The organism is Paenibacillus sp. FSL R7-0302, from assembly GCF_038006885.1.
In the GTDB taxonomy this organism is placed as follows: domain Bacteria; phylum Bacillota; class Bacilli; order Paenibacillales; family Paenibacillaceae; genus Paenibacillus_AQ.
This window is the reverse complement of the sequence record NZ_JBBOWB010000001.1, coordinates 5071705-5187047: the sequence shown is the minus strand read 5'-3', so window position 1 is coordinate 5187047 and position 115343 is coordinate 5071705. Positions and strand designations below refer to the sequence as shown.

The 115343-nt window shown below is 54.4% G+C and carries 103 protein-coding genes and 1 tRNA gene (2 of these 104 only partly in view); 72 read left to right on the top strand and 32 right to left on the bottom strand.

The features are described 5' to 3' along the window. Positions 1-467, bottom strand: the beginning of a protein-coding gene (locus MKY96_RS22305) for a lipoate--protein ligase (RefSeq protein ID WP_340943377.1). It extends 538 nt beyond the left edge of the window; only the first 467 of its 1005 coding nucleotides appear in the window; the start codon lies at positions 465-467; its stop codon lies off the left edge, out of view. 303 nt (positions 468-770) lie between these two features. On the opposite strand from MKY96_RS22305, the gene cobD reads away from it, so the two are divergent. The 12 genes from cobD to MKY96_RS22245 all read left to right on the top strand — a co-directional run bounded on the left by cobD (position 771) and on the right by MKY96_RS22245 (position 14722). After that, a complete protein-coding gene (gene cobD, locus MKY96_RS22300; RefSeq protein WP_340943376.1) occupies positions 771-1862 on the top strand; it encodes a threonine-phosphate decarboxylase CobD in 1092 nt (363 codons plus the stop codon). A gap of 74 nt (positions 1863-1936) precedes the next feature. After that, positions 1937-2848 carry an adenosylcobinamide amidohydrolase gene (locus MKY96_RS22295; RefSeq protein ID WP_340943375.1) on the top strand — a complete coding sequence of 304 codons (912 nt, stop codon included), beginning with the start codon at positions 1937-1939 and terminating at the stop codon, positions 2846-2848. A gap of 40 nt (positions 2849-2888) precedes the next feature. After that, a complete protein-coding gene (gene cbiB / locus MKY96_RS22290; RefSeq protein ID WP_340943374.1) occupies positions 2889-3854 on the top strand; it encodes an adenosylcobinamide-phosphate synthase CbiB in 966 nt (321 codons plus the stop codon). A 6-nt stretch (positions 3855-3860) separates the two neighbouring features. After that, positions 3861-4580, top strand: coding sequence for a histidine phosphatase family protein (locus MKY96_RS22285; protein WP_340943371.1), 720 nt, complete (start codon positions 3861-3863; stop codon positions 4578-4580). Between the two features lie 313 nt (positions 4581-4893). Then, complete coding sequence (locus MKY96_RS22280) at positions 4894-6357, top strand: aminotransferase-like domain-containing protein (RefSeq protein WP_340943370.1); 1464 nt, start codon at positions 4894-4896, stop codon at positions 6355-6357. Positions 6358-6366: 9 nt separating this feature from the next. Then, positions 6367-7428: a D-alanine--D-alanine ligase gene (locus MKY96_RS22275; protein WP_340943369.1), complete on the top strand. Its 1062-nt coding sequence runs from the start codon at positions 6367-6369 to the stop codon at positions 7426-7428. Next, positions 7425-8681: a pyridoxal phosphate-dependent aminotransferase gene (locus MKY96_RS22270; protein WP_340943368.1), complete on the top strand. Its 1257-nt coding sequence runs from the start codon at positions 7425-7427 to the stop codon at positions 8679-8681. The genes MKY96_RS22275 and MKY96_RS22270 overlap by 4 nt, the downstream gene beginning before the upstream one ends. Before the next feature lie 810 nt (positions 8682-9491). After that, a complete protein-coding gene (cobT, locus tag MKY96_RS22265; RefSeq protein WP_340943367.1) occupies positions 9492-10553 on the top strand; it encodes a nicotinate-nucleotide--dimethylbenzimidazole phosphoribosyltransferase in 1062 nt (353 codons plus the stop codon). Then, a complete protein-coding gene (cobU, locus tag MKY96_RS22260) occupies positions 10550-11113 on the top strand; it encodes a bifunctional adenosylcobinamide kinase/adenosylcobinamide-phosphate guanylyltransferase (RefSeq protein ID WP_340943366.1) in 564 nt (187 codons plus the stop codon). The genes cobT and cobU overlap by 4 nt, the downstream gene beginning before the upstream one ends. Further along, on the top strand, positions 11110-11922 hold the full coding sequence (gene cobS / locus MKY96_RS22255) for an adenosylcobinamide-GDP ribazoletransferase (RefSeq protein WP_340943364.1): 813 nt from the start codon (positions 11110-11112) through the stop codon (positions 11920-11922). The genes cobU and cobS overlap by 4 nt, the downstream gene beginning before the upstream one ends. 839 nt (positions 11923-12761) lie before the next feature. Next, on the top strand, positions 12762-14393 hold the full coding sequence (locus MKY96_RS22250) for a cobyric acid synthase (protein ID WP_445671454.1): 1632 nt from the start codon (positions 12762-12764) through the stop codon (positions 14391-14393). Between the two features lie 2 nt (positions 14394-14395). Continuing rightward, positions 14396-14722, top strand: coding sequence for a YnfA family protein (locus MKY96_RS22245; protein WP_340943361.1), 327 nt, complete (start codon positions 14396-14398; stop codon positions 14720-14722). Between the two features lie 176 nt (positions 14723-14898). Here the strand turns inward: MKY96_RS22245 and MKY96_RS22240 are convergent, their stop codons facing one another. Next, the gene (locus MKY96_RS22240; RefSeq protein ID WP_340943359.1) at positions 14899-16587 is read right to left on the bottom strand and encodes a methyl-accepting chemotaxis protein; all 1689 of its coding nucleotides are present in this window, start codon (positions 16585-16587) and stop codon (positions 14899-14901) included. Between the two features lie 302 nt (positions 16588-16889). On the opposite strand from MKY96_RS22240, the gene MKY96_RS22235 reads away from it, so the two are divergent. Then, entirely contained in the window at positions 16890-17597 is a 708-nt protein-coding gene (locus tag MKY96_RS22235; RefSeq protein ID WP_076081866.1) for a queuosine precursor transporter, read from the top strand. 116 nt (positions 17598-17713) lie between these two features. On the opposite strand, the gene MKY96_RS22230 is transcribed toward MKY96_RS22235, so the two are convergent. Continuing rightward, complete coding sequence (locus MKY96_RS22230; protein ID WP_340944707.1) at positions 17714-18808, bottom strand: M24 family metallopeptidase; 1095 nt, start codon at positions 18806-18808, stop codon at positions 17714-17716. 175 nt (positions 18809-18983) lie between these two features. On the opposite strand from MKY96_RS22230, the gene MKY96_RS22225 reads away from it, so the two are divergent. The 3 genes from MKY96_RS22225 (at position 18984) to MKY96_RS22215 (ending at position 21789) form a co-directional block, all read left to right on the top strand. Further along, on the top strand, positions 18984-20189 hold the full coding sequence (locus tag MKY96_RS22225; RefSeq protein ID WP_340943358.1) for a PQQ-dependent sugar dehydrogenase: 1206 nt from the start codon (positions 18984-18986) through the stop codon (positions 20187-20189). A gap of 133 nt (positions 20190-20322) precedes the next feature. Then, the gene (locus MKY96_RS22220) at positions 20323-21165 is read left to right on the top strand and encodes an SDR family oxidoreductase (protein WP_076081885.1); all 843 of its coding nucleotides are present in this window, start codon (positions 20323-20325) and stop codon (positions 21163-21165) included. Positions 21166-21285: 120 nt separating this feature from the next. Then, positions 21286-21789 carry a GNAT family N-acetyltransferase gene (locus tag MKY96_RS22215; protein WP_339254306.1) on the top strand — a complete coding sequence of 168 codons (504 nt, stop codon included), beginning with the start codon at positions 21286-21288 and terminating at the stop codon, positions 21787-21789. 19 nt (positions 21790-21808) lie between these two features. Here MKY96_RS22215 and MKY96_RS22210 read toward each other — a convergent pair whose 3' ends face one another. Then, on the bottom strand, positions 21809-22162 hold the full coding sequence (locus tag MKY96_RS22210) for a winged helix-turn-helix transcriptional regulator (protein WP_036727611.1): 354 nt from the start codon (positions 22160-22162) through the stop codon (positions 21809-21811). A gap of 91 nt (positions 22163-22253) precedes the next feature. On the opposite strand from MKY96_RS22210, the gene MKY96_RS22205 reads away from it, so the two are divergent. The 8 genes from MKY96_RS22205 to MKY96_RS22170 all read left to right on the top strand — a co-directional run bounded on the left by MKY96_RS22205 (position 22254) and on the right by MKY96_RS22170 (position 29915). Next, on the top strand, positions 22254-22514 hold the full coding sequence (locus tag MKY96_RS22205; protein WP_340943357.1) for a YqkE family protein: 261 nt from the start codon (positions 22254-22256) through the stop codon (positions 22512-22514). 402 nt (positions 22515-22916) lie between these two features. Continuing rightward, complete coding sequence (locus MKY96_RS22200) at positions 22917-24356, top strand: RtcB family protein (protein ID WP_340943354.1); 1440 nt, start codon at positions 22917-22919, stop codon at positions 24354-24356. A 2-nt stretch (positions 24357-24358) separates the two neighbouring features. Then, positions 24359-25645, top strand: a complete 1287-nt coding sequence (locus MKY96_RS22195; RefSeq protein WP_340943353.1) for an ATP-binding protein — start codon at positions 24359-24361, stop codon at positions 25643-25645. 590 nt (positions 25646-26235) lie between these two features. Beyond that, positions 26236-26739 (top strand): sigma-70 family RNA polymerase sigma factor, encoded by a 504-nt coding sequence (locus MKY96_RS22190; protein ID WP_340943351.1) that lies wholly within the window; start codon positions 26236-26238, stop codon positions 26737-26739. Continuing rightward, positions 26732-27943, top strand: a complete 1212-nt coding sequence (locus MKY96_RS22185) for an anti-sigma factor (RefSeq protein WP_340943349.1) — start codon at positions 26732-26734, stop codon at positions 27941-27943. The genes MKY96_RS22190 and MKY96_RS22185 overlap by 8 nt, the downstream gene beginning before the upstream one ends. 255 nt (positions 27944-28198) lie before the next feature. Beyond that, entirely contained in the window at positions 28199-28705 is a 507-nt protein-coding gene (locus tag MKY96_RS22180; RefSeq protein WP_340943346.1) for a metallophosphoesterase family protein, read from the top strand. 12 nt (positions 28706-28717) lie between these two features. Further along, positions 28718-29179, top strand: a complete 462-nt coding sequence (locus MKY96_RS22175) for a GNAT family N-acetyltransferase (protein ID WP_340943344.1) — start codon at positions 28718-28720, stop codon at positions 29177-29179. 25 nt (positions 29180-29204) lie between these two features. Beyond that, on the top strand, positions 29205-29915 hold the full coding sequence (locus MKY96_RS22170; RefSeq protein ID WP_340943341.1) for an HAD family hydrolase: 711 nt from the start codon (positions 29205-29207) through the stop codon (positions 29913-29915). Positions 29916-30008: 93 nt separating this feature from the next. Here the strand turns inward: MKY96_RS22170 and MKY96_RS22165 are convergent, their stop codons facing one another. Beyond that, positions 30009-31142: an FAD:protein FMN transferase gene (locus MKY96_RS22165; protein ID WP_340943339.1), complete on the bottom strand. Its 1134-nt coding sequence runs from the start codon at positions 31140-31142 to the stop codon at positions 30009-30011. Positions 31143-31382: 240 nt separating this feature from the next. Here MKY96_RS22165 and MKY96_RS22160 point away from each other — a divergent pair, with 240 nt between their 5' ends. Beyond that, positions 31383-31955 (top strand): TetR/AcrR family transcriptional regulator, encoded by a 573-nt coding sequence (locus MKY96_RS22160; RefSeq protein ID WP_340943338.1) that lies wholly within the window; start codon positions 31383-31385, stop codon positions 31953-31955. Between the two features lie 201 nt (positions 31956-32156). Continuing rightward, positions 32157-33911, top strand: coding sequence for an SGNH/GDSL hydrolase family protein (locus tag MKY96_RS22155; protein WP_340943337.1), 1755 nt, complete (start codon positions 32157-32159; stop codon positions 33909-33911). Positions 33912-34047: 136 nt separating this feature from the next. Here MKY96_RS22155 and MKY96_RS22150 read toward each other — a convergent pair whose 3' ends face one another. After that, on the bottom strand, positions 34048-34980 hold the full coding sequence (locus tag MKY96_RS22150) for a glycosyltransferase family 2 protein (protein ID WP_340943336.1): 933 nt from the start codon (positions 34978-34980) through the stop codon (positions 34048-34050). 252 nt (positions 34981-35232) lie between these two features. Here MKY96_RS22150 and MKY96_RS22145 point away from each other — a divergent pair, with 252 nt between their 5' ends. Then, positions 35233-35958, top strand: a complete 726-nt coding sequence (locus MKY96_RS22145) for a DsbA family oxidoreductase (RefSeq protein WP_340943334.1) — start codon at positions 35233-35235, stop codon at positions 35956-35958. Between the two features lie 246 nt (positions 35959-36204). On the opposite strand, the gene MKY96_RS22140 is transcribed toward MKY96_RS22145, so the two are convergent. The 9 genes from MKY96_RS22140 to MKY96_RS22100 form a co-directional block, all read right to left on the bottom strand. Further along, on the bottom strand, positions 36205-37785 hold the full coding sequence (locus tag MKY96_RS22140) for an oleate hydratase (RefSeq protein ID WP_340943332.1): 1581 nt from the start codon (positions 37783-37785) through the stop codon (positions 36205-36207). Between the two features lie 162 nt (positions 37786-37947). After that, positions 37948-38517, bottom strand: coding sequence for a TetR/AcrR family transcriptional regulator (locus tag MKY96_RS22135; RefSeq protein WP_340943331.1), 570 nt, complete (start codon positions 38515-38517; stop codon positions 37948-37950). Between the two features lie 25 nt (positions 38518-38542). Continuing rightward, a complete protein-coding gene (locus tag MKY96_RS22130) occupies positions 38543-38938 on the bottom strand; it encodes a hypothetical protein (protein ID WP_340943330.1) in 396 nt (131 codons plus the stop codon). Positions 38939-38962: 24 nt separating this feature from the next. Continuing rightward, positions 38963-39487, bottom strand: a complete 525-nt coding sequence (locus MKY96_RS22125) for a hypothetical protein (protein WP_340943329.1) — start codon at positions 39485-39487, stop codon at positions 38963-38965. Positions 39488-39546: 59 nt separating this feature from the next. Beyond that, a complete protein-coding gene (locus MKY96_RS22120; protein WP_340943328.1) occupies positions 39547-40518 on the bottom strand; it encodes an RluA family pseudouridine synthase in 972 nt (323 codons plus the stop codon). Positions 40519-40600: 82 nt separating this feature from the next. Continuing rightward, on the bottom strand, positions 40601-40786 hold the full coding sequence (locus tag MKY96_RS22115; RefSeq protein WP_340943326.1) for a CLC_0170 family protein: 186 nt from the start codon (positions 40784-40786) through the stop codon (positions 40601-40603). Positions 40787-40828: 42 nt separating this feature from the next. Next, positions 40829-42052, bottom strand: coding sequence for a Ger(x)C family spore germination protein (locus MKY96_RS22110; RefSeq protein ID WP_340943324.1), 1224 nt, complete (start codon positions 42050-42052; stop codon positions 40829-40831). Next, complete coding sequence (locus tag MKY96_RS22105) at positions 42049-43155, bottom strand: GerAB/ArcD/ProY family transporter (protein ID WP_340943322.1); 1107 nt, start codon at positions 43153-43155, stop codon at positions 42049-42051. Before MKY96_RS22105 ends, MKY96_RS22110 begins: the two co-directional genes overlap by 4 nt. Then, on the bottom strand, positions 43139-44749 hold the full coding sequence (locus MKY96_RS22100; RefSeq protein ID WP_340943319.1) for a spore germination protein: 1611 nt from the start codon (positions 44747-44749) through the stop codon (positions 43139-43141). The genes MKY96_RS22105 and MKY96_RS22100 overlap by 17 nt, the downstream gene beginning before the upstream one ends. A gap of 186 nt (positions 44750-44935) precedes the next feature. On the opposite strand from MKY96_RS22100, the gene recQ reads away from it, so the two are divergent. From recQ to MKY96_RS22075, 5 genes are all read left to right on the top strand, one after another. Continuing rightward, positions 44936-46762 carry a DNA helicase RecQ gene (recQ, locus tag MKY96_RS22095; protein WP_340943317.1) on the top strand — a complete coding sequence of 609 codons (1827 nt, stop codon included), beginning with the start codon at positions 44936-44938 and terminating at the stop codon, positions 46760-46762. 15 nt (positions 46763-46777) lie between these two features. After that, positions 46778-48700, top strand: a complete 1923-nt coding sequence (locus tag MKY96_RS22090; RefSeq protein WP_340943315.1) for a B12-binding domain-containing radical SAM protein — start codon at positions 46778-46780, stop codon at positions 48698-48700. A gap of 133 nt (positions 48701-48833) precedes the next feature. Continuing rightward, the gene (locus MKY96_RS22085) at positions 48834-49343 is read left to right on the top strand and encodes a GNAT family N-acetyltransferase (protein ID WP_340943312.1); all 510 of its coding nucleotides are present in this window, start codon (positions 48834-48836) and stop codon (positions 49341-49343) included. Beyond that, positions 49336-49950, top strand: a complete 615-nt coding sequence (locus MKY96_RS22080) for a nucleotidyltransferase family protein (RefSeq protein ID WP_340943310.1) — start codon at positions 49336-49338, stop codon at positions 49948-49950. Before MKY96_RS22085 ends, MKY96_RS22080 begins: the two co-directional genes overlap by 8 nt. Positions 49951-50229: 279 nt before the next feature. Further along, positions 50230-51081, top strand: a complete 852-nt coding sequence (locus MKY96_RS22075) for a hypothetical protein (protein ID WP_340943307.1) — start codon at positions 50230-50232, stop codon at positions 51079-51081. A gap of 518 nt (positions 51082-51599) precedes the next feature. Here the strand turns inward: MKY96_RS22075 and MKY96_RS22070 are convergent. The 4 genes from MKY96_RS22070 to MKY96_RS22055 form a co-directional block, all read right to left on the bottom strand. Then, positions 51600-52562, bottom strand: a complete 963-nt coding sequence (locus MKY96_RS22070) for an alpha/beta hydrolase (RefSeq protein ID WP_340943302.1) — start codon at positions 52560-52562, stop codon at positions 51600-51602. Between the two features lie 89 nt (positions 52563-52651). After that, a complete protein-coding gene (locus tag MKY96_RS22065) occupies positions 52652-53620 on the bottom strand; it encodes a type I phosphomannose isomerase catalytic subunit (protein WP_340943300.1) in 969 nt (322 codons plus the stop codon). A 78-nt stretch (positions 53621-53698) separates the two neighbouring features. Further along, positions 53699-54295, bottom strand: a complete 597-nt coding sequence (locus MKY96_RS22060; RefSeq protein ID WP_340943298.1) for a tRNA (mnm(5)s(2)U34)-methyltransferase — start codon at positions 54293-54295, stop codon at positions 53699-53701. Continuing rightward, entirely contained in the window at positions 54295-55251 is a 957-nt protein-coding gene (locus MKY96_RS22055) for a TIGR01212 family radical SAM protein (RefSeq protein WP_036696094.1), read from the bottom strand. Before MKY96_RS22055 ends, MKY96_RS22060 begins: the two co-directional genes overlap by 1 nt. A gap of 246 nt (positions 55252-55497) precedes the next feature. Between MKY96_RS22055 and MKY96_RS22050 the strand changes: the two genes are divergently transcribed. Continuing rightward, complete coding sequence (locus MKY96_RS22050) at positions 55498-55671, top strand: hypothetical protein (RefSeq protein ID WP_340943297.1); 174 nt, start codon at positions 55498-55500, stop codon at positions 55669-55671. Positions 55672-55872: 201 nt separating this feature from the next. Then, complete coding sequence (gene trmB, locus MKY96_RS22045) at positions 55873-56589, top strand: tRNA (guanosine(46)-N7)-methyltransferase TrmB (RefSeq protein ID WP_340943295.1); 717 nt, start codon at positions 55873-55875, stop codon at positions 56587-56589. A gap of 79 nt (positions 56590-56668) precedes the next feature. Here the strand turns inward: trmB and MKY96_RS22040 are convergent, their stop codons facing one another. Both MKY96_RS22040 and MKY96_RS22035 read right to left on the bottom strand, forming a co-directional pair. Further along, positions 56669-57808 carry an MGDG synthase family glycosyltransferase gene (locus MKY96_RS22040; protein WP_340944705.1) on the bottom strand — a complete coding sequence of 380 codons (1140 nt, stop codon included), beginning with the start codon at positions 57806-57808 and terminating at the stop codon, positions 56669-56671. A gap of 53 nt (positions 57809-57861) precedes the next feature. Beyond that, on the bottom strand, positions 57862-58389 hold the full coding sequence (locus tag MKY96_RS22035) for a phosphatase PAP2 family protein (RefSeq protein WP_340943291.1): 528 nt from the start codon (positions 58387-58389) through the stop codon (positions 57862-57864). A 416-nt stretch (positions 58390-58805) separates the two neighbouring features. Here MKY96_RS22035 and MKY96_RS22030 point away from each other — a divergent pair, with 416 nt between their 5' ends. The 4 genes from MKY96_RS22030 to rplT all read left to right on the top strand — a co-directional run bounded on the left by MKY96_RS22030 (position 58806) and on the right by rplT (position 61478). Then, positions 58806-60047, top strand: a complete 1242-nt coding sequence (locus MKY96_RS22030; RefSeq protein WP_340943290.1) for a glycosyltransferase family 2 protein — start codon at positions 58806-58808, stop codon at positions 60045-60047. Between the two features lie 284 nt (positions 60048-60331). Beyond that, a complete protein-coding gene (gene infC / locus MKY96_RS22025) occupies positions 60332-60829 on the top strand; it encodes a translation initiation factor IF-3 (protein ID WP_036696103.1) in 498 nt (165 codons plus the stop codon). 57 nt (positions 60830-60886) lie between these two features. Further along, the gene (gene rpmI, locus MKY96_RS22020; protein ID WP_036696104.1) at positions 60887-61087 is read left to right on the top strand and encodes a 50S ribosomal protein L35; all 201 of its coding nucleotides are present in this window, start codon (positions 60887-60889) and stop codon (positions 61085-61087) included. Positions 61088-61118: 31 nt separating this feature from the next. Further along, positions 61119-61478: a 50S ribosomal protein L20 gene (gene rplT, locus MKY96_RS22015; protein WP_036649386.1), complete on the top strand. Its 360-nt coding sequence runs from the start codon at positions 61119-61121 to the stop codon at positions 61476-61478. An 85-nt stretch (positions 61479-61563) separates the two neighbouring features. Here rplT and MKY96_RS22010 read toward each other — a convergent pair whose 3' ends face one another. Then, on the bottom strand, positions 61564-62106 hold the full coding sequence (locus tag MKY96_RS22010) for an acyl-CoA thioesterase (protein WP_340943288.1): 543 nt from the start codon (positions 62104-62106) through the stop codon (positions 61564-61566). 308 nt (positions 62107-62414) lie between these two features. Between MKY96_RS22010 and MKY96_RS22005 the strand changes: the two genes are divergently transcribed. From MKY96_RS22005 to MKY96_RS21985, 5 genes are all read left to right on the top strand, one after another. Continuing rightward, positions 62415-63497 (top strand): BMP family lipoprotein, encoded by a 1083-nt coding sequence (locus MKY96_RS22005; protein WP_340943286.1) that lies wholly within the window; start codon positions 62415-62417, stop codon positions 63495-63497. Positions 63498-63676: 179 nt separating this feature from the next. After that, positions 63677-65215 (top strand): ABC transporter ATP-binding protein, encoded by a 1539-nt coding sequence (locus MKY96_RS22000; protein ID WP_340943285.1) that lies wholly within the window; start codon positions 63677-63679, stop codon positions 65213-65215. Continuing rightward, on the top strand, positions 65208-66284 hold the full coding sequence (locus tag MKY96_RS21995) for an ABC transporter permease (RefSeq protein ID WP_340943281.1): 1077 nt from the start codon (positions 65208-65210) through the stop codon (positions 66282-66284). The genes MKY96_RS22000 and MKY96_RS21995 overlap by 8 nt, the downstream gene beginning before the upstream one ends. Next, on the top strand, positions 66285-67241 hold the full coding sequence (locus tag MKY96_RS21990) for an ABC transporter permease (RefSeq protein WP_340943280.1): 957 nt from the start codon (positions 66285-66287) through the stop codon (positions 67239-67241). A 272-nt stretch (positions 67242-67513) separates the two neighbouring features. After that, positions 67514-67864, top strand: a complete 351-nt coding sequence (locus tag MKY96_RS21985) for a hypothetical protein (protein ID WP_340943279.1) — start codon at positions 67514-67516, stop codon at positions 67862-67864. 22 nt (positions 67865-67886) lie between these two features. Here MKY96_RS21985 and MKY96_RS21980 read toward each other — a convergent pair whose 3' ends face one another. Continuing rightward, entirely contained in the window at positions 67887-68333 is a 447-nt protein-coding gene (locus tag MKY96_RS21980; protein WP_340943278.1) for a GNAT family N-acetyltransferase, read from the bottom strand. Between the two features lie 620 nt (positions 68334-68953). On the opposite strand from MKY96_RS21980, the gene ilvB reads away from it, so the two are divergent. From ilvB to MKY96_RS21955, 5 genes are all read left to right on the top strand, one after another. Beyond that, positions 68954-70705, top strand: coding sequence for a biosynthetic-type acetolactate synthase large subunit (gene ilvB / locus MKY96_RS21975; RefSeq protein ID WP_340943276.1), 1752 nt, complete (start codon positions 68954-68956; stop codon positions 70703-70705). A gap of 5 nt (positions 70706-70710) precedes the next feature. Next, positions 70711-71190: an acetolactate synthase small subunit gene (gene ilvN, locus MKY96_RS21970; RefSeq protein WP_036696181.1), complete on the top strand. Its 480-nt coding sequence runs from the start codon at positions 70711-70713 to the stop codon at positions 71188-71190. Positions 71191-71376: 186 nt separating this feature from the next. Next, positions 71377-72369, top strand: a complete 993-nt coding sequence (ilvC, locus tag MKY96_RS21965; protein WP_340943272.1) for a ketol-acid reductoisomerase — start codon at positions 71377-71379, stop codon at positions 72367-72369. A gap of 107 nt (positions 72370-72476) precedes the next feature. Then, positions 72477-74018: a 2-isopropylmalate synthase gene (locus tag MKY96_RS21960; RefSeq protein ID WP_036727673.1), complete on the top strand. Its 1542-nt coding sequence runs from the start codon at positions 72477-72479 to the stop codon at positions 74016-74018. A 461-nt stretch (positions 74019-74479) separates the two neighbouring features. Continuing rightward, on the top strand, positions 74480-79360 hold the full coding sequence (locus MKY96_RS21955; protein ID WP_340943271.1) for a SpaA isopeptide-forming pilin-related protein: 4881 nt from the start codon (positions 74480-74482) through the stop codon (positions 79358-79360). Between the two features lie 156 nt (positions 79361-79516). Here the strand turns inward: MKY96_RS21955 and MKY96_RS21950 are convergent, their stop codons facing one another. Then, entirely contained in the window at positions 79517-80665 is a 1149-nt protein-coding gene (locus MKY96_RS21950) for a response regulator (RefSeq protein ID WP_340943269.1), read from the bottom strand. Between the two features lie 211 nt (positions 80666-80876). On the opposite strand from MKY96_RS21950, the gene MKY96_RS21945 reads away from it, so the two are divergent. From MKY96_RS21945 to MKY96_RS21930, 4 genes are all read left to right on the top strand, one after another. Beyond that, positions 80877-81419, top strand: coding sequence for an RNA polymerase sigma factor (locus MKY96_RS21945; protein ID WP_036727677.1), 543 nt, complete (start codon positions 80877-80879; stop codon positions 81417-81419). Continuing rightward, positions 81416-81886 (top strand): zf-HC2 domain-containing protein, encoded by a 471-nt coding sequence (locus MKY96_RS21940; protein ID WP_340943266.1) that lies wholly within the window; start codon positions 81416-81418, stop codon positions 81884-81886. Before MKY96_RS21945 ends, MKY96_RS21940 begins: the two co-directional genes overlap by 4 nt. Positions 81887-81947: 61 nt before the next feature. Beyond that, positions 81948-82445 carry a hypothetical protein gene (locus MKY96_RS21935; RefSeq protein WP_340943264.1) on the top strand — a complete coding sequence of 166 codons (498 nt, stop codon included), beginning with the start codon at positions 81948-81950 and terminating at the stop codon, positions 82443-82445. A 19-nt stretch (positions 82446-82464) separates the two neighbouring features. After that, positions 82465-83556 (top strand): DUF4097 family beta strand repeat-containing protein, encoded by a 1092-nt coding sequence (locus MKY96_RS21930; RefSeq protein ID WP_340943261.1) that lies wholly within the window; start codon positions 82465-82467, stop codon positions 83554-83556. A gap of 117 nt (positions 83557-83673) precedes the next feature. Here MKY96_RS21930 and MKY96_RS21925 read toward each other — a convergent pair whose 3' ends face one another. Next, positions 83674-84654: an aldo/keto reductase gene (locus MKY96_RS21925; protein WP_036696143.1), complete on the bottom strand. Its 981-nt coding sequence runs from the start codon at positions 84652-84654 to the stop codon at positions 83674-83676. 227 nt (positions 84655-84881) lie between these two features. On the opposite strand from MKY96_RS21925, the gene leuB reads away from it, so the two are divergent. The 5 genes from leuB (at position 84882) to MKY96_RS21900 (ending at position 90665) form a co-directional block, all read left to right on the top strand. Continuing rightward, positions 84882-85964 (top strand): 3-isopropylmalate dehydrogenase, encoded by a 1083-nt coding sequence (gene leuB, locus MKY96_RS21920; RefSeq protein ID WP_340943260.1) that lies wholly within the window; start codon positions 84882-84884, stop codon positions 85962-85964. Positions 85965-86299: 335 nt separating this feature from the next. Continuing rightward, on the top strand, positions 86300-86839 hold the full coding sequence (locus MKY96_RS21915) for a peroxiredoxin (RefSeq protein ID WP_036727686.1): 540 nt from the start codon (positions 86300-86302) through the stop codon (positions 86837-86839). 285 nt (positions 86840-87124) lie between these two features. Further along, complete coding sequence (locus MKY96_RS21910) at positions 87125-87532, top strand: hypothetical protein (protein WP_340943257.1); 408 nt, start codon at positions 87125-87127, stop codon at positions 87530-87532. Between the two features lie 332 nt (positions 87533-87864). Further along, on the top strand, positions 87865-88968 hold the full coding sequence (locus tag MKY96_RS21905) for an ATP-binding protein (protein ID WP_340943255.1): 1104 nt from the start codon (positions 87865-87867) through the stop codon (positions 88966-88968). A 164-nt stretch (positions 88969-89132) separates the two neighbouring features. Then, positions 89133-90665: a leucyl aminopeptidase gene (locus tag MKY96_RS21900; protein ID WP_340943252.1), complete on the top strand. Its 1533-nt coding sequence runs from the start codon at positions 89133-89135 to the stop codon at positions 90663-90665. 106 nt (positions 90666-90771) lie between these two features. Here the strand turns inward: MKY96_RS21900 and MKY96_RS21895 are convergent, their stop codons facing one another. From MKY96_RS21895 to MKY96_RS21880, 4 genes are all read right to left on the bottom strand, one after another. Continuing rightward, positions 90772-90903, bottom strand: coding sequence for a hypothetical protein (locus MKY96_RS21895; RefSeq protein ID WP_256707444.1), 132 nt, complete (start codon positions 90901-90903; stop codon positions 90772-90774). A 112-nt stretch (positions 90904-91015) separates the two neighbouring features. Continuing rightward, positions 91016-91207 carry a FeoB-associated Cys-rich membrane protein gene (locus tag MKY96_RS21890; protein ID WP_340943249.1) on the bottom strand — a complete coding sequence of 64 codons (192 nt, stop codon included), beginning with the start codon at positions 91205-91207 and terminating at the stop codon, positions 91016-91018. A 36-nt stretch (positions 91208-91243) separates the two neighbouring features. Then, on the bottom strand, positions 91244-93256 hold the full coding sequence (gene feoB, locus MKY96_RS21885; RefSeq protein ID WP_340943247.1) for a ferrous iron transport protein B: 2013 nt from the start codon (positions 93254-93256) through the stop codon (positions 91244-91246). Further along, positions 93253-93495 (bottom strand): FeoA family protein, encoded by a 243-nt coding sequence (locus MKY96_RS21880; RefSeq protein ID WP_339222940.1) that lies wholly within the window; start codon positions 93493-93495, stop codon positions 93253-93255. Before MKY96_RS21880 ends, feoB begins: the two co-directional genes overlap by 4 nt. Before the next feature lie 218 nt (positions 93496-93713). On the opposite strand from MKY96_RS21880, the gene MKY96_RS21875 reads away from it, so the two are divergent. From MKY96_RS21875 to MKY96_RS21865, 3 genes are all read left to right on the top strand, one after another. Next, positions 93714-94673 carry an aldolase catalytic domain-containing protein gene (locus MKY96_RS21875; RefSeq protein ID WP_179090501.1) on the top strand — a complete coding sequence of 320 codons (960 nt, stop codon included), beginning with the start codon at positions 93714-93716 and terminating at the stop codon, positions 94671-94673. Positions 94674-94861: 188 nt separating this feature from the next. Then, positions 94862-96985 (top strand): putative bifunctional diguanylate cyclase/phosphodiesterase, encoded by a 2124-nt coding sequence (locus MKY96_RS21870; RefSeq protein ID WP_340943245.1) that lies wholly within the window; start codon positions 94862-94864, stop codon positions 96983-96985. A gap of 82 nt (positions 96986-97067) precedes the next feature. Continuing rightward, a tRNA-Gly gene (locus MKY96_RS21865) sits at positions 97068-97141 on the top strand. 825 nt (positions 97142-97966) lie between these two features. On the opposite strand, the gene MKY96_RS21860 is transcribed toward MKY96_RS21865, so the two are convergent. Next, the gene (locus MKY96_RS21860; protein WP_340943243.1) at positions 97967-99322 is read right to left on the bottom strand and encodes a dipeptidase; all 1356 of its coding nucleotides are present in this window, start codon (positions 99320-99322) and stop codon (positions 97967-97969) included. Positions 99323-99633: 311 nt separating this feature from the next. On the opposite strand from MKY96_RS21860, the gene MKY96_RS21855 reads away from it, so the two are divergent. The 3 genes from MKY96_RS21855 (at position 99634) to MKY96_RS21845 (ending at position 101616) form a co-directional block, all read left to right on the top strand. After that, positions 99634-100590, top strand: a complete 957-nt coding sequence (locus tag MKY96_RS21855) for a TRM11 family SAM-dependent methyltransferase (protein ID WP_340943241.1) — start codon at positions 99634-99636, stop codon at positions 100588-100590. A 50-nt stretch (positions 100591-100640) separates the two neighbouring features. Then, positions 100641-101258, top strand: a complete 618-nt coding sequence (locus MKY96_RS21850) for an NUDIX hydrolase (RefSeq protein ID WP_340943239.1) — start codon at positions 100641-100643, stop codon at positions 101256-101258. A gap of 202 nt (positions 101259-101460) precedes the next feature. Continuing rightward, positions 101461-101616: a hypothetical protein gene (locus MKY96_RS21845; protein WP_156949647.1), complete on the top strand. Its 156-nt coding sequence runs from the start codon at positions 101461-101463 to the stop codon at positions 101614-101616. 96 nt (positions 101617-101712) lie between these two features. On the opposite strand, the gene MKY96_RS21840 is transcribed toward MKY96_RS21845, so the two are convergent. Then, a complete protein-coding gene (locus MKY96_RS21840; RefSeq protein ID WP_340943237.1) occupies positions 101713-102186 on the bottom strand; it encodes an ASCH domain-containing protein in 474 nt (157 codons plus the stop codon). 94 nt (positions 102187-102280) lie between these two features. Beyond that, positions 102281-104224, bottom strand: coding sequence for a ribosomal protection-like ABC-F family protein (gene abc-f, locus MKY96_RS21835; protein ID WP_340943236.1), 1944 nt, complete (start codon positions 104222-104224; stop codon positions 102281-102283). A gap of 457 nt (positions 104225-104681) precedes the next feature. Here abc-f and MKY96_RS21830 point away from each other — a divergent pair, with 457 nt between their 5' ends. From MKY96_RS21830 to MKY96_RS21790, 9 genes are all read left to right on the top strand, one after another. Further along, a complete protein-coding gene (locus MKY96_RS21830) occupies positions 104682-105059 on the top strand; it encodes a PH domain-containing protein (RefSeq protein WP_340943235.1) in 378 nt (125 codons plus the stop codon). A gap of 232 nt (positions 105060-105291) precedes the next feature. Then, complete coding sequence (gene ggt / locus MKY96_RS21825; protein ID WP_340943232.1) at positions 105292-106869, top strand: gamma-glutamyltransferase; 1578 nt, start codon at positions 105292-105294, stop codon at positions 106867-106869. Positions 106870-107385: 516 nt separating this feature from the next. After that, positions 107386-108765, top strand: a complete 1380-nt coding sequence (locus MKY96_RS21820; protein WP_340943231.1) for an amidase family protein — start codon at positions 107386-107388, stop codon at positions 108763-108765. 51 nt (positions 108766-108816) lie between these two features. After that, positions 108817-109374 (top strand): hypothetical protein, encoded by a 558-nt coding sequence (locus tag MKY96_RS21815; protein WP_340943230.1) that lies wholly within the window; start codon positions 108817-108819, stop codon positions 109372-109374. 205 nt (positions 109375-109579) lie between these two features. Beyond that, positions 109580-111154 carry a PucR family transcriptional regulator gene (locus MKY96_RS21810; protein WP_340943229.1) on the top strand — a complete coding sequence of 525 codons (1575 nt, stop codon included), beginning with the start codon at positions 109580-109582 and terminating at the stop codon, positions 111152-111154. A 44-nt stretch (positions 111155-111198) separates the two neighbouring features. Then, on the top strand, positions 111199-111828 hold the full coding sequence (locus MKY96_RS21805; protein ID WP_340943227.1) for an NTP transferase domain-containing protein: 630 nt from the start codon (positions 111199-111201) through the stop codon (positions 111826-111828). A gap of 212 nt (positions 111829-112040) precedes the next feature. Then, the gene (locus MKY96_RS21800; protein ID WP_340943225.1) at positions 112041-113216 is read left to right on the top strand and encodes a BMP family ABC transporter substrate-binding protein; all 1176 of its coding nucleotides are present in this window, start codon (positions 112041-112043) and stop codon (positions 113214-113216) included. Positions 113217-113326: 110 nt separating this feature from the next. Then, complete coding sequence (locus MKY96_RS21795) at positions 113327-114859, top strand: ABC transporter ATP-binding protein (protein ID WP_340943224.1); 1533 nt, start codon at positions 113327-113329, stop codon at positions 114857-114859. Between the two features lie 26 nt (positions 114860-114885). Continuing rightward, positions 114886-115343, top strand: the 5' portion of a protein-coding gene (locus MKY96_RS21790; protein ID WP_445671495.1) for an ABC transporter permease. 628 nt of this gene lie beyond the right edge of the window; the window shows 458 of its 1086 coding nt (coding positions 1-458); its start codon is at positions 114886-114888; its stop codon lies off the right edge, out of view.

Genomic DNA, 115343 nt, shown 5'->3' with positions numbered 1-115343 from the left:
AGATTCAGATCGAACATCAGGGTGCCGTGGCTGAACATGCGTCCGCGGGTGGAGAACTGGGCGTTGCCGGAGATTTTCTGCTCCCCGACCTGAAGATCATTGCGTCCGCTCAGCTCGGCGTTTACGCCCATAGATTGCAGATAGTCGATGACCGGCTGGGTGAATTTCAGGAAGTTATGGAAGGACTGGCCGTCATCCTTGGTAATGAAGCTGAAGTTGAGGTTGCCGAGATCATGATACACCGCGCCGCCGCCGGACAACCGCCGAACGACCTGGATATTGTGCTCCTTCACGTACTCCTGGTTGATCTCCTCGATCGTATTCTGATGCTTGCCAATAATGATTGACGGGCTGTTGATATAGAAGAGCAGGTAGCTCTCGTCCATCGGCAGGTTTTTGAGCGCAAACTCCTCAATGGCGAGATTGATCGATGCGTCTGTAATTCCGGTATTATCGATAAAAAGCATTCGTGATTCCTCCGCGTGACCATAGTAAACTGCTGTACTTATTCTAAACTAAAAGAGAGATTTCTTCAAAAGAGGAGTGAACGGCGGGGGAGGGGCTCTTGGCGGATAGGATGAGGGAATAGGGTTAACGGGCGCGTGTGGCGGATAGAAACGATTGATGAGTGAGTGTGCAGCATGAACAGGTGCGGCATGTATAGAAAGTTTACGGGTTCAAGACCGGATGCATAGGCAATATGACGTTGACGTACTTCCGCCCTTAGGCCAATAATTGGGAGACAGATGTAACGTAAAGGGAGTGTACCTATGCTTGAAAAATACGGCCACGGCGGTGATCTGCTGACTGCAGCCGAGTTATACGGGGACAGCAGCGGCGGATTCCTGGATTTCAGCGCCAATATTAACCCGCTGGGGCCGCCGCCGGGCGTGCTGGCGCAGCTGCGGGATGCGGGCGCAGCGGTCACTGCTTACCCTGATCCGGGCCACCGCAGGCTCAAGGCGCTGCTGGCGGAGGAGCTGGGTCTCGGCACGGAGTGGATTACCGTGGCGAACGGGGCGGCAGAGTCGATGGCGCTGCTGCTGCTGGCGGTGGCTCCGCGTCGGGTGGGCATCGTGGAGCCGTGCTTCTCCGAGTACCGCCAGCTCGCGGAGCAGTTCGGCGCGGAGGTCTTGTCCGTTCAGGGGACCAGCCGGATGGATTACCGGGCTGCCGTGGACAGCGTCTCCGCCCTGCTGGAGCAGGTCGATCTGCTGTTCCTCGGCCAGCCGAATAATCCGAACGGCGTCCAGTATCCGCTGGACGAGCTGCGGCAGCTCGCGCAGCAGGCAGAGGCCTGCGGGACGGTGCTGGCGGTGGATGAAGCGTTCATCGACTTCATCCCGGAGGCGGACCGGCAATCCCTGCTGCCGGAGCTGGGGGCCTACCGTCATACGGTGCTGGTGCGCTCGATGACGAAGTTCTTTGCCATTCCGGGGCTGCGGCTAGGCTTCACTGCCGCGCATCCGGCGCTTGCCGCAGCCATGACCGGCAAGCAGGTGACCTGGAGCGTGAACGGCCTGGCGCTGCTGGCCGGGGAAGCCTGCCTGCGCTGCGGCGACGGCTACAGGCAGGAGACGCGTGCGCTGATCGCAGCTGAGCGGCAGCGGCTGCGGGAGGGCTTGCTTGAGCTCGGCTGCGGCGTGCCGCCGGGCGAAGCGAACTTCCTTCTGCTTCGGCTGCCCGCTCCGTGGAGCGCGCAGGAGATGCAGCAGCGCTTGGGTGCGGGCGGCATCCTCGTCCGCAGCTGCGCGATGTACCCCGGCCTTGAAGCCGGGCATATCCGCGTCGCGGTCAAGGGCCACATGGACAACGACCGTCTGCTGCGGCAGATGGGGGAGCTGCTGCGGGCGGGGATGTGAGCAAGAACGGCGGCAGTGCAGGCTGCGAGCGCGCGAATAGGGCTAATGGGAGCGAACGGAGAGGAGCGAAGGATATGAAGGAAGCAAAGGAAGTGCAGGAAGCGAAGGTAGCGAAGGTAAAGCTGCCCTTTAAGGCCGAAGACGGGGAGAAGACGTACCGCAGTAAGGTGTGGCCCGGGCTGACGCTGGAATGGCGGGAAGGCCATCTGCTGCTGGAATTTCCGGCTGAAGCGGACAGTATATCAAGTGCGGTATATGGCGGAGGCGTGGGACGTCTGAAGCGTGCGGTGAACCAATACGTCAGCCGGGACTACGAGTGCAGCAATCCGGTGCAGGATCTTGAAAACAAGCTTCAGGAGTGGGGCTACCCGCTGGAAGGCTGCGCCGGGCTAATGACGGCCGTTCCGCTGGAGCACGCTGCTGTTGCCGAGGAGGATACGGGATCAGCGGGCATATTCTGCTGCGTAACAGCGGCGGCGGGCAACGCGGCCCGGGCCGGGTCGGTGCGCAGTGTGCTGACGGCCTACCGTCCGGGCACAATCAATATTATGCTCGGCATCGATGGCTGGCTGTCCCAGTCGGCCATGGTCAATGCTGTGATGACGGCCACGGAAGCGAAGGCTGCGGCGCTGGCAGACCTCGGAATCACGGATTCCGAGAATGGGCTTGGCGCAACGGGAACCACTACGGATGCCATTGTGATTGCGGTGAGCGGGAGCCGCCGCTATGCTGCGGAGCATGTGTATGCCGGAACGGCGACTGACCTCGGCGGAGCCATCGGCAGACTGGTGTACAGCGCGGTGACGGAGAGCCTGCGCTCAGTGGAAGCAGCGAAATCCATGAGTAGAGCAGAGGCGGAAGCATCGCAGGCTGCGCGAGGAGTAGACGCGGAAGTGTCACATGTTGAGCACGGAGTAGACGCGGGAGCGTTACAGGCATCACATTCTCCACAGCCCCGTGTCTCTCAGGATGGCGGCCGGGAATGATGAACACGGACTGCTATACAGAGCGGCGGGGTGAGCAAAGGTGAAGCTTGCTATCATCCTGCTCTCTGCTTATATTGTGGACCGGGTGGTTGGTGATCCGCACAGCCTGCCCCATCCGGTTATTTACATAGGGAAGGTCATTAGTGCTCTGGAGCGGGGGATTCGCCGCTTCGCCGCAGCTCCCAGTGCTCTGAAGCGTGCCGGTATTCTTCTTCCGCTGCTGGTGGCGGGCGGCGCTTGGGCGCTGACCGCGCTGCTTGTTGTGTTGCTCGCCCGCCTGTCTCCCTGGCTTGCCGGGCTTGCCGAAGTCTGGCTGATCTCGACCACCATCGCCTCCAAGGGATTGAAGGATGCAGGTATGGCCGTATACGCCGAGCTGCGTTCTGGAGATATTCCCGCCGCACGCCGGGCGCTGGGGATGATCGTGGGCCGGGATACGGCTCATCTGGACAGCCCGGAGATTGTGCGCGGTACGGTGGAGACGGTTGCGGAGAATATCGTCGATGCGATCATCTCGCCGCTGTTCTTCGCTCTGCTGGGCGGGGCGCCGCTGGCCATGGCTTACCGTGCGGTGAACACGCTGGATTCCATGGTCGGCTACAAGAACGAGAAATACCGCGACCTTGGCTGGGCATCGGCCCGCTTGGACGATGTCGCCAACTACATACCGGCACGGTTGACCGCGCTGCTCTTAACCTTATGTGCTGCGCTTCTGCGGCTGGACTGGCGGAGATGCTGGCGCACCGTGCGCCGGGATGCACGCCTTCATCCCAGTCCGAACAGCGGCTACCCAGAATCGGCAGTTGCCGGGGCCCTCGGCATCCGGCTGGGCGGCGAGAATGTATACCATGGCATCGTCTCCTTCCGCGCGTACATGGGTGATCCGCTGCGGACGATGGAGCCGGAGGATATTATTGTGACCTCGCGGATGATGATGTGGTCATCCGCAATATTTGTCTGCATCTGTGCAGCCGTTGCCCTGCTATGGCACGGGATCGGGGGCTAAAGCGGAATGGAGAGAGTTCAAGCAGGAGGGGCGGGGGATTCTTCTCCGGTTGACCAGAAGGCGGAGGAAGCTCAAAGGTTGCAGGGGATACAGTCGCTTCTGACCCAGCCTGCGCAGCCGGAGCTTGAGGTGGTGTTAGTCCGCCATGGCTATACGCAGTGGAATCAGGAACGGCGTTATCTGGGGAGGACCGATGTGCCGCTTGTGCCGGGGGAGGCGGAGCGGTTGAAGGAGCTCCGGACACAGCCGCCGCTCACCGGGGAATTCCGCCGTGTCTATTGCAGCGACCTGTGCCGGTGCAGAGAAACTCTGGCAGCCTTGGTTCCGCACCTGATGCCGCAGGCCATCTATGATTCCCGGCTGCGGGAGATGGACTTCGGGGCGTGGGAAGGCTGCACGTATGAGCAACTTAAGGATCATGCGCTGTACCGGAGCTGGATTGACAACCCCGGGTCGGCCACGCCGCCGGGAGGGGAGGCGTGGGAGGAATTCGCCGCCCGGGTTGATCATTTCTGGACGCAGCTTCAGTGGGAGGCGCAGGCTCCCGAAGTATCTCGTATATTACTGGTGACCCACGGCGGTGTCATCCGGCAGCTGCTGGCGCAGATCATTGAAGACATGACCTTCTATACCGCTGTAGCACCAGCTCCAGGTGAGATTACAGTCCTGCATCTGCGGAAGGTTGGAGGAAGCTGGCGGATGGCAGCGGAGAATGCTGACGGGTGATTGCACTATGTACATCAGATTGATCTAAAAAACGTGCCAAAACCCGTTCTGCTGTATTTCCTGCAACAGAATATCAGCAATTGCCCCCATAATAGGCAAAATCCAAATTTCTGATGTACATAATGCAGCAGAACACGAAATAGGGCCAATATACTTTAATCTGACTGTACAAAATACAATAGAACCCTCACGGGGGCGCCCGAATGGTGTCTTGAGCTCACCCACAGAACCACGCCCGGAAGAAAATCCCGGGGCGGTGGTTCTTTTTTTACGGCAAAGTCTGTGCCATGATAGCTATGGAGGCGATCACAGGATGTTTAAGGATTTCAAGCTCATTGCCGGGCGTCCGGTATCGATCCAGGTGAAGGATTACATGAAGCATCTCATCATCAAAAGCGCGCTCCAAGGCGGGCAGAAGCTGCCCTCGACACGTGAGCTGAGCACCTTGCTGAAGGTCAGCCGGAACTCGGTGATCTCGGCTTATGAGGGTCTGGAAGACGATGGCTTCGCCTATACCGTACAGGGTCAGGGGAGTTACGTCGCACAGGGCGCAGCAGCGGGGCAGGGTGAACCGGAAGCGGCAACCTGGAGCATGGACTGGACAGAACGGCTCAGCAGCCAGGCGCTGCTCGCGGAGGAGCTGGACATTATGAAGCGGGGGATACGCGCGGAGAAGGGCACGATTTCTTTTACCAGCATCGCCCCGGATGAGCATCTCTTCGATCTGGACCATGTGCGTAGAGCGTTCCTGGAGCGTATGTCCGTAGAGGGCAACGTTCTGCTGAATTATGGATATGCCAAAGGCTATAAGCCATTAATAGACTATCTCAAACAATATATGGAGCATAAAGGCGTAGATCTGCGCGGCAAGGATCTGCTGATTACGAACGGGTTCACGGAGGGCTTCGACCTGGTGCTGTCGGCTCTCGGCAAGCGTCACGGCACAGTGGTCTGCGAGAATCCGACGCATCATACGGCGATCAAGAATCTGAGGCTGCACGGCTTCGGAATTCACGGAGTCACGATGGAGCGGGACGGCATCCACCTCGGGGAGCTGAAGCAGGCGCTGGAGGCGCAGCAATACGACTGTGCTTATCTGGTTCCCTCCTACCATAATCCCACCGGCATCGTCATGTCTCCCGAGAAAAGACAAAGGCTAATGAAGCTGATGCAGGACTACAACGTGCCGGTGATTGAGGACGGGTTCAACGAGGAGTTGCGGTATTCCGGCGCCCATGTGGCTCCGTTAATTGCGGCGGCGGGCGGCGGGAATGGCGTGGTGTATCTCGGCAGCTTTTCCAAGGTTCTGTTCCCCGGTCTGCGGGTGGGCTGGGTGCTGGCGGATCAGGAGCTGATCTATTATCTGGAGAGCGTCAAGCGGGCGCGGACCATTCATACCTCGACGCTGGACCAGTCCATACTGTATCAATATCTGCTGGGCGGCAATCTGGAGAAGTATCTCAAAAAAGCCCGGCTGGAGTATAAACGCAAATACGAGCTGACCCTGGCCTGCTGTAATGAGCATATTCCATATGCCACCTTGTCGGGTGATGGGGGGCTGCATCTGTTCGTAACGTTCGCGGAAGGCTTCAACACAAGGGAATTGCTGGCGGCTTGCCATGCGCAGGGGGTTATTTTTACGGCGGGAGACATCTTCTTCACCGACGGTGCAGGGCAGAACACGCTGCGGCTGGGCTTCTCCAGGGTGGCGGATGAGGATATCATGAGTGGCATTGCAATCATCGGGAAGACAGCGCGGAAAATTATGGGAGAATGAGGTGCGGATATGCTTAGAGTAGGGGTTATTATGGGCGGGGTGTCGTCCGAATATGAGGTATCGCTGAAGACCGGCAGGGAGATGCTGAAGGCGCTTGATCCGGCAAAATACACAGCGGTTCCGGTACACATTACCTCGCGCAAAGAGCTGCTGGAACGGGTAGCGGGACTGGACTTCGCGCTGCTTGCCCTGCATGGGGCCTACGGGGAAGATGGTACGGTGCAGGGAGCTCTGGAGACGCTCGGAATTCCGTATTCCGGGAGCGGGGTGCTCGCAAGCAGCTTATGTATGGATAAAGGGCTGGCCAAGACGGTCATCCGCAGCAAAAGCATCCCTACACCCGATTGGCTGTGCTGGGACAGCATGGACGAATATGCCCCGGAAGCCGTGCAGCGGCTCGGTTATCCGGTGATGGTGAAGCCGAATTCCGGCGGGTCCAGCATCGGCATGACCAAGGTGAATCATCCGCAGGAGCTGGCGGGCGCGGTTGAGAAGGCTTTTGCCTGCGCTGAAGAAGGCTCTGTGCTCATTGAACACTATATCCCGGGACAGGAGATTACCTGCTCTATCCTGGGGGGAGAAATGCTGCCGGTCATCGGCATCCAATCGCTGAGTGCGGACTGGTTCGATTATGAGGCTAAATACGAGCGTGGCGGCGCGGAGGAGCGGATCATCCGGTTGCCGGATGCGTTGCAGGAACAGGTGCAGACGGCGGCGTTAACCAGCTACCGGGCGCTCAAATGCGCAGTGTATGCACGGGTGGATATGCTGTTGAAGGATGGCATCCCTTATGTGCTGGAGGTGAACACCTTGCCCGGAATGACAGCAACCAGTCTGTTGCCCCAGAGTGCAGCGGCAGCCGGGATGGACTTCAGCAGCCTGCTGGATGAGATTATTACCAGATCACTGCGGGAGCGCGGGGGGCTGCAAGGTGCATCTGGAGAGGGAGCGCGGATGGCTATGGATGCTGGAATGAAGCAGAAGGGGCAGGTTAAGGAGGCGCAGCAAGCCAATCATACCCATCAACCCCCTCAAGCGCAGACTGTAGAATATGGAGGTGTCAGGCTATGAACACGGTGAGAAGGGACAATGCCGTCCTGCCTGCGGCTAGAAGCAACAGCCCTCAGCACAGTCTTATCATTAATCCGCGGTTACAAGAGATTCCGCCTTCGGGCATCCGGGCTTTTTTTGATCTGGCTGCGGGTAACAACGATATTATCTCATTGGGAGTAGGCGAGCCGGACTTCGCAACACCCGCGCAGGTTCGGGCTGCCTGCATCCGTGCGCTGGATCGCGGGGAGACGGGGTACACCTCTAACAGCGGACTGCCGGAGCTGCGGGAGGAGATTGCGGGCTATATGCAGACCGGCTTCGGATTGCGTTACGATCCTGCGGATGAGATCTTGGTTACGGTGGGCAGCAGTGAAGCGGTGGATCTGGCGCTGCGGGCCTTCATGGCTCCCGGGGATGAGATTCTGATTCCTTCTCCGGGTTATGTTGCTTACGCGCCTATCGCCTACCTGAACGGCGGGACACTGGCACCGGTGGAGACGAAGGTGGAGGAAGGGTTTAAGCTCACTGCCGAAGCACTGCGTAAGGCGGTAACGCCGCGTACGAAGCTGCTGATGGTGAATTTTCCAAGCAATCCTACGGGGGCGGTTATGACTTATGAAGACTGGCTGCCTGTGGCTGAAGTGGTGAAGGAGCTGGGCCTGATCGTCATTTCCGATGAGATCTATGCCGAGCTGACCTACGACAGCAAGCATGTGAGCATCGCTTCCCTGCCCGGGATGCAGGAGCGGACGGTGGTGATCAGCGGGTTCTCGAAGGCTTTTGCCATGACGGGCTGGCGGGTGGGTTATGCCTGCGGAAACCGTGAGCTGCTCTCGGCCATGCTCAAAATCCATCAATACACCGCCATGTGCGCCCCTGTACCGGGACAGATTGCTGCTGCCGAAGCCCTGCGCAGTGCGTTGCCGGATATGGAACGGATGAAGGCATGCTTCAAAGAACGACGCTCGCTGCTGGTGGAGGGCCTGCGTTCCGCCGGATTGTCCTGCCATATGCCGCAGGGGGCCTTCTATGCCTTCGCTTCAATCAGCCGCACCGGGCTCGGGTCAGAAGAGTTCGCCATGCGCCTGCTTCAGGAGGCAGGGGTTGCCGTGGTGCCGGGCCATGTGTTCGGAGCCGGAGGGGAAGGCTATATCCGCTGCTCCTACGCCGCTTCTACGGCGAAGCTGACCGAAGCGCTGGAGCGGCTCGAAGATTTCATGAGGGTGACAATGCTGCATAGTGTTGAAGGTAAAAATGTAATTGTAAGATGATTTCATATCACCTATAATCCTTAAAGGAAGAAATAGGGATATTGTAACAGCATTCCGGCCCGCCGCCGGATCAGGAAGCCCCCTTCTTCATTTGGAGGGGGGCTTTTGGGCTTGTATTAGGGGGAGGTTGGGGGGCCAGTGGGAGCTGGATGGTGCTGGAAGTTGTCGGGCGGAGAGACGGTTGGCAGGTAACTAGGTAATTATGGCGGGATGTAAGCTGGCAGGAGATAGCAAAGCAGGCGGGGGAGCAAAGAGAGGGAGAAATCCCTTTGATTGTGGTGGAAAGTAGGCTGGTGAAGGAGATGGGAGGAGGAAATCCCTTTGATCCTACAGTGCTGAGGTGCATAAGTGCACCTGAATTTGCTGAAATGGGGCTAGGCGGTCAAATGAGGTGCACAAGTGCACCTGATTTCGGCGAAATGGGGCCAGGCGGTCGAATGAGGGGTATTAGTGCACCTGATTTCAGCGAAATGGGGCTAGGCGGTCGAATGAGGGGTATTAGTGCACTTGATTTCAGCTAACTTGACCTGCCACACGCCGCACCACTCCACCACCCCGCACACCCGCACCCTGCAACTTTTACAGTGCATGCTTATACACTGCACCAACTCCATGGCAGCAATTGGACTAAATTTTCCTTCTTATACAGGCTTATACTCTTCAGTGCGCTAATGAGCGGCATGACCTGCAATACTTGCGAATTTAACTTCAACGAGTGTTACACAACTTCAACGTAACCTGATCAGCAGACACAGATGTATTCTTGCAGCGGGAGTCCGCTTCCGCACTATCTAATAGGAGGCATTATTAATGATCTCAGCCATTCAAGAAGTAACCGGACGGATCGCCCCGCCTGACGAAAAAGCTACGCTGCGCGCGGTACTCCGCCTGAACAGTCTGACCAAGCCGCCCGGAAGCCTCGGGCGGCTGGAGGCGCTGGCTGTCCGGCTGGCCGGAATCTCCAAAGTAGAGCAGCCCTGTTACAGCAAACGAACGGTAGTGGTTATGGCCGCAGACCATGGGGTCTGCTGTGAAGGCGTCAGTGCTTTTCCGCAGGAGGTCACCATGCAGATGGCCTATAACTTCCTCAGCGGCGGGGCGGCTGTGAATGTGCTGGCCCGCCAGGGCGGTGCAGAGGTGCAGTTCGTGGACATCGGGATTAACGGCGATATCAAGCATCCGCAGCTGATTAACCGTAAGGTCCGCCGGGGCACAGACAATATGGCAGCAGGCCCGGCGATGAGCCGGGAGGATGCGCTGCGCGCGATTCTGGCCGGAGTTCATGTGGCGCAGGAGGCGGTGAAGAACGGAACGGAGATTTTTATTACCGGGGAGATGGGCATCGGGAATACGACAGCCAGTGCGGCGGTCTTGTGCGCACTCGAAGGCATTCCGGCAGAGACGGCGGCTGGACGGGGGACAGGCATTAACGATGAGCGGCTCCAGCACAAAATCTCGGTAATCGAACGTGCCCTCCAGGTGAATAACCCCGACCCTGCAGATCCGGTTGATGTGCTCGCTAAGGTCGGGGGGCTTGAGATTGCCGGGCTGGCCGGGCTGATTCTCGGAGCGGCGGCCCTGCGGATTCCGGTCATTCTGGACGGCTTCATCTCCGGGGCGGCAGCCCTGATCGCCCGGGCACTGGCGCCGGAATCTACAGCTTACATGATCGCTTCCCATGTCTCTGGTGAGCAGGGGCATAAGCTGATGCTGGACCGCCTCGGTCTGGAAGCGCTGATTGATATGGGCCTGCGGCTGGGCGAAGGCACCGGGGGCGCGCTGTGTCTGCATTTCATCGAAGCGGTCTGCCGGATTATGCGTGAGATGGCAACCTTCGAGAGTGCGGGCGTCTCCGGATCGGAGAGCGTATGAGCATTCTGGTCACAGGCGGGGCACGCAGCGGCAAAAGCGGCTTCGCCGAGCGTCTGACCCGCAAGCTGGCTGACTCGCGGCAGGCGGTCTATGTGGCAACCGGACAGGCTTTTGATGCGGAGATGGAAGCGCGGATTGCGTTGCACCGGCAGCAGCGGCAGGCGGACGCGGACGGCTTCCAGTGGGAGACACTGGAGGAGCCGCTTAAGCTCGCAGCGCTGCTGGAGCAGCTCTCCGGCAGCGGCCAGACTGTGCTGGTGGACTGTCTCACGCTCTGGCTGTCGAATCAGCTGCTGGCTGTGGAGGAGAAGAGCGACAGGCAGGAATTAGCAGAGGCTGCAATTGCCGAACTGGAGCAAGCCGTCTCCGGCTTCGAGGGCACGCTGATCCTGGTTACCAATGAGGTCGGCGGCGGCATTGTGCCGGAGTATCCGTTGGGCCGGCTGTACCGTGATCTGGCCGGAAGGATGAACGCCCGGCTTGCTGCCCGGTGCGGGCAGGTATTTCTTGTTACCGCCGGAATCCCGGTTGAGCTGAGAAGCCGGGAGTATCTTCTGTGAGTGCGCGGGGAAATGCCGCGGCTGCGTTTCAGTTCCTGACGCGGTTTCCGGTTAGAAGCAGCGGGGAGTTCTCGCCGGAGCTGCTGCGCGCGAGCGTGGTCTATTATCCGCTCGTCGGGGCAGCCATCGGCCTTAGCACGGCGCTCGGTGCCGCAGCGGCAGGCTGGCTGCTGCCGGCTTGGCCTGCCGCTGTCGTCACCCTCATCCTGTGGGTGGGGCTGACCGGCGGGCTGCATTTGGACGGCTGGATGGACAGCGCCGATGCGCTGCTCAGCTACCGCTCCAGGGAGCGGATGCTGGAGATCATGAAGGACAGCCGTGTCGGCGCTATGGGTGTGCTGGCCTGCGTGCTGCTCCTGCTGCTGAAGGCCTCGCTGCTGGCGGCATGGCTCGAAGGCGGCAGCTTCAGCCTGCTGCCGCTGCTCCTGCTGCCGCCGGTCTGGGGCCGCTGGTACATGGTGCGGGCGATGGCCCGCTATCCCCTGGCCCGCGGCAATGAAGGGCTGGCCGCCACCTTCGGCGGGCTGCCTGCCCGGCAGGAGCGGCGCGCGGGCCTGAGCGCCGCACTGCTGACGCTGGCCGCTGCCGCTGCGCCTCTGGCGCTGGGCGCGGGCAGCGGGGCCTGGCCGCTGCTGGCGGCTGCGGCCATCCTGGCACCGCTGGCTGCGGCGGCCTGCGGGCGGCTCGCGGCGCGGCGGATTGGCAGCCGGCTCGGCGGGCTCACCGGCGACGTCTACGGCGCGCTGGGCGAGCTGCTGGAGACGGTGGTCCTGCTTGTGCTGGTGCTGGTCCAGCACAACTTACCTTAGCGGGCTGCGCGGCAACTGCCCGCATCCCTCTGAATGATGCGCCGTACCTACGCAGCATTTATGCATCGCTTCGCGCCGCGCCCGTAGCGAACAATCAGAGATACATGTATTCTGTGCAACTAAAAACAGTGAAACGGCAGGCTGTCTTCTTCTAACTGTAGTCTATACAACTAAATTTGCCTGAAGGGGCGAAAATCGAGATATAGAGGCGGTTTAATTGCACGAAATGCAGCTAACCGGAGATTCGGCGGCAGACAAGGCGATTTAGTTGTACAAATTGCAATTCCGCCAAGGGCTCCGATGTATGCGAAAAACTGAACACAATGTACCAGCGGCGAGGGACGGATCGAATATATGCGGAAAACTGAATACAATGGGTGCAATGGGTGCTGCGCTGAGGGATGGGAGCAATGCTCCACAGCCAGTAACATTTTTAGAGAAATCTTCAAGATGTGCAACAATGCTGCCCAATAGAAGCGGCTTATGCACAAATCCTGCACGAAATGCAACAAATCCAGCGTTAACATACTCTAACCACCGTAATTTGTGCAAATTAAACAACATTGTGCTTCTGCCAGTAACATTTATAGATAAATCCTGCAAAATGTGCAACAATGCTCTCCATCTCCATACAAGCGGCCGGTGAGAGAGAAAACCTTCAAAATTAGCCGGAGTTAGGTGGAGCACGGATTGGAAAGAGAGAAGACTTAAGAGTGTGTGCGAAAAACTGAACATAATGGGCAGGCGTAGAGGGATGTGGACTGGATGCTCCACATCCCCTAAAGAAGTTGGAGTCCTCCCCCACAAAAATGTAGACTGAACAGAGGAGGAAGATGAACATGGAAGATACAGCCGCATACACAGGCGCAGCCCGGGCAGCGGAAGCCGGGCTGCGGCGGCCCGGCGCCGTGCTGATGATCCAGGGGACGGCCTCCGATGTCGGCAAAAGCCTGGTCACCGCCGCCATCGGGCGGATTATGACCCGGGACGGCTACCGGACGGCCCCGTTCAAGTCGCAGAATATGGCGCTGAATTCCTATGTCACAGCGGACGGCAAGGAAATCGGCCGTGCCCAGGGGATGCAGGCGGAAGCCTTCGGTATTACGGCTACCAGCGATATGAATCCGATTCTGCTGAAGCCCTCCGGGGAGATGAGTGCGCAGATTGTCGTACACGGGGTGCCGCATGCCGCCCTCAGCGCGAGGGAATACCGCGAGAAGTTCCTTCCCGAAGCGAAGGACACCGTAATGGATGCGCTCGGGAGGCTGCGGGAGGCTTATGATATTGTGCTGATGGAAGGTGCGGGCAGTCCGGCGGAGATCAATCTTAAGAGCCGGGATATCGTCAATATGAATCTGGCCGGCTGGGCAGATGCGCCGGTGCTGCTGGTCGCCGACATTGACCGGGGCGGCGTCTTCGCCTTCATCGTCGGCACCCTGGAGCTGCTGGAGCCGCATGAACGCGCCCGGGTCAAGGGCTTCATCATCAATAAATTCCGCGGGGATGTCTCCCTGTTACAGCCCGGACTGGACTGGCTGGAGGAGCGGACAGGCATTCCGGTGCTGGGAGTGCTGCCGTTCCTGCCGCAGCTGCGGATTGAGGCAGAGGATTCCGTAGTACTGGAAGGAACGTCCCGCCGCCAGCGGGGGGAGTCCGCGAAGGAGCTTGATATCGCGGTCATCCGTTATCCGCGGATCTCCAACTTCACCGACTTCGATCCGCTGGAGGAGGAGCCGGATGCTGCCGTACGTTATGTGCAGTCGGCAGATGAGCTTGGAACACCGGATGTCATTATCCTGCCGGGCACGAAGAATACCGCTGCTGACCTGCACTATCTGCGCGAGCAGGGTTTCCCTGCTGCAATCGAGCGTGCGCTGGAGCGGGGAACGCAACAGCTTGCCGGAATCTGCGGCGGGTATCAGATGCTGGGCTTGAAGCTGCTGGATCCCCATGCCGTAGAGAGTGCGGAGCCGGGAGAGAGCGAGGGGCTGGGCTATCTGCCGCTCTCGACAGCTTTTCTCCAGCACAAGACTACGGTGCGGGTGAGCGGCGGGCTGGCTGCGGATCATCCCCTGCGGTTAAGCACCACAGCCACTGGTGTAACACCGGAAGCGTTGCCTGTTGCCGGGTATGAGATACATATGGGAACAACCACGAACCACGATCCGTCTTCTGTCCTCAGCCTGTTTACGCTGGCCGGACCGGAAGGACAGGCTGTGCCGGAGGGTTGGGGAACCCGGGACGGCAGAGTCTGGGGCAGCTATCTGCACGGGCTGTTCCATAACGATGCCCTGCGCCGGAGCTGGCTGAACGGACTGCGTAGCTCCAAGGGACTGGCACCGCTAAGCGCCACCTTCTCGGCGGCTGCACTTCGTGAGCAGGAATTCGACCGGCTGGCAGATGCCGTAGCGTCCCATTTGAATATGGCTGCGGTATATGCAATCATGGGCCTGCCGGGAGGGGGAGAATAGCGATGCTGCTTGCCGTGCTGCTGTTTGTCGTAGCTGGTCTCGCCGAGATCGGCGGCGGATACCTCGTCTGGCTCTGGCTGCGGGAATCGCGTCCGCTATGGTACGGATTAACAGGCTCGGTTATCCTGATCGCCTATGGCATCATCCCGACCCTGCAGAAGTTCCCTTCGTTTGGCCGGGTATACGCCGCTTATGGCGGAGTATTCATCGTGCTGGCTGTACTATGGGGCTGGCTGGTGGACCGCAAGACGCCGGATCTCTACGACTGGGTCGGAGCGGGCATCTGCGTCATCGGGGTATCCGTCATTTTATGGGCGCCAAGGCACTGAGCAACAACCTTCACTTTTCCAAAAAAAAGCAGTTCCAAAGGCCGCATCGCCTCGGGAACTGCTTTTTATACTTTTTGAGACACCTAGTCAAGCAGCAGCTCCAGAGGTAGCAGGATTCCTGGCAATCCAGCAGTCCCACGCTCCCTCTATCTCCACGTAACTGTTGTCTCAGCCCCTCAAATCTTAAACTGCTGAGCGGCCTTCTGCAGCTTCACGGCCTGCTGGTAGAGGTGCTCGACAGTTAGGGCGTGGCCCTCCAGCTCTTCATGCTGGCGTGCCGAGTTGCCGGCAAGCGTGTCTGCGTTCTGCTGCGACTTGGCGGTAATCTGCGCCGTTTCTTCTACAGAGGCACTGACTTCCTCGGTGCCTGCCGAGATCTGCTGGGTTGCGGCAGAGACGGACTGGATGCTGTGATTGATGCTCTGAATGAGGATCAGCAGGTGGTTGAAGGCATTGCCGGCTTCGACTACCTTGTTCATCCCGGAGGCCACTTCAGCGTTGACATGATTCATTTCAGATACGGACTGGTTCATATCCTCCTGCAGACTCAGCAGGAATTCGCGGATCTGCTCATTGGATTCCTTAGACTGCTCGGACAGCTTGCGCACTTCACCGGCCACCACAGCGAATCCGCGGCCATGCTCCCCGGCACGGGCAGCCTCAATGGAAGCATTCAGCGACAGCATCTGAATCTGCTTGGTAATCTCGGTAATGCCCTGCACGACCTCACCGATCATCAGCGAGCGTTCGTTCATCAAGCGGAACTGCTCCAGCGACTGTTCGGAGGCCTGCTCTACCTGGCGCATCTGCTCCACTGCACTCTGGGCAATATCATTGCCGCTCTGGGCTTCGGTGGACGCCTCGCTGATCTGCTCGGTGACCTCACCGGCGGCGGAGGCAATATGCTGGATGCCCATATTGATCTCATCCATCGCGCGGGAGTTATCCATGGCACTGCTGGCGATCATGGTGCTGCCCTTGCCGATCTCCTCCACAGAGGCCGCTGAATGTTCAGCCATCTCATTAAGGATCTGGACACGCGTCTTCAGATCATTGGAATCGGCCACTACGGTCCCGGAGGTATCCAGCACATGTCCGATCATCTCCTTCAGGCGCTCACTCATGATGCGGAAGCTCTCGGAGAGCTGTCCGACTTCATCGGTACCCTTAAGCGTGAGCGCTTCGGTGAAGTCGCCGCCCGCCAGCTTGTTGCTGTAGGCTGCAAGCTTGGAGATCGGACGGGTGATTCTGCGGCTCATGAAGCCAGCGGCAGTGACGCCTACCACCAGCGCCAGCAGGGTGATTCCTGCGCTTGTCCACAGGATGCTGCTCATTTTGTCTTGGACGAAGTCCATATCTGCGCTTGCGGCTACAATCATGGTCGTTCCGGGAACGCCGACATAGGCACTTTTATGTATACCGTGGCTATCACTATAAATTTCACTAAGCCCTGTCTTTCCTTTGGAGGCCTGCTCCATGGCAGGGGATACTTCGATGGCTTCATCCGGCTGGAGCTTGGCGCCATGATCTGCAGTCAGGACAGTGGCCTGGCCATCCTTCAGATTGATGAGGAAAAGGGTATCCACATCCAGCTTTTTACGCTTGTCCTCCAAATAGAATTCGACATTGGTCCTGGCCTGCTCGTTCTTGTTCAGGGTCTGCTGCGCACTGGTAGCATTCAGGTTCTTATAGGTATCCTGGGCGGCGGCAGTCAGAGACTTGTCGATCTGCGGAATGACATAGCTGTTAATGGTGCCGATAGATATAATGTAGAAGCTGATACTCAACGTAAGAGAAGTGAGTAGCAGAACGACGAACAGCAACAGCGTAAACTTGCGACTAATTGATTTTTTGAAGCCAAACATGGCATTCGCTCCTTTTTACGTGAAATGCATCTTAATCTCATTATTCTATAGAATTAACCTCCGGTTGAATAGTGAAAATTTGCAATATGCTGCATTATTTTCAGAAATAACTGAATATTTAATGACTCTATCACCATTTCGCCAAAAAGATGCAAAGAAATGCCGTTTTTCTGAAAATTTAAAATTTCATAGCATGTTAGCTTTGCATGTGATAAAGTAATAATGTTTTGTTTTCATGACTACTGCGATCCGCGGTTCGTAACCATCCCGCGTAACCAAAACTAGGAGGAATACCAGGCATTATGTTTAATTTGTTGTGGGGCGTTTGTTTTGTCGTCGTTAATTTTGGTTTTTTTCTGCTGTGCTACCGCTTATTCGGTAAAAAAGGGCTCTACGCCTGGGTCGGCATGGCGACCGTAGTCGCTAATATCCAGGTCGCCAAGACCATTGCGATGCCGTTCGACATCGTGATGACGCTGGGCAATACGATGTATGTCACGCTTTATATGACCAGTGACCTGCTCAATGAGCGGTACGGCCGGGCTGAAGCGCGGAGCGCTGTGTGGTTCGGCTTTTTCACGCTGCTGATGACGACCGTCATTATGCAGATGGTGCTGGTGTTCAAGCCGCAGGAGACGGACATTGCCCAATCCGCGCTGCAGACGATATTCGGCCTGATGCCGAGACTGGCGCTGGGCAGTCTGACCGCTTATTTTATCAGCCAGTTCCTGGATGTACGGCTCTACGCCTGGATACGAAAATATTACGGCAGCTCTAAGCAGCTATGGATCCGCTCGAACGGCAGCACGATGATCAGCTCCTTTGTTGATACGCTGATCTTCTGCACGATTGCTTTTGCCGGAACCTATGACATGAAGGTGTGGACCGAGATTCTGCTGACCACCTACCTGTCCAAGTTCATCCTCACGGCCGCCGGCACGCCGGTGCTCTATCTGGGCCGTTCCTTCAAATTTGCCGAAGAAGAGCAGAAGCCTGTTAGCCGGGACTAAGCCTCCAGATGATTAAAGCCCCAGCCCCCGAAGATCCGGGAGCTGGGGCTTTTGTGTGCCGTGATGTATAGTGGGCTCGCGCGCTAAGTTTGAGGCTTCCTGAACGCTCAGCAGAATTACAGGTTAAGCACGGTCCATTCTTTAGGGAAGCTGGTCAGCGTCTGCGGACCTTCGGCGGTGACCCGCACATCGTCCTCAATGCGCACACCGCCGAGACCCGGCACATAAATTCCCGGCTCTACGGTGAAGACGTTGCCGTTCTGGATGATATCCGTATTCAGCCCGTGCAGCGAAGGATATTCATGGGTGTCCATGCCCAGCCCGTGTCCGACACGGTGCATGAAGTACTCCCCGTAACCTGCGGCTTCAATCACATCACGTGCCGCCTTGTCGACAGAACCGAAGGACGCTCCGGCCACGGAGGCGGCAATGCCCGCTTCATTGGCAGCAAGCACAGCATTGTATATATCACGCAGTCTGCTGTCCACTTCGCCTACCGCGAAGGTGCGGGTAATATCGGAAGCGTAGCCTCCGGCATACACACCGAGGTCGAACATCAGCAGATCGCCCGGCTGAATAAGGCGTTCGCCCGGTACGCCGTGCGGGAGGGCCGTTTTCGGACCGGACAGCACCATCGTGTCGAAGGAGGGGCCGGAGGCACCGACTTTTTTCATCAGATACTCCAGCTCCGCTACCAGTTCAATCTCGCTGACTCCGGCTTTGACATGCGCCAGACCCTGACGGAGAACTTCCTCCACCAGCTCGGCGGCATGCTGCATGCTGCGCACTTCCTCCGGGGTCTTGACCGCGCGCATCGCCCGTAGCAGATGGCCGATATCCTGGTAGGAACCGGCGGCGACCGCTTCTGTGAGGAGTTCATACCGGCTGACGGAGAAGTGTTCCTTCTCGATACCGATGTTGCCCGGACTAACACTGCCGAAGCGTGACTTCAGCAGAGCGTACGGGTTGTCCGTGTCGCTGTGTGTCAGAATCGTCTTCACCGAGGAGGCGGCATGCGCGGCTTCGGCGTCCAGCGCCGGAACGATCAGCACCGGGTTCTCGCCCCGGATCAGCAGCAGGCCCAGAAAACGTTCATGCGGGTTGCTGGCAAAGCCCGTCAAATAGTACACATGCTTGGGATCGGTTACGAGCAGGGCATCCAGCTTACTAGCTGCCATGTCCTGCTCCAGTTGTTGCAGAGCTGCATTCATTTCATTAGTTCCCCTTTCGTCTACACGCTTGAACAGCAATGTTCCCATTATAATTCATACAAATGGATGCTGCACCTCCTGTTATCGCTGCAGCCTCAGTCGTTTGAGGAAGAGAAGCACAGGGTAATAGTTGCCACAATCAGGATCTGATAATATCTGAAGGAGGTTAAGGAATATGACTGGAGCCAAAATAAGGCTGCTCTCCCGTACCTGTCTGCTGCGTGTAACACTGGTCTTGCTGATGACGTTGCTGTCAGCCTGCACTTCCGCTGCAAAGGAGGATAAGCTAGAGGAGAATGGAGCAGAAGGCAGTCCGCAGGTTAATGCGCAGCCTGACGAAGCTCCGGGTGCATCCCCGGACTTTCCCTATACTGCTCAGACGCTGGCCAGCGGGCTGGAGGTTCCCTGGGAGATGGCATTTGCACCGGACGGACGGATTTTCATTACGGAGCGTACCGGCAGCCTGCGTGTCATGGAGAACGGCAAGCTGCGCGATGCTCCGCTGCTGAAGCTCTCTGATTCTTTTGTCGGCAAGGGAGAAGGCGGGCTCTTGGGCCTCGCGCTTGATGCTGATTTTGAGCAGAATGGACGGGCATATGTCTATCACACATACCGCACCGAAGAGGGCGGGACGGCGAACCGGGTGCTGCGGATCGTGGTTGGAAGCAGCACAGCTGAGATCGACCGCGTCCTGCTGGATAACATACCGGGCGATACGAATCATAACGGCGGACGGATCAAGATCGGGCCGGACGGGAATTTGTACATCACCACAGGTGACCGCTATGAACCGGAGCTGGCGCAGGACAAGAATAGTCTGGGCGGCAAAATCCTGCGGATTATGCCTAGCGGCTCTATCCCCGAAGACAACCCGTGGCCCGGATCGCCGGTCTACAGCATGGGCCACCGCAATGCCCAGGGTCTGGCCTGGCAGCCGGAGAGCGGGGCGCTCTACAGCTCCGAGCATGGCCAGTCCAGTCACGATGAGCTGAACCTTATCGAGGCCGGAGCCAATTATGGCTGGCCGCTGATCGAAGGCGATGAGACCGAAGACAGCCAGCCCAAGCTTGTGACTCCGCTGGTTCACAGCGGGAAGGAGACCTGGGCTCCGTCAGGAATGACCTTCATTACGCAAGGGCCCTGGGCAGGTAAGCTGCTGGTTGCCAATCTGGCGGGACAGCAGCTCCTAAAGGTATCGCTGGCTCCTGCGGGCGGAACGCCTTCAATGACCAGCCTGTTCAAGGACAAGTACGGGCGAATCCGTAATGTGGCGGAAGGGCCGGATGGTACCCTGTACCTTATGACCAACAACCGCGACGGCAGAGGCGACCCGCAGGCGCAGGATGATCAGCTGATTGCGCTCCGGCCGGACTGGAAGTGAAGAATTGGCGGGTCTTTGACTATGTTAACCCTCGGAAATGATGTAACATGAGCTTATCGCATATACTCGGAGATGGAGTAAGGTTAGGCCGGTGCTTGAGCTGTACCGGCCGGCGAGGAAGGGGAGGATGTCCATGCAAGGCAAAACCGTGCTGGTCACCGGTGCAAACTCCGGGATGGGGCTGGCTACAACCGTGGAAATGGCCCGCAGGGGAGCAACTGTCATTATGGCCTGCCGCAGCCTTAAGCGGGGGGAAGAGGCTCTTGCCGAAGCGGTGCGGCAGAGCGGCTCCAGCCAGATCCGGCTGATGCTGTGCGATCTTGCTTCCTTCGATAGCATTCGCGCTTTTGCCGGGGAGTTCACTGCCGAATATCCTGTGCTGGATGTTCTGATCAATAATGCAGGGGTAGTCGCGCTGAAGCGTGAGCTGACAGCAGACGGCTACGAGCTGGATCTGGGCGTGAATCATCTGGGACACTTCCTGCTGACCCGCTTGCTGCTGGATAATCTCAAGGCTGCTGAACAGGGCCGGATTGTGGTTGTAGCTTCAGGAGCATATAAGCTCGGCAAGCTGTATCTGGAGGATCATACATTATCCCGCGGCTTCAATCCGGCGAAGGCGTATGCCCGCTCCAAGCTGGCGAATATTCTGTTCACCCGTGAGCTGGCTTCGCGTCTGAAGGACACCCGGGTTACTGTGAATTGTCTGCATCCGGGCGCGGTGGGAACGAGTATCGGGGTGAACCGGGAGACCGGCTTCGGGCGCGGAGTGCTGAAGCTGCTGTCCCGCTTTTTCCTGACGCCTGAGCAGGGGGCGGATACGGCCATCCTGCTGGCGACTGCGCCGGAGCTGGATGGGGTAAGCGGGCAATATTATTACCGCCGCAAGATCAAGGAACTGACGCCACGGGCGGAGGATGCTGAAGCGGCCGCACGATTATGGAAATGGAGTCTGGAGCAGACCGGGCTTGAATAATGCTGTTTCAGTGAGGTTGCTTCAGCTTTACTGAAACTGTAGAACTGCTGCGTAATAAGACCGGCTTGGAGTATAATCACTGTAACGGATGTTTATACCAAAACTAGGGGGATACTTTGGATGGATTGGCAGGCTTACAGCATAGAGGATGCAGTAATTGAGGATTTGGAAGCGATTGTGGAGATTTATAATTCGACGGTTGCCGGAAGAGTGGTGACTGCGGATCTTGAACCGGTAAGCGTAGAGGAGCGGGTAGGGTGGTTCCATGAGCATAACAGCCATCACCGGCCGCTGTGGGTACTGAGACAGGGGGGCGAGATCGCCGCCTGGTTCAGCTTCCAGTCGTTCTACGGACGCCCGGCTTACAATGGAACAGCAGAGATTAGTGTCTATGTAAATGAGAAATTCCGTGGCAGCGGTGCGGGAAGCATTCTGCTGGCCAAGGCGGTGGAGGAATGTCCGCGCCTTGGGCTGCAGAATCTGGTCGGGTTCGTCTTCGGCCATAATGAGCCCAGCCTCGCCCTGCTGCGGAAGTTCGAATTCAAAGAATGGGGGCTTTTGCCGGGAGTCGCGGTGCTTGACGGCATCCCGCGCGATCTGGTCATCATCGGCCGCAAGCTGTAAATATATAAATCGACAGGCGTTATTGAGGTTGCGGAGGAGCGCTGAAGGCGGAACGGCATTCCTCTTCCGTAATCCATGATTCCGACCAGACCTGGAGATCGCGGATGACGGATTCCAGCGCCCGGCCTTTGCCTGTAAGCGAATACTGGATGCGGACGGGGGTCTCAGGGAATACCTCGCGCAGCACGATGCCTTCCTGCTCCAGCTCCTTCAGCCGTTCCGACAGCAGCCGGCCGCTGACAGGCAGCGAGGACTCGATTTCCCCGAAGCGCTGGGGGCCCTGCAAAAGCTGATAGATGATTAAGCCCGTCCAGCGTCTGCCGATAATATCCATGCTTTTTTGTAATCTTGGACATAACTCTGTGGATTTCATTAGGCTCACCTCTTACTGTACATTATAAACGAAAAGCCCTGTGCCTAAAACAAATTTGAACGAAAAGCACGGCTTGAAAGGATGATTTCTCTTGGCTAAAAAGAAGAAAAATACGCCGGCTCCGCGTCCTGCGCAGGCGGATGCTCCCGCAACCCTTAAAGACATGCTCAGCCGCGAGGTGCTGGATAAGCTGAAGGCGCAGTCCGATGCGCTGAAGGCTGAAGAGCAAGGTAAGAAGGACGCGGCTCTGAAGGCGGCGGAAGACAAGCGCAAGGCGGAGCAGAAGCGGCTGGAGAATGATTTCGGCCATCTGCTGGAGAACAGCAATCAGGACTGGTCCAAATTTAAATAAAATAAATCTTTACCAGAAAAAGGGTTGACAATCTGCTGCAAGGCCATATATTATTGGGTTTATCATTTAGAGAAGGGAGGCTGACGGGTCATGATTGGAACAAATGAACGGAACAGACAGCAGGATCACATGACAACCGCATATGTACGATCTGATCTCATCGCCTTCGTCCGGAAGACATAATGCGCAGGGTATTGCTGCTGATGTCTGAACTGAATACGGGTGTGCTTTGAACGGGTGCAAGCTTCAACGGGAAGCTGCACTAAGCGCGCCGGGAGCCGCATGATCAGAACTGGTCTGCGGCTCTTTTTTGTGTACCTGGAAACTCGAAATTCACTGAACCCCCTATGGAACCGAACCAGAAACCCAACCTGAGAGGAAATGAAAATAGACATGAATAGCATGAAGCAACAAGCGGAAGAGATGTCCCGCTATAAACACGAGGTGGCCCTTCCGGGCGGCGATCTCAAAATCTACGCCAGTGAGCAATTATTCGGCACGCTGGATTACAAGGTCTTGGAGATGGCTAACAATAATCTGCAGATTCCCGGCATCGAATATATGAGCTACACGCCCGATGTGCATGTAGGCGTCGGAACCTGCATCGGCACTACCGCCGTCTGGGATGCCGAATCCGGTTACGTCTCGCCGTCCATTGTCGGCAGCGATATCGGCTGCGGGATGCGAGTGCATCTGACCAACCTGCATATGGATGATCTGCGTGAAGTGAAGCTGCGCCGCAAGCTGGTCCGCGCTATTGAGAAGTATCTGCCGATGGAGGCCCAGCAGCGCGGCCATTACAGTGATATCCGGCTGGAGAATGTTGTGCGTAAAGGGTTGCACGGCCTGCCGAATAAATATATCCCGGACAGCTACACGCCGAAGAAGTCAAGTGCGCTATCCCACGTTGAGATCAGCAAGCTGGGCTTCGACGAGGAGATTCTGAATGAGCTGCCGGACATGGCCTGGCACCGGGGCCACCGCCAGCTCGGGACCCTTGGGGGCGGCAACCATTTCGTCGAGATTCAGGCGATTGAGATCGCGGAGGAGCAGCGGGAGGTGGCGGAAGCCTGGGGGCTTCAGGACGGGCAGATTGCTGTCATGATCCACTCCGGCTCACGGGCCTGGGGCGGCATGGTCAATCAGTTCTGCACCCCGGCCTTCGCCAAGGTCATGGGCCAGCTGGGGCTGGGCAGCGCTGATCCGCGCCTGATCTATGCGCCTCTGGCGCATCCGCAGGCTCAGCGTTACGTCAATCTGATGTATTCGGCACTGAACTATGCGGTCGTGAACCGCCATTTAATTGCTTATGGGGTCCGCGAGGGCTTCCGTGACGTCTTCGGCACGAAGTGCGAATTGCGCACTCTCTACGATCTGATGCACAATTACGCCTGGGAAGAGAAGACTTCCTCAGGCAGCAAGTTCGTACACCGTAAGGGGGCTACCCGCGCTCTGCCGGCAGAGCATGCGGATAATCCGCGTCCTTATGCAGCGACCGGACATCCGGCGCTGATTCCCGGCTCGATGGGCACCGCTTCCTATATCATGGTCGGCCAGCCCGGAGGGGAAGAGAATTATTATTCCATCTGCCATGGTGCAGGACGTATCCGCTCCCGCTCGGCCACGAAGCGGCTGGTGAGTGTCCAGGAGTTCTCCCGGTCGATGAAGGTGGGAACAGAAGACGAGATTGTCGTGAACCAGCATTCCCTGGAATCTATCATTGACGAATCCCCCCAAGCCTATAAGAATGTAGATGAGATCATAGAAAGCGTTACGGGCGCCGGCCTGGCTGCCGTGGTGGCCAAATGCAAGCCGCTCGCAGCGATAAAGGGGACGAAATAAGGATGGAGCAGGAGAACAAGAAACCGGCTGTAATCTATGAATATGATGAAGAGAGAGCCGGCATTATCAAAGGCTATGATGTGTACGCCCGTCTGGTGGACGGCATCCTTGAAGCCCTCTACACCCGCTACGGTGTCCGTTACGAGCTGTATGCCAGCGATGATCCCAACAGTGAGTATTGGAAGCTGCTGGAGAACGATGTGCAGAGCGGGAATGCCGGAGTGGAGCATGTGGCGCGGATTTTTGACCGTCTGGAGGACCGGACCTTCGTGTTCGATGATGAGAAGGAGCAGCCGGAGTATCATATCCATCTGTCGGTCCGTAATAATGTGCTCGCTTATCCGGCGATGGGTATTGCGCTGGCGCGGGTTCCGGTGTTTCAGGAGAACGGGATTAACTTCCAGGATTATGTGTTTGCCGCATCGGATCAGCAATTGCAGTTCTTCCTTGGTAATGTGCGTAAGCGTCAGCGGGAGCAGAATATCAACAAGGTGACAGTGTTCACCGACCGGCGCAACGGAATTTCCCGGGAGGATGAGCCGATTACGCGTGCGGTTAGGCGCGAAGAGGTGATTTTGGACGCTGCGATCAAAAAAGAGATCTACCGCTCGCTCGACCAGTTCTTCGACAGCGACCGCAGCTTCTATGTCACCTACGATATCCCGTACAAGCGGGGGATTCTGCTCTACGGGCATCCGGGCAACGGCAAGACCACCCTGGTCAAATCCATTGCCGGAAGCGTGCCGGGACCGGTGCTCTATTGGCAGATTACGGAGTATACGAGCAGCGAATCGGTGAATGAGGTGTTCGAGGCTGCGGCCCGGCTGGCGCCGATGGTGCTGGTGATTGAGGATATCGACTCCATGCCGCAGGAGGTGCGCTCCTTCTTCCTGAACACGCTGGACGGGGCCACCTCCAAGGAGGGGATCTTCCTGATCGGCACGACCAATTATCCGGATAAAATCGACCCGGGTCTCATGAACCGCGCCGGGCGCTTCGACCGGGCCTACGAGATCAAGATGCCAAGCGAGGCGCTGCGCCTTGAATATCTGCAGCTGCGCGGCTTCTCCGCCTTCGCAGGTGAGGAAGGCACGGCCACCGCTGCGCGTCTGACCGGGGATTTCTCCCTGACCCAGCTCGGCGAGCTGTATGTCAGTGCCGCACTGGAATGGCATGAGAACGGCACGGCAGATGTGGAGCTTCTTGTGCGCGGCATGCGCGGCGAGCTGGACAAGGGCCGCAAACGGGAATGGATGAAGGATGCATCGTCGAGCATCGGCTTTTATTGAATAAAATACGTGGAGAGCAGGCTGCCAGCGCGAATGAGGCTGGGGAATGAATCGCCAGAGTTAGCATACAGGGGGCCGGGAGGCTCCCTTTGTGCTGAATTTGAGCTCCTCCGCCGTTGCTGGCTGCTAGCCTTCGGTGTTTACAAATTAGAGGTTTCGGGGTCATCTGGGGAGTTATGCGGACACAGAGGACGTTATTTGGCGAAAAAGACGGCTTTTCTGCTCGTATCGGACTCAGGATCCCCTATATTGTATTGTGGAGCGTAAACGGAGGCCGGAGAGGGGGCTTAACGGCATCTGTGTCCGCCAGGCGTGCGAAATGCTGTGTTCCGGCCAAATAAGGGATCTCCAGTCCGCAACGGGAGTGGCGGGGTTCGCCCCCCCGCACACGCCCCCCGCACATCGCGCCCCCCGTACATCGCACCCCGCACCATCGCATCTCGGCCCATTGCACCCTAGCGGATCCCGCCCCACCGCCCCTCCGGGGAAGAAGGACTTTGCTTGCGAACAAAATGGATGATTTCAGGAAATTTCGTACAGAGGTGTAACTTTTCGCATTCTCATACGTGGATGGAGTAAGGGGGGAGGAGATGGAGCCGAATTCGCTGGATGAACTATATGAACAATATGTGGACGACATCTACCGTTATCTGCGCTCCCTCTGCCAGGACCATCATGCGGCCGAAGATTTGATGCAGGATACCTTTTACCGGGCGTATCTGTATCTGGAGGATTGCCGGGAGGAACGGGTGAAGCCGTGGCTGTTCCGGGTCGCGTATAATGCATTCGTGGATTATACGCGCAAGGAGAAGCGGAGTGTGGCGAAGGAAGGCGCTTATTTCAGCAGCCTGCCCCACCCGGAGACAACGGAGGGCACTCTGCTGAAGCAGGAACGCTGGGAGGAAGCGGCGCGGGCACTTAGCCTGTTGCCGGAGGGGCAGCGCCATGCCCTACTGCTGCATGATGTGCATGGGCTGAGCTATAAGGAAGCCGCTGACATTATGGAGGTGGGCTTGTCCCAATACAAGATACTCGTATTCCGCGCCAGGCAGAAGCTGCGTGAGGCGGATCGGAGGAGGAATGAGCATGAGTGAGGAATTCAAAGAGAAGCTGCGCCAATATAGCGAGGGCACCCTACCGGAGGAAGAGCGTGAGGAGCTCGAGAGCGAGCTTGTGAAGCTTGAGGCGTATCAGCAGTATCTGGAGGAGCAGATGGAACGGGAGGAGCAGGACGGGCAGGCTACCGGGAGTTGGACCAAGACGGATGCGCAAGGAAGCGCAGCTCCAGGGTTCAAAAAGGCGAAGAAGAAGCGAAGAGAGAAGTCCGTTATTCGCCGGGGCAAATGGAAGGCGCGGATTAACAATACACTTACTGTATTTTCGGCGTTCCTGATCTTTACGGTCATTAGCAGCATTATCACAATAGTCTTCTACAACACCGGAGACCGCGGCGACACTTACCGTGATGTGGTAGAATCAGCGATTGCCGTTACCCGCCCTAACACCACGGTGCGCCTTTCATCGGATGCGCATTATTTTTTCCGGCTGGAGTTATCCGGGAATCTGCTGAAGCAGGTGGGCAGCGAGAGCATTCAGGTGGGCAGCTATACCCAGGATCTCCATCTGGGCCTGGCCAATATTGGTGAGTTTAATTGGACGGATGAGCGGAATGGGTCTGGAAAAGTGTTCTATTATCCGTCTGAGGAGGGCGGCGCCGTTGGAGGGGATGATAATGACCAGTGGAAGAGGCTGGCGAAGCTTCCTGAAGGTACGGTTGCTGAGGCGTTTCTGTCACTCGGCCATTTATATACCACAGATGAACTCCTGAAGCAGTTGGAGCCGCTGAACCTTCAGCCTGTCTGGTTCGGTGCCGATACCGGACCTTCAACGAGGAATGACGATGTGGTTGTATATCCGCTTGGCTTTCCCTATCAGCCCATGTGGCACAAGGACGATATGAAGACAACCCAAGTTACCAAGGAAAAAACAGGCTGGTTCAGCTCCGTATCAAGCTACAGCAGTGTATCGCCTTCTGTTGAAGAATACGGGAGCGGTGCGCTGCGGGATGCCAACTTTATCAAGACCCTTAAGCTGCTGCAGCAGCATCAGACACTCGCAGGCAGAGCGGTGTATATCAACCAGTTAGACACCTCCGTGGCCTATCTGGAGCAGAACGGAGTGAAGCTCTATGGAGCCGTTGTCACCGGACCGGTCAAGGAGCTGCTGAAGCTGCGCGAGGCTTCATGGGTAAGCCACCTCCAGGTAGGGGAAGTACGGCTTTGGAACTGGAGGGAGTGAGGACTACAATAGGAGATTGGGCAGGAGCCGCCGTGTACTGCAAGGTTCGCGTATGCAGAAGAAAAGCCGCCTAGCCGGCCAAGGGGAAGCCGGGCCTCCCGCTTGCATTCCCTCTTTAGGGCATCGTACAATGAAAGAACGTAAACCTGGGCTTTGAACATGAAATGGCTGAGAGTCGCAGTTTACAGCGCTTCTCGGCCATTTGCGGTTTGGAATGCCGGTTAGGGTGACAATAGGAACAGGGAGTGGATGCAGATGAAGATTGGAGTGGTCTCGGATACACATCTCTCAAGCCGGGCCAAAGGGCTGCCGTCCGTGCTTATAGAAGAATTCCGTCAGGTGGATATCATTCTGCATTTGGGTGACTGGGTGTCGCCGGAGATTTACGATATGCTCGCCGAGCTTGCTCCGGTAGAGGGGATTGCCGGGAACAACGATGGCTATGAGATTATTGAGCGGTTCGGCGAGAGCAAGATCCTTACGCTGGAAGGCATGCGCATCGGAATGATTCATGGACACGCTCCGTATTCCCGCAAGGGTACGGATGGTAATGCGCTGCTCGCTTTTGAAGGCCAGGACGTAGATTGCATCCTCTTCGGGCATTCCCATCAGCCGCTGATGCGCCGGGAGAACGGGATTCTGCTGTTCAACCCCGGATCGCCAACGGACAAACGCCGGGAGAAGCAGTATTCCTTCGGCCTGATGGATATTGAAGATGGTAAAATCACGGCCCGTCATGTCTTTTACGATTCCAGGGAATAAGGGGGCGCAGCTATGCTGAATTTTCGGTTTGAACGGGCGGGTCTTGAGGATGTGGAGGAGCTTGCGCCGGTATTTGATGAATATCGCAGCTTCTACGGCCAAGCCTCGGACCTGGAAGCTGCCCGGGAGTTCCTGACGGCAAGGCTGCAACATGAGGAATCGGTTGTCTTCATGGCCGTTGCCGGTGAGGGAGAGGACAGACGGATCTATGGGCTGGCGCAGCTGTATCCCTCGTTCTCTTCCATCACGGTTCAGCCCGTATGGATTCTGAACGATCTGTTCGTGACGCAGGAGCAGCGCGGGCAAGGATTGGGTTCGCTACTGCTTGAAGGCGTGAAGGGCTTCGCGCAGGGGACAGGCGCCAAGGGTTTGACGCTGTCTACCATGATCACCAATACAGGTGCACAGCGACTATACGAAGCCCAAGGTTATGAGCGGGACGAGAGCTTTTATACTTATCATTTATATTTCTGAAGATATAGTTAGGAGAGTTATAGTGGTGGAGACAAGCAGTAAGCTGGCTGTATTTTTTGATCTGGATGATACGCTGTATGACCATCTGCTCCCGTTCAGGGAAGCCGTTCGTGAGGTACTGGCACCTGATGAGGGCAAGCTGGATTACGCGGAGCTGTTCTATACTGTACGGCATCACAGTGACCTGCTGTGGCCGAAGTATCTGCGCGGGGAAATGGAGCTGGAGGAGACGCGGGTGCTGCGGCTGGAGCTGGCTTTTGCCGAGTACGGGTTGCCGCTCAACCGGGAGCAGGCGGTGCAGATACAGGCCTCCTATATTGCCCGCCAGTACACGATTGAGATGATTGAAGGCGTAGCGGAGCAGCTGCAGCGCTTCATTAGCCAGGGCCATCCGGTAGGCATTATCACCAACGGCCCGCAGGAGCACCAGATGGGCAAGCTGCGCGGGCTGGGCATCGACCGGATCATTCCCCCGGAGATGATCTTCATCTCGGATGCAGTCGGTCTGGCGAAGCCGGACCCGGCCATCTTCGCTCATGTCAACAGGGTGACGGGAACGGCACCGGAGAACAGCCTTTATGTGGGCGATACCTGGGCCAACGATGTGGTCGGCGCGCTTACGGCAGGCTGGCAGGTGTGCTGGTACAATCCGCGCGGGCGGAAGCCGGGCACGGCTCATGCGCCGAGCTATATTTTCACGAATTATAAGGAGTTCAGCGAGCTGCCGCTGGTATGATATTCATACAGAAAAGGTGCCCTCCGTGAGTGGAAGGCACCTTGTTTTGTATTTTACCTGGAAGCTACTTAGCCGCATCAGCACTAAGCTCTGCTAATTAGCGAAGCTGTACGTCGAATCGGTCAGATTCAGCCGTTTCTTCAGCTCAGAGGTGGCATAGATCTTGTTGTCGTCTGTAATGAAGAAGGCTTCCACCTTCTCCGGCAGTGCCTCAAGATACTTCATGCCGTCTTCAAGGCCCATCAGGAACACACCGGTAGACAGTGCATCCGCATCGGTTGCATTCGGGCTCATAATGGTGATGCTCTTCAATCCGTTCTGGGAAGGGAAGCCTGTACGCGGATCGAGGATATGGTGGTAACGTACCCCGTCCTGCATGAAGAAGCGCTCATACACCCCGGAAGCATCAATGACCTCATCGGTAATCTTAATCGTGCCCAGCTGGGTGCCCCGGCTCTGATCGGGGTCCTGCAGGCCGATATTCCACTGGGAGCCGTTCGGCTTGTTGCCAAGGGCGATAATGCTGCTGCCGCCGAGATTAATCATCGCGCTGTTCAGGCCCTGAGCCTTGAGATAGTCGGCGATCCGGTCAGCCGCATAGCCTTTGCCGATTCCGCCCATGTCCAGCACCATACCCTCTTTGGCCAGCTTGACCGTCTTCGCAGCCTCATCGACAGTTACATCCTTGTAATTGACCAGACTCCGGGCCTTGTCGATCGCCGCCTGGTCAGGCACATGCTCCCCGCCTTCGCCGATCGCCCATAGATCCACAAGCGGGCCAACCGTTGGATCATACAGCCCGTCCATTTCCTCAGCATATTTGAGGGAGAGCTTCACGATATCCAGCGTTTCATCAGACACAGCTACGGCTTTTTTGCCGGCGGCTTGATTCACCGCGTACAATTCCCCGTTCGTCTTGGTGCGGCTGAACTCGATATCCATCCGTTCCAGCATAGCCTGAATGTCATCCATATTCTTCTGTTCCACCGTATCGCCGAACACCTTGATAGTGACGACCGTATCATAAATATAAAACGTCTGCTCCAGGGATTTCGTATCGCCGTCTTTGGAGGCAGTAGCGCCAGGGGTTCCGGTAGCAGTAGGGCTGTCTTCACTCTTGTTGCCCATTGTAAGCCAGATTACCACAGCCGCAGCGATAACAACGACTAGAGCGGCCAGAATGACAACGGTTTTTTTGTTCTTAGCTGTTTTTTTGATTTCAGACATATTCCACCATCCATACAATTAGTTTCGTGGTTGCATCTTTACTATCATACCCCAGAAAGAACGGCAATGGATACTCATTTGGTGACATTTTGTGCAGAAGAGCAGCTTGCCGGGTGCCGAATCCGGTGATATTTTGATGAAAATATTGTCTTCTTCCCGGTGGCGTGGTAAATTGGGTGATAATTAATGACCGGAAATAAATTCTAGTCAATATGTATTCTAGAGAATGGAGTGTTACCCATGTCCATTGACCGTAAAGCATTAATCCTGCAGGCAGCCACCCTGTCCTTTGTTCAATTTGGCTATAAGGCTACGACGATGGATCAGGTATCCAGAATTGCCAATGTGGGCAAAGGCACGATCTATACCTTTTTCAAAACCAAGGAAGAACTGTTCGAGGAAATTCTGGACAAGGCCACCTCCGAATTAACATCGGTGATGAGCCGTGTGGCCGCGCAGCAAACTTCCTTCGTGCATAAGCTGCTTAATCTGCTGGACTCCATTCTGGAATTCCGCCTGGACCATGAGCTGTTCGTCAAGCTGGCCCAGGAGGTCCGGGATATCGGTACGGCCCAGGCGCTCGAAGGCGTGAAGCGGATGGAGGGCTACGCGCTGGACTTCCTGCAGCAGCAGATCGGGGAGGCCATCGGGAGCGGAGAAGTGAAGCCCTGCGATGCCAGTGTGGCTGCGTTTATGATTCTGCGGATGTATCTGGCGCTGACCACGGAATGGAACAAATCCCATGAGCCGCTGGATCAGGACAAGATCAAAGAGCATATGATTCTGTTTATCTCCACCGGAATACTGCAATAGAGGCAAACTAGCTAATTGTTGTAATAACTAAACAGAGCTTCAGATTGTACGTTGAGCTGTTCCGGCACCCCGGGCTATAATGAAAGCGTTAATGAAGACGATTATGGCGCAGCTGAAGTCTAGAGCTGGCATGGCGGCGGGGGACTGCTGTCCTGTTCCAGATGGATGAGAGCGCCTTCAGACAAAGTGAGGCTGATGGTTATGGAAGAGTATAACAGCGGTATCGGGCTTGGCGGGCAGGAGGGTCCGGCGGCACCCCAAGATCCAGTGGAGCGCCGTAACGGCTTCTTCGTCATGTTCGAGACGGCGATTGAGGCAACCGCCCGGGCGGAGGGCAAGCCCTCACAGGAGGTCTATCTGGAAGGCAATTATCTGATCGATAAGGCCAAATACATAGGCGGGGTTACGGATGAGCAGATGCTGGCGATGCTTAGAGACTGGAGCGGCTTCCGCAAGCTGGTGCACAGCATTGGAGTGTCCGTGAAGACGGCGGAAGAAGGGGGAGCAGTCACTTTTCTTATGCAGAATTGGGGCAGAACCAGCAAGTATGAGACCGGCACGCAGCTGCGGGTCCCCTGCCCGGGCGATGGAACGGAAATCCTAGTGAAGCTGGAGGAGCATGAGTGGTCTGAGGAGGATGTGGCTCCCGGCAAATATGCCTTTGAATTCAACAACGAGGGGGAACTGGCGACAGCGAGCATCGTTCTCTACCTGAATGACGGGTACACCGCGCCTGAGCTGACAGCGGAACCTTCCGTAGACTTCGATTCGTCTGCTTACCGCGCGATGATTGCGAAGTCTCTGCTGTATGCGGGCAATAACCGGCGGCTGAAGCGGGCTATGGACAAGGCTGCTAGCGGCGAAGATGTGACGATTGCTTATATTGGCGGGTCCATCACACAGGGGGCCGGAGCTAAGCCCATTCATACAGAATGCTATGCCTATCAGTCGTACTTGAGATTTAAGGAGCTATTCGGCAAGGAGGGTGGAGAGAATATTCATTTCATCAAGGCCGGGGTTGGCGGGACGCCCTCTGAGCTTGGGATGATCCGCTATGAGCGGGATGTGCTGAGGGATGGTACAGCCGCTCCCGACATCGTAGTGGTGGAATTTGCTGTGAATGATGAAGGGGACGAGACGAAGGGCAACTGCTTCGAGAGTCTTTGTCTCAAAATTCTGTCTGCGCCGAACCAGCCTGCCGTCATTCTGCTGTTCAGTGTCTTCGTGAATGACTGGAACCTGCAGGACCGGCTCTCCCCGGTAGGCAGACGCTATAATCTCCCTATGGTTAGTGTCAAAGATGCAGTAACAGAGCAGTTCCGGCTGAGCAAGGCCGAAGGGAACATCATCTCCAAACGGCAATTTTTCTACGATATCTATCACCCCACGAATGACGGGCACCGCGTAATGGCGGACTCCCTGGGCTACCTTTTCTCCGAAACTGCCCGGGCGGGAATGGATGAAGAAGAGCAGGTTACTCTGGCGGGACCGCCTGTGCTCGGCAATGATTTTGCCCATGTCCGGCTGCTGGACCGTATAAGTGATCTGGGCAGCGCAGGTACTGCGATTGCTATTGAAGCTGGCGGCTTCCACGGCACGGATGAGGAGCTGCAGCAGGTGGAGCTGGATGCCAACCCGTTCGGCACTCCGCAATTCCCGCATAACTGGATGCACACGGCTGCGTCCGGAGAGGATCGCTTCAGGCTGACAATTACCAGCAAGAATCTGATCCTGGTCTTCAAGGATTCGGGCAGCCCGGATGTAGGCAAGGCGGAGGTCTATGTGGACGGCAAGCTGGTTCTGACGGCAGATCCGCATGGGAATAGCTGGACGCACTGCAACGCTGTGATTCTATACAACAATGAGCAGAGCGAGGAGCATGTGGTGGAGATCCGGATGGCACCGGAGGATCAGGACAAGAGCTTCACCATCCTGGGCTTTGGCTATACGGCTTAAGAATCGAGCGGGTAGAAAAGGGTGTCACCGTGGCAGCACGAAGCTGCTTCCGGTGACACCCTTTTTGTACCGTTCATGAACAGGACGGCGTTTCAGCTTGTGGCTCAGGACTTCTGGGTAGCGCGGAATTCTGTGCTTAGTCGAGCATGAATTCCCTGTATTTATTCTTGCGGGGATTGAGCACGAACAGAATGCCGCTGGCGTAGCCGGAGACGGCATTGAAATTCCGTTTCAGGGTAGCTTTTGCCGTCAGATAGGTCAGTGTCCAGAGCAGCGCCGCATAATTCTTCACGGGTGCTTTGCGCAGATTCAGCAGATAATAATGATTGACTGCTGTCGCCCGGGCGACCCGGCCTGCCTTATCGCGCGAGCTGGGCGATTCATGGTGCATGATTTTCAGCTCCGGGTTAATCACCAGCTTGCCGTATCTGCTTGCCAGATGGCACATATAGATATCGTCCGCCACCGCGTAGCTGGTCATCCAGGGGTACGGCTTCATGTCCTGCAGTGCCGAGCTGCGGAAGGACATGTTGCAGCCATGGAAGAAATCCGTCTCAAAAATATTCTCCGTCTCCCCCCACAGCAGCAGAGAACCGGCCAGTGTACTGGCCGACAGTCTGCCTGGCGAAGCCGACATTTGGCAGGTCAGCCGGCCAAGCAGCTTGCCTGATTTACTGCTGGAGAGACCCTTGGCGATTCCGCCTACCCCGACAATGGACGGATCTGAGGCATAGGTATCGAGCATCCGGCGGATATAGAGCGGATCGTCCAGCTCCGCATCGTCATCGAAGCTGAGCAGAATCTCCCCGTCGATAAGACCCAGGGCCTCGTAGCGGGAGAGCCAGACGCCGGGCTTGGTTTTGCGGTAATAACGCAGGCTGGCATCTGGAAGACGCCCGAGCACCTCACGGAAATCATCCAGCACCCGCTCTTCGATCTCACCGTCGTCCACGATCAGCAGTTCGATGGAGACATTCTCCAGCCCGGTCTGGGCACCGATGGATTCAATGCAGAGAGTCAGATCGCTGATCCGGTTACGAGTGGGAATGACTATAGACAGGTCATGCATGCCGCTGACTCCTTTCGGGACGCCATAGACCGTCCGCTTTGAATTAGTTGCTCTAATTTTACCTGCCCGGCCGGGCATACGTATATACCTCTTTCGTTTACTTTTCTCAAGGAAGCCAGCAGGGAAGAGAGTGTACGGGATATTCAATGGGAAGGGGCCGTTCAGAAAGTTTGTTTGTAATTTTCGGTTTTTAACTATATAATAGTAAGTAAATTGCAATACCAATAACATTACCATTCAGGAGGAATTCCCATGAGAATAGATATATGGTCTGATTATGCCTGCCCGTTCTGCTATATCGGCAAAAGACGGCTGGAGCACGCGCTGAGCCAATTCCCCGGCCGTGACCAGGTGGAGGTCGTGTTCCGCAGCTTCCAGCTGGACCCGAATGCACGCACCGATGAGACGAGAGATATCCATGAGCTGCTGGCCGGCAAATACGGCATGACCCGTGACAAGGCCAAGGAGATGAACGCACAGCTGGCCGAGCAGGCGCAGGGTGTAGGTCTGGAGTTCAATTTCGATACGATTCAGTCCACGAATACCTTTGACGCTCACCGCTTGAGCCACTATGCCGCTACTCAGGGCAAGGCTCCGCAGATGACCGAAAGGCTGCTGCGTGCTTATTTCACCGATTCACTGAATGTGGGTGACCGTAAAGTGCTGGCTGAGCTGGCTGCGGAGGCCGGACTGGATCAGGCTGAAGTGGCTGCAGTGCTCGACAGTGAGGCTTACGGCGATCGGGTCGAGGCTGACATTGAAGCTGCCCGGCAGCTGAACATCACCGGCGTTCCGTTCTTCGTCTTCAATAATAAGTACGCCGTATCCGGTGCGCAGCCGGGTCCGGTCTTTACTGAAGTGCTGGACACGGTATGGGCGGAGGAACAGAAGGGTCCAGAGCTTCAGGTGGTCGGCCAGCCGAAGTCCGGGGCTGCACCGTCTGCTGACGGCTGCGATGACGGTTCTTGCAGCATCTGATTACGATCAGTGGCAGGCTTGAGATAAGCGTTGCAGCATGCTGTGCTTGGACGGGACGTACGATTCATTCTGGTTACGGACTACAGTTCCACTAATTGCGCCAAAAGGCCATTTGGAGCGGCGCGGCGGACTGGCAAGTCTGCAACAAATGGACGCACAAAACCCCCGCCGCATGAAATTCCTGCAGCGGGGGTTTTTGTTCCTTACAGAGACCACTGGCCTGGAGCGGGAAACCGAATCATTCCGTTACCGGAACGAGGTCACCAGACTGGAGAATAGTGTACGGACATCGTTCTGGTACGCATTGATCGGCTCCACCGGACGGTTCAGGCCGAACAGGGTGTAGACAGCGATGCGGGCGGCACGGACTGAATATTCTTCCGTGAAAACGATATCGTCCGGGATCTCGCAGTATTGGCCGATAAAGGCCAGGTTGGTTGAGCCTTCAGGCACCACCTGCGGCCGGTCGCTGTTCAGGCGCGGCATGAACTGGGAGGTGATATACGGCATCATGCAAGGAATACAGTTGGCGGTAGCCATGATCTCTTCCTTATGCGCCTCGAAGTGCAGATGTCCGATCAGCTCCTCCATAATCTCCTCGCCGGTACAGTCGCACATTTTTTTGTGTACATAATCGCCGACCTTGTCCGGGTACAGGCCATATCCCCAGAAGACCCTGACATGCTCCGGCTGGTTGCGGAAATGCGGCTGGAAGGCCAGCACGACAGACATCAGCCAGCTGGAATCCTTGAAGGTGACGAGTGCGCCGGTTCCGGCCCGGTTGCGGGTGAACTTCTCCATAAGGTCGAAGAACTTCGAGTCCTGGAAGGTCACCGTGAAGGATTCCCATTTGGATTCATCCACATGATCGTCGAAGGAGGAGGGATTGCCGAGACCCGGCTTCTTCGCGGCGATATTCTCCCACAGCTTCCACGAGCTGCCCTTACCGTTCAGCCCGGGAGCGGAGGTCATTGATCCGAGGCTTGCGCCTTCGGTCATCGAACCGTTAGTCACAATGACGCGGTCGTCTTCATGAACCTGGATCGTGTCCTCCACGCCATCGCGGACGACCTTCATCCCGGTCACTGTGATGCCGTCGCCTTCTTTGAATTCCAGATCAGTGACCGTACATTTCAAGTTGAAATCTACACCCAGCGGCTCCAGATATTGATGCAGCGGCAGAATAATGGAATCATATTGGTTGTACGGGGTGCGGGTTACGCCTTCAAGCGTTTGAATTCTCGGGAATTCGTGCATGAAGCGGAGCATATAACGCTTGAACTCAACCGCACTATGCCAAGGCTGGAAAGCAAAGGTCGTTGCCCACATGTACCAGAAGTTCGTCGTGAAGAAATGCGGTCCGAACCAGTCGTTAATCCGCAAGGTGCCCATGGCTGATTCCGGGGTAATGACCAGCTTGCCCAGGGCCAGGCGGTCTGCCATATCGAAGCCCATGGAGGTTACATCCTGAACCTCACCCTTGCTGTTGATCAGCCGGGCCTGGCCGCGGGTCGGATTGGATTCGTCGAATTGAATGATTTCTTCCCGCAGCGTCAGCCCCGGCTGGTCAATGGACGGAATGGTATTTAATAGCTCCCACAGATTCTCATAGGTCTCATCGTTCAGCATCCGGCCGCCGCGAATGACATACCCGTGCTCTGCATCGCCGGCTCCGTCATTGCTGCCGCCAAGGATCTTCATTTCTTCAATAATGTGAATGTTCTGTCCGGGAAAACCGCAGTCTCTAACCAGATAGGCTGCACCCGCAAGGGAAGCAATGCCACCGCCTACGAAATATACCTGCTCGTTACCGTACTCTTTTTTCACTGATTACCGCCTCCATAGGTTTGCTTGAATACTGGACCTGACCCGAGTGTAATCCAGTCCCGCCCTGGAGGGTATCATCAAAGCACTTGATCTGTATAAAATTTGGACATATGGAACAAAGTGTAACATTTTCGAGCAGAAAAAAAGCCGCAGCCCCTAAGGCTACGACACAATGTTCTCATATTTATGCAGTGCCTTCAGAAAGTTCCCTTCAATCAGGACGCTCAGCTTCCCGATCATCTGCTCCGGCGGCTCCTTCATCCCGTCCTGCATCCATTGAATGACCAGTCCGGTGAAGGCCAGCGTGTAAAAGTTAGCGATGAACTGCTTATCCGGCGTTCCGACATCCAGTCCGGCGGCCAGCTCGTTGATGACGCCCATGACGAGATCATTCGTCACCTCATACAGATAAGCATCCAGATGCGTCCGTCCGAGGGAGTCCAGCGTATTGCAGCAGAACGCCTTATTATTCTCAATATAGCAGAATATCCGGTAGAATCCGTCTGTCCACGTGCTGTAGCTGCGGTACTCGGCAATGCTCTCGACAGCCTCCGTCCTGTAGATCCAGCCCAGCAGATCATAGATATCCTGAAAATGATAATAAAAGGTCTGCCGGTTCACGCCGCAATCCTCGACCAGATGCCGGACGGAGATTTTGTTCAGCGGATGATGGGCCATCAGGTCTTTGAGCGAGCGGGCGAGCGCATTTTTGGTGAGCAGGGAATTGGACATAAGGGTCATCAGCTCCTAACAGGAATCAGCGTGTGCGCCAATAGTGTATCAGCAGCCGGCCGCCCTCGGCGATCAGACCCAGAGCGAAGCCGCCTGCTGTAAACAGGCCGAAGGAAAGAAAGCCCGCAAGATCCTCGAAGCCCGACATCTCACGGTAAGTGTACAGGTACATCAGGAAGAGCCCCGCCACAGTTCCAGCGGTTGAGAAGATCCACACAAGCTGCGCACCCAGCCAGCCGAACCCGTTGACTATACCGGAGATGACAAGGGCAAGGATGGCCCAGCGTAGGGCAAGAATAAAGTTGAAAGGCTCACCTAACCACATATACCGGTGCAGAATCAGCAATAGCCACAGCAGCAGCGCGTAACCGGCAGACCATGCCAGCCAGCGGCCCGTCCGGGCAGGAGGCAGGAAATTCATTATCAGCTCACCCCATGTATAGCGTTATACCTCTTCCAGTTCCTCTGCGCTCTGCAGCATGAACTTCAGGAGGTTCGGAAGGTCTTCCATTTGCTCCTCGGTAATTTGTCGTTTGAATTGCAGTTCAACACAGTTATTGTACGTATCGTCCGTCTGTCCATAGCGGAAGCTGAGCGATTGCACAGGCTGGAATTCGGGTCCCCAGATTCGGGTCAGAATCTCTTCAATCGCCGGGCACTGCACATTCACATCTTCTATCTCCATATAAAAGCGTAAGAAAAGACTGCACCCCGGATCGCTGCCCGGTGTCTCCAGAATCTCATCGCTGAGGTCCTTCACTGTGGATTGCAGCAGAATCTCGGACGTTACGTTAAAGCCTTCGGTCAGCTTGAACGCAAGGCTGAATTCACGCGACATCAGCGCGAGATTGAGAGAATCGGACCGGTCTGTTACAACCAGAACCCCATCCAGATTATCGTAGTCGTAGATCTGGTTCTCCAGGGCGATTTTAATATTGTCAAAAACAGTAGGGTGGAACAAGAGCAGCACCTTCTATTCGTTTCTCTATATTATATTATGATCTGCTGTCGGCACGCACAGCTTAGGAATTAGTTCGTAGGTGCCGGTGCCGTGTATTTCAGAAAAGTCTTCGGAATCGCGCTCTCAAACGTCAGGATTTCGCCTGTGGTTGGATGAACGAACGAGAGCACTCGGGCATGCAGGCCGAGACGGCCGACCGCCTTGGTCTCTGCGCCGTACTTCTTGTCTCCGGCGATCGGATGGCCGATGTCGGCCATGTGGACACGGATCTGATTCTTCCGTCCGGTCTCCAGATGCACCTCCAGCAGGGAGAAGTGGCGGTTCGCCTGGATCAGCTTATACCGGGTTACGGCATGCAGCCCGTCTCCCTCATGCGGACTGGAGTACATCTTCAGCGTGGATGTCTCCTTCAGCCAGGAGCTGATCGTGCCTTCGGATTTCTTAACGGCACCTTCCACCAGAGCCACGTAGGAGCGTTCCTTGACGGTCTCCTTCCAGCTGTTCTGAAGGGACTGCTGAATCGCCTCGCTGCGGGCAAACATCATGACACCTGAGGTATCACGGTCCAGCCGGTGCACGACATAGACGCGGTTCTTCGGGTTGCTCAGGCGGACATGCTCCATCAGCTGGCGGTAAGCCGTCAGTTCATTATCTTCTCCGGTTGCGATGGACAGGAGTCCCGCATCCTTCTGAATCACGATAATATCGTCATCCTCATGGACAATGGTCAGCCCGAGCAGCTCCTTGGCTTCGGCAGGCTTCTCCTGGTCAATCGTTACGGTCTGGCCGGGATGGAGCTGATGGTTATGCTTCGTCACCGGCTTGCCGTTCACAGCAACCTGCCCGCGGGAGAGCATGGATTTGATCGAGTTGCGCCCCTTGTTCGTAATCGTCTTCAGCAGCCAAGCAAGCAGCTCCGCAGGCTCCGCTACCGTATAGGATTTGGGTGTAGCTGCCGGCTTGGCCGAGGCTCCGGATCTTGTTCCCTGTTTATGGTTAGGGGTTCTGTTCCCCTGATTTCTGGTTCTTCTTGTATTCATGCTGCATTCTCCGTCCTTTAAGTAGGTTACTCCTCAATATACCATGGGCCGTGAAGAAATACTACGGAAGGGAAGCGGGCAGCTAGATATAGAGGAGCAGGCCGATACAGATCATCAGGGAGAGCAGGATATAGCTCCAGGCCACGACTCTGGTGTACTTTTTCTCCCGGTGCCAGCCCCGGTTACTGTAAATTCGGATATCCACCACCAGCAGGAGCAGGGCCGAGAACAACAGTATTCCGGCTAGACTTCCCAGCAATCGGATCATACGCTTCCTCCTCCATCAACAGATACCTGCTTGGGCTGGCGCTTAATCATGCTTGAGGCCCACTCTGCGGATATGCAGGGTCAGTCTGATATCCACACCAACACTGCTGTACAGGCTCTCCCAGTCGTTTTTGCCGCGGATATGCTCCCTCCAGTAGGCGGGATGATGGCTTCTGATCTGTTCGCCCATGCCAAAAATATCAGAGTGGTCCTGCTGGGTCTGCTTCACCAGTCCGGTCAGCACCGTCTGAATCTGCTGCTCGAACTCCCGTTCGATCTCATGCAGCTTCTGCGGGGAATTGACGGGAACATCGCTGCTGTAATGCTCGTCCAAATCCCCCTCCAGGAAGATCTCATAGGACAAACAGGGCTTGCCGTCCTTGATATAGCTCCGGGTCCGGGTGAAGCGTTCATTGATCTTGGTCATGACAATCCCGAGCTCCTGCGTACGGAGCAGAGTGGAATAACCGCCGGGGTCCATCCCCTGCATCGCCATGAACCCGCCGATTTCTATAGGGGCAGTCTTGCCCGCCATCTTGCCGCCGCTGAAATAAGCCAGCCCTTTAATCAGAATATTGTCCCTGTTGCGCAGTGCGACATAAGGCAGATAGGCGCTTTGTCCCCACTTGGAATCCGCTGACCAGAAGGTGCCGATATAGTCGCGGGGGAACTTGCCGGAAGAGACCGATTTCTCCATCATGGACAAAATATAGAGCGTAGGCACGCGCTGCAGCGGCGGATTCACATCCATAAATGCCGAAGCACGGCCCTCGGAGACGAGCAGCCAGGTTCTGCGCCGGATTTCCGGGTTGCGCCGCAGATAATCATTCAGCTCGGCAAGGCTGCCCCGGGCAATCTCCTCGCTGATGATGATGATCCGCAGGTGAACCAGATAACGCGGGTCGGCAATCTGCTGCTGCAGATTATTCATGGCGTCATCGAGCGAGATGCCGCGCACGCTGACTACCCAGACAGGACTGGTCTTGCCTTCCCCTGCGCTGCCGCCGGTACCGGGGCCCAGCGGGACTCTGCCCGGGACGGCAATCTGAGCGGTGACACTGATCATCTCCGTAGGCAGAGAGTTATCATGGATGTGAGTCACCCGGTCTTCTTTTTGCGTATCGTCTGCAGGGATCTTGTCAATGGATAAGCCGAGAACCAGTGCGCGGTCCTCAATCTCCACCTGATCCCAGCATCCGCTGAGCAGCGGGGCGGCTATAGTGAGCAGCAGGAGCAGGGCGAGCGTGCGCGGAAGCTGTATTTTCATGAGGTCACCTTCTTCTTGTGGCGTCTGAGCAGATAGACCGTCCATAACAGCAGAGGATAGCCGAACATCAGCATCATGCCGGCATTGCCGAGGTGAAGGGCCCACTGGTAAGATTCGAACACATTGGAGGGCAGCATGGCCAGGATGAACATCACCGGCAGCAGGACCGTGGAGGCCATCCGCTGATCGCGGAATCGCAGCAGCTTGTGAAGCAGATAGGCAGAGATGTAATAAGTAGTGTAAATCGTCGTGTAGACAGAGATGACCCAGATAATAATGAAGATAGCATCCAGCCGCTCAAGGAATCCTTCGCCAAAGGCCGCCGAACGGGCCATCTCCAGAGTAGGGTAGATCAGCAGCTTGGTCTCCTCGGCACCGAATATCCCTACAGAGGCAATGACGATCAGCACGTAGATTGCACCCGACAGGAAGATGGCCCAGGCCCCCGCACGGACGGCATGTCCGGGCTTCTCCATGAATGGAATCAGCAGCACGATGACGAAGGAGCTTTGGAACAGATAGGTGGCCTCCCGCGCCCCTTTCCAGAACTGGAGGCCGGGAGCCATCAGGACAGGCTGCAGATTGAGCATCTCCACATTTTTGAGCGAGAGCAGAATGGTGACCAGAATAGAGCCGACAATCAGCGGCAGATAGAAGAAGTGGATATAGGAGAACTTCACAACGTTGCGCCTGGAGGACAGCAGACTGATGAGCAGCATCAGGAAGATGGTTGCTTCGATCGGTGTTTTTTTGTACAGCACGGTTGTGGCGACATCCCCGAACTGGCGTACAGTGAGGCCGGTGAGTACAATGAACAGCAGCATAATCACCACAGTGAAAATAGCAGCAAGCGGGCGTCCGATCAGGCGGCGGCTGAACACGAACAGGGTCTCCTGCGGAAACCGCTGGCAGAGAGAGGCCAGCAGCCAGTAACTGATGAAGGAGAAAAGTACGCCGCAGAATGCAACAAGCGGAGCGCTGCTGTTGCCTGCTTCGGTCATATAGCGCGGGAAGCTGAGGATGCCCACTCCGATAATGGTGCTGCTGATCACGGCTGCTGCGCGCAGACTCGTAATCTGGCGCGGATTATTCATCGGTCTCATCTCCCTGCCTGAGAATCTGATCAATCTCTGCGGCTGGCACGCTGCGGGGCAGTCTGTCCGTATCCCGGGCATGCAGGAAGCTGGGGCGGCGGCGCATCCACCAGAGCGGCACCCGCACCAGCGTATCCTTCAGATCACGCCACTTGCCGGGAATGTAGGGGGACATATAGGGAACTCCGAAGGACTCCAGGTAGAGCAGATGGTTCAGAATCAGAATCGTACCTGTCATCACGCCGTAGAGGCCGAACATGCCCGCCAGAAGGATCAGCGGAAACCGCAGCATCCGCAGGGCGATTGCCGCATTATAGGCCGGGGTGGCGAACGAGCCGATGGTCGTCAGAGCCACAATGACAACAGTGATCGGGCTGGCAAGTCCCGCGCCCACTGCCGCCTGTCCGATGACGAGGACGCCTACAATAGATAATGCCCCGCCGATCATCTGCGGCAGCCGGATCGTCGCTTCCCGCAGCACCTCCATAGATACCTCCATGATCAGCACCTCCAGAACAGCCGGAAACGGCACACCCGCCCGGCCGCCCGAGATTGCCACAGCGAAATCTGTAGGCAGCAGCTCGGGGTTGTACGAGATGACAGACACATATAACGCCGGGAAAAACAGCGAGCAGGCCAAAGCAATCAGCCGGATGATCCGGATCAGGCTGCCCATAATGAAGCGTTCCGTATAGTCATCCACCGTCTGGAAGAACTGGTTGAAGAGGGCGGGAACAATCAGGGCAAACGGGGAGCCATCCACAAGAATGGCGACCCGTCCTTCCAGAAGGGCGGCCACAGTTTTGTCCGGCCGCTCAGTGCTCTGCACCTGAGGGAAGGGGGATAGCGGCTGGTCTTCGATGAACTGTTCGATGTATCCGGCATCAAGGATGCCGTCCGTATGAATCAGCGAGATTCTGCGCATGACTTCAGCGACCAGACTGCTGTCAGTGACGCTGTCAATGTAACATAGAGCCACCCTCGACTGAGTACGTGCACCGAGCGGGCTAATTTCAATCCGGAAGTCCGTGCTCTGCAGCCGGTAGCGCAGCAGGGAGAGGTTGTTCTCCAGCTTCTCCACATAGCCTTCACGCGGCCCGCGGATAACCTGCTCCGTCTGCGGCTGCTCGACCCCGCGCATCTCAATCTGGCGCATCTCCATGCGGAGCGCCTCGGGAATCCCGTCGATCAGCAGAATCAGGTCACCCTTCACAGCCGCTTGAGGGAGAGCGGACAGATCGGCAGTTGTGGTGCCTTGAGTGACCTGGACGGCAGTACTCCAGATGTAATGAATCATTCCGCCCGCATTCTCCAGGATTTCGGGCTGGCCTGAAAGCGGGGCCATTAACGGTTTCAATACATGCTCGCGCACCTGCTCCATATTCACGAGTGAGGAGAAGAAGAGCATTGCGGCAGGATAAGCCCCGAAGAGCAGGAAGTCGCGTACGACCAGGTCGCCGTTCTCCCCGAGCCTGGCCTGAAGCTCCGGCAGATCGGTCTTCAGCTCTCCTGTCAGCCTGCTGCCGCTGGCCGGCTTCGGCTCTGGAGGAGAAGACTGTTGCTTATCTATGTAGGAGGCATATTTATCTTTCCAATCTTGCAAACGGGCGACCTCCTTCATGGGCAGATGGATGAATCTATCTAAAGTGTTGCTTGATCGTAAGGTTTTTATGTAATTTCTATGTGTAAGGCCCGGAAGGAGTGCTATGATATCTGCTTCAGGCGGTTGCTTGGCAGCCGGTTGCCCGGTAAACTAAAAGGTAGAAAGCCTTAAGGAGTATGAAGAGCTATGGAGATGCAAGGATCATTAGTGGAGCAGGCCCAGGCCGAGCTGCAAAAATATTACGGTTATCCCGATTTCCGGGACGGCCAGAAAAAAATTGTGAACAATCTGCTGGAAGGCCGCGATACGCTGGGCATTCTGCCTACCGGAGGCGGTAAGTCCATCTGCTACCAGGTTCCGGCGCTGCTGCAGCCGGGGCTTACCCTGGTCGTCTCACCGCTGATCTCCCTGATGAAGGATCAGGTGGATGCTCTGACGACCGCAGGGATTCCCGCTGCTTATATCAACAGCACCCTGAGCGGCAAGGAAGTGAATGAGCGCATCCGCGCGGCCCGCCGCGGCGAATTGAAGCTGCTCTATGTGGCTCCCGAGCGTCTGGAGCTGGACTGGTTCCGACTGGAGATGGCAGGATTGAATATCTCCTGCGTAGCAGTGGATGAGGCGCACTGCGTCTCGCAGTGGGGCCATGACTTCCGCACCAGTTATCTGGCAGTGTCCCCGTTCGTGGAGCAGCTGCCGCAGCGTCCGATTCTGGCGGCCTTCACCGCTACGGCTACCCCGGAGGTCATGGAGGATATGGTCCGGCTGCTGCGCCTGCGCGAGCCGGGCGTCTTCATGACCGGACTTGGCCGCGACAACCTGGCGATGTCCGTGCTGCGCGGAGAGAACAAGCGCGAGTTCGTGCTGGATTACGCGGCTCAGCATGCCCATCAGCCGGGTATCGTGTATGCCGCCACCCGCAAGGAGGTGGATGATCTCTATCAGCGCCTCCAGGCCGCAGGCATCACCGCCGGGCGCTATCATGCCGGAATGAACGATCAGGAGCGGGCGGACAGCCAGGAAGGCTTCCTCTATGACGATATCCGTGTCATGGTCGCCACGAATGCCTTCGGGATGGGGATCGACAAGTCTAACGTGCGTTATGTCATCCATTACAATATGCCGAAGAACATGGAGGCCTATGTTCAAGAGGCGGGCCGTGCCGGGCGTGACGGGGAGCCGAGCGATTGTATCCTGCTGTTCAGTGCGCAGGATATCATGACCCAGAAATTCCTGATTGAGCAGAACCCGCAGGACCCGGAACGCAAAGCCAACGAATACCGCAAGCTCCAGCAGATGATTGAATACTGCTACACTACCCGCTGCCTGCGCAGTGCACAGCTAGACTATTTCGGCGAGAGCCATGACGATGATCACTGCGGGATCTGCAGCTCCTGTACCGACGAGCGTGAGCTGGTCGATATCACGGTTGAAGCGCAGAAGATCTTCTCCTGCATCCACCGGATGCGTGAGCGTTACGGCGTGGCGCTGGTCTCATCCGTACTGAAGGGCTCGCGTAACCAGAAGGTGCTGCAATACGGCTTCGAGAAGCTGCCGACTCACGGCGCTATGTCCAGCCGCAGCGAGAAGGAGATTACCGAGATCATCAATATGCTGATCTCGGAAGGATATCTGGCCTTGTCCGAAGGCCAGTATCCGGTGGTCCGGCTGCAGCCGCTGGCAGCCGAGGTGCTGCGCGGCCAGCGCCAGGTGCATCAGCGCGTGGCCCGCACGCTGGTCACCTCCGGCACGCGGGACCGCAGCCGTTCGCGCGATACTTCGCCGTCTGCGGTCAACGAGACGGTGTTCGAGCAGCTGCGCCTGATCCGCCGCGAGCTGGCGGGGCGCGAGCATGTGCCGTCATACATCATTTTCAATGATGCAACGCTGCGCGAGATGAGCGTGGTCTGTCCGCAGACGGAAGCGGAGATGCTGAGGGTGAAGGGTGTCGGGGAAGTGAAGTACCGGAAGTACGGCAAGGCCTTCCTGGAGTTTTTTCAAAATGACATGTAAAGAAGGTTATAAGGCATGAGAATCATCCTGGCCACATTAAATGCCAAATATATTCACACGTCGCTTGCGATCCGGCTGCTGAAGGCGTATAGCGAGCATGAGTTCAAGGATATCCTTTTGGCGGAATATACCATCAAAGACCCTGCGATGAACATCGTGTCTGACCTTTTTCAGAAGCAGCCGGATGTGATTGGCTTCTCCTGTTACATCTGGAACATCGAGGAGACTATCAAGCTGGTCGGCATTCTCAAGCAGGTCATGCCGGAGGTCAAGATTGTGCTGGGCGGGCCGGAGGTATCTTATGAGCCGCTCTACTGGATGAAGCGGGAGGCCGGAGTGGACTTTGTCGTGAACGGTGACGGGGAAGAGACCTTCCACCATCTGCTGCAGGAGATCCGGGATGAACACAAGTACCATTTCGTATACGGTGCGGCTTACCGCAAGGGCGAAGAGCTGATCGTTAACCCTCCCCGTCCCAAAAGCGATCTTAACACCCTGCCGACCCCGCACCGCTTCGCGGAGGATCTGCCGGAGCTGAGCAAGCGTATCGTTTATTTTGAGACGAGCCGGGGCTGTCCCTTCAACTGCCAATTCTGCCTGTCCAGCATTGAGGTGGGCGTGCGTTATTATGATATTGAACGGGTGAAGTCTGATCTGCTCTATCTGATTGAGGGCGGAGCCAAGGTGATCAAGTTCCTGGACCGCACGTTCAATATCAACCGCAATTATGCGATGGAGATGTTCCAGTTCCTGATCGACAATCATCAGGGCTGCGTGTTCCAGTTCGAGATTACCGCCGATATTATGCGTCCCGAGGTGCTGGATTTCCTGGCGCAGAACGCCCCTCCGGGCGTCTTCCGCTTCGAGATCGGCGTCCAGTCGACGAATGATGAGACGAATGAGCTGGTCAAGCGCCGCCAGAACTTCACCAAGCTGTCCCGCACCGTGATGAAGATCAAGGCCAGCGGCAATATCGACCAGCATCTCGATCTGATCGCCGGACTGCCGATGGAGGATTACGCGACCTTCCGCAAGACCTTCAATGACGTCTTCGCCATGGAGCCGGAGGAGCTGCAATTAGGGTTCCTCAAAATGCTGCGCGGCACCGGGCTGCGCGCCCAGGCAGCCAAATATGACTACACGTACATGGAGCATGCGCCGTACGAGATTCTCAGCAGCCATGTCATGCCGTTCGCCGATATCATCCGGCTCAAGCGGCTGGAGGATGTGCTGGAGAAGTACTGGAACAGCCAGCGGCTGGCTCATTCGGTCAAGTATCTGATCCGTCATGTGTTCCCTTCCCCGTTCGACTTCTTCCAGGAGTTCGGTGACTACTGGGAAGAGCGGGGCTGGCAGAAGATCGGGCATCAGCTGGAGGATCTGTTCACCCGGCTGCATGACTTCCTGACGGACCGGGGCACGGCCTCCATGGACATTGTCACCGGCCTGATGAAGCTGGACTATTTCCTCGCCCACAAGTACAAGCCCCGCAAGATCTGGTGGGACGATGTCCTTGATAAAGCAGAGTGGGCGAAGCATCTGAAGCAGATCGCCAGTCAGCCGGAGCGGATCTCGGCCAAGCTGGCGGAGGCCGGACTTAGCGAGCGGGAGCTCCAGAAGTTCATCGTGCTCGACGAGCTGCCGTTCCGGCTTGCGCCGGTGCTGGAGTCGATCAGCGGGCTGCGCTATGACGGGGAGCTTGGCGCTGAGGCGGGGGCACAGCCTGAGGCTGGTGCTGATGCCGGGGACGGCCGGGAGCTTCGTGGAACGGTAGCCGAAGGAGAACCGGCGGAGCTTGCGGTGGCAGTGGCCGAGGCTGAGGCTGGGGCGGTCCATAACAATCCGCACCCTGGTGCAAGGGACGGCCGAACGCTGCTGGTCGTCCTGTATCAGCAGGATGAGAGCCAGCGGGCGCAGTATTACACGCTGCCTTTGTAGGGACGATCGCTGCGTTGGCGCGTGGATCAAATGTAATCGAAAAACCGACCACATTCGGTGGCCGCAAATCAACATGAGCAAGAGTACGTTACCTATGGGGGGCATACCGTTGAGTCAGGAGCAGCACATATCATTGTTTAGGTACGGTGACGAGCATGGGGAGCAATTCAGGGACCAGTTACTTGGCTTTCAGCTTCCGGCGGAGCAGTTGCAGTTCACCGGAATGCCGGAGGAGACGCTTCAGGATATCAAGGAGGATGCCGGTAAGGAGGGGGTGGTCATTGCCTGCGGAGAACGGGCGGTGGGCTTCTTCATCCTTCATACCGGTGAAGGCATATCCGATTTCTTTCCAGACTATGGCGATGCAGTTCTGCTGCGCGCTTTCCTGATGGACTACGCCAGCCAGGGCCGTGGGTTCGCTATAGCAGCGATGTTGCAGCTGCCGGATTTTGTCCGCCGCCACTACCCTGAAGCCCGGCAGATTGTGCTTGCTGTGAATGAACGCAATACCGCCGCCAGTCAGCTATATCTCCGCACCGGATTTCAGGATCACGGCCTGCGGCGGAGCGGAAGCAAGGGGACACAACTTATTTTGCAATATGCGCTGCCTTCCGGGAGTGTTGGGGGTTTGGTAGATGGATAGTAGCAATGAAATGCATAACCGTCTTACAGAGCTATTCACCCGCGATACTCTGCTAATGGATATTTTCAAACGTGCCCAAGGATTGGCCCCATTCCCTTATTACATTGGCGCAGGCTGCCTGGTGCAAACGGTGTGGAACGAGCTGACCGGGAGGACGCCGGGGTACGGAATCAGTGACATCGATATTATCTACTACGATACATCGGATTTGAGCTATGCTGCCGAGGATGAGGTGATTAAGAAGGGCAAGGAGATTTTTGAGGGGATAGCAATTCCGGTTGATCTCAAAAATCAGGCTAGGGTCCATCTGTGGTACCCCCAGAAGTTCGGTGTGGAGATCAACCCTTACCTCTCTCTGGAAGCAGCAATCGACAGCTGGCCGACTACAGTGACCTCGCTGGGAGCAAGGCTTGAGCTGAACGGTGAATGGAAGATTTATGCTCCATTTGGTCTGGAGGATTTGTTTCAACTGGTTCTGCGGCCCAACAAAGCGCTGATCAGCGAGAAGATCTACGAAGCGAAGACGCAGAAATGGAAGTCGGAATGGCCGGAGCTTACGGTGGTTCCTTGGTCTTTCACAACACCTAATTGTATTTACACTTCCTAAGTGTTACGATCAGTCATAAGATGCAAATAAAGGAGCCTACACCTTATCATGTGGATTACTCTGTAAGGATTAATTAACCGGAAGAATGCCAGCAATAGTGCAGAACACTATGCTATTAGGCATGTCTTTCTTTAATCTTTCAGGGTATGCAGGGTAAGCTTGGTTCATAGACCGGCTTCTGCGGATACCTTAGGGTATCCTTTTTTGTTGCCGGGACACCGCATCTCTATGGCTCCTTGCCTGCTTATCCTCCTAAATCATGAATGGGGGAACTACTATATGTATCCAAAACTGATTTTAATCGAGGGCTTACCCGGCTTCGGAAAATCCACTACGGCACAGCTGGTTTATGACATTCTTACGGAGACGGGCATTAGAGCTCAGCTATTCCTGGAGGGGAATCTGGATCATCCGGCGGATTATGACGGCGTCGCTTGTCTTGCGGAAGCAGAGTACGATGAGCTGCTGGGGATGTGGGCCGATTCAGGGCATATATTAAGTTCGCGGACTACTGTTCATGACGGCCATTACCTGGTGGAATACCGCAAAATCATAGATGAACACGGGCCCCTTATTCCAAAGGAAGCGCTGGATTGGCTTACCCGGAACGATGTGTATGAATTGCCGCTCGCGCAGAACAGGGAGCTGATTACAGCAAGATGGAGACAGTTCGCGGAGAAGGCCTTGCAGGGGGCGGACACGTATGTGTTTGATTGCTGCTTTATCCAGAACCCGGTAACTATGGGGATGATCAAGCATGGTGCAGCTGAGGAAGACATTATAAGCTACACGTTGGAGCTGGAGGCCATTACGGCCGGATTGAATCCGCTGCTGATGTATATTGATCAGGACGATCTGGAGCTTTCTTTCCGCAAAGCTGTCCGCGACAGGCCCCTGGAGTGGTCAGAGGGGTTCATTGAATATTACACCAAACAGGGGTATGGCTTTAAACAGGGGCACCAGGGCTTAGACGGAACTCTGAGGGTGCTTGAGGCCAGACTGAAATTGGAGAAAATCATATATAACCGCATAAACATGCACAAGATCAAAGTCAATAATTCTTCGTATGATCTTCCGGCGTATAAGCAAGATTTAGCGGGGAGACTGGCAGGATATTTAGAGCGTGAATGACGGGTCTTTGCAGAGTTACTGTTAATAGCTGCGGAATACCTGATATGATCATTAGGGTGTTGGCGCGGAAAGTGGGGCCTAAGAAGAAGCCAGGAAATCCTGCATAAATTACAACATTCGCTGCTTCTGGAGCGTCAATATGGCGAAATCCTGTACAAAGTGCAACAACTGGTGCTCCAAAGAGTGTTAATTTGTTAAAAATAATGCCTAAAGTGCAACAATTGCTACTGAGACGGTGCCGATAGGGTGGAGATCCTGCAAAAATTACAACAATTGCTGCAATCGTGACAATTGCTGCTGCCGGATCAGCGGCATACCTTACGTTGCAGCTAAGAGGAGAATTTTAACTTACTGTTACGGCAAAATAATCGAAAGAGAGGCACTCCGTCCGGGCGGAGTGCCTCTCTTTTTGTAACGTACCTGCGGATCACAGCGCAGTGGCGACATAGGTCTGCACTGTGCTGTGCTGCACCAATGCCAGCTAACACCAGACCAGTACGTGCGTCTGCATCAATAGACTAATCCGCCGTAGGCTGAAGCCGCATGGATTCGGCAGGCAGGTGGCGGGCGAGCCAGTCCAGCACATCGGCCGTGACCTCGTCCCGGTTGACCTCGTTCAGCATCTCATGCCGGCCTCCCGGATAGAGCTTGCATTCTACATCCTGAAGCCCCTGCTTCCGGTATAACTCAGCCAGACGTATCACCCCTTGACCGTTCATCCCCACAGGGTCCTTCTCCCCCGCGAACAGATAGACCGGCTTGTCGCTGCATAAGTGCTGAAGAGTGGACCTGGTATGAAGCTCACGCAGCATATGGAAGAAATCACGGAAGAAGCGGGTAGTGCAAATCGCCCCGCAGTAGGGGTCGGCAATGAAGTGATCGACCTCTTCCGGGTCGCTGCTGAGCCAGTCAAAAGCCGTCCGGACCGGAGAGAAGGACCGGTTATAAGCGCCGAAAACAATGCCATTCAGCAGTACACTGCGGTGATGGTCTCCCTGTAGTCTTAACTGCATTGCGGAGAGGGACTCCGCCAGCCGCAGCATGCCCCTGGGACCATTGGTGCCGCTGAGGATGAAGCCGCTGTAGATCTCATGTCCCTCCTCGCACATCAGCTTCTGAGCCAGAAAGGAGCCCATGCTGTGCGCGAACAGGAAGATAGGCTTATGCTTATGCCGGGAGCAGGCAAGGTCTGCAAGCTGCAGCAGATTGCGCCGCATCCAGTAGAAGCCGTTCTCCCCGCTGTCACCGAGCAGGTTGACTCTGCCGGCAGTAAGCCCATGCCCCCGGTGGTCATTGGCATATACGGCATAACCGGCTGCGGTGAGCGCCGAGGCGAAGCGGGCATAACGCGCAGCCGTCTCACACATACCGTGTGCAATCTGCACAATCCCCCGGATCTCCGTTCCTGCGTCCGGCAGCCATTCATAGACATGGATTTTGACATCTAAGGGATCAGTCATGGAAAAAGTGTTCTCAGTCATCGCCTGTCCTCCTGAAAGTGAAATTCAGCATTCCTAGCGTAAAGAGTACCTGGTGCTACCCTGATCCAAGTGAGATACAGTCCGGCTGCTTAAGGCAGATAAGAGCGCAGTACGGTAGATTGTCCTTCAATGCTGTAAGCGCCCAGGCTGGAAGGGAGCAGATAACATTCGCCAGCCGCATAAGGCTGGGAGCCGCCGTCCCAGATCAGGTGGCCGCTGCCCTCGCAGATCACCAGGATGGTGAAGCTGTCACCCGTGGTGGCGAGCTGCCATTCGCCGGAGACGATTCCTTTTTCCACAATAAAATAAGGAGAGGAGGCGATTCTAAGCCATTCTCCGGCCATAGCACCATCTGTCTTCATCGAAGTCGCGCCTGCTCCCTCATAGGCGGTAACATTCAGGGAATCCTCGATATGCAGCTCGCGCGGCTTCCCGTCCAGACCCGGACGGTCGTAATCGTAAATCCGGTATGTAGTGTCAGAGTTCTGCTGAATCTCCGCTACAACGACACCTGCACACAACGCATGTACAGTCCCGGCAGGGATATAGAAGGAGTCACCTGCAGCTACAGTCACTTCCTGCAGGCTGTCCATCACCGTTCCGTTCTCCAGCGCGTCCTTCAGCATCTCGCGGGTGACGCCTTCTTTCAGGCCGTAGATGATTTTGGCGCCTGGCTTGGCGTCCAGCACGTACCACATTTCGGTTTTGCCCAGCTCGCCCTTGGGCAGTCCGGCATAATCATCCGTAGGGTGCACCTGCACAGAGAGGTTGTCGTTGCAATCCAGCAGCTTGATCAGCAGCGGGAATCTTCCGCCTTCTTCCGTGATGCCCTTGCTGCCGAACCACTCGTGCCCGAACTGCTCACGGATGGCATCCAGGCCTTGTCCGGCCAGCTCGCCGTTGACTACAGAGGAGGTGCCGTTCGGATGATCGGCAATCATCCAGCCTTCACCGATGTGGCCTTCCGGCAGATCCAGGCCGAATTTCTCCAGCGCCCGGCCTCCCCAGACACGTTCTTTGAATTCCGGCTGAAATTTCAGAGGATATGGTTTCGTCATTACAACATCTTCCTTCCTGATAATAGAATGATCCTTCGATTGAAGGTGTGAACAAGTGGCGGCTGCCATCATCTGTGCTCAGCTTCTTCTCTTCTCTACAGCTACAACATACGGCGCAGACCCGCGCTGAAGCTGCCGGTACACGATGGTCTGCGCGTCCTGCTGGGCCAGTCCGGCAGCCCAGGCTTCGACAGCGGCGGCTTCGCGGCCGCCGCCTTCGTGGCCGGGATACAGCACGGCCGTGATGATCCCGCCCGGGCGAAGCAGCAGCAGCGCCGCCTCCAGCGCGGCCAGCGTGCTTCCCGGCTCGGTGATGATGGTCTTGTCGGCATCGCCTGCGGGCAGATAGCCGAGGTTGAACATCACCGACGAGACCGTTCCGCGCCAAGCGGGCGGAACGGCTTCAGCCATGGCTGCATGGCTCTGCTGCAGCAGCGTCACGGGAGCCAGCGCAGCAGGCGCTTCCTCCCGGGCTAGCCGCAGGCGCTCGCCGGCAAGAGCCAGCGCCTGCGGCTGAATGTCGAACCCGTACACCCCGCCGCGCGGCCCGGCCGCCTTGGCGAGGAACAGGGTGTCGGCGCCGGTCCCCACGGTGGCGTCGATAGCCAGTCCGCCCGGCGGGAGCCGCTCAGCGGTCAGCTTATGGGCGAAGCTAAGGACAGACAGGAAGCCCATCAGCCCTTCCTCCAGTACTTACCCTGCCAGGTGTCCCTGGCAACCAGTTCCTGGTCAATGGCATTCAGCACTTCCCACTTCTTGAGGCTCCACATCGGGCCGATCAGAGCATCGCGCGGGGCATCGCCGGTCAGGCGGTGGACGATCATGTCCGGCGGCAGAATTTCCAGCGAGTCGGCAATGAGCTTCACATATTCATCCTGCTCCAGGAACCGCAGCAGCCCGGCTTCATACTGCTTCACCATCGGCGTTTTGCGCATGAGGTGAAGCAGGTGGATTTTGATCCCCTGAACCCCCATATTCGCTACAGCAGCTACAGTCTCAAGCATCATCTCATGCGTTTCCTGCGGAAGCCCGTGAATGATATGGGTACACACCCGGATGCCGTGACGGCGGAGCTTCGCAACAGCTTCAGTATAGCAGGCGGTATCATGCGCGCGGTTAATCAGATCCGAAGTGGACTGATGAATGGTCTGAAGCCCCATTTCCACCCATAGATAGGTGCGTTGGTTCAGCTCTGCGAGATACTCCACTACATCATCCGGCAGGCAGTCGGGGCGGGTGGCAATGGCGAGGCCGACAACCCCGGGCTGCTGCAAAATGACTTCATAATATTCCCTTAGCTCCTCGACAGGAGCATACGTATTGGTATAGGCCTGGAAATAGCCGATATATTTGGCATTCGGCCATTTCTGATGCTGGCGGTCACGGATATGGTTGAACTGGGTGACCAGATCATCCCGGCGGCTTCCGGCGAAATCGCCTGACCCTCTGGCACTGCAGAACGTACAGCCTCCTTTGGCGATGGAACCGTCACGGTTCGGACAGGTGAAGCCAGCATCGAGCATGACCTTGAACACCTTGGTATCCATCTGCCCGCGCATTTCGTAGTTCCAGGTATGGAACCGTTTATCCCCCCACAGAAGCGGAGAGGAGGCTTGTTGAAGATTAGACATGTGCAGCTCCTTTCATTAACCTTCCCATTGTATCAAAAATCCGTGATGAACGTAACATTCCCTCCCGGAAATCCGCCGAAAAAAAACTAAAATTAGGCTGTGAATTACCGCCATTCAGCTTGATAATGCTTACACATTATGTTATATTTAAAGTGTTAAAAAAGACGCTGCATCAACCACAATCACATGCTTTGAATTCATAATTTCGTGTCGTCCGGTCCATACTAAACCTTAGAGGTGATAACGATGAATTCTCCAACGGTATTTGCTGATAATAAAGGTTCGATTGATGTGCAGCTGACTCCCGATGAAGCTCTCGCCCTGACCGGCGTAGAATTTAACGGCAACCACAAGATCAAGACAGAAGCGCAGCGGAAGATCCGCAATGCGTTTGAGAAGACCTTCGAGCTCGATAAATAAATCGCAGTCCGCTGAACGGCGGGCCGGTATGACAGATACAACACGCACGGAACTTTCGACCAGTCCAACAAGGGCGGGATGGAGGTTCCTTTTCTTTTGCTGAAATCCCTTTACTTTTGCCGGTAAGTTCGGCACAATATTGCAAGTAGCATTTATCCTATTCACAGATAAGGCAATAAAGAGATAAGCGGAGGAGTACCTATGCGTTTACGCGGAAGAAAAGGAATACGTGAAAGTCTTGAGGAGCAGACCGATCTGGTCATCCTGGAACCACGCAGCCTGAAGGGGCGCTGGTCCGAATTGTTCGGCAATGACCATCCGATTCATGTGGAATTCGGAATGGGCAAGGGGCAGTTTATCAGTCAAATGAGCTTCAAATACCCGGAGATTAATTTCATCGGCGTGGATATGTATGACGAGCTGGTGCGGCGCGCAGCCGAGAAGGCCCGGAATATATGGGAGCCGGCAGGTGAAGAGACACCGCCCAACGTGAGAGTGGCCCTGGCCAATATCGATTACGCGGAGGAAGTGTTCGCTCCAGGGGAGCTGGAACGGATCTATCTCAATTTCAGTGATCCCTGGCCGAAAAGCAAGCATGCCCGCCGCCGTCTGACGCATCCGCGTTTTCTTGATAAATACCGCGGACTGCTCAGTCCGCTCGGCGAGATCCATTTGAAGACGGATTCCCGCAGCCTGTTTGAATTTTCGCTTAATGCATTTGCGGACTATGGCCTGCAGATGAAGAATATTTCGCTTGACCTGCATGAGGGCGGCGTGATCAACGAAGAGCATGTAATGACCGAATACGAGACCAAGTTCTATGGACGGGGCGTGAACATTCACCGCTGCGAGGCAATTGTCGGAGATGAGGCGCTGAAGCAATATCAGGCCATCCGTCTGGACAAGTACCGCCTCTAGGCTGCATTACCGGCAATTACAGCAAAAGGCAGTCCGGTTCATTCATACCGGACTGCCTTTTGCGTTCTAACCTGGTTCTCTACTGTCCATGTTCTGTGCGCGGTTTATCCAGCATATCAATAATGCTTTGGGCGCTTTGCAGCGGATTGTACCTGGAGATGGCCTCCAGATGGGCCTTGCGCGCCGCACGGACATTTCCGTAATCATTCAGCAGCCGCTCCATCCACCGGTCAACTACATCGAGGGAGCTGATCGGCTCCCCCAGGCCGGCGGCAGTGAAGTACCGGCAGTTCTCTTCTTCCTGGCCCGGCAGCGGAGAGTGGAAGAGCATCGGAATGCCCTTGGCCAAGCCTTCGCTGCAGGTCATGCCGCCCGGCTTGGTGACCAGCAGGTCGGACACCTCCATCAGCTTGTCAATCTCCCGGGTGAAGCCCAGCAGCCGGATGTTGGGATGTCTGAACCGCAGGTCTTGCTTCATCTCCTGCAGCAGCTTGTCATTCTGGCCGAGGCAGAACACAATCTGCACCTTGTCCCGCCATCCGGCCAGAGCCGCATTCACTACTTCGTCATTCATCATGCCCCATCCGCCGCCCATAACCATGACCGTCGGAATACCAAGCAGCTTGAACTGCTCTTGAATGTCTTCCCGGCCGTGCTGCTCCCAGAAGCTCGGGTGAACAGGGATGCCGGTTACCCGGATCTTGAAGGCGGCCACGCCCCGGCGGCGCAGCTTCGCCTTGACCTCAGGGGTGGATACCAGATAGCGGTCCACCTGCGGGCTGATCCAGCTGGCATGGGCGTCATAATCCGTAATGACCGTAATCAGCGGAGCCCTCAGCGACGGGTGAAGCCGCTTCAGGCGTGAGATAACAGCACCGGGAATGAAATGGGTACAGACGATAATGTCCGGCTTCAGCTGCTTTACAATATTTTGGGCATGCGTATAAAACAAGCGGTGCAGGGCAAGTGTGGTAAGACGATTGAATGATTTCTGGTGACGGTACACATAGCCCATCAGCCGGGGCTGGGAGGTAACCGTCTTGCGGTATGCCGAGACAATGAGCGGGGCCACCTTGGGATTCAGGAAGCTCCCCAGCTCCAGCACCTTGGTCTGCACCTCCGGAGACAGCTTCCGCAGGCTGCTCGACAGCGCATATGCAGCCTGGGTATGCCCGGCACCGAAGCCCTCTGACAGCAATAATATTCTTTTTTTGCGCAATGTATAGTTCACCTGTTCCCTAGAGGTATTGACCGGCCGGCGCCCCTCAGGCATCATATCCAGAGGGCAAGCGTACCGGCTGCGACTCCTGACCCAATGACCGCTCCTGCGAGGACATCAGATGGATAATGCAGCCCGAGGTAGATCCGGGAGAAGCCGACTGTGCAGGCCAGAGGAAGCAGGGCCGCAGTCAGGACAGGATAGGCTATCATATAAGGAACCGTTGAAGCGAAGATAGCGGTCGTATGGCCTGAAGGAAAAGAATGATCCTTAAGCGGATTGCGGAACGTATTGGTGTCCGGCAGGGCCAGATAGGGCCGCAGGCGCGGGTAGAGCTTTTTGGCGATAGCGACGGGCACATGGCTTATCGCCAGCGCAGCCAGTGCCTGAAGTCCTGTAGTTCTCCATGGCTGCGGGCACACTGCCCAGACCAGGAGATTGATGCCGATCGCGCTTGTTGCACCTCCGAGATGAGTGAGGTAGAAGAGCCAGAAGTTCAGAAACGGATTGTGCATCCGTCCGTTAATCCATTGAAACACCCGCTGCTCCAGGAGATGCAGTTTCTTGAATAAAGGTCTCATATCATGTCCCTCCGATAGTCCGGCTAAAAGAGTTCTGGCGCAGCTTAAGCAGCAGATTTCACGGCCTGAAGCTGTCTTTATCATACTTTTTTAAGGTAGCCCGTTCAAGAAAAAGCTCGGGTCCGCTCGAAAAATGTCTCTTTTGACTTGTGAGCCCCAAAGCGACTACAATGATTCAAGCAGGAAGATCGCGTTTATAAGGTAACAGAGAAATAAGGAGCCAGCCAGTACACTGGAATCCATATTCATATCTTGTGAAACGGGACCATACAAATTCGGAATCCTGCCCGGAACTAAGGGGAAATTCTTGTCTACAGTAAGGGATGCAACAAAAGGGTCAGATAGAACGTTAGCAAGTTAGAGAGAGAGAAAGAGAAAAAACATCAAGATTTGGAAAAAGGGGGCATCTAAAGATCATGACAGACGCATTGTTTGTTACGCTCCAAGTGATCTTGGCGGCAATCGCAGTTTATCAGTTCGGATTTTCGCTGTTTGGACTGCGCAAGAAGAAGAACAAGGTTAGGCATGCGCCGCAAAAGTCATTTGCCGTACTGGTCGCCGCACACAACGAGGAAGAAGTGGTCGGCGCTCTGATGGAAAACCTGAAGCAGCTTAATTATCCCCAGGAACTGTACGATGTATTTGTCATCTGTGACAACTGTACGGATAATACCGCTGCGATCGTGCGGGAGCACGGCATGAATGCCTGTGTGCGTACCAACAGCAACCTGCGCGGTAAAGGCTATGCCATCGAGTGGATGCTGAAGGAGCTGTGGGCGCTGCCCCGTCAGTACGACGCTGTAGTCATGTTCGATGCCGACAACCTCGCACATACAGAGTTCCTGACAGAGATGAACAACGATCTGTGTTCAGGCGGACGGGTCATTCAAGGCTACATTGATACGAAGAACCCGGAGGATTCCTGGATCACGGCTGCTTACGGTGTATCCTACTGGTACATCAACCGGCTGTGGCAGCTGTCGCGCCATAATCTGAAGATGGCCAACTTCCTCGGCGGAACAGGCATGTGCTTCGAGACGAACCTGCTGAAGGAAATGGGCTGGGGCGCAACCAGTCTGGTTGAGGATTTGGAATTCACCATGCGCAGCGCCTCCAAGGGCGTATATCCAAGATTTAATTATGATGCCAAAGTATTCGATGAGAAGCCGCTTACCTTCAAGGCTTCCTCCAGACAGCGTCTGCGCTGGATGCAGGGTCACTTCACCGTAGCCCGCCGTTACTTCTTCCCGCTGCTGTGGCAGGGGATCAAGGAACGCAGCCTGACGAAGTTTGACCTGGCTCTGTACGGAGCGAACGTATACATTGTGTTGCTGACGTTCCTGATGACTGCCGTAATGTTTGTGGATAATGCTGTGTTCGACGGTCCGCATATTGCGAATATTTACGGACATCTGCCGCTGTGGCTCGGGTACTTTGCCGTAGGTGCCAATATTCTGACCTTCCTGCTGGCCATGGCGCTGGAGCGGGTGAAGTTCAAGAAGGTCTATCTGTACCTGCTGGTGTTCCCGGTCTATCTGCTCTCGTGGTATCCCATTACGTTCTATGCGTTCTTCACGCAGAACAACAAGCAGTGGAGTCATACCAAGCATACGCGCGTAGTCCGGCTGGAGGAAGTGCAGAGCAAGCAGGTTTCATAATCCGCACTGTAAATTAATAATTTCAGAAGGTGTTGACACCTTCGGTCTGATGATGTATAGTATTCAAGTGTGCAAAACATAGGGATTGCAAGCAGAAGCACCGGCTTCTCACCTGACTGGCTAACAGCCTGCTGGTTTTGATCTCAATGCTTTATGAATGGTTACAATTCATGAACGTTGATCAAACGGGGTGTCGGGGAATTACCGGCATCCCTTTTTTATGGAGAACCGTAATATATTATCTGAAAATTATTCGGAGGTGGAGGATTATCAGTAAGGAACATATGATCAATGATGAAATTCGTGCCAAAGAGGTTCGGCTGGTCGGAGCAGAGGGTGAACAAATCGGGATCAAGCCGATCCGCGAGGCGTTACAAATGGCGATCGATCTTAATCTGGATTTAGTCAACGTAGCACCGCAGGCGAAGCCGCCGGTATGCCGCATCATGGATTACGGCAAGTTCCGTTATGAAACGCAGAAGAAAGAGAAGGAAGCCCGCAAGAACCAGAAGATCGTGGATCTCAAGGAAGTCTGGTTCCGTGCAAACATTGAGGAACATGATTATCAGACCAAGTTCCGCAATGTAATCAAGTTCCTGGGCGAAGGCGATAAAGTGAAGTGCTCCGTCCGTTTCCGCGGCCGTGAGATTACCCACGCTAGTATCGGCCAGAAGATCCTGGAGCGCGTGAAGAGCGAAGTAGAAGAAATTGCTGTTGTAGAGCGCCAGCCTAAGCTGGAAGGCCGCAGCATGATTATGATTCTGGCTCCGAAGCCCCAATAATCCTGGAGTCACTTGCATAGCAATTTGGCGCCGCATAATATTCAAGGAGGAAACACCATGCCTAAAATGAAAACACATAGCAGCCTGAAAGGCCGCTTCAAGATCACTGGAACTGGTAAAGTATTGCGTTACAAAGCTCACAAGAACCACTTGCTGTCCCACAAATCGAAACGTGCAAAACGCGTATTGAACGGCAATCCGGTAATGGCCCCTGGGGATGTAAGACGTTTGAAACAAGGACTCGCTAACTTGAAATAGTTAATCACACATTTTTGGGAGGTTTATTAATATGGCAAGAGTTAAAGGCGGATTTGTAGTTCGTCGTAGACATAAAAAAGTATTGAAGCTGGCAAAGGGTTACTTCGGTTCCAAGCACCGCATTTTCAAAACAGCTAAAGAGCAAGTAATGAAATCGATGGTTTACGCATACCGTGACCGTCGTCAGACGAAACGTAACTTCCGCAGACTGTGGATCGTTCGTATCAACGCTGCAGCCCGTTTGAACGGTCTGTCTTACAGCAAGCTTGTATACGGCCTGAAATTGGCTGGTGTAGAAGTGAACCGTAAGATGCTGGCTGATCTGGCAGTGAATGATCTGAACGCCTTCAACTCCCTGGCTGTTGTTGCCAAAGAGAAGATCAACGCGTAAGACGATATAAACCGAAAAGCACCGCCTGCGGGTTCTCCCGTGTGACGGTGCTTTTTTTGCGCGGTGGGAACCTCCGGATGGACGGCTATTCCCAGTATTTCGTTGTGCTAAGCAGCGCAGCGAGTTTCTTGCTGCTGGAGCGTCTCAGCTTGCGCAGCGCAGACCGCTCGTCAGCAGACTGGCAGATCAGCTTCTCTTCGTCGGTCTGGGCCACGATGGCCGGAACAGGAGCTGTAGTGCCGTCTTCATTCATGGCTACGAAGGTCAGGAAGGAAGTTGCGGCAACGGCGCGTTCGCCTGTGTATAGATTCTCGGAGATAATCTTGACGAATACCTCAATGCTGGTGCGGCCCGTCCAGGAGACAAAGGATTCGAAGCAGACGGAATCCGTCGGCCGGATCGGCAGGAGGAAGTCGACAGAGTCAGCGGATGCTGTTACCACGTTGACCCGGCAGTGGCGCATGGCCGAGATGGAGGCCACTTCATCAATGGTGCTCATCAGCTTGCCGCCGAACAGGGTCTTGTGATTGTTCACATCATTCGGGAAGACACGGCCGGTTTTGAATACGCGGGATTCGTGACAGTATTTGAAGTCGGGTGCAGCTTGTGGTGTGTGTTCTTGTTCCATTTTCAGTAACTCCCTTTGCGTACAAGATGTAATCATACATGATAATAGAAAAGCTTTCCCTGTGCAATAATAATGTTAATGCACTTGGAGCCATAAGCTACATTTTGAGGTTTTCTAACATATATCGGACATAAAGATAACAGCTTGTGTCAAGGTAAGCGATTTCTTGTTGAAAAATGCAAATTATTATTGACCTGAGGTCATTAATAGACTGGATTTTAGCTTTTTTTGCAGGTATAATTTGTACTAATGGTATGTCCAAAGCAGAGCACAGAAGACATCCAATTTACTAAGGGGGATCACTTTCGATGAAGAAGTTTTACCAACTATCATTGGTTATGGTTATGGCCTTCACTGTCATTCTGGCAGGTTGCGGTAACAATAACAGCGCTAATTCCGGCTCCAATGCTGGAACAGCAACTACTGCACCAACCGACGCAGCTGCCACAGAAGCACCAGCACCAACAGAGGCTCCTAAGGCTGTCAAGCTTGGTCTCGTAACTGACGTAGGCGGAGTTAACGATAAGTCCTTTAACCAGTCTTCCTGGGAAGCACTGGAGGCTATGGAGAAGGAATTCGGCGCTGAGATCAAATACCTGCAGAGTAAATCCAATGCAGACTATGAGCCTAACCTTAACCAGTTCGTTAAAGGCGGCTATGATCTGACTTGGGGAATCGGCTTCGACCTTGGCGATGCCGTACTGAAGGTTGCCAAAGAGAACCCGAATGCTAACCTGGCGATCATCGACAGTGTAGTGGACGCTCCTAACGTTGAATCTGTAACCTTTGCCGAGAATGAAGGTTCGTTCCTGGTAGGTGTGGTTGCAGGTCTGACAACCAAAACCAACAAAGTTGGTTTCATCGGTGGTATGGAAAGCCCGGTTATCAAACGTTTCGAAGTGGGCTTCAAAGCCGGCGTAGAAGCGGTTAACCCTAACGCAACAGTAAAAATCACTTATGCAGGCGCTTATGACAAGCCGGATACCGGTAAGTCCTTGGCAGCAACATTGTATAATGATGGCAACGACATTATCTTCCCTGCTGCAGGCGCAACAGGCAACGGTGTATTCAACGAAGCGAAATCCCGCAACAAAGCCGGAGGCAGTAAAGTATGGGTTATCGGCGTTGACAAAGACCAGTCTCTGGAATTTGGCGATGACGTAACGCTGACTTCCATGATCAAGCGTGTGGACGAAGCAGTTAAGAAGGTTTCCCAGCAGGTTGTTGACGGAACATTCAAAGGCGGCACTACAACTGTTCTTAGTCTGAAAGACAACGGTGTAGGTCTCCCAGAAACATCCAAAGCTAACGTTAGCGCTGATATTCTGGCTAAGGTTGACGAATACAGTAAACAAATCATCGATGGAACAATTGTTGTTCCTTCTGAGTAATCCATTGCATCACCTTTACCCGATTTAACATAACGACGAAGCAGGGCCGGTTCAAGTACTGGCCTTGTTCTCTGTTACAACATTAGTTATAGACAATCACAACTGTACCGTCCTGTCTGGGGCGGTACAGCCGTGTCTTAAAGGCAATATTATATATATTCTGTGATGAGGGTGATTCCATGAGTGCTGCGGCTCCTGTCGTAGAGTTGAAGCAAATCACAAAACGCTTTCCCGGTATCGTTGCGAACGACTCTATTAGTCTGACGCTGGAAAAGGGGGAGATTCATGCGCTGCTGGGCGAGAACGGGGCAGGCAAATCGACCTTGATGAATATCGTATTCGGACTGTACCAGCCCGATGAAGGCAGCATCGAAATCGACGGGAAACCGGTTATTATTGATAACCCCAATAAAGCTATTGAGCTTGGCATTGGGATGGTTCACCAGCATTTCAAGCTTGTTGATCCTTTTACGGTCACCGAGAATATTGTTCTGGGCATGGAACCGAAGAAAGGTCTTAAAATTGACTATAAATCCGCTGCGGAGCAGGTTCGTAAGCTATCTGAGCAGTACGGGCTACAAGTCAATCCAAATGCCAAAATTCATGACATTTCGGTAGGCATGCAGCAACGGGTAGAAATTATGAAAACCCTGTACCGCGGAGCGGATATACTTATATTCGACGAGCCTACCGCTGTACTTACGCCGCAGGAGATTACAGAACTGATGGCGATTATGAAGCGGCTCGTTGCAGAAGGTAAATCCATTATTCTGATTACACATAAGCTGAAAGAAATCATGCAGATTTCCGACCGTGTCACCATTATCCGGCGTGGTAAGGTAATTGATACGGTGAAGACTGCCGAGACCAATCCTAACGAGCTGGCTGAGAAGATGGTCGGACGCGGGGTAACCTTCAAAGTGGACAAGCAGCCGCCTCATATTGGCGAGAGCATTCTGAAGCTGTCTAATGTCAGCAGCAAGAGCAAGGATGGCGTGCCTGTGCTGAACGGCCTGAGCTTCGAGGTTAAGGCGGGGGAGATTCTCGGAATCGCCGGAGTGGACGGTAACGGCCAGAGTGAGCTGATTCAGGCCATTACCGGACTGCGCAAGATTGACTCAGGTTCGATCCAGGTCTCCGGCAAGGAGATTGCCAATCTGTCACCGCGCAAGGTATCTGAAATGAATGTCTCCCATATTCCGGAGGACCGTCACAAGCATGGTCTGGTGCTGGACTTCACTGTGAGCGAGAACATGGTTCTGGAGACGTATTATAAGAGTCCATATAACCAGAACGGGTTCTTGAACACAGATGTGATTAACAAGCATGCCGAAGATCTGGTCAGACAATTCGATGTGCGCACACCTTCCATAGAGAACAAAGCCCGCTCCTTATCCGGCGGTAATCAACAAAAAGCGATTATTGCGCGGGAAATAGACAAGAATCCGACTCTCCTTATTGCCGCACAGCCAACACGCGGTCTGGATGTCGGGGCGATTGAATTTGTGCAGAAGCAGCTCATTGCCCAGCGGGATCAAGGCAAGGCTGTATTGCTGATCTCTTTTGAATTGGATGAAATTATGAATGTATCTGACCGGATTGCCGTTATTTATGAAGGACAGATTGTCGGAGAAGTATTCCCGCAGGACACGAATGACCAGGAACTGGGTCTGATGATGGCGGGCAGTTTGAAGCGGGGAGGTCATGCGGATGTCTAGACTCCGGAAAATATTCGCAACAGACAGCTATATCGTTCCGCTTGTAGCGATTCTGATGGGCTTCCTGGTGGGTGCTATTGTCATGCTGTTTGGCGGTTACGATCCTATCGCAGCCTACTCTGCGCTGTTCAAGCGCGTGTTCGGCAGCCCGTATGATTTCGGTGAGGCGATCCGCGAGATGACTCCGCTCATGCTGACGGGTCTGGCTGTAGCCTTTGCCTTCCGCTCAGGGATGTTTAACATTGGTGCGGACGGGCAGGTAATGATTGGAATGACGGCTGCATCTGTTGTCGGCATTAAGCTTGGCGGGGTATTGCCGGGCTTCCTGTTAGTCCCGCTTGCAGTCATTGCAGCCGCTGTGTGCGGCGGGCTATGGGCCGGTATTGCCGGATATCTGAAGGCCAAGCGCGGAATTAATGAAGTTATCACAACGATCATGTTGAACTGGATTGCGCTCTTCCTGTCGAATTATATTGTCCGGACCTTCCTGCTTCTGCAAGGGCAGAACCGGTCGGAGGATAATCCGGCTTCTCTATCCATGACCTTCCTCTTCTCCACCTTTGATAATGCCCGCCTGCACTGGGGAACCGTGATTGCCCTGGCAGCAGCTACCTTCTTCTATGTCTATCTGTGGAAGACCAAGCAGGGTTACGAGATGCGCGCAGTAGGCTTGAACCCGCATGCTGCCGAATATGCAGGAATGAATGTTGGACGTAACGTTGTTAAGGCTATGTTCATCAGCGGCGTGTTCGCAGGATTGGCAGGCGCTGGTGAAGTGCTTGGCGTCTTCCATTATCAATCCGTATTTGCAGCTTCACCTGGTTATGGATTTGACGGTATCGCTGTTGCCCTGCTTGGACTGACCCATCCGCTGGGTGTCATTCTCGCTGCCATTCTATACGGCACGCTGACATACGGTTCGGCAGGCATGAGCTTCGGTGCGGATGTGCCTCCGGAGCTGATCCGTATTGTAATCGGTTCGATCATATTCTTCATTGCTGCGCAAGGCATTGTACGCTGGGTGCTCAAACCGTTTTACTTCAAGCGCAAGAAAGAGAAGGTGTTATAGATGGACTTCGTAGTCTTAGGCCAACTGCTCAATACGACGCTTGTTTTTTCCACAGCGCTAATATTTGCCTCCCTCGGCGGCATCTTCTCTGAACGATCCGGCGTCGTGAACATCGGACTTGAAGGCTTAATGATGTTTGGTGCCTTTGCAGCTGCTGTAGGTGGCTACTATGCTCAAGATGCAGGCATGGGCGAATGGGCTCCTTGGGTCGGTGTGCTTTGTGCCATGGCTGTAGGAGTAATCGGTTCACTGATCCATGCAGTAGCTGCGATTACCTTCAAGGCTGATCAGACGATAAGCGGTACGGTTATTAACTTCCTGGCTGCAGGCAGCACACTGTACATGGTTAAGCTGTTCTTCGAAGGATCAGGCGAAACTCCGCTGATCGACGGATTCAGCAAAGTGGCGATTCCCGGGCTCTCCAAGATTCCGGTCATCGGAGAAGGGATATTTAACTCCTATCCCACCACTTATCTGGCGATTATCTTAGTCATTGTTATTTATTTCATCCTGTTCAAAACTCCGTTTGGACTCCGTCTGCGCGCAGTCGGTGAACATCCGAGTGCGGCTGATACCTTGGGTGTCAATGTCAACAAGATGAGATATATCGGCGTCATGCTGAGCGGACTGCTGGCAGGTATCGGCGGAGCTACCATTACCTTGACTACTACAGGTACGTTTGCGCACAATACGATCTCGGGACAAGGCTTCATTGCCATTGCTGCGATGATCTTCGGGAAGTGGAATCCGCTCGGTGCCTTCGGTGCTGCGGTATTCTTCGGCTTCTCTCAGGCGATCCGCAACTATGTCCAGCTGTTTGAATGGTCCAAGAACATTCCGCAGGAGTTCATCTTCATGATTCCTTATGTGTTAACCATTATCGTACTGGTGAGTGCAGTGGGCCGTTCTTCGGCACCCAAGGCGCTTGGTGAACCTTACGACCCAAGCAAACGTTAAGGCTATAGGTATACCATTCCTAGTGCTTAACACAACAGAGCGCATTTCCGGATTTCCGGGAATGCGCTTTTTTGATAGATAAGAATTTATATGTTTTGGGGTCCCCGCAAAGTACCTGAGTCATCACCTACGCTAAAACCCCACTTTGTGGGGGGGGGTGTAATCATTGCAGGCAGCAGCTGCGGATACTTCAGCCCGGAGGCGGGCGGATGTACAGGCAAATACCGGGTGAGGCGAATAGACTGTTAAGAAACAACTACAGGAGGGATATTATGGCACACCCGGTTACGAAGCAACAAGTGATCAAGCTGATTGGCAAACATATCGTGGCGGTTAAAAAAGACGGTTCCAAAGTGACGGGCAAGCTGGTCCGCATCTCAGGCAACCGGCTGATTCTACAGCGTATCAGTGGTAAAAAAGTACAAACCAAGGCACTGATTCCGCTCGTATTGTTTGATTTGCTGGCCATTGGTACGGCTCCTTACGGTTATGGCGGAGGCTACGGGTATGGCGGTGCTCCTTACGGGGGCGGTTATGGTTATGGCCATGGTCCTGTTCCCGGCCCTTATGGCGGCTACGGCCCAGGTCCTGGTTATGGAATACCGCCGATTGGATTCTTTTAAGCTATAGAGCTTGCCTGCTCCATCAGCGGAACTGTTTTTCAAGCTCATAACAGTAATTTTGCGGTTGATAACGGGCTACGCTGTAGCCCAGTTTTTCATAAAAGTTCAGACCGGCGGTATTTCCGGTATCTACAGAGACCTTTGCTCTGTGGCATGCACGGGATAGTGCAAACCGCTCCGCCCTGTCCATAAGCATATTTCCGTATCGCTTACGCCTTGCGTCCGGGGCAACGGCGAGCATATCAATGTATAATAAATCGCCATGCAGCAGAAAATGCACGAACCCCAGCGGATCACTGTCGTAGTCGGGACAAGCAACAAGTGTGACTCCCTGTCCCAGGCGGCGGGGCAGATCCTTCCTGACCTGATTAATGATTGTCTGCGGAAGATGGGATAACGGGACAAGCTGCTTTTCAATCAAGTCATAAATAATCGTGTCATCCTGCCTGGGTCTGCGGTAACGAATCATAAATATTGCCCCCTTTCCACGCATTGTCGTACATCATATGCCCCGGGCGGTGTGGGCGTTCCGGCAACAATAGAACAAGATTTTATGAAGAATTTAAGGTATAACCCGCAGATGGGTATTGACTAACCGTGTGAGGAATCATATAATGTGTCTAAACATTTAACGAGCATACATGTATCGGCAATGATGAGGACGAAGTTTTAAGGGCTCTTTTGTTCAGAGAGTGAGAGGAATTGCTGCAACCTCCACCAGAATCCCTTATATACGAGCTCACCTCGGAGCTGTTTCCCTGAAAGGTCCACCAGCAGGAGCGGTGGAATTATTAGGGGGAATCGTTTGGTCCGCGTTAGGGACTTCAGGTTACGAAGATTTGGGCCCTGCCTACATCGATGGATTTTTGTATCCTGATAAGGCATATCATCGTGAGATGTTATGCAAACATGGGTGGTACCACGGAAGCTAAACCTTTCGTCCCTCACGCGCTTATTCTGCGCGTGGGAGGCGAAAGGTTTTTTTGTTGAAACAGGAAGGATTCAGACCTGTTCGCTAATATTAAAGGTTGGATACTGACGTCCTGTCATTTGAATAATGCATGTGAACGAACGAAGGGAGGAATACTGATGAGCGCGCAATTACCGGAAGAAGTGCGGTCGATAGAGCAGTTACGTGAGAAATGGAAGAATCCTGAGGTGGTATCGGGGTCTGAGATCCTGCTTCGCAGCCTGGTACTTGAAGGTGTAGATACGGTATTCGGATATCCGGGCGGGGCTGTACTTTATATCTATGATGCGCTTTATGGCTTCGAGGATTTCAAACACATTCTGACACGCCACGAGCAGGGAGCGATCCATGCGGCTGACGGGTATGCAAGAGCGAGCGGTAAGCCTGGCGTATGTATTGCGACTTCAGGTCCGGGAGCAACTAATCTGGTAACCGGAATTGCTACGGCCTTTATGGACTCCGTTCCGCTGGTGGTGATCACCGGGAACGTATTCTCCAGCCTGATCGGTACAGATGCTTTCCAGGAAGCAGATATTACCGGGATCACGATGCCGATTACGAAGCACAGCTATCTGGTACGGGATGTTGAAGATCTGCCGCGTATTATTCATGAAGCCTTCCATATTGCGAATACGGGCCGTAAGGGTCCGGTACTGATTGATATTCCGAAGGATGTATCGGCCGCCAAGACCTTGTTCACGCCGGTTCAGCAGCAGGGAGTTAACCTTCGCGGTTACAATCCGCGCACGGTTCCTAACAAGCTTCAGCTGGATAAGCTGGTGAAGGCCATCGCTGTTGCAGAGCGTCCGATCATCATTGCAGGCGGCGGGGTTATCTACTCCGGAGCGCATGAGGCGATGTATGAATTCGTGAAGCGTACGGAGATTCCGATTACGACTACCTTGCTGGGTCTGGGATGTTATCCGAGCGGTGAAGATTTATGGATGGGCATGCCGGGAATGCACGGCACCTATACGGCCAACAATGCCATTCAGCAATGCGATCTGCTGATTAACATCGGCGCCCGGTTCGACGACCGTGTAACCGGCAAGCTGGACGGCTTCGCTCCGAAAGCGAAGATCGTGCATATCGATATTGATCCGGCCGAGATCGGCAAGAATGTAGCAACCGATATCCCGATTGTGGGCGATGTGAAGACGGTTCTGGAAATGCTGAACCCGGATGTGAAGCGTGCCTCCCAGGCTGATGCCTGGAGAACGCAGATTGCCCAGTGGAAGCTGGACCAGCCTTACCGCTACAAGGATTCGGAGACAGAGCTGAAGCCGCAATGGGTCATCCAGATGATCAATGACACCACTAACGGCGAAGCTATTGTAACTACGGATGTAGGTCAGCACCAGATGTGGGCTGCACAATATTACAAGTTCAACCATCCGCGCTCCTGGATTACTTCAGGCGGCCTTGGAACAATGGGCTTCGGCTTCCCTTCGGCAATCGGGGCACAGATGGCCCATCCGCAGCGGCTGGTTGTCTCCATTAATGGTGACGGCGGGATGCAGATGTGCTCCCAGGAGCTGGCGATCTGTGCGATTCATAATATCCCGGTCAAAATTGTGGTAATTAACAATCAGGTGCTCGGAATGGTCCGCCAGTGGCAGAACCTGATCTATGAGAAGCGTTACAGCTATACCGATCTGGCGGGAAGTCCGGATTTTGTAAAGCTGGCTGAAGCTTACGGGGTGAAGGGCCTGCGTGCCACCAACAAGGAAGAAGCCGGCGCTGCCTGGAAAGAAGCCATGGAAACACCTGGACCCGTCCTGGTAGAATTCGTAGTTCCAAAGGATGAGAATGTCTATCCGATGGTAACTCAAGGCTCTACCATTGATCAAATGCTGATGGGGGATGAATAACAGTGATGAGACATACGATTGCTGTGCTTGTAAATGACCAGCCTGGGGTGCTGCAGCGGGTATCCGGATTATTCGGCCGCCGCGGCTTCAATATTGAGAGTATTACGGTAGGACAATCCGAAGAGGTCGGATTGTCCCGGATGGTAATTGTAACACTGGGTGACCAGCATACCCTGGAGCAGATTGAGAAGCAGCTGTACAAGCTGATCGATGTAATCAAGGTGGTTGATCTGGGCGCAAAACCAATGGTGGCCCGGGAGCTGGCGCTGATTAAAGTGAAGGCAGAGCCGTCAGAACGGCCGGAGATTATGGGTGTAGTCGAAACCTTCCGTGCTTCTGTAGTAGATATTGGTTCAACCAGCCTGCTTGTACAGGTCGTTGGGGATACTACCAAGATTGATGCCATGATCGAGCTGTTGAAGCCATATGGCATCAAGGAGCTGTCTCGAACCGGCGTAACAGCAATGATTCGCGGGAATGCCTGATCGTCACATTTTACAGCTTTAACGAATTGCTGCTTGCGTGCATTAATTTATTAAGATTAGCTTAGAGTTGCCCGCGAAAGAGCGGGGGCTTGAGGAGCGCGTCATTATATAGTAAGACTAATAAGCAACGTGTTCTTGAAGCACCCGCTCTTTACGATGGGTCCCAAATTAAAGGAGGATTTTGACATGGCAGTTACAACGTACTATGAACAGGATGCAGAGCTTAGCGTATTGAAGGGAAAGACAATTGCAGTAATCGGGTACGGTAGCCAAGGACATGCCCAGGCACAGAACCTGCGTGACAGTGGTCTTCAGGTGGTTATCGGTCTGCGTGAAGGCAAATCATTTGATACTGCCAAGAATGACGGCTTTGAAGTATTGTCTGTAGCAGAAGCGGTATCCCGTGCAGATGTGGTGCAAATCCTCATGCCGGACGAAACTCAGGCATCTGTATATAAGAACGATATCGAACCGAACCTTAAGAACGGCGCTGCTCTGATGTTCTCCCACGGTTTCAACGTGCATTTCGGACAAATCGTAGCTCCTAAGGATGCTGATGTGCTGTTGGTAGCTCCTAAATCCCCGGGACACATGGTACGCCGTACTTATGTTGAAGGCTTCGGAGTTCCCGGCCTGATCGCTATTGAACAGGATGCAACCGGCAATGCCAAGGCAATTGGTCTGGCGTATGCCAAAGGCATCGGCTGTACCCGTGCCGGAGTCATCGAAACCTCCTTCCGTGAAGAGACAGAAACGGATCTGTTCGGTGAACAGGCTGTTCTCTGCGGCGGTGTGTCCGAACTGATCAAGGCTGGTTTCGAGACATTGACTGAAGCCGGATATGCGCCTGAGATGGCTTACTTCGAGTGCTTGCATGAGCTGAAGCTGATCGTTGACATGGTATATGAAGGCGGATTGTCCAGCATGCGCGATTCCATCAGTAACACTGCGGAATACGGTGACTATGTAACTGGACCACGCATCATTACAAGCGAAACCAAGAAAGCCATGAAAGAAGTGCTGGCTGACATTCAACAGGGTAAATTCGCCCGCGACTTTATTCTTGAGAACCAATCCGGCCGTGCCTTCCTGACAGCTACCCGCCGCAATGAAGCCGCTCATCCGGTAGAAGTAGTGGGCAGCCAGCTGCGTGAAATGATGCACTGGATTAAGAAATAGGTCATATACTTACAATTACAATGAACCATAGGTGATTCTCAGATGCGGCCGTAATTTTTGCGGGCCGCATTTGAGGGTTTATGGACAATCTTCAGGAGGTGCTCAGCATGCGGAAAATTCATGTGTTCGACACGACACTGCGTGACGGAGAGCAGTCGCCGGGTGTGAACCTCAATACACGTGAGAAGGTAGAAATCGCTTACCAGCTGGAGAAGCTGGGAATTGACCGGATGGAGGCAGGCTTTCCAGCCGCTTCGCCGGGAGATCTGGCTGCGGTGAACGCAGTGGCCAGAGCGGTCAAGAACGTCACCGTAATCGGTCTGTCCCGTTCCAGAGAGAGCGATATTGATGCGGTCAAGGAAGCGCTGCAGGGGGCACAGGACCCATGCATTCATATTTTCCTGGCTACATCGCCGATACACCGTCAGCATAAGCTGCGCATGGAGAAGTCACAGGTGCTGGAAACGGCACAATCGGCGATCCGCTATGCCAAGAAGTATTTTCCCAAGCTGGAATTCTCCCTGGAGGACGCCGGCCGTACCGAGCGTGATTTCATGGCTGAAATGGTATCCATGGCGATCCGCGAGGGTGCGAATGTGGTGAATATCCCAGATACGGTCGGTTACCTGAATCCGGCGGAATACGGTGCCATCTTCAAATTCCTGAAGGATACGGTGCCGGATATCGAGCGGGTACAGCTTAGCGCCCATTGTCATAATGATCTGGGGATGGCTACTGCCAATACGCTGGCTGCCATTCAGAATGGCGCAGACCAGATTGAGGGTACGATCAACGGGATCGGGGAACGTGCCGGCAATACAGCGATTGAAGAGGTGGCTCTGGCGCTTGAGACCCGCAGTGAGTATTTCGGTGCCAAGACCTCCCTGGTCCTATCCGAAATCTCCCGTACCAGCCGTCTCGTCAGCAAGCTGACAGGGATGGTTGTGCCGGGGAACAAGGCGATTGTCGGCGCGAATGCCTTCGCCCATGAATCCGGGATTCATCAGGATGGCATGCTGAAGGAGAAGACGACCTACGAGATTATGACACCGGAAACCATCGGTCTCAAAGAAAGCAAGCTGGTGCTCGGCAAGCATTCGGGCCGTCACGCTTTCCGCGATAAGCTGAGTGATCTGGGCTATGATATCTCTGAGGAAGAGGTCAATGCGGCTTTTGCCAAGTTCAAGGATCTCGCAGATAAGAAAAAAGAAGTCTCGGACGAGGATATCCTTGCGCTTCTGGAAGAGAAGCTGATCGATACGCCGGAGACCTTCAGCCTGCAGACAATTTATGTTACGTATGGCAATGAGGCTACTCCAACCGCCAAGGTGATTATACACGGTCAGGACCCGCAGCCGATTGTGGCGGTTGCCGAAGGCAACGGATCGGTAGACGCGATCTACAATGCTATTGACCAGGCTACAGGGGAAGAAGTCACACTTGGCGATTATTCGATCAAAGCCGTCAGCAGAGGGAAGGATGCTCAGGGTGAGGTACATGTAGTGCTCTCTCAAGGTGAGGTGGCTGCACAGGGCCGCGGACTTAGCACCGATATTCTGGAAGCGAGTGCCAGAGCCTACCTGGATGCACTGAACAAGCTGATTGAGAAGCGCAAGACCTACACCAAGCGGGAGCATGCCAATCTCTAATTCAACTATTTAAAGAAGCTTCACCGGACCAGTTCATTTTGTCCGGGGAGGCTTCTTTTTTTGTTCAAAAATCTGTTGAAATTTTTTTGCGCTGAGCATTCCGGGGTAGAATCCAGCTGGGCAGGATTTGAAACAACCTTTTACATAAAAAGAATGAACAAGATGAGTCGGAAAAATGAAAAATAGTTCATAATTCAGGGCGGATTCCTCATTTTCAGCGTTTGAAACCACTTTTTTGTCGATAAAAATATTTTATTTTTAAGTTATCTATGATTTATCTCATAATCTGTTCAGAAATTGTTCAGAGGCGGCAAGTAAAGTTACGGAAGTACAGTACAAGCGAAATCGAAGGCCCACATACATATTAGTGACAGGGGGACGATCGGGAAGAAGCAGGCTGGAACGAGTAATTGCGACGCTGGAGCAATCATTTTGCAGAAAGAGAGAGAGGTTATAGTGATATGAAGAAAAAGACGATAGGCGCCTGGTTGGTTGTTGTAATGCTGATTACACAGTTTGCCAACGGTTTCGGGTTCGTGACGAAGGTTAAGGCGGATGGGACGGATAATATCATCACCAGTGTTACGATGGCTGTGTATGAGAATGGCACACAGGTCACGGATAGTGTGTATAAGCTTGATTCGGAGGTTAAAGTCGGGCTGACCTTCAAGCTTCCGGTAACGGACCCTGAGACTGGAGCGCATGGCTACAAGGGTGGAGATACGTTCGTGTATCAGTTGCCTTCCCAGTTAGCAATCGATAAAAATTACTCGGGAAAATTGTTCTACGACGGAGTGGAGTCGGGCAGTATCGGAGACTACACAGTAGGTACAGATAACAAAGTGGTGCTTACATTCAATAGTGAAATCGAAGGCTTATTTGATGTAGGCGGTACTTTCAATGTGACGTCCAAACTTAGCTCTACCAAAGTCACAGGAACCACGACTCAGGAGCTGTTATTCCCGATCGCCGGGAACCTGAATAATACGATTGTGATTAAAGTCCATCCTAAGGGCGGCACCAGCATTACCAAGGACGGAATTCCACAGCCGCAAAAATACAATCCGTCCAGTATCCTCTGGACCGTTGATGTAAACACGGTGCAGGACGAAGTATACAAAGCAGTCGTTACGGACTCCCTTCTGGCAGGCCTGGAGCTTGACCCAAGTTCAATTAAGGTCTACAAGCTTGCCGTGGATGTTCAAGGGAATGCATCTCAGGGAGCACAGATCGGTTTGGATCAATATGATGCTTCAGGCAGCACGGCAAGTAGCTTGAACGTGAAGTTTAATAATACGATTAAAGATGCGTACCGGGTGACATTCTCGACCAAGATTACAAATACATCGGCTAAAAATTTCACCAATACAGCTACACTTACGGGTGAAGGAATCGATAAGAGTTCTTCTAAGACGGTTGATATTGTGCGCGGAGCACCGTTGAAGAAAATTGCAACAGGAAACTTCGATCCCGTGACCGAAACAATTCCTTGGGAAATTCAATTCAACTATAACGTACAAACCATTACATCCGCGAATGCGGTGTTGCTGGATTATTTTAACGACTCCCAGGTGTTGGTTGAAGATTCAGTAGTGGTCTATAAGATCAAACTGGACCAGAATGGCAATGCTAGTGAAGACGGCACCCTAACTAAGGGAACGGATTATACAATTACTACTGCGACTTCGACCCCAGAAGGCAAGACCGGGTTCGAACTGAAATTTAATAATGATATCAACTCAGCTTACAAAATTGTCTATAAAACAAAGGTCAAAGACCGTGTATACGGTAATACAGAAACGATCCGTAATGATGTTACTTACAATGGTGAGACTAAAGGAGATCAACGGGATATTTTCCAGCAAATAGTTAAGAAAAATTTTGCCGATGTTGACTATTTGAATAAAACTGTAAAGTGGACCATTGAGGTAAACAAAGATGGTAGAGTGATGAACGATCTGGTGCTGAAGGATACCTTTGATAATGGCGGGTTGAAATTAAGCGAGCCGATCAATATCACTTTGACACCAGCTATGAACAGCGCAGATTATACGATTACACCAAACGGTTCGAATTATGCCAAGGGTGACGGGTTCACCATCACATTCTCTAAGCCGATCAATAAGCCGTTTACGGTGACGTATACAACCAGTTTTGACTATTACAAATTGCAGAGTGGTGCGACCAGCTTCAAGAACACCGCACAGCTTGATTGGAAGGATGCTAACGGCAAGGATCAAAGCATTAAGGGTGATGCAACCTTTGATCCGCGGTCTGAAGTCAAGAACAACGGTAATAAAACAGGTTCATACGATGTAAAGACCAAACAGCTTACTTGGACAGTAAGAGCCAACTATAATAAACGGGAGCTGGCTGCAGGAGCTACGCTGGTGGATACAATTCCCGCAGGTCAGAAAGCAACTAGTGTAACTGCAGTAGTCTATAGATTTGATTATGAAGAGAATGGAAATCCTGTTAGAGGTGCTGTGATAGATGCTTCGAAATACGAACTGAACGTCACAGACAAACAACTTACCGTGAAATTCAAAGAGAAGGTGGATTATGCCTTCGAAGTGGTCTTTAGCACGGAATTCATTGACGGGGATGTTAATAAAGGTACTGTAAAGAATACAGCCACCTTATACGATAAAGACAACAACCCGGTTTCTAAGCCTCTGGAAGCAACAGTACCGATTCCTAAGGGCGGAGAGTATATCGCCAAAGGTTTTACACAGGATAACAATGATCAGACTCTTCTGAACTGGAAAGTGGTCATCAACGCCAACCAGTCCGTTGTCAAAAACGTTAAACTGGTAGATGATCCTAGCTCGAATCAGGTGCTGCTGCCGGACAGCTTCCATCTCTTTGAAACGACTGTTGATCAGAATGGGAATGCAGGAACCCCGGGGAATGAACTGAAGAAGGATGTAGATTATACGCTTACTTTCAAAACCGGCACTGACGGTAAAGAAAGCTTCGAGCTTGTCTTCCTGAACCCGAACCCGATCAGCAAGCCGTACATTCTGGCTTATCAGACTGTCGTCACTGAAGCCGGAAATAATGTACAAGTGAAAAACGCTATATCGTTTAGCGGCGACGGTGTAAATCGGATTACAAAACCTATTACATCTGACAAGAGCATTCAAATTGTAGACACCTCCGGTACAGGTAGTGGTGTAAAAGGTTCGCTAATTGTAACCAAGACGAATCAGGCCGGCGATGAAAAGCTTAAAGGCGCTGAGTTCGCACTCTCACGGGTGATTGGAACTGAACTGAAGGAGACTCAAAAACAGACTTCTGCAGCAGACGGAACCCTGACTTTCACAAATCTTAAGGCTGGTAAATATGTACTGAAGGAAACTAAAGCTCCGGCAGGCTATTCGCTGGACAGCTCAGAGATTAAGGTGACAATCAATTCGTCTACGGCCGTACAGCTAACCGTCAAGAATGATTTCTTCGGTTCACTCAAGCTGACCAAGTTGGATGTGAATGATTCCTCCAAGAAGCTGGAAGGCGCAGTATTCGAACTGTACGACTCCAAGAACGCACTGGTGGGAACGAAAACAACCGATGCGAATGGTGAGCTGAAATTCACTAAGCTTAAGGGCGGGGAGTATACCCTGAAGGAGAAAACCGCTCCTGCCGGTTATATCCTGGATACCAAAGTCATTAATGTTACCATTGATCCATCACAAGAGAAAACTGTTACAGTAACTAACGCACTGATTCCTGCCGAAGTCTTCGGCTCGCTCAAGTTGACTAAGGTTGCGGAGCAGGATGCCAGCAAGAAGCTTAAAGACGCAGAGTTCGGACTGTATGATTCCGCCAAGAAGCTGGTGGCAAGCGGTAAAACAGACGCAGACGGCGTATTGGAATTCAAATCGCTGAAGCTCGGAACATACACACTGAAGGAGCTTGCTGCTCCGGCTGGTTATGTGCTGGATGCAACAGAGCACACCGTAACCATTGATTCAGGCGTACAAAAAGTACTTTTACCAATCACAAACAAACTGATTCCAGTCGAAGTCCTCGGTTCGCTCAAAGTGACGAAGGTTGCTGGTGAGGATACGAACAAGAAGCTGGAAGGTGCAGAGTTCGGACTGTATGATTCCGCTAAGAAATTAGTGGCAAGTGGTAAAACAGACACTAACGGCGTATTGGAATTCAAATCGCTGAAGCTGGGAACATACACACTGAAGGAGCTTGCTGCTCCGGCTGGTTATGTGCTGGATGCAACAGAGCACACCGTAACCATTGATTCAGGCGTACAGAAGGTATTGGCCCCAATCACGAACAAACTGATTCCTGTTGAAATCCTCGGCTCACTCAAAGTAACGAAGGTTGCTGGGGAGGATACGAACAAAAAGCTTGCAGGAGCAGAGTTCGGACTGTATGATTCCGCCAAGAAATTGGTGGTAAGCGGAAAAACAGATGCAAATGGTGAACTGGTATTCACATCTCTGAAGCTGGGGAATTATATTCTGAAGGAAATTACAGCTCCGGAAGGTTATGTTCTGAGCACAACAGAGCATTCTGTAACGATTGATTCCGGCGTGCAAAAGGTGCTGTTACCAATTACTAACCAAAAAATAACGACACCGCCGACAGAACAACCAGCGACACCAACACCAACGCCGGTGACACCAACAGCAACACCGACGCCAGTTACAGTACCAACATCAACACCAGTACCAACATCAACACCAGTACCAACATCAACACCAGTACCAACATCACCGCCGGTGTACTATACACCGACACCTGAACCATCAAGCATTCCTGGAGTTATCGGTACACCAACGCCGACACCATCGGTAACGCCAGCGCCAACGGGGACTCCGGCTGCTTCAAGTACGCCAGGAGTAACGGCAACACCACAGGTGACGCCAGCAGCAACACCGGCCCAGCCTGGAACGGTTAGCACTCCAACGCCGCAAGCCACACAGGTGACTACGATTGAAGAAGTGCCTATCGACGGCGAGATCCCGCTGGGAGGTATTCCTAGCATCGGCGAACAGCCGGCACATGGTACGGTAACTATTACACCGGATGGCAAATGGACATATACTCCTGATCCAGGCTACACCGGCAAGGATAAATTCACGATTGTCGTAACAGATGAAGACGGCAATGAAGAAGAGATTACAATTGAAGTTGGCGTCGATGAAGTGCCTAAGGGCACGGTTACAGAACCAACTGACAAAGGCAACAACAGCGGACTTCCCGGCAAGCTTCCACAGACCGGAGAAGAAAGTCCTCTCCCGCTGTATCTGACTGGCGGCGGATTGATTATTCTGGGAGCGGTACTGGCCAGAAGATTCAATGCCCGCAAGAAAATGTAGGAGAATGCACCTTAGCAGGTATTAACCAGCTAATATGGCAGCATACACAAAGACACCCGCAGCCTGCTGCGGGTGTCTTTGCTGTTATAAATATAAAGTCGCTGAAATAATACTGTCCCCTGAAAGGTCAGTATTGCCGTTTCTATTTACGGAGAATCACATGCTTCTGAGGTTAAGATGCTTCCATTCCTCATACCAGCGCTTAATACTCGCGGGCGGCTTCACGCCGAGTTCCCGCTTCAGTAAATCCGTCAGAATATGATATTGTTCCTCTACCGCTGAACGCTCCCCAATGCTGTCGTAGACCTTCATCAGCCCGAGATGCCCCTGTTCAAAATAAGGCTGGAGCTGCACCACTCTCTGGTACACAGTCACCGCTTCCGGTATCCGTCCGCTGCTGACATAGAATTCGGCGATATTCATTGCGTGATGCAGCCAGATGGTCCGCAGACGCTGCCGTTCCCCTTCCGCCCAGAGGTAATCGTAATCGTTCAGATAGTCGCCCGAATAGAAATCGAACAACCGCTGATGCTCCTCATAGTTGTCCTTATTGATGGCATCTTGAGTCAGAATGCCCTTCTCCCATTCGTAGCTGTCTATCAGCAGGCTGCCGGTCTCCAGGGTGTAGCCTTCTCCTCCGCTGGCATTGCTGATCTGCAGATCGATTCCGGCCTGCTTCAGGCATTGCCGAACCTGATAAATCGTTGTATAAAGATGAGTGGAGGCCTTCTTGAGATTGAAATCGGGCCACAGCAGATCGGTTAGGGTATCTTTGCTTACGAACCGGTTGCGGTTATGAAATAAATAAGCAAATAATTCCTGTGCCTTGGAGGTGCGCCAGCGGATATTGGGCAGCGGCTGGCCGCTGCGTTCGAATCTTAAGGACTGGAAGCTGCGGATCATGACGGTCTGGTCAGGCTTGCGGGCATCCTCCTGTGCCTGGCTGACACGCTCCTCCAGCCGCTCAATGGTCTTCAGCAGACGGCCACGCTGTACAGGCTTAAGAACATAATCAAGCGCATACAGCTCGAACGCCTCGATGGCGTAGCTGTTATGGGCAGTCACAAATACGATGCTTGCCTGCGGGCACAGCCTTTGCATGGCCTCCGCAGCCTGGACGCCATTCATCTCAGGCATATCAATGTCGAGGAAAATCACATCAGGGCGTAGCAGCGGCACTGCATTAACCGCCTCGGAGGGATCAGTATAAGCAGCGATTACATTTATAGTTGTCAGTTCCTCCAGCATCATTTTCAGCTTCATAAGAGCAAGCCGTTCATCATCTACCAGCAAGGCCTGAATCATGTCTATCCCACCACTTCATTAAGGAATGTTGTCTTGTCATAGGCTGTTTAAGGATAATTCGACAAGGATGCGGGTTATCCTCCCTCTGAGCTTGCACTTGAGGCTGATTTTGAATAGAAATGCTGCTATTCTAAAATAATTTAAAAAACTATGCAGGGGAACCTTAAAGCCAGACGTCTAACGTAATGTAGCTGAAGGAGGGAAGAAAGACTTGGAAGAGACGGAGTGGATCAGTGCTGTGCTAAGCGGGGAGCATCAGGCCTTCGGGAATCTGGTGACCCGTTATCAAGGCATGGTATATAGCGTATGCATCAAAATTACAGGAGAAGCCGAGTCTGCCAAGGATATGGCTCAGGAAGTCTTCATCAAAGCCTATAAAGCCCTTCCCACCTTCAGAGGACAATCTTCCTTCTCCACCTGGCTGTACCGGATTGCTTACCGCACCTGTCTGGACTGGAAACGGGCCAATGACCGGGAGTGGCGGCACCGGAGTGCAGCAGATTACACAGAGAATGACTGGGTGACTTCACAGACACCTGAACAGGCAGTGCTTCGCAAGGAGGCTTCCCGGGAGCTGGGTGAGAATCTGAATAGTCTGGCGGAACCGTACCGGTCGGTTGTGCAGCTGTACTATTTTCAGCGCCACTCCTATCAGGAGATCGCGGAGCAAAAAGGAATTTCGGTTAAAACGGTTGAATCGCAGCTCTATCGGGCCAGACAGATGATGCGCAAAAGCGGGGAGGAATGGCGATGAATTGTTCAACAGTAAAAGAGTGGATGCCGCATTATATAGATGGACAGTTGTCACCTGAGGCCCAGCAGGCGATCTATCTGCATACCCAGACCTGTCCCGGCTGCGCGGAATGGCTGGAGGAGGCGCGGGAGCTTGCGGCGATGTGGAGCGAGATGGAAGCCGGGCTGGATCTTAACGGGCAGGAGCCCGTGTTGCCGCATGACTTCCCTGATTTGACCGGGGATGTTATGGCAAGGATCGGCCAGTTGGAGAATGGACGCAGAGAACGGATCGTGAAACCAACCATGTCCAGACGGCGTACGGCCCGGGGAACCTCCTGGATGCATTACGGCGTGGCGGTCGGTCTGACGTTTCTCCTGCTGCAGCTTGGCGTATTTGAGAATTTGGCCTATGGCATCACTGAAATCAACGGGCATATGTCCACATCGGTCAGCTCCTGGTTCGGCCCGCAAGGTAACAATAAATAAATCCATAGCGGCTTCGCCGGTTATCTAATTTATTTCAACAAAACTTTTGGGAGGGTAACATATGATTAAGAAAAGACGCTGGCTCACGTTTCTCCTGGCTATGGTTCCAGGACTGGGCCACATGTATCTGGGCTTTAAAAAAATGGGCCTGGAGTATATGATTGGAGCATCGCTCTGTATTATATTCATTCCGTCCATGCCCGCCGTGTTTCCATTCGCGCTTGCTGCGCTCTGGTTCTATCAATTATTCGATGCGCTGCAAAAGGCGGCTTGGATGAAGGTGTCGGCTGCCGAGCATGAGCGGATGATGTTCCATCCGGATAGCTTTGGAGCGCCCTGGTCGATGGGGATGTCTGCGCCCCCGATGTACCCGCATGATGATGTGAATCCGGTGTGGGTCGGTATAGGGTGTGTTATCGCGGGCATCCTGCTGCTGCTCATCACTGCATTTCCCTCTCTGTGGGAGATGCTGAGCGATATGAACATCGGAGCGATTCTGCTGTCGCTTGCCCTGATCGGGTATGGATTCAGAATGCTGAAGAATAATTCAAAAGTATAGTGAAATGGGGAATTGAAGGATGGGGAGATGGAAAATCGGCAGCTTTACCGCCGCAATAGGGTGCATAATAGTAGGAGTTATTGTAGTCATGGCTCAATATGGTGTAATCACGTACGATGTGCTGGGTTATATCTGGCCGGCCCTGCTTATCCTGTTCGGCCTGGAGATGCTGCTTAGGCTCTTCATTAAATCCGATGTCAAAAGCCGCGTAAGCGGCTGGGCCATTCTGCTGATCATTGTGCTTATCGCGGCAAGCGGGGCACAGACGGTACTGGCCGGAGGATCGCTGAGCAGTATCTTCGGCAATACCAAGCTGGTGCCGGTGAACGGGAAGGTAGAAGTGCAACAGGATATTAAGAATGTGCGGATTGATCTGCCCCAAGGCAAGGTTAAGCTCCAGGGTGTGGATGGGAACACGCTGACGTATGAAGGAAAGCTGGAGCTGCCGGGCAATACAGACAATGAAGCGGCAAGTGCTCTGGAGCGTAAATGGAAGGTGACGACCGAGGGCGATACGCTTGTGATGGAGCTGGAGGGAGATTCAGGCTGGCTCTCCAATATCCAGATCGGCTTTAATAACAATGCGCCATATCTGAATGTCGGCATTCCGCAGAATCTGGCCGCTCAGGTAGAGACCAGTGACGGTTCCATCGAAGCCGGGGGGCTGGCCGCAGGCATTAATGTGGATACGAGCAACGGAACGATGGATATCCATGATGTCTCCGGAGGTGTGAAGGCTCATAGCAGCAACGGCACGCTGACGGTAAAGAATGTACAGGGCGGAGCAGACCTGGTTAGCTCGAACGGTGCGATTACGCTGGGGAATATTGACGGCGCGGTGTCGGCCAGAAGCAGCAACGGCAAGATTACAGTGAATTCGGCAATCACGGGTGCATGGGAGCTGAAATCGAGCAACGGCAAGATTGTCTTGGGTCTTCCGGCGGTAACGGATGCCAAGATTACGGCAGATACCACTAACGGATCGCTTAAAGGCAACGTGGACTGGGGCGGCGGCGATGAGGACCATGGAACGGCTGTACTTGGAAAAGGCACCCATGAGGTCACCTTGTCCACCAGCAATGGTTCTATAACAGTGGATATGGCGCAATAAAGGACATAGAAGCATAAAGAGCTGTTCACCGGATATGTTATGCCGGTGAACAGCTCTTTATTGTAAGAGAAGAAATGATATCGGGAGGTTATGCGGGCTGCAGCCAGTTAGTCCTGATTACCATGCATAAGCCTTCGGAGCCGCACCGCCGGGTCCGGGGAAAATCTCGTCCAGACGCTTCAGCACGGATTCGTCCAGGACGACCTCCAGGCTGCGCAGCGCGCTCTCGAACTGCTCCAGCGTACGCGGTCCGATGATTGGCGCTGTTACGGCAGGGTTGGCCAGCAGCCAGGCCAGAGCGATATTATCCTGCGGCTCGCCCAGCTCCAGACTCAGCTCCGCAAAGGCTTCAAGCTGCTTCTTGTGCTGCTCCACACGCTCCGCGTTGCCGCCGCTGCGGCTGCCCTCGATCTTCTTCAGCGCATTGCGTCCCAGCAGCCCTCCGTCAAGCGGACTCCACGGAATAATGCCGAGGCCCAGATGCTGCGCGGCGGGCAGAACCTCAAGCTCCGGCAGACGGCAGGTCAGGCTGTATTTATGCTGCTCGGATACCAGTCCAAGGAACCCGCGGGCCTTCGCTTCCTGCTGGGCAACGGCAATATCCCAGCCGGCGAAGTTGCTGGAGCCGGTGTAGCCGATCTTGCCTTGGCTGACTGCAAGCTCAAAGGCGCCCCACAGCTCGTCCCAGGACACGTTACGGTCGATATGGTGCATCTGGTAGAGTTCGATGTGATCGGTCTGCAGACGCTGCAGGGAGCCCTCCAGATGGCGGCGGATAATGTAGGAGGAGAGGCCGCCTTCATCATTGGGTCCATCCAGCTTGTCACTCATCGCCCCGTAGACCTTGGTCGCCAGAACAACCTTCTCACGGCGTCCGCCGCCCTGCTTGAACCAGCGGCCGATAATAGTCTCGGTCAGACCCGAGTTCTCACCCCATCCATACACATTGGCGGTATCAAAAAACTGGACTCCCGCATCCAGCGCCGCATCCATAATCCGGAAGGCTTCCTTCTCGTCGGTGATGGGACCGAAGTTCATCGTTCCCAGACAGAGGCGGCTTACCTTCATACCAGACTTGCCAAGCTTCGCGTATTGCATCTTAAGATCACTCCTCTTCCATATGATTAGAGATCCGATAATTTCACCTGCTTATTAATTGTAATCAATCGGCGGGACAAGGGCAAATTAGGGATATGTCTCACTTATAGGCTATATCTATGAACGTGATAGAATCTATATCTTTGTCCTTTGTCCTTCGTTATGATACAACAATATACAGAAGAACTATGTCTGCGACCAGCAGGACTACCTAAGGAGTGACAGGAATGAGCGAGGTCAAAAAAATCGCCGTAATTGCCGGGGACGGTATCGGACCTGAAGTTGTGGCGGAAGCGGAAAAGGTATTGAAAAGAACGGAAGAGCTGTTCGGGTATACATTTGAAACAGAGCATGCCCTGTTCGGAGGAATCGCCATTGATGAACGCGGAACTCCGCTGCCTGAGGATACGCTTGCAATCTGCCGCAGCGCCGATGCTGTATTGCTTGGAGCCGTAGGCGGACCGAAATGGGATAACAATCCGAAGGAGCTGCGTCCGGAGACCGGACTGCTCGGTATCCGCAAGGCGCTTGGCCTATTCTCCAATCTGCGTCCGGCGGTGGTCTTCGATTGTCTGAAGGATGCTTCGACGCTGAAGCCGGAGGTCCTGGAAGGCACAGACCTGATGGTCGTGCGTGAACTGACAGGGGGGATCTACTTCGGGGACAAGCTGCGCCGTCAAGGTGAGCATGGGGAAGAAGCGGTAGATACTTGTGTCTACAACGTCACTGAAGTGGAGCGGATCGTACGCCAGGCGTTCGAGATTGCCGGGAAGCGCCGGGGCAAGCTGGCGAGTGTCGACAAAGCCAACGTCCTGGAGACCTCCCGTCTGTGGCGTGAAGTGGTGAACAGACTGGCACCGGAATATCCGCAGGTTGAAGTTGAGCATGTGCTGGTGGATAACTGTGCGATGCAGCTGCTGCGCCGTCCTTCGAGCTTCGATGTCATCGTGACCGAGAATATGTTCGGTGATATCCTGAGCGATGAAGCAGCGATGCTGACAGGCTCCATTGGTATGCTGGCCTCCGCTTCACTGGGAGAAGGCAGCTACGGCCTCTATGAGCCGGTTCACGGCTCCGCGCCTGATATTGCCGGACAGGGGCTGGCGAACCCGATCGCTACGATCCTGTCGCTTGCACTGATGTTCCGCATGACCTTCGGCTACGAGAATGCAGCCGCTGCCATTGAAGCCGCAGTTGCGGAGGTACTGGATGCCGGTCACCGGACGAGCGATATCGCAGTGGATAAGAGCAAGGCAATCAGCACCACAGAGATGGGCGACCTGATTGTAGCCGCTATCCGCACAGCCTAGTTCTACCACATGTATCCCTTTTGACGCAGAACAAGTGGAAACGGCTTTGCCGTCCTTTTAAGGACGGTACCGTTTCAGCGAGAAATAGAAGGAGAACGTATAGCGTGAAACCTATACGTTCTTCTATTTTGAAGAAAAACTTCACAAAATGTTGCTTATTTATAATTATTATAAAAAAGTAATCAATGTAATATTGACTTTGATTTTGTACGATGATAACATTTGGTCTGTACCCGTAAGAATGTAACCATCCAATAAAATCAAGAAAAGCATATTGCATCTGGCAACGGTCCGGTAGCTGTTTTTCTTACATAATCAAAAGGAGGATTTAAGCAATGGCAGAACGTTTGGTAGGTAAACCCGCTCCTGACTTCTTCATGGAGACAGTAACAGGCGACGGTAAGGATTTCGGTAAGGTAAGCTTGTCCGACTATCGCGGCAAATGGCTTGTATTCTTCTTCTATCCGCTTGATTTCACCTTCGTATGTCCAACTGAAATCACAGCCCTGAGTGATGCGGCTGCTGATTTCGCAGAGCTTGATACAGAAATTCTAGGTGTGAGCATCGACTCCATCCATAGCCACAAGGCTTGGTTGTCTACACCTAAGGATATGAACGGTCTTGGCCAGATCAACTTCCCGCTGGCTTCTGATATCACGAAGAAGGTTGCCAGCGATTATGGCGTCCTGATTGAAGAAGAAGGCATTGCGCTGCGCGGACTGTTCATCATCGATCCTGAAGGTGAACTGAAGTATCAGGTTGTTAACCATAACGATGTGGGCCGCAGCGTTGAAGAGACATTGCGTGTGCTGCAGGCTCTCCAATCCGGCGGGCTGTGCGCTATGAACTGGAAGCCAGGCGACAAGAACCTGTAAGCTTCAAGGCCTCATGAGCCGCGATCTTTGATATACTAAGAGGACCTCCTTGCGGGAAGATTTATTCCCTTCAAGGAGGTTTTTTGCAAAAAGATAAGAATGTATATGCTGAAACGGTACCGTCCTTTAAAAGGACGGCAAAGCCGTTTCCACTTGAGATATGGACAGACGTTTGAAAATGGGCATAAAGGTTAATATATAGCTTGTAAGGAGAGGAATCTCTCCCGCTGTTTTGTAATATACTAATAGGAAATCAACGACAACACTCAAGGAGGGTGAACAAAAATGAGCTTTTGCTGTGGAGCGAGTATGGTTGGAACGAAGGGAACCCTAAAGCATTATCGCACGCAAGTCCATAATGTTCCCCTGCTTTTTTGTCCGGTATGCCACCGGGTAGAGGTACATTACAAAGTCGAGAATGAATATGAAATTCTGGCGGAATATGCTCATGGCGACGGCGTCACGGATGTGGATTTCCAGGATTATGTGATGGAGGAAGAGGAAGCGATCTTCGAGAACGTCATCAATATGGAGAGCGAGGACCCGCTCGCGATCATACGCAGCCAGATCGATATGTCGCTGGACCTGCTGGCGGTTGCCAAACAGATCGGCGACTCCAAATGGGAACGTGAGCTGAAGAAGCGTCTGGCTGTCATGAGCCAGCGGCGTCAGCGGCTCCAGCAGAAGGCTTGATATCTGTCTGGATCTGCCACCATCATGTTATAAATCAGTGAGCTCCCGCCGCCTGGCGGGGGCTCTTTTCAATGTATTTGCAGGAAATAAATCATTCCCCTCCTACTTAAATGTGTCTTTAGAATCATTTTAGGAATATTTTTGCCATTCGACAGATTCTCTGATTGCGTTGTCTTCTTCTCTTGGATATGATTGGAATATAGTTGAAACGGTTGGATAATACAATACGATTTTCGAATGTTCTGGCGGCTTCGTCATATACTCAGATACATAGTAATTTGATGTCGCTTAAGCGTCTTCGTCAATTGCAGTAAAAGGGGGAACTTCGTATCGTGATAAGCCAATATCAGGAAAGCTTGCTATTATCGGCAAGAACGTTTCAAACTGGTCCGATGGATACCACATTTGAGGATGTGCTGGAGCACATCGACAGCGGGATTCTGCTTTTTGATGATGAGGGTGTGCTGACTTTCGTCAACAAGCAGATGTACGGCATTCTGGAGCTTAACCGTCACTCTCTTCTGGGCTGCACCTTGCATCATCTGTTATCCCATATCCAGCTCAGCCGCTTCAAGAAGAAGCAGGTGCTCAGGAGTTACCGTGAAATGGTGCTTAAAGGTAAGCCAAGCTATGAATTCGTGGATGAATATGGACGGTACTGGCGCGCAACCCTGTCCAGCGGAGAGGAGATGAAGGGCAGCTACCTGTTCACATTCAAAGAGATCTCCGACTACAAGCTGATTGAACAGACGGCCTACCAGAACGACAGCCTGGCCATGCTGGGCCGGTTATCGGCCTCCATTGCCCACGAGATCCGCAATCCCCTGACAGCTATCCGGGGGTTCATACAATTGCTTCATCCCCATCTGCATCTGCTTGGCAAAGAAGAATATGCGAAGATTATATTAGCGGAGATTGACCGTGCCAATGACATTATTCATGAATTTCTGACTTCCTCCAAGCCTTCTGTGCCGCAGATCAGCATGATTCGTGTCTCTGCCTTGCTGAAGGAAGTGGTCCTGCTGACAGAGAGCGAGGCGCTGATGAAGGGCTGCCAGATCAACTTGCAGGTGCTCCAGGAGGACCTGGTCATCTCAGGGGATATTAAGCAAATGAAGCAGGTTGTGCTGAATATGATCAGAAATGCGATGGAAGCGATCTCGGAGCGGGTGGATGATTCTGTAGGCCGAATTGAGGTAGGCGCACGTAAAGAAGGAACAGAGGTGCGCATCTTCATCTCTGACAACGGCAAAGGAATGGATATCTGCACACTTGACAGACTATTCAATCCGTTCTTCACCACGAAGGAGAATGGGACGGGACTCGGACTTTCCGTCAGTGACCGGATCATCAAGAATCATGGCGGCTGCATCTCGGTCAGCAGCCGGCTGAATGAAGGAACCCGGTTCGTCATTTCGCTTCCGCTTACTCATTAATGCTATCTTAAGCCCGTTGTTCTCGGTAGAGGGCCTACGGGTTATAATCAATATGCAAGGGCTGATTCCTGCAATGCACGAACAAGTGCGGGAGATCAGCCTTATCTGCGTTAGTGGTGTATTTGTTAATAGTGTAGGGCAACCAGGATGCGGAGGGATGGAGCTTGATCTTTGAATGGAGCAGTGATGCCGGTGAAGCTTCGCCGCAAGGAGATGCTGTATGTCTAATCATCTCAGAGGCACAGGCACAGGGAGAGGGACTTCCGGCAGATTGGGCCGCGAGAGTCCGCCTATTGTCCGCAGCGGGCCTGTTCAGCGGCAAGCAGGGGCAAGTGTATATCCTGCCCGTAATGGAGCGGCCTGAGCAGCCTGTGGTCATTCTGGCCGGAGGCGGAAAGGGCCAGATGGGGATGCACGAGCTGCGGCAGCTGATGGCGCAGACTGCCAAGGCGGCTTACAGGCTGAAGGCCGCTGCGCTGGTTGTGCAGATACCAGCGGTACCTGGCGGGCTGAGCGGGGCGCTGAAGGCGGAGCAGGCCGGCCAGGCCATTGCGGAAGGGCTGGTTCTGGGATCGTACCGCAGAAGACAATATAAGCTGGACCAGGCAGCCTATGCGGGTATAGATACGGTACATCTGCGTACGGAAGGCAAGAGCGAGGCAGCAGAAGAGGAAGGCTGGAGACAGGGCATCAAGCGGGGGAAGGCTTTCGGGGAGGCTGCCAACCTTGCCCGTGAGCTGACCAACCGTCCGGGGAATCTGCTGACTCCTTCGGGGCTTGCAGTGGCTGCTATAGAAATCGCTGAACGGCACGGGCTTCCGGCTGAAGTGCTGGATGAACGGGAGCTTGCGCTTAAGGGAATGGGCGGCTTGCTTGCAGTCGGCAGCGGCAGTGTGAATCCTCCCCGCATGATTGTTATCCGCTATCAGGGGACGAATCAATGGGAGAACGCAGTGGGCTTGGTCGGCAAAGGAATCACTTTCGATACCGGGGGCATCTCCCTGAAGCGGGCATCGGGCATGGAGAGCATGTTCAGTGACATGGCCGGGGCCGCAGCCGTTCTGGCGGTTATGGATGCGCTGGGGCATTTGCGTCCCAAGGTCAATGTGGTCATGCTGATTCCGGCGGCAGAGAATATGCCGGCAGCGAATGCTTTTAAACCGGGCGATATCATTACTACCCTCAGTGGAAGAACGGTCGAAATCATCAATACGGATGCGGAGGGGCGGATCATTCTGGGAGATGCGCTTACCTATGCCCGGGAATGGGGCGCACAGCGGATCATTGACGTAGCCACGCTGACAGGAGCTGTGGTGTCGATTCTGGGAGATGTGGCTACAGGGGCAGTAACGAATGATCAAGCATTCCTGGAAGAGCTTCTGGCAGCCTCAAGGCTGTCAGGGGAGCAGATCTGGCCGTTGCCTGTCTATCCTGAATTCCGGGAGCTGTTGACAAGCGAGGTTGCGGATCTCCGCAATGCTGCCGGACGATATGGAGCTGCCAGCACGGCGGGACTGTTCATTGGGGAATTTGCCGGGGGATTGCCGTGGGTGCATCTGGATATTGCAGGGACTGCCTTTCTGTCTGCGGAACGGGGAGTGAATCCTAAGGGCGCCACGGGTGTGATGGTCCGCACGTTGCTGGAATATCTGCTGAGCGCTGCGGCTGAACCGGATTACCGCTCCCCTGAAGCCTAACCCGAATCGTCCTAATAGACAAAGAGCCGCAGGTTCTCAGTTTCCTGAGACCAGCGGCTCTTTGTTCATTTGGAATCCTGCTTCTCATAACTGCGGGGATAGCAGCCTATTTACGGGCCTTCATCTGGGCAGTCAGGGATTGGACGCCATTCATAATCTTATCCCGTGTATTCTTATTCTTCAGCAAGTAGGCGGCTCCCAAGGCTACCGTTGTAAACAAAGTCTTCTTGGTGTTCATGGTGATTCCTCCTTGGCAATAGTCTGGTTGTTAAAAGCTTATAACTAACATACCCGCATGCCAAGGTTTCTAAACGAAAGAATATGAAGTCTGTATCCGCTAGAACTGCATCCTAGCGCTTGCTGCCCAGTGAAGCACTGCCGCAGGACAGAGGTGAATCCATCGAAGCTGCGGGACAGGTCTTGCCCTTGTCACAGCCCGCACAGGCCCCCTGCTTGCCCTTCTGCACATGGCGGTAGATCATCCAGCCGGAATACCCGAATATTAGCGCCACAATCACAATATTAACGATCATTGCTGTCATCGCTTCCTCTCTTAATAACTTGGACTTGCTGCGGGGCTACGACCATCCGAGCAAACGTCCTCCTTGATAGATCACCAGTGATACCGTATAGGCCAATATCAGAGAGTAACCCATGGAGAAGAATGTCCATTTCCAGGACGCAGTCTCTTTCTTGATAACGCCGACAGTGGCCAGGCAAGGAATGTAGAGCAGGATAAAGGCCATGAAGCTGATCGAGCTAAGCGGTGTAAAGACTGAAGCAATCTGGCCTTCCAGCCCTGCTGCATCCGGGGCATGGTAGATGATGTTCATGGTGGAGACCACAACCTCTTTGGCGAGGAAGCCGGGCACCAGAGTAGATCCCGCCTGCCATGTTCCGAAGCCGAGCGGCTGCAGCAGCGGGGCAATGAAGCCGCCGAATTTGGCCAGGAAGGAGTGATCCATGTCCACATTGAGGCCGCCAGGACCAGCGTAGGACATCAGCCAGATCAGGACCGAGCCGGCCAGGATGATGGTCCCTGCTTTGCGCAGGAAGCCCTTGCCCTTCTCCCAGGTGCTGCGGCTCAGTGTCTTGAGCTGCGGCATCCGGTAGGGAGGCAGCTCGATAATGAAGATAGACGTCTCATTCTTGAACAGATGCTTGGAGAAGAACTTACACAGAATCAGGGCGAATACAACACCCATCACATACATAGAGAGCACAGCTGTGGCCTGCTGGGCAGGGAAGAAGACCGCTGCGAACAGCAGATAGACCGGAAGCCGGGCAGAACAGGACATCAGCGGCATGAGCAGTGTCGTCAGCAGCCGGTCCTTGGGCTGTTCAATGCTCCTTGCAGCCATAATCGCAGGTACGTTGCAGCCGAAGCCGATAATGAACGGAATGAAGGCCTTGCCATTCAGTCCCATCCGTTCCATCGTGCTGTCCATCAGCAGGCAGACACGGGCCATATACCCGGAATCTTCCAGGAAGGAGATCATCAGGAACAGGATGAATATCTGTGGAACAAATACGAGCACGCCGCCCACACCGCCGATGAGACCATCAACGATCAGTGCGTGCGTGAATTCCGAAGCCCCGATGGCCCCCAGCAGCGAATTCGTCCAATCGCTGAGCTGACCGCCGATGAAGCCATCCAAGAGATCTGACAACGGTCCGCCAATCCAGTCAAAGGTAGTTTTGAACATCGCATACATAAACAGGACGAACAGGGGCAGTCCGAGAAAACGGTGGGTAAGGATGGAATCCAGACGTTCGGTCAGATTATGCGGTTTTTGCAGGGTGGAGTCTATAGCTTCAGCGCACACCTTGCGGATGTAGTCCATGCGGACCGAGCGAATCCACTGGGGAAGAGTGAGTGCAAGCTTCTCCTGCTGCAGCCGGGTCTGAGCGGTGTCTGCAATCAGCAGCAAGCCGGAAATATCCGTCCGCTTCTTAAGCAGCTCCAGGATTACGGGGTTCTGCTCCAGCAGCTGGAGAGCAACCCAGCGGAGATTAGGCAGACCAGAGATCTTGTGCAAATGTGTAACAATGGAGGCTATGGCTTCTTCAGCGAGTTCGCCATAATTCAACTGGAAGGTAACAGGCGGGATATGGGAAGGCTGCTCCAGCACGCTAAGCACCTGACCGGTTCCTTTGCCTGTCCGGGCAATCAGCGGCAGCACGGGAATACCGAGCTGTTCCGTAAGAATGTCGGGGTTCACCTGAATGCCGCGCGCCTTGGCGACATCAGTCATATTCAGTCCGAGGATCGTCGGCTTGCCATACTCCAGCAGCTGCAGGGTAAGCAGCAGGTTCCGTTCCAACTGCGAGGCATCGACAATATTGATAAGTGCTTCAGGGCTTTCTTCGATCAGATATTGTGCAGCTACGCCCTCATCACGCGAGAGGGGGTGAAGGGAGTAGATTCCCGGCAGATCGATGAGCTTCCCGGCTCCGTTCTTCAGACTGCCGATTTTTTTCTCAACCGTAACGCCTGCCCAGTTCCCCACATATTCATAGGAGGAAGTCAGGGTATTGAACAGCGAGGTTTTCCCGGTGTTGGGGTTCCCCACAAGTGCGATAGAGCTCATGAGACCTTCACCTCTATCATAGATGCTTCCTTCCGCCGGATAGCAAATAGCTGACCGTTGCATTCAAGCGTAATTGGACCCATGAACGGCCCTTTGCCCTTGAGACGGATCATTACACCCTCAGATACTCCCAGATCTGCTAGCCGGCGGCGCAAGATAGGGTTCATGCCTTCGATTCTTTGAATGGAGCCGGTAGAGCCTGGTTGCAAACGCAGCAAGGAGCAGGATGTTAGAGCCATTGTTATCCCTCCGAAAGAGACTGATAATCAATCTCAATGATTTCTTGTAATGTAGCATTTTACTGCCATTTATTCTGTGATTAATGTCATTGTTTCTGTTCGCGAAAATCGATATGAAGATTACTGAAATTTTCTTTACAATATCTTCTTCATTAAAGTATGATTGAACGATAATATAAGCATAGTACTAAAGAGATACCCCGAAGGGAGAACAGATTGTGAAGACTAATCATAGTAAAATTGTCGATTGTACCATCCGTGATGGGGGATTGGTAAATAACTGGGATTTCAGTATTGAATTTGTTCAGAAATTATATGCCGGACTGAATGAAGCCGGTGTTGATTATATGGAAATCGGATATAAGAACTCGCCGAAGCTGCTCAAAGGGGCAGAGGGTGCAGGCCCTTGGCGCTTTTTGAATGATGACTTCCTGCGCAAGGTCATTCCGCAAAAGGGGCATACGAAGCTGTCGGCTCTGGTCGATATCGGCCGTGTGGACGAGAATGATATTCTGCCACGCAGCGAGAGCATGCTCGATCTGATCCGTGTGGCTTGTTACAGCAAGGATGTGGACAAGGCCCTTCAGCTGGTGCAGACATTCCATGACCTGGGCTATGAGACGACCATTAATATTATGGCCCTGTCCAATGTGATGGAGAATGAGCTGCTGGAAGCCTTCGAGCAGATCCGTGAGAGCGTAGTTGATGTAGTCTATATCGTGGATTCTTACGGCAGCCTGGATCATAATGACTTTCATTACCTGGTAGAGAAGTTCAAGACGCATTTGCCGGAGAAGCGGCTCGGTGTGCATACCCACAACAATCTTCAGTTGGCCTTCTCCAATACGCTGATTGCAGCCGAGAAGGGAGTAGAGCTACTGGATGCTTCCTGTTATGGAATGGGCCGTGCCGCAGGCAACTGTCCTACAGAGCTGCTGGTTACCCATCTGAAGAATACGAATTATACGCTCCGGCCTGTTCTGGATATCGTTGAGAACCTGATGATCCCTCTGCGGGAGAAGGAAGAGTGGGGCTATATCATTCCGTATATGATTACAGGGACGCTGGACGAGCATCCCCGCTCGGCAATGGCGCTGCGATCTTCGGCCGATAAAGATAAGGCGGTTGACTTCTACGACACACTGACAACACCCGAGGTCAATTTCGGGGACAAATAACCGTCTGGAAGGAGAAAGCACTGGCCTCTGTTTGTAGGCAGGTGCTTTTTTTCTGCCGAAGCGGCTTCCTTGCAATATTAGTAGGTGAACAATGTAACTTTACGGAGCTGTCTGGCCGATATTTATACATAGGAGATCATACACATCCATCTGACTTTATAGATATTATTTTTAGACGCGAGGGACTTATGAGACAAGAAGAGAGAAAGACGATTCATGCGGCTATTCTGGGGGCTGTGCTATTCCTTCTGATCCAGATTTTTCGTACACCGCTGGGCCGAATCGAGGACAAGGATTTACTGATGGCCTTTTACCTTATTTTGGGCTGCTGTACTGTCGCGTTCGGTTTTGCGATTTTTGCCCAGGGCTGGCTGCTGTTCGCCAATAGTTTATCTAAGGCCAGGCTGTACACCTCTGCATTGTTCCTGGGGGTGAGCATTTTTGATTTCCTGCATGTACTGGGGTTTGTAGGTATTCCCGGAATCACCTCGTATATCAGCCCGGAGCAGGCCTTATGGCTCCTGACGTTCTCCCGGCTGGCCAGTGCACTGGGGATTATGCTTATTTTCAGCAGAGAAGACCAGCTTGTAGGAAACGGCGTCAAGGGGAAGGTGTTCAGGAATGCTTTTGTGGTGATTCTGCTGTCTTTGGCTGTGTTTGGTCTCGGCAACCTGATTGTCTCCGGGCTGGCGGACGAACCATGGGCAGAAACGGCAAGAGACCTGATGAATATGGCGATACTGTTCGTCTATTTGCTGGGTGCTGCGATTATTATCTATCCTGGCAAAAGCGAAAAGTCAGCCTCTCTGCTGATTATTATCCGTTCCCTTGTGTTCTTCTCACTGGCTCAGGTCTTCTTCATGAATCTGTTCAGTGTCGGAGAATTGGATTATCTCTTCGGGATGCTCAGCAGCGCAGCGGCCTATTATCTTCTGCTGACCGGGGTCTACAGATTGACGATTGAGGAGCCATTTCAGGAGAACCAGCAGGCGGAAGCGCGGATTAATTATCTGGCGTACCACGATGAGCTGACAGGTCTTCCGAACAGACGCCGCCTGATGCAGCGCATGGAAGAGGTGGTGCTCCAGAGTGAGCAGGACAAAAGCCGCGGCTTCGCCGGGCTGGTCATTATGAACATCAACCATTTCAAGAATATCAATGACTCTCTTGGCCATTATGCAGGAGATCTGCTGCTGCAGCTGGTCGCCCGGCGGATCGGGGATGAGGTTAGAGTCAATGAAGAGCTCTTTAGTATGGGAGCGGACGAGTTTGCTTTTCTGATGACGGAGCGGACGGGTCTGGAGAATTGTCTGGTCCGGGCGGGTGAGCTGCTGCGCCTGTTCGAGACACCGGTAGGCCTGGAGTCGGGCGAATACCATATCTCGCTGAGTCTGGGGGTAAGCATCTATCCCGGGGATGGAGATACGGCAGAGCAGTTGATACAGAATGCAGACACAGCGGTGCACAATGCCAAGGAGCAGGGGGTGGAGATCCGCCGCTATATTCCGGCTATGCAGATGAAGGCGAAGGAACGTCTCAAGCTGGAGAACGATCTGCGCCGGGCGCTGGAGCGGGGGGAGTTCTATCTGGTCTATCAGCCCCAGGTACTGCTTGAGACAGAAGAGATTGTCGGCATGGAGGCGCTGCTGCGCTGGAACCATCCCAAACGCGGCTTGGTCTCTCCGGTGGATTTCATTCCTATCGCTGAAGAGAGCGGGCTAATTGTCCCCATTGGGGAATGGGTGCTTAAGACGGCCTGTATGCAGAATAAATTGTGGCAGGATGCCGGCTATCATCCGATTTGCGTGTCCATTAACCTCTCGATGCGCCAGTTCCTGCAGCCCAATCTGGCCGGCAAAATTGATGCCATCCTGAAGGATATCGGTCTAGATCCCTGCTATGTGGATTTGGAGATTACCGAAAGTATGACCCTGGACAAGGAGACCGCCTTCGACCAGCTGAACCGCCTCAAAAGACTTGGCGTATGCATCAGCATCGATGATTTCGGCACAGGCTACAGCTCGCTGCATTATCTGAAGAATATGCCGATTGACCGCTTGAAGATCGACCGTTCCTTCGTATCCGATGTTATGGAGGACAGCAACAATGCCGCGATTGTCTCTACGATTACCTCGATGGCCCACCATTTGAAGCTCAAGGTCACCGCTGAAGGTGTGGAGAACAAGGAGCAGCTGCACTTTCTGCGCCAGCAGCATTGCCATGAGGCCCAGGGGTATCTGTTCAGCAAGCCGGTGAAGGCGGCCGAATTTGAACAGTCCTTCCTGAAGCCTCTGCTGGAAATGCCATCGTGACCTAACCTCCGTTATCTGAATGTAATAGGGTTGCAATTTATTCGCAGTGATGCTACAATGTTTCTTGTACTCAATTCGAGTTGCGGGTGTAGTTCAATGGTAGAACTTCAGCCTTCCAAGCTGATAGCGTGGGTTCGATTCCCATCACCCGCTCCATATTTAACTTCCGAAATCCTTGTCCGCAAGGGTTTTTTTGTTGTTTCGGAGTTGTTGCAGGGAACTAGAATGTGTGGATAATGCTGATCAGGGAGGATAGGGTACAGGGAAGAAGACGTAGTGGCAGGACGTGAGGGAGTACCTAGTGATAGAAGATACGTGAGTACATAGGGACAGAACAGAACTTAGGGACAGAACATAAGGGATAGTACATACTGGCAGAACAATTACTAAATCTGTTGAAAGTAGGGTGCGGCTTCATTCAAAGGTAAAAGTCCCTCTAATTCGGCCTGAATTGAGCGATAGGTGAAAATGAGAGGGATAAATCCCTCTGATACGGCTGAAAGTTGGCTAAACGGGAAAATGAGAGGGATAAATCCCACTGATGCATCTGAAAGTCAGTTATACGTGAAAATCAAGGGGATAAATCCCACTGATTCCGCCAGCTGTGGCCATACGAGAAATTAGATGGCTGGATTGCAAAGGTGAGTTGTAGCACAAAGACTGCATACGCTCCAGCATATAAAACTTAGCTGAAAGTTGAGGGTAAGCAGAAATGAGGAGCATTAGTGCACCTGAATTCGCTGAAAGTTGACGGTAAGCAGAAATGAGGAGCACAAGTGCACCCGAATTCCCCGGATAATACGTAGGAAAAGTCAAAATGAACCCAGCGAGGTTACCTTAAAAGCTGAATAAGTAGCACAGGTGTCACAAGTCACACCGGCTACACCAGCCACAGCTAATTCATCTGTTGAAAAAGGCAGGCCCCCGATCCTTCGGGGGCCTGCCTTTATGAAATGACAGGTAAGCCGTCTGCCTTGGACGTTAGACGGTCTTCAGGAACTCGACCAGGGTCAGCAGGCCTTTGTCGAAGTTCTCCAGGTTGAAATGCTCGTCCGGCGCATGCAGGTTCTCGTCATCGAGTCCGAAGCCCATCAGGACGACCGGTGCCTTCAGGATGCGGGCGAAGCTCTCCATGATCGGGATGGAGCCGCCGTCTTTGGTGAAGAGGGCGCGGGTGCCGTAGACCTTGCCGTAAGCATCGGCAGCGGTCTGGAGGATCGGGTGCGACGGATCGATGTTGAAGGCGCGTGCCTTCTCCATCTGCTTCACCTGAACCTTGGCGCCGCTCTGGATATGGGCCTTCAGATGGGCTTCAACGGCATCCAGGATGTGCTGCGGGTCCTGGTCGCCAACCAGGCGGCAGGTAATCTTGGCATGGGCTTCCTTCGGGATTACGGTCTTGCTGCCTTCGCCTTGGAAGCCGCCGTATACACCGTTCAGCTCCAGCGTTGGACGCGCGCCGACCCGTTCCACGAAGGTGTAGCCTTCTTCACCGTACAATTGCTCCAGGCCGAGGGCGGTCCGGATCTTGTCTTCATCTACGCCCTGCTTGGCGAATTCTTCGCGCAGCAGCGGAGACAGGGCAGGTACGCCTTCGTAGAAGTCTTCTACAGATACGCGGCCCTTGTCATCGTGAAGGGTGCTCAGCAGCGACACCAGCGCATGCAGCGCATTGGGAACGCCGCCGCCGTAGGAGCCGGAGTGCAGGTCAGTCAAGGCGGTGTTCACTGTGACCTCCATCGAGCAGAGACCACGGAGTCCGGTGCAGATGGCCGGGCGTCCGCGTTCCAGCAGAGAGGTATCCGAGACGAGAACGGCATCTGCCGCAAGCTTGTCCTGATTGGCTTCCAGGAATGGCGGCAGGTTGACACTGCCAATCTCTTCTTCCCCTTCGATGCAGAGCTTGATGTTGACCGGCAGAGTGCCCTCTTGCTTAAGGATAGCCTCGATGGCTTTGATATGCATGAATACCTGGCCCTTGTCGTCTGTAGCGCCCCGCGCATACAGCTTGCCGTCACGGATCTCCGGTTCAAACGGAGGCGTAGTCCACAGGTTCAGCGGATCAACCGGCTGTACATCATAATGGCCGTAGACCAGAATGGTCGGCTTGCCGGGAGCGTGAAGGTAGTCTGCATAGATCACCGGATGACCGGCAGTAGGGTGCAGCTCGATATTCTCAAGGCCTGCACGCTTCAGGGTCTCCACCAGCCAGCCGGCTGCGGTATTGATATCTTCCTTGTGGCTGGACAGGGCTGAAATGCTGGGGATCGCCAGCCATTGCTTGAGTTCGGTGAGCTGGGCTTCGCGCTCAGCCTGAAAGTAAGTTTCATATGACATTGTGGTTATGTACCTCCTTAGAATTCGCTGCTTAATACCACAGCTACCCGTATTATGCGGCAACATGCATAACGGAGGGTCTCTGCGGCTCAGGTTCGGCAGTGTATTGCATTCATTATACTGGAGATATCCCGATGGATCAAAAAAGGATTGTCCCGGCCCTTCATCAGAGGTTGACCGGAGCTGCGTAGCCGGGGATACAGTTCCTTGCAGGCTGTTGATTACTGGCAGTAACCGTGATAGACTTACTTAGTTTAAGCAAAGGAACCGCCGGGAGCGGCGGAAGCGACAGGAGCGAAATTGTAGTGTCAATGAATATACCTGCAAGTGTTGAACCGATATATATTTATACTTATGCCCATTCACCGGATGAGACCTCGCTGTGCGGGATGGAGCTGCGCTGCCTGTTCGGCCGGGAGATCCCTCCGGCTATATTTGCAAGCGGGGTAGAGGTGGATGTCAGCCGCAGTCCTTTTATCAAAGAGCGGATTGATGTGATGTACGAAGGGGATACGCTCCCGGAGATCTACAAGCAGACGGAGCAGGTAGAACTGGGGGGGCGGAGCTTCAAGGTTATTTTTGTGAAGACTAATGATCTGGCTCCTGAACATAAAATCGAATACGGTGAGCGCAGAGTGATTGAGCGGGAAATCGGCCTGCGGATTGAGGGAGAGGCGGATGTGAACCATCCGGAGCTGGTGTACGGGATTGTAACGCTCGGCGGACGCTGGTACTTCGGCCCTTATCATAAGAACAATGCCACCTGGTTCCGGCAGATGCACAAGCCCCGCAGCTACTCCATAGCGCTCAGTACACGGGTAGCCCGGGCGGCGGTCAATATGGCGGTTCCGCGCATACCCGGTGTGAAGCTGATCGATCCCTGCTGCGGAATTGGCACAGTTATGGTGGAGGCTCTGTCGATGGGAATTGATGTCGTCGGCCGTGATATTAACCCGCTCATTGCTGCTGGTGCACGGACGAATATCGCCCATTTCGGCTTCGAGAGTGAGGTCACGCTTGGAGATATTGCAGACATTGAGGAGCATTATGATGCGGCTATCGTGGATATGCCCTATAACCTGTATTCCCGGATTACCCCCGAAGAGCAGTTTGCGATTCTGAGCCATACGCGGCGGATTGCGGATAGAGTGGTCATTGTAGCGATTGAGGCGGTGGATGAGATGATTGCCGCGGCCGGTTTTACGATTGTAGACCGTTGTGTGGCGCGAAAAGGTGCGTTCTCCCGTCATCTGATGCTGTGCGAGTAGAGCGCCTTGAATTAAGGGCGTAACTAAATCCGAGTGAAGGCGGTGTGCTTATGGAACCGAAATGGTTAACCTGGGCCAAAGAAATTCAAGGGATTGCCCAGACAGGACTGACGTATGCCAAGGATGTATATGATATTGAGCGTTATCAGGCGCTGCGGGAGCTGAGCGTGGATATCCTGGCGAACTATACGTATGAGAGCAAGGAGCGTATCCGGCTCTCCTTCGCGGGCGAAGGCGGGTATAGCACACCTAAGGTGGATATCCGGGGAGTGATTTTTCAGGATGATAAAATTCTGCTCGTACACGAGAAGCTCGACGGAAAATGGGCACTGCCCGGAGGGTGGGCGGATATCGGCCTGTCACCAAGCGAGGTAGCGGTGAAGGAGATCGCTGAGGAATCCGGCTACCAGGCGGAAGCGGTCCGTCTGCTTGCCGTGCTGGATAAGAAGTTCCATCAGCATCCCCCGGAGCCGTACCATGTCTACAAAATGTTCATCCTCTGCAGAATTACCGGCGGGGAAGCGGCGGGTGGTGTGGAGACGAGCGGTGCGGGTTTTTTTGCCGAGGATGCATTGCCCGAATTGTCTGAAGAGCGCAATACGGCGGAGCAGCTGCACACCCTTTTCCAATATTTACACCATCCCGAAAAAGAAGTAATATTGGACTAAAGGACTGCATATAATAGATAACCAAGAGTGTATATAAGTTTTATGAATACATTTTTTGGTTAATATTATTTATGTAAGCCTTTACAGTGATCATCCGCTGAGCCTTTATATCTAAAAAATTTATCGAAAACATCTCTTTTTGGGCCTGGCGGTCTACATTTTTTCCTCTGCTTTGACGATAAGAATTTTAGGAGGGGATCGCATGGAACAAGAAGAGCTAAGACTTCCGCTTGCGCAGGAGGGGATGACCCGGCCTACAGAGGGCAATATTGCCACGGGCCTGGTATGGGGTGTCCTGATCAGTATTCCCTTATGGATTTCGTTGATCGGCTGGATGATGGGCATCTGGAAATTCTAAGACCCGTCCGCAGCAGCTATATTCCACTACTAAACTTACACATATACAATGAAGGCTGCCTCTTCGAAGTGAAGAAGCAGCCTTTTTATGCTGAAATTACAAGTCGTTGTTGATATGCACCAGCTGGAAGGTCTCGCAGACCACCCGCATATCCGGGTTGAAAGGCTTGCCCTCACGCTCCAGCTCCCTGGTGAAGTACACTTCATGCTCGTAGCGCCAGGATTCAAGGCTGCGGTCATCCTCCCCTTCGGAGTAGGCAAATTCAGCGGTTACCTCAGCGAACGGAACGACCTCCACCTTCGTTGTTTCGATGATCGCACGCGGCTGCCCCTGACTGTCCAGCAGGACGGATAACCCGCCTGTAAAAGGCATGGCCAGCCCCTGTGCTTCAATCAGCTCGTAATTCTGCGCGGTTCCTGTCTTGATTCCGCTCAGAACCAGATCCAGCAGCTCATTTGCCAGCCGGGGATTGTCGCCGAATGCCCAGGCGCTGTCGAATTTGTCTGCTGCTTCCGGATGCTTCACCAGATAACTCTCCCAATATTTCGTAATTTCCGGGGTTAATGTCATTACGGTCACCTCTATCTTAGATTTGTAAGTGTATATTCATTTATCGTGAAGCCAAGCCGATTCCAGTTGGGCGAGGACAGGAGAGCAGTGCAGATCAGTCCGCTTCGCTTAACCAGCCGCTATACAGGTCATCAAGCTTCTGCTGTGCAGCATCTCTCATTCCTTGCAGCCCGGCCAGCTTCTCTGCATTGCTCGACAGCTGCGGGTCCAGCATCTCGGCATCGATAAGAGCAAGCTGCGCTTCCGCTGCGGCAATGTCCTGCTCCCACGAAGCCGCCGGACGCGGCTTGCGGTTCGGACTGGCAGGGCCGGAGGGGGATGCTTCTGCCCGCCCGCTTGCCGTGCGGGTCTTGCTAATGCCGCCCCCGGAAGATTCCGGCTGCTTGACCTCCTGCCGCTGGGCGGCTTCGGTCTGCTTTTCCTTATAGTATTCGTAGTTGCCCGGGAAGGAGGAGAAGCGTCCGCCGTCAATATGCCAGAGCTTGCCGAAGCAGCGGTTGATGAAATAACGGTCATGGGATACCGCCAGCACGGTGCCGGGGAATTCCTCCAACGCTTCTTCCAGCGCCTCGCGGGAATCGATATCCAGATGGTTGGTCGGCTCATCCAGAATCAGCAGGTTCGGCCTCTTGTGCATCAGGATCGCGAAGCGCAGCCGGGTCCATTCTCCTCCTGACAGGTTGGTGATGCTCTTGAAGACATCGCTGCCGTAGAAAAGGAAGCGGGCCAGCTGGCCGCGGGCTTCGCCTTCTTCAAGGCCGGCCTCCTCGCGGAAATACCGCAGCACGGAGTGGCCGCCCTCCTCCGGCACAGCTTCCTGGGCCAGATAACCAACGACAGCTCTGGAAGCGAGCGTACAGCTCCCGCTGTCCGGTGACTCCTGGCCAAGGATGATCTTCAGCAGGGTACTTTTGCCTGCTCCGTTGCCGCCGATCAGTGCGGTGGTCTCGCCGTATCTCAGAATATCGCTGGCAGCCGAGAAAAGCCTGCGCTCCCCGTAAGACTTGCTGATCCGGTCCAGGATGACGACCTGGTTGCCGGTCCGGTCCTCCTGCTGGAGCTGCAGATCCATGGACTTGCGCTCCAGGATCGGGCGTTTGACCTTGACCATCCGGTCCAGCGCCTTCTGCATGGACGCCGCACGGCGGTGGAAGGAAGGGTTCGGCGGATTGGAGCGGTTGCCCCATTCAATCAGCCGTTTGATACTCTCCTGCATCTGCTTGATCTTCTTCTGCTGCTCCTGATAGTCAGCGAATTGCTGAAGCAGCCTGGCTTCCTTCTCTACCTGATAGCCGCTGTAGTTCGTATGGAAGGTGAAAGCCTCCCCGTCTTCAATCTCGATGACCTTCTTCACCACGGCATCCAGGAAGTAACGGTCATGGGAGATCGCCAGTACTGTGCCGTCATAGCTCTGCAGGAATTGCTCCAGCCACTCAATAGCCTCCATGTCCAAATGGTTGGTCGGCTCATCGAGCAGCAGGATGTCGGGACGGCGCAGCAGCAGCTCGGCCAGCCCCACCTTGGTCTTCTCCCCGCCGGAGAGGGAGGAGAAGCGGCGGTCGTATTGCTCCTCTCCAATCCCCAGCCCTGAGGCTACACGCTGGATCGAGGCTTCCAGCTCATAGCCGCCTGCGGCCTCGAACTTCTCCTGAAGGGTACCGTATTCCTTAAGCAGCCGGTTCCAGGCCTGCTCGTCTTCGCCCGCACCGGAGGAAGACATCTCCTGCTCCAGCTCCCGCAGGCGGCGCTGCCAGCCGAGCTGCTCCGCGAAGCTGCGCTGAAGTACGGCATAGACTGTGTCGCTCTCGTTCACCTCCTGAATCTGGGCAAGCAGACCGATGACGCTGCCCCGGCGGATGGAGAGCTGCCCTTGGTCCGGGCGTTCCTCCCCGCTCAGCAGGTGGAAGAGGGTGGTTTTGCCGCAGCCGTTGCGGCCGATCAGACCGATTTTTTCGCCTTGGCGGATATCGAAGGTGACATCGCTCAGGACGAGCTGGGCACCGTGGTATTTTTGGATATTTTGGCATGAGATAATCATCGTTAGGCTCCTTTTATTAGAATGCCCTCTGCTCCGCCGCTTCTGTTAATCCGAATCCTCCGGTCAAAAGCACATAAAAAGGCCGCAGGGAAATTTCCCTGCGGCCTGAGAATTCTTCGGGTTAAGACATCCGTTGAAGTGTAGGCGAGAAAGGCATTTCACAATGTTGTAGTGTTATTAAGTTCGTGTAAATGGACAGACTTCTCCCGTTGTCCGATTTCACATGAACGATGCCAGACATGATATTAATCAGCCGGCTGCTAACACTGTTGGTCACATTGCGATCCATTCTCCTACACCTCCTTTGTGATAAATGTAAAGCTAGTGTAACCAAAAATCCCGGAATAAGCAAGGGAGAATTATTCCCGCAGAGACATAAATGCATGGTTCTGCAAGTAGTATGGAGTGTGGCAAAGGGGCGTTGCCCTTATAACGGCTGCGGGAAAAGAGGAGAGCTATGGCGATTTTTAACGGATTGCTGGGCAATGCGACCCAGGTCGAGCTGGGAGAGGTGCAGCGGGAATACGGACGGATTCTGGCTCCGGATGAAAAGATTGAGCGCGCTTATAAGCTGGTCCGGGACATGTTTATTTTCACAGACAAGCGGCTGATTCTTGTAGACAAGCAGGGGATGACCGGCAAGAAAACCGAATACCATTCTGTTCCTTACAAAAGCATCACCCATTACTCCGTGGAGACGGCGGGGCATTTCGACCTGGATGCGGAGCTGTGCCTGTATATCTCGGGCGCGGGGCTGCCGCTGAAGAAAACCTTCAATAAGTCGGTCGATATCTATGAAGTGCAGGCTGTGCTGTCGCAATATATCCTGAAGTGAGGGGGGAGCACAGACAGGGCGTACTATGGCTGTAGCCTGCTGTAGCTCCATCTAACAGACGGATAGAAGAGATGCCAGGCCTTGGCGGATTCCATCCGGAAATTTGTGCATGGCTCACAAAATAAGCGGCAGCAAATGTACGGTCCTGCGCAAACCGTTGACAGAGGTTCCTGGCCTGCTGTTAAATGACACTAACTTAATTAAGCGGCAGGGAAGGGAGGCGGAGGTGAACATGAGCAGAGGACCGGTGACCGGAACGAAAACGATGGTGGTCAGCCCGCACTATCTGGCCTCGGCAGCGGGCGCGCAAGTTCTGGCTAAAGGCGGCAACGCCTATGATGCGGCCGTTGCAGTCAGCGCGGCGCTGGCTGTGGTCTACCCGCATATGACCGGGCTCGGCGGCGACGCCTTCTGGCTGGGGTACAGCGCGAGCGAAGGATGCGTGCGGGCCTACAACGGCAGCGGACGCTCGGGCTACGCCGTCCGCCGGGACTGCTATGCCGGGGAGGAGGCCATTCCCCGGCGGGGTGTGCGCAGCGCCATTACGGTACCCGGAATGGCGGATAGCTGGTCAGCCGTCCAGCGGGAGTATGGACGGCTGACCCTGGCCGAGGTGCTGGAGCCGGCTATCGGCTACAGTGCCGGGGGCTTTCCGCTGTCGCCGGATCAGCATGGCGGCAGCGTTCTGGCCGGAGCCGCGCTCTCGCCTGAAGCGGCGGCTGTGTATCTTCCCGGCGGCCGGATACCGGCGGCGGGAGAGCGGTTTGTGCAGCGGCAGCTGGCCGGGACGCTGCGGGCGCTTGCGGCGGGAGGCCGGGATGCTTTTTATAAAGGGAGCATTGCGGAAGAGATCAGTGATTACATGCAGGCTTCCGGCGGGTACCTGACCCGCGATGATTTCGCGGACCACCAGGGGAGCTGGGAGGAGCCGCTCCAGACTGAATACCATGGGCATACCGTCTATCAGGTTCCGCCGAACTCGCAGGGCTTCACAGCGCTGATGGCGCTTAATATCCTGGAGCATTATAACTTTGCGGAGATCAGGCACGGCTCCTATGAGTATTATCATCTGCTGGTGGAGGCGCTGAAGCTGAGCTTCCGTGACCGCGACCAGGTGCTCACCGATCCGTCCTTCAGCAGCATTCCGCTGGACCGTCTGCTGAGTAAGCCCTATGCGGCACAACTCGCTGCGGCGATTTCTCCCCGTAAGACGCTTGCTCTAAGCAGCGAACCGGTTGGAAGGGATACGGCTTATGCGGCGGTGGTGGATGAAGAGGGCAACGCGGTGTCATTCATCCAGAGTCTGTATTTCGAATTCGGGTCGGGGGTGGCGGCCGGGAATACGGGAATTCTGCTCCAGAACCGCGGGTCCTTCTTCTCGCTCGATCCTGCCCATGTCAATACGCTGGAGCCGCACAAGCGCACCTTCCACACGCTGATGCCGGCGATGGCCTGCCGGGACGGGAAGCCAGCTTATCTCTATGGCACACAGGGCGGTGAAGGACAGCCGCAGACGCAGACCCTGCTGCTCACGCGCATGCTTCACTACGGGATGGACCCGCAGACTGCGGTGAGTGAACCGCGCTTCGTCTGGGGCAGAACCTGGGGGGAGCCGACTCAGGAGCTGCGGATCGAGAACCGGGTGGCGGAAGCGGTGCGGACGGAGCTGGCGGAGGCGGGGCATCTGGTCCGTGAGGCACAGAGCTATGACGGGGTGATGGGGCACGCCCATGCGATCTCGATTGACGGTAACGGCTACCGCAGCGGGGGAACGGACCCTCGATCTGATGGAGCGGCTATCGGGTGGTAGAGGGATTGAATGGGTGATGGGACTAAGGAAATAAGGGAACTGGAAGACAGGAAGACAGGAAGACAGGAAGACAGGAAGACTAATAGAGCATCAGATTTCAGCTTGTGAAAATTACTTTAACTATTCGCTTTAACTAATCGCTTGCTAACTAAACATTTGCTGAATTTTTGCCGCGCCCCGATCAGGGTGCAAAGGGGAAGGCTTAATTGCAGTCTGTACAACTAATTCCTCGAATGTGCCTCCGAATCTCCGTTTGGCTGTATTTCGTACAATTAAAATGCCGCTGTACTTGGAGTTTCGCCCATTAGGGCAGATTTAGTTGCACAGAGTACATTTAGAAGAGCAAAACCTTTCATTTCACTGTATTTAGATGTACAGAATACAAATATCGCCGAATGCTCGGCTTAAACGAAGCTTCATCCCTTGCCTGCTCTGCTAGAAGAGAAGAAGGCAGAGTGATTAGGGAGGCAGGGTGTGATTAACCGGGGTTGTCCGGGAGGGAAAGGGTGGAGCAGCATGGTTCTTGATAATCGGCACGGTGCATTCCGGGTCCCGGAGCTGGAGATTCCCGGCAGCGGGCACGGGGCATTGCACGGTCTGACCTTCACGGTAAAAGATGTCTTCGCAGTGGCCGGGCACCGCTCATCCGCCGGTAACCCGGACTGGCTCCGCAGCCATGGACCTGCGGACTCCCATTCAGCTGCGGTACGCAGGCTGCTGGAAGCTGGAGCTACGCTGCGGGGGGCGGCCCATACGGATGAGCTGATGTACAGCCTGGGCGGAGAGAACTATCATTATGGTACGCCGGTGAATCCGCACGGGGAGAACCGGATTCCCGGCGGCTCGTCCAGCGGGTCGGCGGTGGCGGTGGCCTCGGGGAGTGTGGATTTTGCCCTCGGGACGGATACAGGCGGCTCTGTCCGGGTTCCAACCGCTTATTGCGGCGTCTTCGGCTTTCGTCCGACACACGGCGCGGTGTCACTGGAGGGTGTCATTCCGCTGGCCCCGGCTTTTGACACGGTGGGCTGGATCGCGGGAAGCACGGAGCTGCTACTGAAGACAGGGCGCGTTCTGCTTGGGGCTGCGGACAGCGGTGGTGGTGCTCAGGGCAGAGAGAGTGGGAAGAAGGCGGACGTTCTGCTCGAAACTGCGGACAGTGGCGGAGCTGCCTGTGGCGGGGAGAATAGGAAGAATGCGGGCGATCAGCTCGGGACTGCGGACAGCGGCGTAGGTGCCCAGAGCATGGAGAATAGTATGGAGCAGAGCGGAGGTGAGGCGGTTGACGAGTCTGCTGGTGATCTTCGAATGTCCCGGATGTTCATTCCCCCGGAAGGCTGGGCGCTTGTGGAGCAGGACTGTGCAGACTACCTGAGGCAGGGGCTGGACAAGCTTCAGGCGGGTGCTTCGCTACAGGCTGCCGAAGCCGTGGTTGCTCCTGATGGCTTGAAGACCTGGATGGACGCCTTCCGTGAGCTGCAGGGTGCCGAGATCTGGGCAACCCATGGGGAGTGGATCGGGCGGGAGCAGCCGGTCTTCGGGCCGGACATTGCCGCCCGGTTCGCTTGGGCGGCGGGGCTGGCCGGGGCGGATCACAGCCCGGCCGCTATGCTGCGCAGCCGGATCACTCAGCGGCTGCGGGTGCTGCTCGGGAAGGACGGCTGTCTCGTCCTTCCGACCGTGCCGGGTCCGGCCCCGCTGCGCGGCGCCGGACCCGGGCAGCTGGAGCGGAGCCGCAGCAGCGCCATGATGCTCAGCTGCCTGGCCGGACTGGCCGGGCTGCCGCAGGTTACGCTGCCGGTGCCCGGCCCCGGCGGACTGCCGCTGGGGTTGTCCGTCATCGGCGGGCACGGACAAGATCTGAGACTCCTGTCCTGGATACAGGAGGTATGGAAGTAGGAAGTCATAGCCCTGGTTCTCAGAACGAAGAGAACCAGGGCTATTTGCTGATTGCTCAGTGTATGCGGAAAACAGCATCCAATTGTAATCGGAAAACCGATTACATCGGGCGGCGCGATGGCTGACGGAGCGAATGTAATCGGAAAACCGATTACATCGGGCGGCACGATGGCTGACGGAGCGAATGTAATCGGAAAACCGATTACATTGGGTGGCGCGAGGGCTGACGGAGCGAATGTAATCGGAAAACCGATTACATCGGGCGGTGCGAGGACTGACGGGGCGAATGTAATCGGAAAACCGATTACATTGGGCGGTGCGAGGGCTGACGGGGCGAATGTAATCGGAAAACCGATTACATTGGGCGATGCGAGGACTGACGGGGCGAATGTAATCGGAAAACCGATTACATCGGGCGGCGCGAGGGCTGACGGGGCGAATGTAATCGGAAAACCGATTACATTGGGCGGTGCGAGGGCTGACGGTGCGAATGTAATCGGAAAACCGATTACATTGGGCGGTGCGAGGGCTGACGGGGCGATTGCAATGGGCCGGTGCGGGGGTGAGTTGACCGAATGTATGCGAAAAACAGCATACATTGGCCGGTGAGGAGATGAGTAGGCCGTATGCAGCTCCAAGGGACCGAATGAGGTTCGATGCTGCTGAATGTTACTTATGAGTGATATTATATAACGCAAACTAATCCGATTCTAACTTTTCTCTTTCCAACAGCGGTCATTTTATCTATAATGTTACATAAAGTAACAAATGACTCGAATAAACCTATTATGAAGGTAGAGAAGGAGGGGTGGCTATGCATCTTACGGTGGAAGAAGCGTTGTCCATTTATCCTTTATCCGAAGCGAAGCTGATTGCCGGGTCCAAGGGGAAGCACAGGATTGTGAAATCGATCAATGTCATGGATGCTCCCGATATCTCGGACTGGATCAAGGAAGGGGAAATGCTGCTGACCACAGCCTATCTGATCAAGGACAGCCCGGAGGATGCCTCGGCACTGCTGCAAATGCTGAACCGGCGAGGGTCAGCGGGGCTGGGCATTAAGCTGGGCCGGTTCTGGGAGGCTGTGCCGCCGCCCTTGATTGCGGAGGCGGAGCAGCTGAATTTTCCGCTGATCGAGCTGCCATTCCAGTTCACCTTCTCCGACCAGATGAACGGCTTGTTCCGCGCGGAGCTGTCGCGCAATGTGGGCACCCTGCAGAGCATGATGGAGAAGCAGCGGATGCTGATGCGTCTTGCCTTGCGTTCCGGGCGCAGCCGTCCGCTGCTGGACACCGTCTCCGAGATCATCGGTTATCCGCTGGCTGTAATCAGTAGCCGCGGAACGGTAGTATTCAATAACTCGGGGTACACCGAAAGTGAGCTGCTGGAAGGCTGGCCCTGGCAGCCCCGCAATCAGCGCTTCCGGCTCAGCGCGGGCACGGGCTACCGGATTCCGCTGCTACAGGCCGGGAAATGCCTGGGTTACCTACATTATTGCGATATTGATCCTTTGCTGCTGCCCGTGGAGGAAAGTCTGTTCGTCCAGGGGGCAGAGCTGATTTCTTATCATATGCATACCGGACTGGAGGATTATTTCGAGCAGGCCGGACACCGGGAGTTCAGCGGGCTGCTGCGGCGGTTCCTGAAGGACGGGCTGAAATACGCTGAGCTGGCGCAGGCAGCGCTCCGGCTGGAGATTACGCTGCTCCAGTCCCCGTTTCAACTTCTGCTGACCGATGTGGCTGCTGCGGGAGAAGCCCGGCAGGCAGAGCTGCTGCGGCTGAAGGAGGAGTATTCGGAGCATCCGGTGCTGAGTGGCCTGCAGGCGGTCCACTTCCTGGTGGAGGAGGGACTGGTGTCGCTGTATCCGGCCGGGCCGCATCAGCCGGAGGAGTTCCGGGCGCTGATTCAGGAATGCTTCGACAGCCTGAAGTTCGATAAAGGGTATTATCCGCAGGCGGCTGTCAGCAGCGTGAAGCTGAAGCCGGAGGGGCTGAAGGAAGCTTTTGCCGAGATTAAGGAATGTATGGGCATGGCCCGGCAATGGGGCGCACACGGAAATGTGGTGCATTACCGCCAGCTGGAGCTTGATCTGCTGCTGAGCAAGATTCCGGCGGAGACCATGGAGCGATACTATAACGGCAGCCTGCGGGGGCTACTTAGCCGGGAGCCTGAATATGTTAAGGAGATGCTCCACACGCTGGAGGTCTACCTGGAGAATGACGGCCATGTGAACGAGACGGCCAAGAAGCTGTTCATTCACCGTAATACGGCCACTTACCGGATTGAGAAGCTCAGTGAGCTGCTGGATGTCGATTTCAAAAAAATCAATGATCTCATGAAGCTGAAGCTGGTATTCCTGTTCCGCAGAATGCTGGAGCGCGAATAACAGCCGTCCCTCAGCAGATTGCCCAAAAAAAGGAGTGGAGAACAATGAAGGTGGCCGGAATCTTTTTGGCGGCAGGCCGCAGTAATGGAGCAGGGGCCTCTGAAGGTTCTCTGAACAGGGCGGGTGCGGGTTCAGCCGCTGCGGTGATGCTCAGCGAGCTGGAGACCTGCGGGCTTGTGCCGCTGGTTGTGGTGGTTCGCGCGGATGATCCTTTGGGCTGGCTGCCGCCGGCCGGGATGGCGGAGAATATGCGGCGGATTGAGACTTGCCTGACGGCCCATTTGGGTCTGTCCTTCTCCCTGCGCTGCGGCTTGAATGCTGTAGCTTCGCTTCAGCCGGATGCGGTGGTCATTGCGGCGGCAGATCAGCCGTTTGTGGCAGCGGCTCAGATCCGCCGGTTCATCCAAGCGTATGAGCAGCACCCGGAGCTTGATTATGTCACCAGTGCGCAAGAAGGATTGCTGATGCCGCCTACTCTGTTCTCAAGCACGCTGTTCGGCGGACTTCAAGAGCTGGACGATGAAGAGGGCGTAGCTGCCATTATGCGGACCAAGGAGTATAAGGGGCTCATCCTGCCGCAAGAGCCTGTTCAGGCGTTCGCAGAGACCGGGCTACCGGAGAGCTTCGGACAGTACCACAGGGAATGGAGCGTGCGGAGCGGGAATAGGCAGTGAATTAGCTATTTTTTAAAGATATGTAAGGTAATATATCATAATTTAAGTTTAATTTGAGATGACTTCGTGCATGAAGCACAAAAGCGGCCCCTCTTCTTATCCGCACACACAAAGCTATGTTATATAAATTTACGTAAGTGCTGCGCCTCAGTATAGTAGAGATACATTAATGGCTGTAGCCATTAGAAGAGATATCCTGGAGGAGGAGAATTATGAAACAAAGGGGTCAGGCATTCAAATTCAGCATCATCTCGATGTTCCTGCTGGCGGTGGTTCTGACGGGGTGCGCGAAGAATAATACGGCGTCTAATACGGGTGCGGCAGCAACGGCAGAGGCTTCGGCGGCAAGCACATCGGCAGGGAGCGAGGCCGCGGCAACCACAGAGCCGGCAGCGAAAAAGCCGACGGTTGCTTTTGTCTATATCGGGCCTCCGGGTGACGGCGGGTATACGTATCAGCATGATCAGGGCCGCCTGTATATGGAGAAGGAGCTTGGGATCAAGGCGGATTTCGTTGAGAATGTACCGGAAAGCGCCGATGCCGAGCGGATCATCACAGAGCTTGCGCAGAACCATGACATCGTGTTTACCACAAGCTTCGGCTATATGGATTTCACTTTGAATGTGGCTGGCAAATTCCCTAACGTGAAGTTCCTGCACGCCTCCGGCTACAAGACAGCAGAGAACATGGGCACGTACTTCGGCAAAAACTATCAGGCAAGCTATCTGTCGGGGATCGCGGCAGGCAAAATGACAAAGAAAAACCATCTCGGCTATGTGGGAGCCTTCCCGATCAGCGAGGTGATCTATAATCTGAACGCCTTCACGCTGGGCGCGCAGAGCGTCAACCCGGCGGTTAAGGTGGATGTGGTCTGGACGAATACCTGGTATGACCCTGCCACGGAACGTCAGGCGGCCATCAGCCTGCTCGACAAAGGTGCGGATGTTCTGCTGGCGTATCAGGATTCACCGGCTACCCTTCAGGCTGCGGCGGAACGGGGAGCTTTTGCCGGGGGAAATGACTCGGATATGAGCAAGTATGCACCGGACAACTATTTAACCAACCCTGTATGGAACTGGGGTCCTTATTATGTAAAAGCTGTACAGTCTGTGATGGACGGAACCTGGAAAAGCGAGCAGTATTCCGGCGATATGGCCGACGGCATGGTGGAGCTGGCGCCATTCGGTAACAAGGTTCCCGAGGATGTGAAGAAGCTGGTGGAGGACGCCAAGGCCAAGATTATCAGCGGCGAGCTGGAGGTCTTCACCGGACCGATCTCGGACAACAAGGGCAATGTAACTGTTAAGGACGGCCAGAAGCTGACCCTTGAAGAGGTGCTTGGCATGAACTGGCTGGTCAAGGGTGTCGAGGGCACGATTCCGCAGTAACAGCTGCTACAACACATCTTCATACAGCACAGCCTTACGGGTGGGGCGGGTTCCGGATACCGGAGCCTTCCCCACCTGTACTATAACTACCCTGAAAGGAGCGTAGTACTATGCAGGACCCTTCGGTTGAAATGCGCGGGATAGTGAAGACATTCGGTGCTGTAACGGCCAGCGATCAAGTTGATTTTTCGGCAAATGCGGGGGAGATTCACGCGCTGCTCGGGGAGAACGGGGCAGGGAAAAGCACAGTCATGAGTATGCTGTCAGGAGTGTACCGGGCGGACGCCGGGGAGATTCTCATTCATGGCAAACCGGCCAGAATCCGTTCCCCGAAGGATGCGGCACTGCTCGGTGTAGGCATGGTCTTTCAGAACTTCAGACTGGTGCAGAGCCTTACAGCAGCGGAGAATATCGTGCTTGGCGAAAAGTCGTCTTTCTGGCGCGGCAGCAGATGGATGAAGCGTAAGCATGAAGAGATAGAGGCGCTTGGAGAACGCTTTGGCTTGAAATTTCCCGTCGACCGGCCGATCTGGCAGCTGTCTGTCGGCGAGCAGCAGCGCGTTGAGATTGTCAAGACGCTGTACCGGGGGGCAGACATCATCATTCTGGATGAGCCAACCTCGGTGCTGACGCCGGGGGAGGCGAAGCAGCTGTTCGAGACGCTTCAGGTGATGAAGCAGGCGGGTAAGACGGTGATCATGACTACGCATAAAATGAAGGAGGTCATGGCCTCCTCGGACCGGATCTCCGTGATGCGCAAGGGTAAAATGATTGCTTCGCTGATGACGGGCGAGACGGATGAGCTGGAGCTGGCCCGGCTGATGGTGGGCCGGGAGGTTACGATCAGCCGGCAAGAGCGCGAGGCGACGGCCGGAGAGCCGCTGCTGATCGTCCGCGATCTGGAGGTGGCTGCGGATCATGGCCGCAAGGCGCTGGATGCCCTGTCGCTTACGGTTCATGAAGGCGAAATTGTGGGCGTGGCCGGTGTCGCGGGCAACGGGCAGAAGGAGCTGGCTGAGGTATTGACGGGGCTTAGAGCATGGAGGACGGGCGAGATCCGGTTCGACGGCAGTCCTGTAAGAACAGCTTCGGTAAGAGGAGCGATCGATTCGGGCATCTCGCATGTGCCGGAGAATCGGATGAAGAGCGGTCTGGCCGGACGGCTGGGGTCCGTTGACAACCTGCTGTTCAAGTCTTACCGCAGCGAAGAGCATTCCCGGTTCGGCTTCCTGAAGGCGGCGAGGAACCGCTCCTGGTCGCAGGAGCTGGTCCGCCGCTTCAATGTTAAGACGCCTGAGCTGGATACTCCCGTGCAGCAATTGTCCGGCGGGAACCAGCAGAAGCTGCTGTTCGCCCGTGAGGTCAGCCACCGTCCGAAGCTGATGGTGGCCGTGCATCCGACGCAAGGGCTGGATGTCGGTGCGGCGGCAGGGGTGCATGAGCTGCTGATGGAGCTGCGCAGCTCGGGCAGCGGGGTGCTGCTGATCTCCGAGGATCTGGATGAGCTGCTGCAGTTATCCGACCGTATTCTGGTGATCTATGACGGTTCGATTATAGGCGAGAGCGATCATGAGCAGGCGGACCGGGAACAAATCGGCCTGATGATGGCCGGCATCCGGAGCAGGGAGGGGAGTGCTGTATGAGCCCGAAGCCTGGAAGTGAATCTGCAATGCTTGCGCCCCTGGCGGGCCGCAGCGGGAGGTGGTACTCCCTCAGGCTGGAATATGATTCAAGCCGTACCCGTTCACCGTGGTGGACGCCTATCCTGTCCGTTGTTCTGGCGCTCTTGCTCTGTGCCGTATTCATCGCCGCTAATGGAATGAGCCCGCTGGTCGTCTATGAGAAAATGTTCCGGGGAGCCTTCGGCACCTCCTACGGCTTCACTGAAACCATGGTCAAGGCTATTCCGCTGCTGCTCTGCGGGCTAGGTATTGCTGTAGCTTACCGGATCTCTGTGTGGAATATCGGGGCAGAGGGTCAGTTGACAGTAGGCGCTATGGCGGCTACTGCGGTAACGATCTATTTCCCGGACCTGTCTTCCTTCTGGTCCATCACGCTGATGCTGGTTTTCGGTACAGCGGCCGGAGCTTTGTGGGGTCTGATGACGGCAGTGCCGCGAACCCATTT

Bases quoted from the DNA above. Each gene is read 5' to 3' on its own strand.
- MKY96_RS22150 (WP_340943336.1), bottom strand. From the start codon at position 34,980: ATGCATGACCTGTCTATAGTCATTCCCACTCGTAACCGGATCAGCGAT.
- ilvC (WP_340943272.1), top strand. From the start codon at position 71,377: ATGGCAGTTACAACGTACTATGAACAGGATGCAGAGCTTAGCGTATTG.
- MKY96_RS22000 (WP_340943285.1), top strand. From the start codon at position 63,677: ATGAGTGCTGCGGCTCCTGTCGTAGAGTTGAAGCAAATCACAAAACGC.
- MKY96_RS22240 (WP_340943359.1), bottom strand. From the start codon at position 16,587: ATGTTTGGCTTCAAAAAATCAATTAGTCGCAAGTTTACGCTGTTGCTG.
- MKY96_RS21845 (WP_156949647.1), top strand. From the start codon at position 101,461: ATGGAACAAGAAGAGCTAAGACTTCCGCTTGCGCAGGAGGGGATGACC.
- MKY96_RS22210 (WP_036727611.1), bottom strand. From the start codon at position 22,162: ATGAAATCCACAGAGTTATGTCCAAGATTACAAAAAAGCATGGATATT.
- MKY96_RS21870 (WP_340943245.1), top strand. From the start codon at position 94,862: ATGAGACAAGAAGAGAGAAAGACGATTCATGCGGCTATTCTGGGGGCT.
- MKY96_RS21810 (WP_340943229.1), top strand. From the start codon at position 109,580: ATGCATCTTACGGTGGAAGAAGCGTTGTCCATTTATCCTTTATCCGAA.
- MKY96_RS22080 (WP_340943310.1), top strand. From the start codon at position 49,336: ATGGATAGTAGCAATGAAATGCATAACCGTCTTACAGAGCTATTCACC.
- MKY96_RS22070 (WP_340943302.1), bottom strand. From the start codon at position 52,562: ATGACTGAGAACACTTTTTCCATGACTGATCCCTTAGATGTCAAAATC.
- MKY96_RS21940 (WP_340943266.1), top strand. From the start codon at position 81,416: ATGAATTGTTCAACAGTAAAAGAGTGGATGCCGCATTATATAGATGGA.
- MKY96_RS21805 (WP_340943227.1), top strand. From the start codon at position 111,199: ATGAAGGTGGCCGGAATCTTTTTGGCGGCAGGCCGCAGTAATGGAGCA.
- MKY96_RS22075 (WP_340943307.1), top strand. From the start codon at position 50,230: ATGTATCCAAAACTGATTTTAATCGAGGGCTTACCCGGCTTCGGAAAA.
- MKY96_RS22295 (WP_340943375.1), top strand. From the start codon at position 1,937: ATGAAGGAAGCAAAGGAAGTGCAGGAAGCGAAGGTAGCGAAGGTAAAG.
- rplT (WP_036649386.1), top strand. From the start codon at position 61,119: ATGGCAAGAGTTAAAGGCGGATTTGTAGTTCGTCGTAGACATAAAAAA.
- MKY96_RS22235 (WP_076081866.1), top strand. From the start codon at position 16,890: ATGTTTAATTTGTTGTGGGGCGTTTGTTTTGTCGTCGTTAATTTTGGT.
- infC (WP_036696103.1), top strand. From the start codon at position 60,332: ATGATCAATGATGAAATTCGTGCCAAAGAGGTTCGGCTGGTCGGAGCA.
- MKY96_RS21915 (WP_036727686.1), top strand. From the start codon at position 86,300: ATGGCAGAACGTTTGGTAGGTAAACCCGCTCCTGACTTCTTCATGGAG.
- MKY96_RS21960 (WP_036727673.1), top strand. From the start codon at position 72,477: ATGCGGAAAATTCATGTGTTCGACACGACACTGCGTGACGGAGAGCAG.
- MKY96_RS21985 (WP_340943279.1), top strand. From the start codon at position 67,514: ATGGCACACCCGGTTACGAAGCAACAAGTGATCAAGCTGATTGGCAAA.
- MKY96_RS21950 (WP_340943269.1), bottom strand. From the start codon at position 80,665: ATGATTCAGGCCTTGCTGGTAGATGATGAACGGCTTGCTCTTATGAAG.
- MKY96_RS22180 (WP_340943346.1), top strand. From the start codon at position 28,199: ATGAAGATTGGAGTGGTCTCGGATACACATCTCTCAAGCCGGGCCAAA.
- MKY96_RS22050 (WP_340943297.1), top strand. From the start codon at position 55,498: ATGAATTCTCCAACGGTATTTGCTGATAATAAAGGTTCGATTGATGTG.
- MKY96_RS21840 (WP_340943237.1), bottom strand. From the start codon at position 102,186: ATGACATTAACCCCGGAAATTACGAAATATTGGGAGAGTTATCTGGTG.
- MKY96_RS21910 (WP_340943257.1), top strand. From the start codon at position 87,125: ATGAGCTTTTGCTGTGGAGCGAGTATGGTTGGAACGAAGGGAACCCTA.
- MKY96_RS21850 (WP_340943239.1), top strand. From the start codon at position 100,641: ATGGAACCGAAATGGTTAACCTGGGCCAAAGAAATTCAAGGGATTGCC.
- MKY96_RS21880 (WP_339222940.1), bottom strand. From the start codon at position 93,495: ATGGCTCTAACATCCTGCTCCTTGCTGCGTTTGCAACCAGGCTCTACC.
- MKY96_RS22200 (WP_340943354.1), top strand. From the start codon at position 22,917: ATGAAGCAACAAGCGGAAGAGATGTCCCGCTATAAACACGAGGTGGCC.
- cobT (WP_340943367.1), top strand. From the start codon at position 9,492: ATGATCTCAGCCATTCAAGAAGTAACCGGACGGATCGCCCCGCCTGAC.
- MKY96_RS22160 (WP_340943338.1), top strand. From the start codon at position 31,383: ATGTCCATTGACCGTAAAGCATTAATCCTGCAGGCAGCCACCCTGTCC.
- abc-f (WP_340943236.1), bottom strand. From the start codon at position 104,224: ATGATTATCTCATGCCAAAATATCCAAAAATACCACGGTGCCCAGCTC.
- MKY96_RS21890 (WP_340943249.1), bottom strand. From the start codon at position 91,207: ATGACAGCAATGATCGTTAATATTGTGATTGTGGCGCTAATATTCGGG.
- MKY96_RS21860 (WP_340943243.1), bottom strand. From the start codon at position 99,322: ATGTCATATGAAACTTACTTTCAGGCTGAGCGCGAAGCCCAGCTCACC.
- feoB (WP_340943247.1), bottom strand. From the start codon at position 93,256: ATGAGCTCTATCGCACTTGTGGGGAACCCCAACACCGGGAAAACCTCG.
- MKY96_RS22220 (WP_076081885.1), top strand. From the start codon at position 20,323: ATGCAAGGCAAAACCGTGCTGGTCACCGGTGCAAACTCCGGGATGGGG.
- MKY96_RS22065 (WP_340943300.1), bottom strand. From the start codon at position 53,620: ATGACGAAACCATATCCTCTGAAATTTCAGCCGGAATTCAAAGAACGT.
- MKY96_RS21990 (WP_340943280.1), top strand. From the start codon at position 66,285: ATGGACTTCGTAGTCTTAGGCCAACTGCTCAATACGACGCTTGTTTTT.
- MKY96_RS22280 (WP_340943370.1), top strand. From the start codon at position 4,894: ATGTTTAAGGATTTCAAGCTCATTGCCGGGCGTCCGGTATCGATCCAG.
- ilvB (WP_340943276.1), top strand. From the start codon at position 68,954: ATGAGCGCGCAATTACCGGAAGAAGTGCGGTCGATAGAGCAGTTACGT.
- MKY96_RS21795 (WP_340943224.1), top strand. From the start codon at position 113,327: ATGCAGGACCCTTCGGTTGAAATGCGCGGGATAGTGAAGACATTCGGT.
- MKY96_RS22190 (WP_340943351.1), top strand. From the start codon at position 26,236: ATGGAGCCGAATTCGCTGGATGAACTATATGAACAATATGTGGACGAC.
- MKY96_RS22285 (WP_340943371.1), top strand. From the start codon at position 3,861: ATGGAGAGAGTTCAAGCAGGAGGGGCGGGGGATTCTTCTCCGGTTGAC.
- MKY96_RS22215 (WP_339254306.1), top strand. From the start codon at position 21,286: ATGGATTGGCAGGCTTACAGCATAGAGGATGCAGTAATTGAGGATTTG.
- rpmI (WP_036696104.1), top strand. From the start codon at position 60,887: ATGCCTAAAATGAAAACACATAGCAGCCTGAAAGGCCGCTTCAAGATC.
- MKY96_RS22225 (WP_340943358.1), top strand. From the start codon at position 18,984: ATGACTGGAGCCAAAATAAGGCTGCTCTCCCGTACCTGTCTGCTGCGT.
- MKY96_RS22185 (WP_340943349.1), top strand. From the start codon at position 26,732: ATGAGTGAGGAATTCAAAGAGAAGCTGCGCCAATATAGCGAGGGCACC.
- MKY96_RS22010 (WP_340943288.1), bottom strand. From the start codon at position 62,106: ATGGAACAAGAACACACACCACAAGCTGCACCCGACTTCAAATACTGT.
- MKY96_RS21820 (WP_340943231.1), top strand. From the start codon at position 107,386: ATGGTTCTTGATAATCGGCACGGTGCATTCCGGGTCCCGGAGCTGGAG.
- MKY96_RS22035 (WP_340943291.1), bottom strand. From the start codon at position 58,389: ATGAGACCTTTATTCAAGAAACTGCATCTCCTGGAGCAGCGGGTGTTT.
- MKY96_RS22145 (WP_340943334.1), top strand. From the start codon at position 35,233: ATGAGAATAGATATATGGTCTGATTATGCCTGCCCGTTCTGCTATATC.
- MKY96_RS22005 (WP_340943286.1), top strand. From the start codon at position 62,415: ATGAAGAAGTTTTACCAACTATCATTGGTTATGGTTATGGCCTTCACT.
- MKY96_RS22195 (WP_340943353.1), top strand. From the start codon at position 24,359: ATGGAGCAGGAGAACAAGAAACCGGCTGTAATCTATGAATATGATGAA.
- MKY96_RS22175 (WP_340943344.1), top strand. From the start codon at position 28,718: ATGCTGAATTTTCGGTTTGAACGGGCGGGTCTTGAGGATGTGGAGGAG.
- MKY96_RS22245 (WP_340943361.1), top strand. From the start codon at position 14,396: ATGCTGCTTGCCGTGCTGCTGTTTGTCGTAGCTGGTCTCGCCGAGATC.
- ggt (WP_340943232.1), top strand. From the start codon at position 105,292: ATGAGCAGAGGACCGGTGACCGGAACGAAAACGATGGTGGTCAGCCCG.
- MKY96_RS22250 (WP_445671454.1), top strand. From the start codon at position 12,762: ATGGAAGATACAGCCGCATACACAGGCGCAGCCCGGGCAGCGGAAGCC.
- ilvN (WP_036696181.1), top strand. From the start codon at position 70,711: ATGAGACATACGATTGCTGTGCTTGTAAATGACCAGCCTGGGGTGCTG.
- cobD (WP_340943376.1), top strand. From the start codon at position 771: ATGCTTGAAAAATACGGCCACGGCGGTGATCTGCTGACTGCAGCCGAG.
- recQ (WP_340943317.1), top strand. From the start codon at position 44,936: ATGGAGATGCAAGGATCATTAGTGGAGCAGGCCCAGGCCGAGCTGCAA.
- MKY96_RS21930 (WP_340943261.1), top strand. From the start codon at position 82,465: ATGGGGAGATGGAAAATCGGCAGCTTTACCGCCGCAATAGGGTGCATA.
- cobU (WP_340943366.1), top strand. From the start codon at position 10,550: ATGAGCATTCTGGTCACAGGCGGGGCACGCAGCGGCAAAAGCGGCTTC.
- MKY96_RS22120 (WP_340943328.1), bottom strand. From the start codon at position 40,518: ATGAATACAAGAAGAACCAGAAATCAGGGGAACAGAACCCCTAACCAT.
- MKY96_RS22275 (WP_340943369.1), top strand. From the start codon at position 6,367: ATGCTTAGAGTAGGGGTTATTATGGGCGGGGTGTCGTCCGAATATGAG.
- MKY96_RS21800 (WP_340943225.1), top strand. From the start codon at position 112,041: ATGAAACAAAGGGGTCAGGCATTCAAATTCAGCATCATCTCGATGTTC.
- MKY96_RS21895 (WP_256707444.1), bottom strand. From the start codon at position 90,903: ATGAACACCAAGAAGACTTTGTTTACAACGGTAGCCTTGGGAGCCGCC.
- MKY96_RS22090 (WP_340943315.1), top strand. From the start codon at position 46,778: ATGAGAATCATCCTGGCCACATTAAATGCCAAATATATTCACACGTCG.
- MKY96_RS22105 (WP_340943322.1), bottom strand. From the start codon at position 43,155: ATGAGACCGATGAATAATCCGCGCCAGATTACGAGTCTGCGCGCAGCA.
- MKY96_RS22155 (WP_340943337.1), top strand. From the start codon at position 32,157: ATGGAAGAGTATAACAGCGGTATCGGGCTTGGCGGGCAGGAGGGTCCG.
- MKY96_RS21855 (WP_340943241.1), top strand. From the start codon at position 99,634: ATGAATATACCTGCAAGTGTTGAACCGATATATATTTATACTTATGCC.
- MKY96_RS22130 (WP_340943330.1), bottom strand. From the start codon at position 38,938: ATGAATTTCCTGCCTCCTGCCCGGACGGGCCGCTGGCTGGCATGGTCT.
- MKY96_RS21955 (WP_340943271.1), top strand. From the start codon at position 74,480: ATGAAGAAAAAGACGATAGGCGCCTGGTTGGTTGTTGTAATGCTGATT.
- leuB (WP_340943260.1), top strand. From the start codon at position 84,882: ATGAGCGAGGTCAAAAAAATCGCCGTAATTGCCGGGGACGGTATCGGA.
- MKY96_RS22270 (WP_340943368.1), top strand. From the start codon at position 7,425: ATGAACACGGTGAGAAGGGACAATGCCGTCCTGCCTGCGGCTAGAAGC.
- MKY96_RS22030 (WP_340943290.1), top strand. From the start codon at position 58,806: ATGACAGACGCATTGTTTGTTACGCTCCAAGTGATCTTGGCGGCAATC.
- MKY96_RS22110 (WP_340943324.1), bottom strand. From the start codon at position 42,052: ATGAAAATACAGCTTCCGCGCACGCTCGCCCTGCTCCTGCTGCTCACT.
- MKY96_RS21935 (WP_340943264.1), top strand. From the start codon at position 81,948: ATGATTAAGAAAAGACGCTGGCTCACGTTTCTCCTGGCTATGGTTCCA.
- MKY96_RS22165 (WP_340943339.1), bottom strand. From the start codon at position 31,142: ATGTCTGAAATCAAAAAAACAGCTAAGAACAAAAAAACCGTTGTCATT.
- MKY96_RS22115 (WP_340943326.1), bottom strand. From the start codon at position 40,786: ATGATCCGATTGCTGGGAAGTCTAGCCGGAATACTGTTGTTCTCGGCC.
- MKY96_RS21830 (WP_340943235.1), top strand. From the start codon at position 104,682: ATGGCGATTTTTAACGGATTGCTGGGCAATGCGACCCAGGTCGAGCTG.
- MKY96_RS22230 (WP_340944707.1), bottom strand. From the start codon at position 18,808: ATGAATGCAGCTCTGCAACAACTGGAGCAGGACATGGCAGCTAGTAAG.
- MKY96_RS22135 (WP_340943331.1), bottom strand. From the start codon at position 38,517: ATGTCCAATTCCCTGCTCACCAAAAATGCGCTCGCCCGCTCGCTCAAA.
- MKY96_RS21980 (WP_340943278.1), bottom strand. From the start codon at position 68,333: ATGATTCGTTACCGCAGACCCAGGCAGGATGACACGATTATTTATGAC.
- MKY96_RS22055 (WP_036696094.1), bottom strand. From the start codon at position 55,251: ATGTCTAATCTTCAACAAGCCTCCTCTCCGCTTCTGTGGGGGGATAAA.
- MKY96_RS21995 (WP_340943281.1), top strand. From the start codon at position 65,208: ATGTCTAGACTCCGGAAAATATTCGCAACAGACAGCTATATCGTTCCG.
- MKY96_RS21925 (WP_036696143.1), bottom strand. From the start codon at position 84,654: ATGCAATACGCGAAGCTTGGCAAGTCTGGTATGAAGGTAAGCCGCCTC.
- trmB (WP_340943295.1), top strand. From the start codon at position 55,873: ATGCGTTTACGCGGAAGAAAAGGAATACGTGAAAGTCTTGAGGAGCAG.
- MKY96_RS22060 (WP_340943298.1), bottom strand. From the start codon at position 54,295: ATGGGCTTCCTGTCTGTCCTTAGCTTCGCCCATAAGCTGACCGCTGAG.